Raw genomic sequence first — 109998 nt, forward strand, 5'->3', positions numbered from 1 at the left:
TGTATATAATTAAATAAAATAGGACTATATAGAAGTCTAGACTTCTATATAGTCCTATTTTATTTAATTATATACAAGTTTTTATTTTAAATACCTAAATATAAACAAAATGGTTAACAAGTTAACTATTTTAAAGGAGGGTATATGCAAGATTATATTATTGAGATGGCACAGATAATAAAAAACTTAACTGAAGGCATTGGAGAAGAAGAACTTAAAATTTTCACTAAAGTTTTATAGAAATGAGTAGTAATTTTATAAAAGAAGGAGAAATATAAATATGTTATTTTCATTGTTAATATATACTATAGCAGGACTTGCAAGACTTTCTGCAGCTGTTATAATAACACCAATGATTACTACAATTTTAGGATTTAATGCATATGAAGCAATAGGAATATCATTAGTTAGTGATGTGCTAGCATCAGCCGTATCAGCATATACTTATTATAAGAATAAAAATATAGATATAAAAAATGGTATAGTTATGCTTGTAACTACACTAATATTTACAGCAATAGGTAGTTACCTAGCCTCACTAGTCCCTCAAAAAAACATTAGGTAATTTTTCTATATATATGACATTACTTTTAGGTATAAAATTTATAGTTAAACCAGTTATAAAAGCAGACATAGTTGAAGAAATTATCTATATCATCAGAAAATGTTAGTATAAAAGTGGATATTAAAAATAAAAAATATATAAAATCAGCAATATCAGGATGTATAGTAGGATTTATTTGTGGATTTATAGGTGCTGATGGAGGAATGATGATGTTAATCATCTTAACTAGTATCTTAGGGTCTAATTTAAAACAGCTGTAGGCACAAGTGTGTTCATAATGTCGTTTACTGCATTTACAGGAGCCGCTAGCCATATGGTTATTTGAGGATTAGGTGATAGTATAGCTCTTATAACTTGTGTAATAGCTACTTTACTTGGTGTATGGGTAACATCTAAGTTTGCTAATAAAGCTACTCAAGAAAAACTTAATAGTGTAACGGGAATAGTTTTAGTAGTATTAGGTATATTAATGTTAGGAATAAAATTCTTTGGATAAAAAATAGCCTTGTATATTTTTACAAGGCTATTTTGTCGTTTTAATAAATAATGAATAATAAGTAACTGTTATTACTAGATATATTAACCAAGCAGTTTTATATCCATAAGATGTATCTGCTATTAATCCAGATAAAAATGGTCCAATAGAAGCACCTATTGTCATAAACATATTAGCTATACCGAATATAACAGAGTAGTTATCATCAGAAAAAATTTTACTCACACCAAATGCTGGCCAAATAGAAGATATACACATAGTCATTCCATAGAATATTGCAAACAAATAAGCAAATATAGGTTTATTAGCAATAAGTAAAAATATTATACTTATAATAGTTATGATACCAAGACCAGTTAATACTTTTCTAGTTTTAAATTTATCAAATAATATTCCTCCAATTATATTTGCAATAAGTCCAACTACTGCTAAAATTGAACCTATATTAGCATTGAAATTAAGTGGATAACCTAAAATAGATAAGTAAGATTGTATATGTTGCTTAATTCCAGCAAAACTTATTCCCATTAAAAAAAGTCCTATTGTAAAAGACCAAAAACTTGGAGTTTGAGATATCTCTTTAAAATTTAAATTTTTATTATTTAAATTATCATCATAATCATTTCCTAATTCTTTAGCCTTTATATAAGCATGAGAAGGTCTTCTTGCTATAAATAAACTAATTATAAGAGATACTACTAAAACGACTGATCCTAATAATAGGTAAACTAATCTATAATTATAATTTTCTAATATTCTAGATACAAATTGCATCCAAAAAAATGTACCTGTACCAATTCCAGCAAAAACTATACCCATTATAGAACCTTTTTTATGAGGTTCAAACCAATCAGATATCATTGTAGAAATTGGTATTGTTGTTAATCCACATACTCCTATAGAAACAATTATCCCAATAAGATAAAAGTTAAATATACTATTGGCAAAACCGTATAATATATATCCACCTCCTGCTAATAGAGAAGATAGAGTCATTATAATTTTTATATTAACTTTATTTAGTAAAGTACCAATTACTGGTGAACATATAGAAATTGTTATGGCATTAATTGTAAATAAAAAAGAGTATTCACTTATAGTAAATCCTCGAGCATGTGTAACTGGAGCTATAAGTATAGTACTTACACTATTGATTATACTAAAAGTAGTCGCCATTAATATAAATCCTGATACTGCAATTACATATTTATAATTACTATTATTATTAGTCATAGAATTCTTCCTTTCAAAAATAACTTATGTATATTTATAATTCCCCAAGCTTAATAAAAAATGTAAAATATAAAATTTGATTATTGGAAAATATATATTTGTGTAAAAAATAAGCAATAGGAGTGAGAACATGACAAATATCACACTAAAAGATATACAAGATGCAAAAAAAGTTATACAAGGTATTGTAAAAAAGACTGATATACTAGAAAGTGTAAAACTAAGCAATATGACAAATGCTAATATTTATTATAAATGCGAAAATTTACAAAAAACTGGTTCATTTAAATTAAGAGGTGCCTGTAATAAAATAGCTAATTTAACAGAAGAAGAAAAAGCCAATGGAGTTATAGCATCAAGCGCTGGAAACCATGCTCAAGGTGTAGCATTAGGTGCAACAATGAATGGGATTGATGCAACAATAGTAATGCCATCAACTGCGCCACTTGCAAAAGTAACAGCAACTAAAGGATACGGAGCAAAAGTTGTTTTAGATGGATTAGTATATGATGATGCTTATGCAAAGGCTGTTGAAATACAAAAAGAAACTGGAGCAACATTTTTACATCCATTTAATGATAAATATGTCATAGCTGGTCAAGGTACCATAGGACTTGAAATATTTGAACAATTGGATTATAAAGTTGATACTATAATATGTCCAATTGGAGGTGGCGGTCTTATTTCAGGAGTAGCTATAGCTAGTAAAGCTCTTAATTCTAATGTTAAAATAATAGGGGTACAAACAGCAAATATACCTTCTATGCATGAATCCATAAAACATGGAAAAGTAACTACTGCTTTCAAATCAACATCAATTGCAGATGGTATATCAGTTAAGACTGTAGGAGATATTACTTTTGAAATAGCAAAAGATTTAGTAGACGAAGTTATATTAGTAGAAGAAGATGAAATATCACAAGCACTATTATTTTTAATGGAAAATCAAAAGGTAATTGCAGAAGGATCTGGAGCTGTAACAACTGCTGCAATACTGAGTGGTAAGTATAAACCTAAAGAAAATGAAAATGTAGTATGTATAATATCTGGTGGTAATATAGATGTTAATACTCTTCAAAAGATAATTTCTATTGGACTTACTAAAAGTGGTAGAAGATATTCATTTGAAACTGCTATACAAGATAGACCTGGTGGATTAGCAGAGCTAAGTAAAATAATAAGTGCCCTTGATGGTAATATAATTACAGCAAATTTATCTTCAACAGGAGATATAGGTAAGTTAAATGCTAAAATGACAATAGAAACATTTAATCATGAACATATAGCTAAAATAAAAAAAGCTATAAAAGATGCTGGATTTGAAATAATGTAAATTTCAATAATATAAATTTAGGTTATTGAATATAGTATTAAGAGCAATCATAATTTTTATGTATTGCTCTTTTTATATTTAATAAAAGAATTAAAAAAGAATAATAAATAAGTAACAATAAATAAGGAGGGATAGTAAAATGAAAAACTTAAAACTAGACCATGATGAAATGACTTTATTAAAGGAAATAGTACATAAATATAGTAAAGAATCAGAAGATAAATACTATAGACTTATAAATACATCTATAACTGAAGAAGAGAACAAAACACATGCTACAGAGAAAAAAATACTAGATAAATTAATAAGTAAATTAGATAAAAAGTAATAAAAAAGGATTCTCCTTTTAGAGAATTCTTTTTTATTACTTTTTATCATGTTTACAATATAAATAATATTTATAAAAAATACAGAAAATTCAAAATAATAATAATATACTTTTTGAAACTATGTTATTATATATTAAAAGTACAATAAAGTTTGGAAAGAGGGAATAAAGATGGAAAAAGCAAATATAAATTGGGGTGAACTAGGTTTTAATTACCAAAAAGTAGATAAAATATATGTATCTTATTGGAAAGATGGTAAATGGGATGAAGGATCACTTCAAGATGATGATAAAATATCTATAAGTGTAAGTGCTACATCTCTTCACTATGGACAACAATGTTTTGAAGGACTAAAAGCATATACAACTAAATCTGGAAATATACAGTTATTTAGACCAGATATGAATGCTAAAAGACTACAAAATAGCTGTAAAAGAATATTAATGCCGGAAGTTCCTATAGATAAGTTTATAGATGCATGTCTTAAAGTTGTAGAAGCTAATGAGAAATATGTTCCACCTTATGGGACTGGAGCAACGTTTTATTTAAGACCATTTGTTATAGGTACAGGTGATAATATAGGAGCAGGACCAGCGCCAGAATACATATTCTGTGTATTTGGTATACCTGTAGGTCCTTATTTTAAGGGTGGATTTAATCCGGTAAAAATGACTACTGCTAAATTTGATAGAGCAGCGCCTTATGGAACTGGTGGAGTAAAAGTAGGAGGAAATTATGCTTGTGGAATGCTACCTCATCAAATAGCTGTAAATGATGGATTCGCAGATTGCATATATCTAGATCCAGAAACTCACACAACTATTGAAGAAGCTGGAACATCTAACTTCTTTGGTATAACTAAAGATAATAAATTTATAACGCCAGATTCACCATCAATTCTACCAAGTATAACTAGAAATTCATTACTTACAGTAGCTAGAGATTATTTAGGAATGGAAGCTATAGAAGGTGAAATAAAAATAGATGATATAGATATGTTTGAAGAGGTTGGAGCTTGTGGAACGGCAGCTGTTATAACACCAATAGGAAGTATAACTTATAATGGTAAAAAGCATATATTCCATAGTGAAGAAGAGGCCGGACCAAAGATTACTAAATTATATAATACTTTATATGGAATACAATTTGGAGATATTGAAGCACCAGAAGGATGGATAGTAAAATTACAAAAACAATGTGCTAAGTAATAAATTTATTAAACTAAAAGATGCTAAAATATTTTAGCATCTTTTTTGTTTTAAATATTAAATTATTTGGTATAATATGTAATAATAATATTAATATAGGAGAAAATTTTATGTTAGAAGCGGGAATAAAAGCACCAGATTTTAAACTACAAGATAAAGAAGGAAACTTAATAAGTTTATCAGATTTTAAAAATAAAAAAGTAGTACTATATTTTTATCCAAGAGATAATACTCCAGGATGTACTAAGCAAGCTTGTTCATTTAGAGATAATTATGATGAATTTAAAAATAAGGATGTAGTAGTAATAGGTATTAGTAAAGACAGTATAAAATCTCATGAAAAGTTTGCAACTAAGCATGAGTTACCATTTATTTTATTATCAGATCCAGAACTTGAAGCTATAAAAGAATATGATGTATGGAAAGAAAAAAAACTATATGGAAAAGTAAGTATGGGAGTAGTAAGAACAACATATATAATTGATGAAAACGGAATTATAGAAAAAGTTTATGATAAGGTTAAAACAGATAAAAATGTAAGTGAAATACTTGAATATCTAAGATAATGTAAAAAATGTAGTTACTTATATAAAAATAAGTAACTACATTTTTTTATTTTAAAGATTCTAATGCTTTATCATAATTAGGTTCTTCAGTTATTTCATTTAAATATTCTATATAAGTTATTTTATTATTTTCGTCTACAACAAATACGGCTCTAGATAAAAGACCTAATTCATTTATGTAAACGCCATATTTTTTACCAAAATCTCTATATTTATAATCAGATAAAGTTTTCACTTTATCAATACCAGCACCACCGCACCATCTACCTTGAGCAAATGGTAAGTCCATAGATATAGTGTATATAGTTACATTATTAAGCTTGCTTGCTTCAGTGTTAAACTTTCTAACCTCAGTATCACATACTGGAGTATCTAATGATGGAACTGTTAAAAAAACTTTTTTACCTTTTGTATCATTTAATTTAAAATCATTTAAATCATTATCAGTAACTGTAAAGTCAGGAGCAGTATCTCCTACCTTAACTTGTGTACCATGTAATGTTAGTGGTGAACCTTGAAATGTAACCTTCATGTATTTATACCTCCTATTATTTAATACCATACTATTATTCCTATTTTATATATTTTTTATTTCTTAAATATATTATCAAAGTTAAAATTCTTATTAGAAGCACAAGATAATAAAAATGAAATACTATTTATATGATAATTAAAAATAGAGTTGTAACAAGTAGTATTTTCTTTAGATGGATTTTTTTCTAATAAATATAATCCATGAGTATGATGAAGTATTTGCTCACAAATATAAAAATATAAGTGAATTTGTTTTAAATCGATATCTCCATTTGAGTAAGTTACTTCATCTATAAGTTGAGTATAGTAATTTTCTAGGTTATAAAACTCATTTTTGTATTTAGAGTATGATGAAAAATCTTTTTTTTCTAACATAGTGTAAACTAAAGAAATACAATCATCATGCGTTAAATTGAACGAATTAAATAAATACTTTAAATATTTTTTACGGCTTATACCATAATTAACTAACAACGCAATTAAAATACCTACCATAGTATCAAATGTACGCATTATAGAATAGTGCAGTGGATTACTTTTACCAATACCTATAATAATTGCAGCAAAAGTAACTGAAGCTATTCCTGCTGAATCTGAAATCCCAATTAATGTACAAAGATGTATTATAAAAATAACTCCAAGTTAAGAACTAATAATGTTGCTTTTTATGAATAAAGCAAATGCATATCCGACTAAACCACCTAATAAAGTTCCGATAATTCTAGAGTATGCTTCTGAAACAGAACTTTTCATTGTATTCTTTATAGAAAATATACATACGGAAACAGTGTACACTGGTGTTTCTATAATTCCATACTTTCCTGCTAATGTAGCCAGAAATACTGCTATTCCAGTTTTAATAGTCCTTAATCCAATCTTTTTCATAAAAGGCCTCTCTAAAATTTGATAATATATGCTTTAATTACAGTAAAAGTAGCTCATTAAATAAAGACCTATCTCTTTAATTTAGAGATAGGTCTTTATTTATTTACATATAAAAGTATCGCAACATGCATTATTTAAATTAATATGAACACTAGTAGCTGTACAAATATAATCACTATTATAAGTACATTTTTTTGCTTTACATTTTATATCACTAGATGTAGTAAAAGTATTACTAGTATTATTGCTAAAACTTCTATTAGAATCCTCAGGTGTAAAAGTAGCACAAGTAGTATTTTTTGTAGATGTTGCATCACTTCCTAATATTTCTATGCTGCCTGCATAACAAGTTCCTGATGTATTATAAACACAATTATGTACTGAACAATTTAAAGTCATAATATTTACCTCCATAAATTAATCTATACTTTATTATTTCTAAAAAATTTTCCAATTATACTATAAAATATGTATATATATAGATTACTATATAGATATATACATATTTTATAGGAGGGAATATATGAATATATTGCAAAACAAAAATTTAATAGTAGAATCTAACTGTTCTGGTGCAGAAATTACTAGAATATATTCTAAAAAAAGTAAAAGGGATATATTATGGTGTGGTGATAATACATATTGGGGAAGACGCTCACCAATATTATTTCCTATAGTAGGAAGATTAAAGGATAATAAGACAATTATTGAGGATAATATATATTATATGAATCAGCATGGGTTTGCAAGAGATATGAACTTTAAAATAATTGAAGAAAGTGAAAATTCTATATCATATCAGTTAATTTCAAGTAATGAAACCAAATCTATGTATCCTTATTCATTTGAATTAACAATTAAATATACCTTAATTGATTCTACTATAGAAGTAGAGTGGACAGTTAATAATAGTGACACTAAAGATATATACTTCTCAATAGGTGCACATCCTGCATTTAATATTCCTATGAGTGATAATGAAGCTATTGAAGACTATTATCTAAAATTAATATGTAGAGATGGAGTAGAAAATATTACTCTAAATGGTCCATATTATGAAACTATAAAAAATATAGATAATATAGACATTATAAATTTAAATCCAAATCTATTTAAAAACGATGCTTTAATTTATACTAACATAGATAAAGTCTCTATTTTTAATAAAGAAAATAAAGAGTGCTTAAATGTGGAACTTAAAGAATTTCCATTAGTAGGTATATGGAGTCCTTTTAATGATGGTAGTATTGCTCCATTTATTTGTATAGAACCTTGGTATGGTTTAGCTGATAATATTAATACTGACTACCAATTTAATAAAAAAGCATTCATAAATAAATTAGAAGTTAATAAAATACTTAATACTTCTTATAAAATAAATATTTTCTAATAAAATAAAAGACACCTACTGCAATATAAGTAGTAGGTGTCTTTTATTTTATCTCTTTAATTCTATTACATTTTCAACAAGTACTTTACATCTTCCACAGCATGAACCAGCTCCTGTTATATCTGCAACCTCATCTGTAGTATTAGCTCCATTTTTAACAGCATCAACAACTGATTCTAATGAAACTCCTTTACATCCACATACAGATGCTAATATCTTTTCTATTTCATCTGCACATCTACCACATCCTGTAGCAGCACCAGTTGCTTCTTTAATTTCATCAAGAGTACGAGCACCCTTAACCATTGCCATTCTAATATCTAAATAACTAACTTTTTTACAGTGACATATTATTTTATCTGCAGCCATATCTAACTTCTCCCTTATATATAAATTATAATGTAATATTATGATTATAATATTACATTATAATTTATTCCCAATCAATGCTTTTTAAAACATTTTTTGACAAATTAGAATTGTAGTATTTCATTAAATATTTTTATAGCAAAGGCATCTGTCATAGATGAAACATAATCAACTATAGACTGATAGTAATCATCTTTATTTTCTAAATTGTATATTTTTTTATTATTATATTTTTTACCTCTTTGATTATCTTTATAATTAGTACTATATTTTATAAGCCACTTAGAAAAACTATCACATAAATTAGGATATATATCATAGTGTTCATCTAGCTTTTTTAATGTATTTATACCATCATACATAGAATCTATAGTTTCTAAAATTGTATTTATAACTAACTCAACATATTTTTGAAAATTGCTAAGCCTACTGTGATAATATATATTTTTATAGCAAAAAGCTTTTATACTATCCATAAATTCAAAATAATCATTTGATAAAGTGATTCCATCTTTAATACTACTATTTTCACATAAATTTGTTACTAAATTATGTACTATAACAGTATTATTTATTTTATTAAAATCAGGTATATTAAACTTCTCAGTTATGCTATTTAATTCTTTTATTTGATTTTGAGTTAATATTTTAAGTCTAAGAGCGTCCTCAATATCTCTTCCTAAATAAGATATTTTATCAGATATTTTAACAACGCAACCTTCCCAAGTATATGGAGAAACTTGTCCAGGTTTAGATATTAAGTTTAAATCTATTTTATTTTCTCTTGGAAATAAAGGCTTTGATTTTACCTCACCACAATGACATATAATACCATCCCTAACTGCATAGGTTAAATCTAAATTTATTTCTTCATCAATTTGAGTGGGCAAAGTTTCGATTACATCAGCAAAACGCAAACTATTTTTTTCATGCCAAAATTTGTAATTAAGCTTCTTACTAGTAAAGTTACTTAAAACTCTTTCACCATCATGACCAAAAGGTGGGTGACCTATATCATGACCAATAGATATAGCCATTGTAAGTTCTGTATTTAATCCAAGATAGTTTGCAATAGAATAACTAACAGATGACACATGTCCAACATGCTCCATTCTAGTACAGATATGATCGTTATTAGTGGCAAAAAATACCTGGGTCTTATGCTTAAGTCTTCTATAAGAATTAGAGTGAAGTATTCTGTTATAATCTCTATTAAATTCACTTCTAATATCATTATTACGCTTGTATATTAGGTCATCTCTAAATATACAAGCACTGTATTTATCATTATTTTCTTGAATAGCTACATTTTCAAATTTTCTTTTCCTCATAAAAGCTCCCCTAAATAAAGTATTATTCAATAAAATTATATCAGCAGTTATAATTTTATTTTTATTGTAGTAATATTTATGTATTAATTACACATAAAGGTATAAGTGAACCTAAATCTAATAAATCCTCATTACTTAATGAAAGTATGTTTTTACTTTTACTGCTTACAAATTCTAAAATTTTATCATAGTCAGGATGATTTTTTATATTACCAAAGAATGCTATTATATCTTTAGATATTAATCCACTACATCCTCCTATAAATCCGTAATTTAAATCAAATAATTGGATATGTCCTTTTTCTATTAATAAACAATCTATATTATATTTTCTTACAGAATTATATATACCTTCATCTGAAGTTATTATAGAATTATCATCAACTATACATATAGAGCATTTACAATATCCTTGATTAACATTTATTTTAATAAAATTATTATCATCTAAATATTGTAATATTTTACTATCTGTATAATTAAAATTATGTATAGCAATATTCCCTAATATAGCTACATTATATTGAATATTGTTAGGATATTTATTGCTTATAATTGAGTTTCCTTTTATTACATTAAAGCCATATTTTTTTAGTTCCTTATTATAAAAATCATATACGTTAGGTGCTACTACTATATTATTATCGTTTAACTTACATACAGTTATATCAGGATGATGCTTTATAGCATTATATGTTTCTTCACATGAAGGTGTTTTTATTATATTTATATTCATTTCTTTTAATTTATTTTCCATATTCATTGTAATTCTTTTATCTACTATACCTAATAATAAATTGTCTTCAAGAATAAATGATTTTTTTACAAATTTCATATTTAATCTCCTTAATTTTGTTATTACATATATTATTATAAATTATATTTAATTAAAAACTATAAATTATATTTAATTTATGATATATTATAATTTCCTAAAGACATAAAAATAGACAATGGAAGGAATTATATATGGAACCAATAAGATTACACCCTAATGAATTTAAATTAACTAATTTTATAAATTATTATAAAGATAACTATGATGAATTACTTTCTGAATATCCTAACTATGTATCTAGAATATGTTTAATAGATAAGGATTATATGGATGTAGTTACTTTTGATGAAGATTATGAAGAATTAAGTGATGCAAATGATTATGAAGAGTTATTATTAAGTGAGCAGTATGCACTTCATTTTGTAATAGGTAAAACTACTGAAAATCAAGAATCAGTTGAATTTATAGATGGTAAGACACAAGGATTAAAGCATTACATTGATGATGTATATGAAGAAGATGTAGTAAAAGATATCGGAGATCTTAATTTAGATTTAGATCACTTAATAGGATTACTATTTGATATTGAAGAAGATGACCTTATTATAAGTGTTGTTAACTTTGAACACGGTGGAGAAATGTCTACACCGAGAATAATAGAAGTAGATGATTGTGGAGATTTAGATGAAACTATAAAAAACTTCATAAATAGATTTATGTAAAAAAAAGACTATCTCAGTAAAATATAACATTAAATGAGATAGTCTTTTTTTACTTTTTGAAGTTATACAAAAAATGAGAACGAAGGCAATTATAAGTAATTTCCTAAAAGCTATATAAAAAGGGCAAGGGGTAGTGTATAATACAAAACAAGAAGTAACAAAATTGTAATTTGACAAAATAAATTTTTCATCTAGGAGGCAATTTATGAAAAGAATGCTACTTATGACGGCAGCTGCTATGACTTTATTACTTACCCCGTGTGGATTATCTAAATCATATGCTGCAGAAAACTCATCAATAAACATAGAAAATACAATAATAGGACATATAAATGCATACACAGTAAACTTTAGAGATGGAGCTAGTTTAGATGCTAATATATACTATACATTAGATAAAAATGAAGAACTTCAAATAATTTCAAGTGAAGGAAATTGGACAAAGGTAATTCATAATAACCAAACTGGATATATATACTCTAAATATGTTACTAAAGATACTAAAGATATTGAAGTGTCAGATATAGAAAATTATTCATCAATAACTGTAAAAGCTACAGCATATGCTGGAGACACTATAACTTCAACAGGAACTACTCCAAAATGGGGAACTATAGCAGTTGATCCAAATGTTATACCTTATGGAACTAAAGTTTATATACCAGAATTTGATATGATATTTATAGCAGAAGATACAGGTAGTGCTATAAAAGGAAATAGAATAGATATATTTATGTATACAGAAGATAATTGTAATCAATGGGGTGTCAGGAATATAGAAATATATATAATATCATAAAAATAAAGGTCTTACATATTTGGTAAGACCTTTATTTTTTATATTTTATCTCCTGAAACTAAAAACATTAAAATATTATGCTTATCTTCACTTACTTTAAACTTACCTTCCATTCTACAAGATATAAATACTACTAGACTTATAAATAATATATGACTTATAATACTATACTTAAAATTAAAATAATTGAATATATTCATATATATTCTACTTGTATAAACTAAAACTATGCTTAGTGTAAGAAATTCTAAAGCAAGAAACAATTCTTTAAAGTTATTTTTTATTATATCATTTATTAAGTTACTTTCATTATACAATTCATCTTGTAGATCTATATTAGTTGTTACAATCAAAACATCTAGTCTATGCTTTACAAATATAAATGAATATTTTAATACTCTTAATATATAAAATCCCATTATACAATATAATCTTATGTAGATATAGTTTAAAGCGTAGTTTAAGTAAGAAAATTTATATAGTATGTTTATAATCAATATATCTAATATCAAAAAAATTAAGTTTCTTATAAATATTCCTTTTTTATTAAATTTAGGTTGATACATAAAAAAATATTTATTTTTACTCATAAAATTATCTCCCATTATATTTTATATACACTATAAATTATAGGAATATTTATTTGATTTAACAACAATTACTTAGGTCTATAGTTATTTAAAAGAGACTTTTCTGCCATTTCCACTAAATTCTTAGTCATTTTACCACCAACCTGTTCTCCTGCAAGTACATTTTTAGCGATACCTTCTAATGTATTTTGGGGACTATTACATTCTACTTTATCATTTAATTCATCATAACTATATCCAAGTTCATTAGCTACTTCCATCTTCATCATATTTAAAGCTACTTTTGCATTTGAATTATTTATTTTATTTTTCATAATAAAATACACTCCTATGATTATATTTTAACAATAGTTTATACATATAACTGAAATTTATTAAGCATAATAAATAAAAAAAGGAGAAGTTGTTATGTTCGATGTAGCACCTATAGAATGGGTTGGATATCTAGCATCTATTTTAATCGTTGTATCACTAACAATGACAGATATAATGCGATTAAGAATAATAAATACACTAGGATGTATATGCTTTGTTATATATGGTTTATCTGTAAAAGCGTATCCAGTAGCCTTATCTAATCTAGCAATAATATTAATAAATTTCTATAACTTATATCAACTCAAAAATAATAAATAAAATAATATATTATAAAAATAAAGACATAAATTTATGTCTTTATTTTTATCTTTTACTTAGTTTTTTCAATTAAAATGATATAATATAGTCGTTGGATAATTAAACATGGGGGTAAAGTATAGATGAAAGAACTATTAGAGGTTAATCCTATAATTGGAGCTATAAAAAGTGATGACTGTATTGAAAGAGTAATAAATTCAGATTGTGAGGTAGTATTTCTGTTGAATGGAGATATAATTACATTAAGAGATAAGATAGATTTATTACATAAGAATAATAAAAAAGTATTTGTTCATATAGATATGATTACTGGGATATCTTCTAATCCAATAATTATAGATTATCTAAAAAAAGAATCAAATCTAGATGGAATTATAACTACAAAAACTAATATTGTAAAAAGAGCTGTTGAATTAAACATAGATGTTATTCAAAGATTTTTCTTTATAGATTCTATGTCTCTTGAAAATGCTATTGAAAGCTTAAGAAAGGTTAAGCCTCAAGCTATAGAAATTATGCCAGGTATTATACCTAAAGTTATAAAAAGAATCAATAAGGAATTTAGTAATATCCCTATAATTTGTGGTGGGCTTATTGATGAAAAAGAGGAAATAATAAAAGTTTTATCTTCTGGAGCTATGGCAGTATCAACTAGTAAATATGAAATTTGGTAGAAAAAATTAATTAATAAAGTAAAAAAGCTCGTTATATATATAACGAGCTTTTTGATTGACAAGGAAAATGTTTTCTATTAATATTTAATTAAGTTAATATTACGGCGAGAGATGAGAGAGCCATAGTCTTTACTATAGGCTTTTTGTGTTTATTTATGCTTAATATTAACTAGTATCTTTAAATAAATTAGTGAATAATTATTATATAATAAATGGGGGTAAAAATATGAGTAAGAAATACATAATGGCATTAGACCAAGGTACAACTAGTTCAAGATCAATACTATTTGATAAGTCTGGAAATATAGTAGCAGCAGCACAAAAAGAATTTACACAAGTATATCCACATCCAGGTTGGGTAGAACATAATCCAATGGAAATATGGGGATCTCAAAGTGGGGTAATGAGAGAAGTTTTAGAAACAAACTATATATCTCCTAATGAAATAGCTGCTATTGGTATAACTAATCAAAGAGAAACTACAATAGTCTGGGATAAAAATACTGGTAAACCTATATATAATGCTATAGTATGGCAATGTAGAAGAACTTCTGAAATATGTGATGAATTAGAAGCTAAAGGGTATAAAGATATGATAAAAGAGAAAACAGGTCTTATACTAGATGCCTATTTCTCTGGAACTAAAATAAAATGGATACTTGATAATGTTGAAGGTGCAAGAGAAAAAGCTGATAATGGAGAGTTATTATTTGGTACAGTGGATACATGGCTAACTTGGAATTTAACTAGAGGTAAAGTTCATGTTACTGATTATACTAATGCTTCAAGAACAATGCTTTATAATATAAAAGAATTAAAATGGGACGATGAAATATTAGAAATATTAAATATACCTAAGAGTATGTTGCCTGAAGTTAAACCTTCAAGCTATATATATGGGTATACTGATGAGAATATGCTAGCTGGAGCTAAGATACCAATAGCAGGTTGTGCAGGAGATCAACAAGCTGCATTATTCGGTCAGACTTGTTTCGAAGAAGGTAGTGCTAAAAACACTTATGGAACAGGATGCTTTATGTTAATGAATACAGGAGAAAAACCTGTTGAATCTAAAAATGGATTAGTAACAACTATAGCATGGGGAGTAGATGGAAAAGTTGAGTATGCTTTAGAAGGAAGTATATTCGTAGGAGGAGCAGTTATTCAGTGGCTAAGAGATGAATTAAAGATATTATATAATGCTAAACAAAGTCAATTCTATGCTGAAAGTGTTGAGGATACAAATGGTGTATATATAGTTCCTGCATTTACAGGTCTTGGTGCACCACACTGGGATATGTATGCTAGAGGATGTGTAATGGGACTTACTCGTGGGGCTAATAGAGAACACTTAGTTCGTGCTGCTTTAGAATCTATAGCATACCAAGTTAAAGATGTTCTTCATGCTATGGAAGAAGACTCAGGATTGAAATTATCAAGCCTTAAAGTTGATGGAGGGGCAAGTTCTAATGACTTCTTAATGCAATTCCAATCTGATATATTAGATACAAATATAAATAGACCTAAAGTAGTTGAAACTACTGCTCTAGGAGCTGCATACTTAGCTGGTCTTGCTGTAGGATTCTATGAAAGCAAGGCTGATATTAAAAATTCTTGGATAATGGATAGAGAATTTACTCCAAGTATGAATGAAGATAAAAGAAATAAACTATATAAAGGATGGAAAAAAGCAGTTAAAAGATCTCTTGAATGGGCAAGAGAGGATAATGAAGAATTAGTAAAGTCTGAGTGTTAAGAATTAAAATTTCTAAAATTTACTGATAATTAATTAAATAGTCTATATAAATAATGAGATCCAAGAAATCGTTTTATTTAATTATTGACAATGGTTAATATCAGACTAGATAATAAAAGCCTTTCTATAAATTTATAGAAAGGCTTTTTAGTTTGACTTATTCAGATAATAAACTTAATAATTATAAATTAAAGAGGAATAAGTCCTAATTGTGATTTATTCCTCTTTAATTTGTATTTAAAAATTATCACATTATTTATAATTTTCAAGAGTATATATATTATATAATGGTATTTATGTAATATGGGGGAATGACTATGAACAATGTTTACAATATTGGTATTGATGTAGGTTCCACTACAGTTAAAGTAGTTGTTTTAAAAAATAGAGATATAATTTATAAAGAATATACTAGACATTATTCTGATGTAAAAAAATCAGTAAGAAAAGTAATTAATAATATCTATGATGAATTAGGGAATATAAGAGCACGTATATTAATGACTGGTTCTGTAGGAATAAATATAGCAAAAGAAATTAAAATAGAGTTTGTGCAAGAAGTCATAGCTAGTACAAAAGCAATTGAAACTTTTAACCCAGAAGCTGATGTTGTTATAGAACTTGGAGGAGAAGATGCAAAAATAACCTATTTAACCGGTGGAATAGACCAAAGAATGAATGGTATTTGTGCCGGAGGAACTGGTGCCTTTATTGATCAAATGGCGTCACTATTAAAAACTGATGCTAAAGGTTTAAATGAACTTGCAAAAGGCTATGCTGTAATTTATCCAATAGCATCTCGATGTGGTGTTTTTGCTAAAACAGATATACAACCACTTATTAATGATGGGGCTAATAAAAGTGATATCGCTATGAGTATTTTTAATGCAGTTGTGGTTCAAACAGTAAGTGTATTATCATGTGGAAGACAAATAAAGGGTAATATAGCTTTTTTAGGAGGTCCATTATATTTTTTATCACAGCTAAGAGAAGCATTTAAAAACAATCTAAACTTAAAAGATGAAAATATAATATTTCCAAATAATGCTCAGCTATATGTTGCAATTGGAGCGGCATTGTTATCTGAAAAAGAAGATAGTATAGATTTAAAAACACTACTTTTAGAAATAGATAAATCACAAGAAAATATAACTTCAAATACAGACACTTTACAACCTTTGTTTTTAAATGAAGAGGAATATATAAATTTTATAAAAATACACGATAATAGCAATAAAGTAAAATATAAAAATATAAATGAACACTCTGGAAATTGCTACTTAGGTATTGATGCAGGTTCTACAACTACTAAAGCAACTTTGATTGATGATGATTGCAATATATTATATACATACTATAAAAGTAATGAAGGAAAGCCATTAGATTCAGTTATATATATATTAAAGGATATTTACTCTAAGCTTACTCCTAATAGTAAAATCGTTAACTCTACTGTTACTGGTTATGGAGAAGGATTTATAAAAAAAGCTCTTAGTATAGACATAGGTGAAATAGAAACTATAGCACACTATAAAGCAGCTAAATACTTTAATCAAAATGTAGATTTCATATTAGATATAGGCGGACAAGACATGAAATGCTTAAAAATAAAAAACGGTGTTATTGACAGTATTATTTTAAATGAAGCATGCTCTGCAGGCTGTGGTTCATTCTTAGAAACCTTTGCTCAATCATTATCTATGGATATAAAAGAATTTTCTAAAAAAGGCATCTACTCTAAAACTCCCATAGATTTAGGCTCTAAGTGTACGGTATTTATGAACTCTAAAGTAAAGCAAGCACAAAAAGAAGGTGCAAGTGTATCTGATATATCTGCTGGACTTTCTTATTCTATTATAAAAAATGCTTTATTTAAAGTGATCAAATTACACAATATATCTGAAATTGGTGAAAATATAGTTGTCCAAGGTGGTACTTTTTATAATGATTTAGTATTAAGAGCATTTGAGAAGCTTATAAATCATCATGTTATAAGACCTAATATATGCGGACTTATGGGAGCGTTTGGTTCAGCATTAATATCTAAAAATCAATATATTGACGGCTATAAAACTACTTTAATTAAAGAAAGTGATATAGATAATTTAAAATTTGAATCGTATGTAAAAAGATGTAATGGTTGTTCAAATAAATGCTTGTTAACTGTAAATGAATTTAATAATAAGGACATATATGTATCTGGTAACAGATGTGAAAAAGGGGAACTAATTATTAATAAAAAAAATACAAAACATACAGACTCAAAAAATGTAATTAATTTGTTTAACTATAAATACAATAGAGTATTTGAATATAAACCACTAAATATAGAAAAAGCATATCGTGGTGAAATAGGTATACCTAGATCCCTCAATATATATGAGGATTACCCATTTTGGTTTACATTTTTTAGTGAACTAGGCTTTAGGGTTGTTTTATCTAACAGATCTTCAAAAAGCGTTTATGAAAAGGGTATAAGCTCAATTGCATCAGAAAGTGTTTGTTATCCTGCTAAAATGGTTCATGGCCATATTGAAAATCTAATTGAAAAAAATATAAAAAATATATTTTATCCATCAGTTGTATATGAAACTTCAGAAGATAAATATAGCGATAATCATTTCAATTGTCCTGTAGTTACTTCTTACTCTGAAGTTATAAAAAATAATATGGAAAGCTTAAAATCTAATAATATAAATTTCATGAATCCATTTGTAACTATTAATAATAAGAAAAAACTAAAAAAAGTCCTTTATGATGAATTATATCATAAGTTTAATATTAATAAATCTGAAATATCTAATGCAGTAGATAAAGCAAGTATAGAACAAGAAAACTTTAAAAGTGATATCCAATATAAAGGTTTAGAATGCTTAAAGTACTTAGAAGAAAACAATAAAAAGGGTATTGTATTATGTGGAAGACCATATCATATAGACCCTGAAATAAACCATGGTATACCAGAATTAATAAATTCTTTAGATATGGCAGTACTTACAGAAGATTCAATCTGCCATTTATCGAATTTAAAAAGACCTCTAAGGGTTGTAGATCAATGGGTATATCATTCTAGATTATATAAAGCAGCTGATTTTATAAAAGATAAAACTTACTTAGAATTAGTTCAATTAAATTCCTTTGGATGTGGGATAGATGCTGTGACTACAGATCAAGTTCAAGAAATATTACAACAAAAAGGAAAAATATATACTTTAGTAAAAATAGATGAAGGTAATAATTTAGGTGCTGTAAAAATAAGACTTCGTTCTTTAAAGGCTGCTATTAAAGAGAGAGATTTAAATAATTCTATCTCATTAGAATCAAAAATAACTGAATATAAAAGAAGTCCTAAAGATCCTTTAAGAAATACCATATTAGTACCTCAGATGGCACCTATACATTTTGATTTATTCGAAAAAGCAATTAATCTAAGTGGTATAAATTTAGAGGTTCTAAAAGACACAAATAAAGAGATTATAGAAGAAGGTCTAAAATATGTAAATAATGATGCTTGCTATCCAGCTATTATTACTATTGGTCAATTAGTAAAAGCCTTGAAATCAGGTAAGTATGATTTAAATACTACCTCAGTCGCTATAACACAAACAGGTGGAGGATGTCGTGCAACTAATTATATTGGTTTTTTAAGAAAAGCAATTAAAGATGCTGGTTTTAAAGATATACCAGTAATATCGCTTAATGTTAGCGGATTAGATGGTATAAATATAGCTAAAAAAATAACTCCTAAGCTAATAAATCGTTTATTTATGGCTTGTATCTATGGTGATTTATTGATGAAAGTTCTTTATAGAGTAAGACCCTATGAAAAATATAAAGGAAGTGCTAATCAATTATTTAATAAGTGGATGGATATCTGTAAAGATGCCTTAATAGATTGTAAAATATCTAAATTTAAAGAAAATATTAAAAATATAGTTTATGAATTTGATAATTTAGAAGTAGTAGACATGCTAAAACCTAAAGTTGGATTAGTAGGAGAGATACTTGTTAAGTTTCACCCTATAGCAAATAATAATTTAGTTGATATAATAGAATCTGAAGGTGCTGAAGCTATTGTACCAGATTTAACTAACTTCTTTTTAACATGTGCTTATAATACTAACTATAAAAATGAATATTTAGAAGGTAGATATAAGAATAAGCTACTTGGAAATTTATTTATTAAAATTGTAGATATATATCAAAATGTATATAAAAATGAACTAAAAAAGAGCACGCGATTCTCACCTCCAGAACATATTAAAGTTATTGCTGAAAATACAAGTTCCGTAGTATCTATTGGAAATCAAACGGGAGAGGGATGGCTACTTACAGGAGAAATGATAGAGCTTATACATGAAGGAATTAATAATATAATATGTATGCAACCATTTGGATGTTTGCCAAACCATATTGTTGGTAAAGGACCTATAAAAGAATTAAAGAGATTATATAATGATGTAAATATAATACCTATAGATTATGACCCTTCAGCAAGTGAGGTTAATCAATTAAATAGAATAAAATTAATGCTTTCTAAGGCTTTTAAGAGTATTGATATTACAGATAATAGTAATTTAGATTTAAATGAAAAATATTCAGATTTTAATGATAAAAAAATGTATAAAATTAATCTTGATAATGTTAAAGTTAACAATTAATAAAAGGCGTGTATATAAATACATTAGTATTTATATACACGCCTTTTATATAGAATAACATAAATTATTTTTCTATATACATAAACTCGGTAAACTTTTTATAGTCATCATACTTTTCGTTAATTATCTTTATATAAAACTCTTCAGATCTAAAAGAAAACATCTCTTCATAAGATTTATAATTTAATTTAATTTCGTCTCTAACATCTAAGATATCTTTTTTTATTTCTACTACGTTTTTTATTTCAGCTTTATCTTGTAGATTTGGATTGTACTTTAATTCAAATTTATATATTCGCCCACATTTAGAGCATACTGCTATTATTTGACTTGATAATCCTACTAATGTACTAGTAATATCTTTCTCTATTGAATTGGAGTGTGTAAATAACACTCTGTATTTTTTCGAGTCACCACAAGTGCAAATCGTCTTTTCTAAGTCAGAATTAAATATGTATCTTGGAGTATATATCATAAGTTTGCCTCCTTTTAAAATAATTCTTATATTTCAATATAATTGTATCACCTTATAGTCCTACTTTCATCATATGCTAAAAAATAATCTTTATTAAAAAAATAATAATCATATAAAGGTTAATATATGCTTAATAAACAAACAATTGAAGCTTATTTCAGATATTAAGTCAAAAAAAACAGTGTTTTTAAAATGCTAATTTATTTATCATAGTAAAATATAGTTATATAGTTGCAAATTCATACTAACTTTATATGCTTTGTTTTTATATAATCTTAAAATTGCAAGTTCTATAAAATTTATTGCAATTTAATATTTATTGATGTACAATTTATAAAAAGAATATTTAGAAAATTCTTAAACCGGTGCGCATCTAAAAAAGGAGGGATTTACTTATGAGATTTTTAACAGTTGGTGATTGTGCTATATCAGTTGAGTTTGGAAATGAAATCAATGCTGAAATAAATAATAAAATAATAGTTTTTAATAATATAATAAAAGATTCTAATATTAATGGAATTATTGAAACTGTACCATCATTTAGATCGTTACTAGTTTATTATGATCCTTTAAAATTGTATTTTTATGAAATTAAAGATATATTATCCAACCTATATAAAAAATTAGATATAAAAAATAACAATAACAAAAGAATTATAGAAATACCAATTTGCTATGATAAAGATTTTGGTGTCGATTTAGAATTTGTTGGAGATTATACAAATCTTTCTTTAGATGAAGTTATTAAGCTTCATAGCGAGAAAGAATACTTAATTTATATGTTAGGTTTTTTACCTGGATTTGCTTATTTAGGAGGAATGAATAAAAAATTAAATACTCCAAGATTAAATACTCCAAGATTAAATTTAGAAGTAGGATCAGTAGGAATCGGTGGAGAGCAAACCGGTATATATCCATTAGTTTCTCCTGGGGGATGGAGAATCATCGGTAGAACACCTTTAAAACTATATGATATAAATAGAGAAGATACTATATTATATAAAGCTGGAGATTATATTAAATTCATACCAATAGATAAAGACGAATTTTATGAAATAGAAAATTTAGCTAATAAAGGTAAATACGAATTGAAGATACTTGAAAGGAGTGCTTAACATTGGGAATCATAATAAGAGAAGGAGGATTATATACCACAGTACAAGACCTTGGAAGAATAGGATATCAAGATCTTGGATTTTCGGTATGTGGTGCAATGGATAAAAACTCACTTAAGATAGCTAATATGTTAGTTAATAATAAAGATAATGAGGCATGCTTAGAAGTAACTTTAGTTGGTCCTATTTTAGAATTTACTAAAAATAATATTATTGCGATTACCGGTGGTAATCTACAGCCTAAGTTAAATGAAATTAAAGTAGATATGAATAAGGCTATAGTAGTAAAAAAAGGAGATATATTATCTTTTGAAAGTGCTATTGATGGAGCTAGATCTTACATAAGTTTTTCTGGTGGGCTTGATATACCGACTATTATGGGGAGTAAATCTACAAATGTAAAGTGTTCGATAGGTGGATATAATGGTAGGACATTAAAAAAAGGTGATTTTATTAAATTTAAATCACCTAAAGAATACATACCTAATTTTGCATCAAAAAATATTATTAATAATGAAACCTACGGCAATAAGGTTATTTTAAAGGTAATATTAGGTCCGCAAGATGATGCATTTACAAATGAAGGATTAAATACATTTTTATCATCTACATATAAAGTTACAAAAGAGTTCGATAGAATGGGTTGTAGACTTAATGGTCCCGAAATAGAGCATAAAAAACAAGCTGATATAATTTCAGATGGAATAGTACTAGGATCTATACAAGTTCCATCTCATGGTAAACCTATAATAATGCTAACAGATAGACAAACAACTGGTGGATATACCAAAATAGGAACAGTTATATCGGTTGATATATGCAAATTAGCTCAATGTAAAACTGGAGATATCATAAACTTCAAACAAATATCTTTAGAAGAAGCTCAAGTCTTATATAAAGAAGAATATTTTAAATTTGAAGAGATAAGGAAGCAAATAAATAAGCCTTGTGTTGAAATTTTAAACCCAAGAGTTACATCAATAAAAATAGAAAAGTTACTAATTAAGGGGAGATTAAATAATGGAATATGATAAATTATTAGAATTAATAAATGTAATAGGAACATCTTCTTTAACAAAATTCACTTACAAAGAAGGAGATATGAAAATAGAATTAGAGAAAAAATACGAAAATACAAATCAAATACTTAAAGAAGATAGACAATTAAGCAAATCTTTAATTGAAAACAATAATACTAACTATGAATATATAAAATCACCTTTAGTCGGTACATTTTACAAATCACCATCTGAAAATGAAGATGCCTTTGTCTCAATAGGAGATAAAATTAGTAAAAATCAAGTTTTAGGAATAATAGAAGCAATGAAGGTTATGAATGAAGTTACAAGTAATGTTGACGGAATAATAGAAGATATTTTGATAGAAAATAATGAAACTGTAGAATACAGTCAAGTATTATTTAAAATTAAACTAATTTAGATATTGGAGATTTAACTATGTTTAATAAAATACTAATTGCAAATAGAGGAGAAATTGCAGTTCGAATAATAAGAGCTTGTAAAACTTTAAAAATAAAAACTGTTGCTATTTACTCTGAGGCGGATGTAAACTCTCTTCATGTAGAATTAGCTGACGAAAAGATTTGTATTGGCCCAGCAAGTCCTAAAGAAAGTTATTTAGATATGAACAAAATTATAAGTTCTGCTTTAGTTACGAATTGCGATGCAATACATCCAGGATTTGGATTTTTATCTGAAAATAGTTCTTTTGTAAGTTTATGTAAAGACAATAATATAAAATTTATAGGTCCAGATAGTAAGGTAATAGACTGTATGGGGAATAAATCTCAAGCTAGAAATACAATGATTAGTGCAGGGATTCCGGTTATACCTGGAAGTGAAATACCAATATATAAAAGCGAAGATGGAAAGAAAGTCGCAGATAAAATAGGATACCCAGTCATTATAAAAGCTTCTTCCGGAGGAGGAGGAAAGGGGATGAGAGTAGTTGAGTTAGAAAGTGATTTTAATAAATTATTTAACTTAGCTCAAAGAGAATCATTAAATGCATTTAATGATGACACAATGTATATAGAAAAATACATAAAAAATCCAAGACATATAGAAATACAAATACTAGCCGATCAATATAATAATGTTATTCATCTCGGAGAAAGAGACTGTTCTATACAAAGAATGCATCAAAAGATGATTGAAGAGTCCCCTTCGCCTATTATTAACGAAAACTTAAGAACAACATTAGGAGAGTATGCTGTTAAAGCTGCAAAAGCTGTTAATTATGAAAATGCAGGTACTGTAGAGTTCTTAGTAGATAATGAGTTGAATTTTTATTTTATAGAAATGAATACTAGAATTCAAGTAGAACATCCTGTTACAGAAATGGTTACAGGCATAGATTTAATCAAAGAACAAATTAAAATTGCTTACGGATATAAACTATCTTACACTCAAGATAATATTAATATTAATGGTCATGCAATAGAATGTAGAATAAATGCCGAGGATCCATCAAAAAACTTTATTCCCTCTCCTGGAAGAATAAATACACTTCATCTTCCTGGCGGTAATGGAGTAAGAATTGATACATCAATATATTGTGGATATGAGTTACCATCCTGTTATGATTCCATGATTGCAAAGATTATAGTACTAGGAAATGATAGAGACGAAGCTATCGAAAAAATGAAAGTCTCATTGGATGAGTTGGTTATAAACGGAATAGAAACAAATGCAAATTTTCAATATTCAATTATGAATAACAAGATTTATATAGAAGGTAGAGCAAATACTGGATTTATAGAAGATCTATTATCATAATATAAAATACTAATTATAATGAGGTATAAAAATGTTAAAAGTTGATTTAAATTGTGACTTAGGAGAAAGCTTCGGAAAATATCAATTAGGTTTAGACGAAGACGTAATAAAGTATATATCATCAGCTAATATAGCTTGTGGATTTCATGCATCAGATCCATTAGTTATGGAAAAAACAGTAGATTTAGCTAAAAAAAATAATGTATCTATAGGAGCTCACCCAGGTTATCCTGATTTGTTAGGTTTCGGAAGAAGAAATATGAATATATCTTTAGATGAAGCTAAAGCATATATAAAGTATCAATTAGGTGCACTTTATTCATTTTGTAAATGTAAAAATATAAAGTTATCTCATATTAAACCACATGGTGCATTTTATAATATGGCAGCTGTTGACTATGACCTTGCAAAAAGTATCTGTGAATCTATATACGAATTTGATAAAGAGATTATTTTATTAGGACTTTCTAATAGCCAAATGATTAAAGCTGCAAATGATATAGGAATTAGGTATGCTAGAGAAGTTTTTGCAGATAGAGCTTATGAAGATAATGGTTCCTTAGTCGATAGGAGTAAGGATGGTGCCCTCATAGCTGATGAAAATTTAGCTGTATCCAGAGTTATAGAAATGATAAAGAATAAAAGAGTCAAGACTATAACTGGTAAATACATAGATATTGAAGTTGATTCAATATGTGTTCATGGAGATAGCATTAAGGCATTAGAGTTTGTTAAGACTATAAAAAATAAATTAGAGAATGAAAATATAAAAATAGCACCATTAGATGACATTGTAAAAATTTAAAAAGAAGAAGGGAGTTTTTATATGGAAGCACTAAAAGAAAATAATATAAAAAAAGAAAGTATATTAAAAGAAAGATTAAAAAATATTGGCCCAGGAGCCTTAATAGCAGCAGGATTTATCGGACCGGGAACGATAACTACCGCTACAAAATCCGGTGCAAGTAGTGGGTATACTTTGTTGTGGGCAATGCTATTTTCTACAATAGCTACTATCATATTTCAAGAAATGGCTGCTCGGCTTGGAATCGTAACTCAAAAAGGTCTTGGTGAGAATATAAGAGAGAAAATATCAAATAAAACTCTTAAAGTAATTGCTATATTTATAGTAATAGTTGCAATATTCATAGGTAATATAGCCTATGAAACTGGAAACTTAGTTGGTGGTTCAATAGGTTTATCTACATTAATGCCATCAATACCAAACACAATTTGGGCTCCAATTTTAGGACTAATAGCATTTGTACTTTTATGGTCAGGTAATTATAAAAAAATAGAAAAGATGTTAATTGGCTTAGTATTAGTTATGAGTGTTACTTTCTTTACTACGGCAATAGTATCAAAGCCTGACTTAGGATCAATCATAAAAGGATTGTTCATCCCTAGAGCAGGTACTAATGATTGGTTAACAATAGTTGGTCTTATAGGTACAACTGTAGTTCCCTATAATTTATTTTTACATGCTTCTACTGTATCAGAAAGATGGAAAAATGTAGAAGATATAAAAAATGCTAGAATAGATACAGTTTTATCTATTGGATTAGGTGGATTAATATCTATGGCTGTTATAATATCAGCATCAGCTTCTTTTTATGGTAGTGGTATAGATATAGATAGTGGAGCAGTTATGGCGCAGCAATTAGAACCATTATTAGGTTCTTGGGCAAAATGGTTCTTTGGTATAGGTTTATTTGCAGCTGGTTTCACTTCTACAATAACATCTCCACTATCTGCTGCATTTGCTACAGCAGGTGCTCTTGGATATAAAAAAGACATGAAGAGTATGAAGTTTAAATCTATATGGATGGTAGTTCTTGGTGTGGGTATAATATTAAGTGCTTTAGGAATGTCATCAAGCCCTACAGAATTAATACTTATAGCACAAGCTGCAAATGCTGTAATACTTCCTATAATAGCATTGTTTTTAATATTAGTATTAAATCATAAAGATTTAGGAAAGTATAAGAATAAATTATGGAATAATGTTTTAGGTATATTTATATTAGGTGTAACTTTAGTAATAAGCTATCGTTCATTATTATCGTTTATAACAGCATTGAAAGGATTATTTTAATAACAATATAATAAAAGGCTTACTTAAATATAGTAAGTCCTTTATTATATATAAGACATTAAAAATATAAGATCTACGAAAATACCAATTATTGAGCATAAAATATTTTCGATAATAAGTATTTTGCACAAGCCTTATTATATTGAAGTATTTTACAAGCAAAAACTATTCCAAACGAAATAATCAAGGGTCTAAAACCTGTAACATTTATTAATGAACAAATAACAGCTAGATAAAAATACCCTATATATCCGATTTTCATTTATACTACCTCCTTGAAAGTAGTATTATATACTTTATACTATTTAATTTATTATGTTATTTTGAATATACTCTATACTGTCTTCTATTTTATTAAATATCTTTTGCGATATAAGCATTCTTTCAATACCTTTATATTTAATATAATTATCAAAAACCTTATCTACATTTATATAAATCTTATTTTTTATTTTATTTATATAAATACATCTTGTGTAATCATATTTAATATTAAAAATTACAATTTTATTTGACTTTGTTTGTAATAGCTTATAATTACCTAAATTTATATTAGACTTTATTATATCAAGCATAAAATATAACCTCCAAAGCTTTATGTACAGAGATTATTTCCAATTTATACTTAATTTAATCTTATATCTTAGATTAAATTGCATATATAACAAAAAAGAACAAATGTTTGCATAACTAAAATTGGCACTTTTATATAAATTAAAAATAAAAACTAATATTCAATATAAAATATATACTAGATACAATTATAATATTTGTTTACTAAGAATATGTGATAGTATTTAAGGAATATAGGTAGATAATAGATATTTTATAGACATGATTAACTTTTATAAAATAATAAGTAAAGGCTAGTAGTGCATTATCTACCAGCCCTTATTGTTGTAACAGACTTTTCTTTATGTTTAATATTATTCTCTTTAAAAGCAAATTTTAATAATATAGGAGAAATAATTGTAGTGGCTACGACAACAATTATAACGGGACCTAACATAGATGTTGATATTAACCCTATTGCAGCACCTTTGCTTGCTACTATAAGTGCAACCTCACCTCTAGATACCATACCGATACCTATTTGAATAGATTCCTTATTAGAGAACTTACATAATTTAGCTCCAATACCTGCACCAATTATTTTAGTGATAATAGCAATTATAGTTAAAATTACTGCAAATAATATGACATTTAAATCCATTTTAGGTAATACTACTTTAAGTCCTATACTTGCAAAAAATACAGGAGATAATAAAGCATATGAAACTATATTTAATCTATTTGATATAAACTCTTTTCTATCAATATTAGATAGAACTAAACCTGCAATAAAAGCTCCTGTTATATCAGCAACACCAAATACTTCTTCTGATATATAAGATAATAATAAACAAAATACAAAAGATGCTATTATAAACCTTCTTCTATCTCTGTTTTCATATCTTGACCAAGCCTTAAATACTTTATAAGCTATAAATCCTACTACCCCTACAAAAATAAAGAACACAATTATTTTAAAAAGAACTAAACCTATACTTATTGATGTATCTTTTAAGCTAGTTACAATAGTTAGAGCTATAATTCCCAATATATCGTCTATAATTGCAGCTCCTAGTATAGCTGTACCTGCTTGTGTATTTAATTTACCCATTTCTTTCAATGTTTCTACCGTAATACTAACTGAAGTTGCAGTTAATATTATTCCTATAAATATATTTTGCAAAATAATACTACCGCTAGTTTCGTTATATAATTCTGGAATTCTAAAGAAGTGAGCAAATAAAAATCCTCCTAATAGAGGAATTACAACACCAAGTGAAGCTATTATAAATGAAGCTTTTCCAGTACTCTTAAGTTCTTGTAAATCTGATTCAAGACCTGCGCAAAACATCAAAACAATAACACCTAATTCTGATAATTGTATTATAAAATCTGTTTCACTTAATACATTAAACATAGCTGGCCCAAGTATTAACCCTGCCAGTAGTGCACCAACCACTTGAGGCATTTGGAACTTTTTTGTTATTATTCCAAGTACCTTTGTACTTAACAGTATTAGAGCTAAGTCTAATAAAAAATTATATGACAGCATTTAAACCCATCCCCTTTTTCTCACATAATATTAATATCGGTTGGAAACATCTTTAATAGTTAGTCTAGTTATGTGAGTTAACTTTGTCAACTTGATTTAGCAATAAATAAATCATTATATACTTTATCTTACTTAAATAAATTACATATAGTTACTCTAAAAATAATATTTTTTTAAATAAAATGTTTAAATATAAAAAAATATATTATTTTGATATAATAAACTTTATAAGTACTTATAAATTAATACATAGGAGGATATATATGAATAAAAAGACAGTATTAATTACAGGAGCTTCAAGAGGTATCGGAAGAGCTATTGCAAAAACTTTTGCAGAAAATAACTATAATGTGATAATAAACTATAATAAATCAGAAGAAGAAGCTAAAAATTTATATAATGAACTTAACGATAAAGGATATTCAGTTAGAATTTTTAAAGCTGATGTTTCTAATATAATTGAAGTTAATTCATTGGTAAATTATTGTATAGGCCAATTTGAAAAAATAGATGTTTTAATCAATAATGCAGGTATAAGTAAAACAAATTTATTTACAGATATTACTTATGAAGAATGGAACGAAGTCATGAATGTAAATTTAAATAGTGTATTTTATACAACTAAAAAAGCATTACAATATATGATACCTGAGATGAGTGGTAAAATAATAAATATATCATCTATCTGGGGGATAGCAGGTGGTGCATATGAAGTTCATTATTCAGCTTCTAAAGCAGCATTAATCGGGATGTCAAAAGCTTTAGCTAAAGAACTTGGACCTTCTAATATAACAGTTAACTGTATAGCACCTGGTGTAATAAAAACAGATATGTTAAATAATATAAGTGATGATACTTTAGATATGCTAAAAGAAGAAACACCTCTTATGAGACTTGGAACTCCTGAAGATATCGCAAGATGTGCATTATTTTTAGCAAATGAAGGTGGAGACTTTATTACGGGTCAAGTAATAAGTCCTAATGGTGGATTTATAATATAAATAAGTAAAAGGATGAGTTTGTAAATGCTATCTCATCCTTTTACTTATTTATTCATTTATATCATCAACTTTTTTACCTTCAGGATATGGATTATTGCTATTTATAACTCTAAATCCTACTATATCTGTGGTTTCACTATCAGTACTTTCTTCAATATCTAAAGCATCTTTTATTTGTTTACTTTGATCGTCATATTTATTTAATACAAGTTCTTCAGTCATTGTATCCATATCTTTTATTTTTTTCATTTTATCCTCCTTTATATTATATAAAATTATATATCTATAAATTAGGTTTATATTTTAATAAAATATATATTCAAGAAAATAAAACTTTATTTTGAATAATTTAATACAATATGGTTACTATATTAGTAGTAGATAATTACTTATCTACTTTCTAAGCCTACTATACAAAGCCTAGAGTATTCTATCCGTTTACTAGTATCCTTTGGAGGTTTAGAATAAATGCTTAGGTGACTGCTTACCTGAAAAATAAGCTATTAGATATGTTAAAAGTATTAATATACCCAAATTAACACTTGTGATTAGTTAATGTATCTTTAACCAAAGGAAAGATAAGAACTAAACCCACAAATCATATTTAATAAAGCATAGGGGAAAAAGAGTAGCCTATAAGTTATTCTTTTGTAAAAAGCATTAGATTTGATAGAAAATTCAATCTAATGCTTTTTATTTTGTTAAAATAAAACTATAATAAATTTATGTAGATTAATATTAATTAGTTAGTTTTTGTAAATACTATAAAAAATATCTATTATATAGATATAATTGGAGGGATTTAAATGGATATAGAAAGAATGACTGTAAGAGTTCAAAAAGCTTTAAATGAAGCTTATAATGAAGCTGTAAAGCATCATAATCAACAAGTAGACTCAATACATTTATTTGCTGCTTTAGTTAATCAAGAGGATGGCCTTATCCCTAATATCTTTGAAAAGATGAATATATCTATTGAGTCTTTAAAACAAACTATCGACTCTGAATTAAATAGGCTTCCTCAAATATACGGAGAGGGTGTAAGTTCACAAGGTGTAACTGCATCTAGAAGAATAAATGAAGTTTTAATAAAAGCTGAAGACATATCTAAAGAATTTAAAGATTCATACATAAGTGTAGAACATGTAATGCTTGCTCTTATAGATATGGAATCTAATTCTAACGTTGGTAAAATATTAAAACAATATAATATAAATAAAAATGACTTTTTAAATGTATTATCTCAAGTTAGAGGTAATCAAAGAGTTGAAACTCAAGATCCAGAAGGTACTTATGAAGCTCTTGCTAGATATGGTACTAATTTAGTTGATTTAGCTAAAAAGCATAAATTAGACCCTGTTATAGGTAGAGATGAAGAAATAAGAAGAGTTATTAGAATACTTTCAAGAAGAACTAAAAATAATCCAGTTTTAATTGGTGAACCAGGAGTAGGGAAAACTGCTATAGTAGAAGGTCTAGCTGAGAGAATAGTAAGAGGAGATGTTCCTGAAGGTCTAAAAGATAAAGTCATTTTTTCTCTAGATATGGGTGCATTAATAGCTGGTGCTAAATATAGAGGCGAATTTGAAGAGAGGCTTAAAGCTGTACTTAAAGAAGTTCAAAGTTCTGAAGGTAAAATAATATTATTTATAGATGAAATTCATACTATCGTTGGCGCTGGAAAAACAGAAGGATCTATGGATGCAGGGAACTTAATAAAACCAATGCTTGCTCGTGGAGAATTAAATTGTATTGGTGCAACTACGTTTGATGAGTATAGACAATATATAGAAAAAGATAAAGCTTTAGAAAGACGTTTCCAACCAGTTATAGCTGATGAACCTACCGTTTCAGATACAATATCTATTCTTAGAGGCTTAAAAGAACGTTTTGAGATACATCATGGTGTCAGAATACATGATAGTGCAATAGTAGCTGCTGCTAAATTATCAGATAGATATATATCAGATAGATTTTTACCAGATAAAGCAATCGATTTAATAGATGAAGCAGGTGCTATGATACGTAGTGAAATAGATTCAGTTCCAACTGATTTAGATATCGTAAGAAGAAAGTTATTTACATTAGAAACTGAAAGAGAAGCTTTATTAAAAGAAAATGATGAAAAAAGTAAAAAGAGATTAGAAAAAACAATTAAAGAAATAGCTGAATTAAAATCTAAAAATGATGAAATGACTGCAAAATACGAAAAAGAAAAAGGTCAAATACTAGAAATAAGAAATTTAAAAACTCAATTAGATGAAGCTAAAGGAAATGTTGAAAAATATGAAAGAGAGTATGACTTTAATAAAGCAGCTGAAGTTAAATATGGAGTAATACCAAAGCTAGAAGAACAAATAAAAGCATGTGAAGAAAATATGCAAAAAAGTTATGAAAATGCTTTATTAAAAGAAGAAGTTACTGAAAATGAAATTTCTGAAATTGTTGCTAAATGGACAGGAATACCAGTTACAAAGCTAATGGAAGGAGAAAGAGAAAAGCTTCTTAAATTAGAAGATGACCTTCATAACAGGGTAATTGGTCAAGATGAAGCAGTAACAGCTGTTGCTAATGCAGTAATTAGAGCAAGAGCTGGTCTTAAAGATGAAAATAAACCAATAGGTTCATTTATATTCTTAGGACCTACAGGTGTTGGAAAAACAGAACTTGCGAAAACTTTAGCTAATAATTTATTTGATAGTGAAGAAAATATTATTAGAATCGATATGTCTGAATACATGGAAAAACATGCAGTATCTAGACTAATAGGACCTCCTCCTGGATATGTAGGATATGAAGAAGGTGGTCAATTAACAGAAGCAGTAAGAAGATCTCCTTATTCAGTAATATTATTTGATGAAATAGAAAAGGCTCATGAAGATGTATTCAATTTGTTTTTACAGATATTAGATGATGGTAGACTTACAGATAATAAAGGTAAAACTGTAGACTTTAAGAATACACTTATAATAATGACATCAAATATAGGAAGTAGCTATTTATTAGAAGCTAAAAATGGTTATATAAACGAAGAAACAAAAGAATTGGTAATGAATGAAATGAAACGTAGATTTAAACCAGAGTTTTTAAACAGAGTAGATGACATAATTATGTTTAAACCTCTTGATAAAAATGAAATCAAGAAAATCATCGATATCTTTATGTCTGACTTAAGAAGAAGATTAAGTGAGAAAAATATATCTGTAGAAGTTACTGATGTTGCTAAAGATATAATGGCTAAAGAAGGTTATGATCCTGTATATGGTGCAAGACCACTTAAAAGATATATAGGAAATACTTTAGAAACTATTATAGCGAGAATGATCATAGCAGGTACAATATATAGTGGTTGTACTATAGTTGTAGATGGAGAAGATGAAAATATAGATATACATGTTAAATAAATAATATATCACTTTAGATAAATAATAAAAATAGCAATATGTTAGTGTACTAAATCTAAACATATTGCTATTTTTTATATGCATTTAATTAAAGTCTTTTAAATCCTTCTCCTATTGTTTCAAATGTATCACTTATTATTATAAAAGCATTTGGGTCTATAGTCTTTACCAACTTTTTCATAGTTACAACTTGTTTTTTTGATACTACAACTAAAAGTACATTTTTATTATTTTTAGTATAGAATCCTTCTCCTTTTAAAATAGTAGCTCCTCTATCAAGTTCTTCCATAATTGAGCTTCCTATTTCTTGATATTTATCAGATATTATAGTGAAAGAACTTGATGTATTTATACCTTCTACTATAATATCACTTACCTTTACAATTATATATAATGCTATAGCAGAATAAAGAGCAATTTCTATATTTCCACTTACTATACCAGAAAGAATTACTATTACTCCATCAGCACATCCCATAAGCATCGATATACTAATAGATGGCATAAATTTATTAGCTAATACCCCAATTAAATCGGTTCCACCTGTACTACCATTTATTCTAAATATTAATCCTAAGGAAATACCCATTATAATTGCACCTGATATAGTTGATAATAAAACATCATTTGTTATATGAATAGATCCTAATCCTTCTGTTAATTTTAATGATAAGGTAAGAAATGTTATACCTAAAGCTGTTTTAAATGAATCTTTTTTACTTAAAATTCTATAAGCAAATAAAAAAAGAGGTATATCTACACTTATATTAATTAGCCAAATAGGTATTCCTGTAAGTGTACTTACTAATATAGATACCCCTGTTAACCCACCTGGCGCTATATCATGAGGATCAAAAAACATATTTATAGATATTGCCATAAGTAAGCAACCTATAATTAATATAAAAACATCACTAATACTTAGTTTTGTATTTTTCATATTGCCCTTCCTCCAGTTATAAAATTTATATTATATATATTTCTATTAAATTAATTTCATACCTTCTTATAACTTATATGTTTAACTTAACCAATAACCTCAGTCATATACTCGAATTCAAAGTTAAAATATCTTTATTAAATAATATATGATATAATAAAAAGTTGGTAAAAGCTAAAAATAAATAAAAGATGATTTAGGAGGGCATTATGGCAAATACATTTTACATAGTAAGACATGGTGAAACTAATTGGAATATACTAGGTAAAACTCAAGGACATGGAAACTCTAATCTAACACAAAAAGGTAAAGAGCAAGCATCAACACTTGCCAAGAGTATGAAAAAATATCCTATTAATTATATATATACTAGTGATTTAGGTAGAGCTATAGAAACTGCAGATATAATTGCAAATGAATTAAATCTAGAAGCTAAGCAAACTTCAAGTTTAAGAGAAATGGGATTTGGTGTATGGGAAGGCTTATTAATAGATGAAATAAAAGAAACTTATGGTGACATGTATAGTATATGGAGAAACTCTCCTCACTTAGTAGATATTCCAGGTGGAGAAACCTTATCTATAATTAGAGATAGAGTTAATGAATTTATAACAGAATTAAATGAAAAGTATGATAATAAGCATATAGTCTTAGTAAGTCATTCAGTAACTGTAAGAGTTATTCTTTTATCTTGTTTAGCTTCAGGACTTGAAAATATATATAGAATAAAACAAGATAATACAGCTTTAAATATTGTTGAATTTAGAAACTATGGTCCTGTTGTTATAAAAATGAATGATACAAGCCATTTTAAGACTAATTACAATACCAATAAATCAGCATTAGAATAAAGGAGAGTACCTATATGGCAAAAGTTATAGTAGTTGGAGGAGGACCATCTGGTATGATGGCAGCTCTAACAGCTTCAAAACAACATGAGGTTACATTAATAGAAAGAAATAGTGAGTTAGGAAAGAAACTTAAGTTAACTGGTGGAGGAAGATGCAATATAACTAATAATAGAGACATTGAAGAATTCTTTGAGAAGGTAGTTAATAATAAAAAATTCTTATATAGTAGTTTTTATACATTTACAAATAGAGATTTATTAAACTATTTTTCTAATAAAAACTTAGAGTACAAAGTTGAAGAACATAACGACCAAAAAGTTTATACTAAAAGTGACAAAGCTGAAGAAGTAATAAATACTTTACAACATGATTTAATAAGTAACAACGTAAATATAATGTATAATACAAAAGTAGTTGATCTTATAGTTGAAGATAGTATTGTAGTAGGAGTTATAACTGAAAATAATAAGCGTATATTTGCAGATAAGGTTATTATCTCTACTGGTGGTAAGAGTTATGAAAGTACTGGTTCTGATGGTTTGATGTATGATATTTTAAAAAGATATAACCATACTGTAACTCAAATTTACCCAGCTTTAATTCCTCTTACTATAGAGGAGCATTGGATAAAAAACTTACAAGGAATATCACTTCAAAAAGTCGAATTATCTTGTAAAAAGAAAAAGATATCTAAAGTAGGAGATATGTTATTTGCACATTTCGGCATTACTGGACCTTGTGTACTTATAATGTCATCATATATTAATAAAATGCTTTCCAATGGAAAGGTAATACTTACAATAGATACTTTACCTAATATGAGTATAGAAGAACTCTCTAGTATTTTAAGAGAAAATCCTAATAAAAATGTAATTAATAATTTAAAAGGAGTTCTTCCTCAAAATTTCTTAAAGGCAATATTTGATGTCCTTAACTTAAGTGATAAAAAAGCTAATGAACTATCTAAAAAAGATGAAAATAGAATTCTAGAGTATTTAAAGAATATGCAGCTTACTTGTAATGGTTCTTTAAGTATAAAAGCTTCTCAAGTAACTAGCGGAGGTATTTCTGTTAAAGAAATAAATTCATCTACTTTAGAATCTAAAATAATCAAAAATTTATATCTTACAGGAGAAGTTATTGATATAGATGCTGAAACAGGTGGGTATAATCTACAAATAGCATTTTCAACAGGTTATCTTGCAGGATTAAGTGTATAGGTGATATATTATGAAAGTTTTAGCAATAAGAGGAGCGACAACGGTTAATTACAATACCAAAGAAGATATTTTAAAAGAAACAACATTGCTTATAAATGATATAATAAAAAGTAATGGTTTACATAGCGATGATATAATAAGTATGTGCTTCACTATGACAAGTGATTTAGATGCAGCATATCCGGCAGTTGCTGTTAGAGAGAATTTAGAATTAATTGATATACCTTTACTAAATTTTGAAGAAAAATATATAGTTGGAAGTTTAAGAAAATGTATAAGAGTATTAATTTATATTAATAGCAAAAAAGAAAAAAAAGATATAAATCATATTTATTTAAATGAAGCTAAAATTTTAAGACCGGATTTAATAAAATAAAATTAGACAAAATAGGAGAAACAAGTATGAATAATTTAGTAATAGCAGTTGATGGACCAGCAGGCGCAGGAAAAAGTACAATAGCGAAGATAATAGCAGAAAAGCTAAATATAAACTATATAGATACAGGAGCTATGTATAGAGCTATAACTTATAAATGTTTAAAAAACAACATAGATATAAATAATGAGGAAGAAGTTATAAAGATAGCTAAGAATACTGACATAGACTTTAGAGACAATAACCTATATCTAGATAAAGAAGTTGTTAAAGAAGAAATAAGAACTATGGAAGTTAGCAATAATGTTTCAAATGTAGCTAAAATAAAAGAAGTTAGATATCTTATGGTAGATGTCCAAAGAGAAATAGGTCAAAGAAACTCTGTTATATTAGATGGAAGAGATATAGGTTCTTATGTATTCCCTAATGCAGACTACAAATTCTTCTTAGTAGCAACACCAGAAGAAAGAGGAATGAGACGTTTCAAAGAACTTACTGAAAAAGGATATGAAACATCTTTAGAAGAAATAATAAAAGATATAATAAAGAGAGATGAAATAGATTCTAATAGAGAATTTGCTCCGTTAGTAAAAGCTGATGATGCTATAGAAATAGATACTACTGGAAAAAGTATAACTGAAGTAGTTGAGTCTGTTTTAGCGAAAGTAAGTCTTTAAATATAAGGGGAGATAGAATGAATTTTTATAAATTTACAATTAAATCATTTAAATTATTTTCTAAAACATTTTTTAAATATAGAGTCATAGGGGCTGAAAATATTCCTAATGAAGGTAACTTAGTAGTTGCAGCTAATCATAAGTCTAACCTGGACCCAATATTTATTGCAGCTGCAATTGAAAATAGAGAAGTAGCTGCAGTTGCAAAAAAGGAATTATTTAAAATAAAACCATTAGCTTATATTTTAGATAAATTAAATGTTATACCTATAAATAGAGAAAACCCTGATATATCTACTATAAAAAATATTTTAAAAGCTATAAAAAATGGGTATGTATTAGGTATATTCCCTGAAGGAACAAGAATTAAAGAACCAGGATTTGGAGAAGCTAAAGCTGGTTTATCTATGTTTGCAATAAAAGGAAAAGCTGTAGTGGTTCCTATATCTATAATATCCAATTATAAACTATTTAATAGGGTTACTATATATATAGATAAACCTATATCATTTGAAGAATATTATAGAGAAAAACTTACTACTAAAGATTATGAGAGATTATCTCAAAATATATTAGAAGTAATAAAGGAAAACTACTATATAAATTCAAAATAGGAGATAACATATGAAAGTTAAAATAGCTAAAAATGCTGGCTTTTGCTTCGGTGTAAAAAGAGCTATGAATATGGCTTGGAACGAATTAGAACAAAGAGACAGTGGAGTATATGCCTTAGGTCCACTTATTCATAATAAGCAAGCTGTATCAAAGTATGAAGAAAAAGGCCTTAAGACAGTTGATAATCTAAATGAAATACCATCTAATGAAAGTGTAATAATAAGATCTCATGGTGTTGGAGAAAGTGTATATACAAAGTCTGAAAGTAAAGAAATTACTATTATAGATACAACTTGTCCTTTTGTAAAAAAGATTCATAATCTAGCTAAAGACTATAGTGATAAAGGTTACAAGATAATAGTGATCGGAGATAAAAACCATCCTGAGGTAATAGGTATAAATGGATGGTGCAAAGAAGATGCTATTATAATAAAAACTTTAAATGAAATCGATGATATAGACTTTGATTTAAATAAAAAATACTGTGTTGTATCTCAAACGACAATAAATCCTGAATTATATAATTCTATAGTAGATAAACTTTCAAAAATATTAGATGATGTTATATATAAAAATACAATATGCTCAGCTACAAAAGAAAGACAACAATCAGCTAGAGAATTATCCAATGAAGTAGATTGTATGATCGTTATAGGTGGTAAACATAGTTCAAATACTCAAAAACTTGTAGATATATGTAAGGATATAGTTCCTACATTTGCAATAGAAACGAAAGATGAACTAAATAAAGAAGATTTAGGTAAATACAATGTAATTGGTGTTACAGCTGGTGCATCAACTCCAGATTGGATAATATCGCAAGTTATAGATTTTATCCAATCTATATAAAAAAGAGAAGCTTAAGCTTCTCTTTTTTCTTTTGTAGTATAAAATATTCTAAAACTCACATATTAAAGTAAGACGTAAAAATCTTAAAAGGTGATTATATGCATATACTAGATTTAACATCTAATGAAATGTTAGATAATATTGATGATACATCTTATAAAAAAAGTAACTATAATCTAATATTATGTACTCCAGATGAGTTAAAGTCATTAAAAGATACATTAGAAATAGATGAAGTTACATTTGATGAGTGTTTAGAATTTGATGATAGTATGAAGTTAGACATATTTGAAAAATACGATTTTATAAGTCTAAATACATACCAATTAGATAAAAGAACACTTCTTCTTGAAGAGATAAATATGTATTTGTCAGATAAGTTTATATTAATAGTTGTGAAAGAAGATCATTTTTTATACGATTATATAAAAGATTTGATGAGTAATAAAAGGTTTATAAATTCAAATCCTACAGTTGTACTTTATAGAGTGAACTATTTAATATTTAAAAAGATAATGCTAAATGGATTTGAAAATTTAGAATTAATAGAAGATATGATATTAGAAATGGAAGACAATATAATGAATGGAACATCAGATAAAAATATATCTGATATAAATGAAATAAGAAATTTAACTAGAATTATAGTAAAAAACACAAGACCATTACTATACATTGGTGACAGGATATTAAAAGAGGATATAAGATATATGAAGAGTTCTAAAATGAAAAAGCATGGTATATCATTAGAAAATTTACAAAATATTGATTTTGGGATAGATAAGCTATATAGTTTTGCTATATCTACAAGAGAACTTGCTGATAGGTTATTAGACATATACTCTTCACAAGTAGCAGAGAAGACTAATTCATTAATAACAAAACTTACTATATTGACAGGTATAGCTTCTCCCCTTACAATTATTACCGGTATATATGGTATGAACTTCAAATATATGCCAGAACTAAATAATCATTATTCTTATTTTATAACTTTATTAATTATGTTGGCAATTGTCATTGTAAGTTTAATCACACTAAAAATCAAAAAAATACTCTAAGTTTACATAATAAAATTATTTTAAACATAGAGTATTTTTTATTAAATAAAAAAGTTGGTAATTTATTAAACTTAGTTTTGATAAGCGAATTTTTATAAATTTTATGAAAATTATCTAAAAAACTTCTATTTTTTTGTTTATTTTTAGCAATTTCTATTATTAGCCTCTAAAATCGATTTTAAGGACATTTGTATTTTTTACGATTAAATACATTATGTATTTTTTGTAATGTGTTTAAAATCGAATATAGAAGGTGGATTTTTTTACGATTCCCTATTGTGTTTACCATATTAATATTATGTTAACTAAGTTTAAATAGACTTTCTGAAATTTTATCTGAAGCTTCTTTATCCATTTCTTTAAGTACATGAGAATATATATTAAGTGTAGTATTGATATTAGAATGACCAACTCTTTCTGATATCACTTTTATGGGAACTTTAGAGTTTATAAGTAAAGTTACATGAGAATGCCTTAAGTCATGAAATCTTATATGATCTAAATTATTTTTTTCTAAAAATCTAGAAAACTTCCTGCTGAGTACATCTTGAGCTATAGGCATACCATTTTTATCAAAAAATATAAAATTATTATCTTTTTTGATAATACCTCTCAATTTAAGTTCTATGCATTTACGTTTGTGTTCTCTTAGTAAGTTTATGATTTCTAATGGAGCAGATATAGTCCTTATAGATGCATCTGTTTTAGGGCTTTTTAAAATAACCTTTCCATTAGAGCGTACAGTTATCTTATTTATTGTTATATGCTTTTCTTCAAAATCTATATTGTCCCAAGTTAAACCTAATATTTCTGATATTCTCAAACCCAATCCAACAGCTAGCACTATAGGTAGCTCTAACTCTGTATTCTTAGATATGTTCAATAATTTCAACATATTTTCTTGATTGTATATCTTATTTTTGAATTTTTTAGACTTTGGAATTTCTATATATTCCACTACATTATCTCTAATTAACTTAAGCCTATAAGCTCTTCTTAAAGCTAAATTTAAGATATTGATATGTATTTTTATAGTTTGAGGACTTAATATTCCTACTAAATCATCTACATAGTTTTGTATGTGAATAGGTTTTAAGTCTTCTAATTTTATGCTTCCTATTATGGGGATTATATATTTATTACAAATTCTAAGGTAATTATTATATGTAGTTATAGATATATTTTCTTTATATTTTTCTAAAAACTCTAATATGTGATTTTTTAATGTTACCTTATTAGGAGTTAAAAAGTCATCATTATAAATTTCATCTTTTAACTCAACTAATCTTTTATTTGCATCTCTTTTCTTTTCGAATGATCCCATATTTTTCTGCTTTTTCTTTCCGCTCTCTGGATCTTTATATTCTAAATAAACTATATAGTTTTTACTTCTTTTTCTTATAAAAACAAAACTCATGTTATTCCTCCAAATTGTTTTATATAAATGATTTTATCATAAAACTTCTACAAAAAACAGTTTAAAATTCTGACATATAACTGACATAAAAGAAACTTCGTAGTATAAACTCGTTGAAAATACGCATTTATTAAAAAATGGCATAAAAGTATATATTTTATGTTTCTATGAACGAATATATTCTCTAAATCATAAAGTATATAGAAAGTTATATAAACTCAAAGGGGGTTGAGTATGAAAAACAGTACTTATCCTCAAATGAAAATTATAAAAACTAATCGATGTATATTAAGACCTGCAACATTAGAAGATGCAAATGATATGTTTGAATACTACAGTCAAAGCAAAGTTGTTAAATATCTCCCAATGCAAAAGCACAATACCATAGCAGATACAAAAAGATTCATCAAAACATTCTTTTTAAGCAACTATAAAAAAGGAAATATCGGTCACTTCGCTGTTGTATTCAAAGAGAATAGTAAAACTATAGGTAATGTAGGATTCAATAACATAACCAGCACTTCTAAAGAAGGAGAAATAGGAATATGCATCAATCCTAAATATTGGGGCCTTGATTTATCATCAGAGTTAGCTTTAGCTATGTTAAGATATGGATTTGAGGATCTTAATTTACAAAAAATAATAGCGATTACATTTGAAGACAATAATTATTCACGAAAATCTCTTGAGAAGCTTGGTTTTAACTACTTAGGAGTATTTAAGAAGAACCTTCATTCTTCTATATCTAGTCTAGTAACTTGTCATAAGTACGAAATGTCACAAGAGTATTATTTTAAAAGATTAAACAAAAAATATAAAAGGAATGATTAATTTGGCGAATGTTAATGACGATAATTGGATAAATAAACATTTAAAATTTTCTATAGCCCGAGCGTGTAACAAAAAAGAAAAAGATATAACAAAAGAATTTCTAAGTAAGTTGACAGAGCTTAACTTATCAGAGCAAAGCATAAAGAGTTTACATGGGTTACAATATGCGAGAAGCTTAAATAATCTTATCCTTAATAAAAACTACATTAAAACAGCAGACGAAATAAGTAATTTATCAAATTTAGAAAATCTAGAATTAAGCGAAAATAGAATAGAAAATATCTCTTTTTTACCTAAACTAAAAAAACTTAAAAGTGTCAGTTTGGATTATAACAATATACGCAACATCCCCAATTTATCAGAATTAAAGCACCTAGATTTAATAAATATCTCCAATAACCGTATAGATGATTTTTCTTTTATGAATTCCCTAGTAAATAAAGAAATAAAAATAATAGCCAGCGAACAATTAGTATGCTTAAATCCTATATTTGTAAATCAAGGAGACAATTACATTTTTAAACCCACTATAATATGGGAGGATAATAACATTATTTCTTGCAACAACGTACAAGTTACCGGTAAGTACAGTGATTTATATACAGATGAAAGACCTTCACTTTTATATTCTATTTCAAAAATAATAATAAAAAATATTTGTTCAGACTGCCTTGTTAAAGCGGATTTTTATCACGAGGTTCCTTTTTTTAAGTCAGGTTTATTAAGCGGAGTTCTTATACAACCATTACTTTTAAATGTAAGTAATGCTTCTTTTAGCTTAGAGAGTACAAATCCTAATATATATTCTATATCAGGAAAACTAGTTCTTAACGATTCTGATACATTAAATAACAAAGTAATTACAATAATAGATTCTAACGGTAATAAATATTATAGCACTACAAATAGTAACGGAATGTATACTTTTAATAACTTAAAAGAAGATAGATACACATTATTATTTCCATTTCTTAATGATTATAACTATGTAACTCCAAGCTTATATGTAATAAATTTAAAAGATAAAAAATCTATCAATATCGATGCCTTTGTATCTTCTGTTTAGATAAAATAAAATGTTTGATTCTTTTTTATAATGGTATATAATATATATATCTAAGAAATAGAGAGGAATTGATTAAATGAAAGTTACTTTACCACAAACAGCAATCGATACATTAAACAAAATAATAGGAGAAAATGCAGATAAACCATCAAGCATAAGAATATACTTTGCAGGTTTTGGATGCAGTGGTCCATCATTTGGTCTTGCTTTAGATGAGCAAAATAGTTCAGATGTAACATTTGACCATGAAGGATTACATTTCGTAATGGATCAAGCAGAATACGCTCAATACGGAGACGTGACTATAGAAGATACTGGATATGGATTCAGAATAGTAGTAGAAAACATGCCTGAAGGTGGCGGCGGTTGCAGTGGAGGATGCTCTGGTTGCGATTGTTAATTAGATTATATTAATAGAGTATTGGCTTAAAGCTAATACTCTATAATTTTTTACAAATTTATTACAACTTAAGGAGAGGCCAATGAGAAGAAGAAAGAAAAAAGGATCCGATGAGAAATTAATCAGTTATACAAATTATGTAATAAAAGAAAATATAGAAGATTTAAAAGGTAATTGGAGTCTAAAATTTAAAAATGAAAATCCTATATATGTAGAATTTGGTACAGGAAGAGGAAAGTTTATAACAACTTTAGCAAAGCAAAATCCAAATATAAACTATATAGCTATGGAAATTAAAGAAGAAGTACTATTAAAAGCTGTAGAAAAAGCAGATGAGGCCAAGTTAGATAATATCCTATTTGTATGGGGGAATGTAAACAATATTCTAGACTTCTTTGATAAAGGAGAGATAAGCCGAGTATATGTTAATTTTTGTGATCCATGGCCAAAGAAAAGGTGGTCAAAAAGAAGGTTAACACACTCTAACTTCCTTGATAAATATAAAGAAATACTATCAGACGAAGGAGAATTACACTTCAAAACTGACAACCAAGACTTATTTGAATTTAGTTTAAATGAAATAGCTTCTAACAATTGGTTATTAAAAAATATATCACTAGATTTAGCTAAGAATACAGAGATAAACAATGTAACTACAGAATATGAAGATAAATTTATGTCACAAGGTATGAAAATATTTAGATGTGAAGCTTCTAAGCGACTTACATTATAATTAAACTACAAAGCACCCAAATAGGATAATCGAAGTTCAATTATCCCATTTGGGTGCTTTTTAAAATAAATTTCGATCTCTAGTAGTAGAATAAACTCCTAATAATACAACAGCACAATATATAGCATATAATGCAACCTTTACTTCTTGTATTGTTACTGTAGTAGATATTTCATTACCTTCTGGTAAAACTACTAATATAGCCGATATACCTATAAGTAATGGATTTATAACAATTTGTTTATCAGTTCTTAATATCATTATTTTACCTATCCAAATAATAGTTAATACTATAAATGCTATTTTAAGTACAAATTCTGCAGTATCCAACATAATAAAACGCCTCTCATTCGGTGGATTAACACCATCGTAAATTAATTTAGTTTTCAGTATATAAATTATAATACTTTTCATAAAAAATATAAATAGAAAATTAACAATAAATAGAATATGATATATTTATAAGTTTTAAATCATACTTATTATTATACATATTATTAGGGGGGATAACATGAATTCGCATTTCTCAAACTATTACACAGAAGCTCTCGGTGCAATAATTGGAGTTTTTACAAGTTTATACGCCTATTTGAATGGTTGGATGTATGTATACGGAAATATAAATAGAAATTTCGATTCATTAAGCTTTGGAGGAGTAATTGCCAGTTACTTTTTATTGCCGCTTTGTGTAATTATGTTGATTCTATCAGCAATAAACACATATACAAACGAAAAATATATTTTCAATATACCAATAAGTACTATAAATAAAGCTATATGCATTATAACTGTTATAATTGGATTATTAGGAGCTAAAGCTTACTTTTTAATACCTTCAATTTTTATTTTATTCAACATATATAAGGAATGGTTTAAAGTAAAAATTAAGAGGATAAATGAAGAAAGTGTCAATAATGATGAAGGAGAACAAATGTTCTTAACAAAATCATTCTCCAATAAAATATTAGAAAATGATCTTGAAAATGTATTTTTTACAGAACAAGAAAAGGAATTAGCTCTAGAAAAAGAAATAAAAACACTAGCAACAAAAAAAGTCATGGCATTAGAGCTTTTAGAAAAAAAATCTGATCCTCAATTTATAATGGAAATTACAGGTTTAACATTAAAAGAAATCCAAGAATTAAAAAAGCAAGAAGCTAAAAGCTAAATTCACTTATATTTAATAATATATGTATAAAAATTAAAGGTATTTTTTAGTTTAATATCGAAGTATAATTTAAACAAAGTTAATTTAGTACTGTAGATATTTTAAATAATACAAAAGGAGGATATTGAAATGGAAGTATTAAAAGTTTCATCAAAATCTAATCCTAATTCTGTGGCAGGAGCTCTAGCAGGAGTACTAAGAGAAAAAGGAAACGCAGAAATCCAAGCTATCGGTGCTGGCGCATTAAATCAAGCTATAAAGTCAGTAGCAATCGCAAGAGGATTTGTAGCTCCAAGTGGTATGGATTTAGTTTGTGTTCCAGCTTTTACAGACATTGAAATTGACGGAGAGCAAAAAACAGCTATAAAATTAATAATAGAACCTAGATAATAATTAGGATAATAAATAAAAAAGCAACAAGCTATTTTTAAGCTGTTGCTTTTTTATTTACTTATAAACTTGATCAAATGCATAAAATAATCTTTAATGGTAAGTATAAATAAAGTAATAAAATAGTATATTATCATTTAGGAGGATTTTATGCAATTAAGAAGAGCTATGGAGATAGTAAATTCAAAAGATTCAAATACAAATGTCAATTCAAAGATTTTCTATAAAGAGAATCAGGTTAATATCATAAGTGTAGATAACAATATTGGTACTGCATATGTTGAATCTATGGATGGAAACTATAAATATGAAGTAAGCCTAGAACAATTAAATGAAGTTTTATATTAAATTACATACAAATAATTAATTAATGAGAATTTACTTAGTTTATTTAAATTTTATGAAGCTAAACTAAATAAATTCTCCTAAGCCTAAAATAGTTTAATCTTAAAGCTATAGCTAGTAATCATAAATATTATTATTTTTAAGTAGTAATTTCTAAATCGTTTGTTTAATTCCATTCTAAAAAATAGGTTAGTCTAGTAGGGTAATTTGATAGAGAAGGGTTTTATTAAAATCGTCAAATAGGATTAACTTAATATGAAGCTATATATAATGAAAAGAAAGTAAATGTGTTAAAGGTTAAAGTTTATAAAATAGAATAAATAAATGATCATATCTTATTAAAACAACTCATGAAGCCGATAAATTAAAGTAAATAACAATAATAACCATATTTAATTAAGTAAAATAAAATTTCTACGACGGAGCGAATTAATTTTATTAAGTTTAAATTAAAATCAAGCAATCTTAATAAAAATACAATTTTTCACACATATATATACATACGTAATGATATTTTGAATAAATTTGTAGATATATGTATATAAATATCTATACATATATAATGCGTAAGAATATACATTTTATAACATAGTTGCTGTAAATTAAATTTATATATGTATATAAAAACTAAATATATATAATATCTGCGTATATGTATGTACAAAGGAGTAGTTATAATAATCAACATATAACTAGTTTCTAAATGTATATTTAGGGAATAGTTATATAAATAAACATTATATACAGTACTCTTAATATAATTTTTTAGTATTTTTTAAATTTATAAATGTATACTATTTTTTCTCTTCACTCTTATTTTATTCATATTCATATTCATATTCAAAAATCTGTATATAAGTGTAAATATAAATTAATAATTAATAAACTTCCATATAATTTTATTTATATATAATACTTAGTTATTTTAAATTTTTTTGATGCTTACAATATATTTATATAGATATATTATTTATTTTGTATACATACATATTTAATTTTAATATCTATCCTAATCTCTTCTTATCTTTTATCCATTGAAAGAAAAAAACTAATATGATATTTTATATTATTATACACATAATAATTAATTTGAAATTTAGGAGGATTTATTTTGAACAAGGATAAAATCTTAAAAATTAACAATAAATCAGACAAACCAGATAATATAGTTATTAGAGATAACAACATTGTGGAAAAATGTATTAAAATAGAAAATCAACTACCTAAGTTTATGAAAGATTATTTCATATATCTAAAAGGCTCTGTAGCCGTTTCTACGCGTTATGCTTACCTTGAAGATATAAACTTCTTTTGCACTTATTTAGTCGAGTCTCAGGAGCTTACGAGAGCTGAAAGTACAAAAGATATAACTCTTGAGGAATTTAATTCTATAAAAGCAAGAGATGTTAACCTATTTCTTGGAGATTATTGTAGTAGATACTATAAGCATACAGAAAAAAATACATTAATATTTGAAAATAACAATAGAGCTTTAGCTAGAAAAAAATCATCTCTGTCTACCCTATTTAAATTTCTTTATAGGAATGAACAATTAGAAAATAACATTACAGATGGATTTAACCCAATTAAGCTTCCTAAGCCTCAACCGGATGCAATAAAAAGGCTTGATATTGATGAAGTTACTAAAATGCTAGATGCAGTAGAAAGCGGCGAAGGTCTTACTGAAAAAGAAAAAGTATATTGGAAAAAGACTAAGCTTCGTGACAAGGCTATCTTAGCATTATTCGTAACCTATGGACTAAGACTTAATGAGCTTAGAGAACTTAATATTTCTTCTTTTAACTTCTCTAGAGGTGAATTTAAGATTTATAGAAAAAGAGGTAAAGAGGTTCTTATGCCTATAAACCATACATGTGAAACTGTTGTAAAAGATTATATTTTTAATGAAAGGCCTAAAAGCGAGTCGTTAAGTGATGATGTTAAGGATGCTTTATTCTTATCTCTTCAGAAAAAAAGGATTACACCTAAGTCTATTAGAGATCTTGTGAAAAAGTATACGTCTATTTCTATGGATACATCTAGAAATAAAGGATATAGTCCACATAAATTAAGAGCCACTGCTGCTACTTCTTTAATACAAACAGGTTTTTCTATTTATGATGTTCAAAATCTACTAGATCATGATAATGTTACAACTACCCAACTTTACGCTGCTCATAAAAAGAATGTTAAGCGTGATATTGTTAATAACTTCGAATGGGTTGATGACAATGATAAACTTGAATCTATAAAAGAAATTGAAAATGACATAGAAACCAATGAATCTTTATAAATTTTGCTTACTAATATGCATTTAACTTATTTAGAACAAACGTTTGTGAAATCAAGCTTCTTGTGTTAAAATATAATTATAAAAGCTTAATTAGATTATATTACGTTGGAAATTTTAAACGTTATTTAATACATCATTTATAAATAGAAGGGAGTTGATTTTATGTATTTAGACTTAAGTGAAAAACAACTAGGTGTACTAGAATTTATTAAAGAACAACTTATTGCAAAGGGATATCCACCTTCTGTAAGAGAAATATGCGCTGCTACTGGTGTAAAATCTACATCAACAGTTCATGGATATTTAAACAAATTAGAAGAATTGGGATATATCAGAAGGGACCCTACTAAACCTAGGGCAATTGAGATATTAGATGATACTGTAGGATATAACGTATCAGGATTTAATCAAGAGGTTTTAAACTTACCTCTAGTTGGTCAAATAACTGCTGGTGAACCAATATTAGCCCAAGAAAACATAGAGGAATATATTCCGCTACCTGCAAACCTTATACATGGTCATGAAAACTTTTTATTAAAAGTTAAAGGGGAAAGCATGATTAACGCAGGTATATTAGATGATGACTATTTAATTGTTGAAAAGAAAAACATTGCATTCAATTCACAAATAGTTATTGCTCTTATAAATGGAGAGGTTTCTACTGTTAAAAGATTCTTTAAAGAAGGGAATTATGTAAGATTACAACCTGAAAATGATTTTATGGATCCAATACGTGTTGAAGCTAAAAATGTAGAGATTTTAGGTGTAGTTACAGGGGTATTTAGATCTATGGTCTAAAATATAAACTAGTTAAAAAATAAAAAAGATATGATTTATTTTTAAATCATATCTTTTTTATTTTATGTAATATTTATTAAGCTAATTCTAAAGCTATTTCCATCATTTTAGTGAATGCTACTTGTCTTTCATGTGCAGTAGTTTCTTCTCCAGTAAATGGACAATCAGATATTGTAAGTATTGTTAAAGCATTCACTCCTGCTCTAGCCGCATTCATATATAAAGCTGCAGCTTCCATTTCTACACAAAGTACACCCATTTTTTGCCACTTAAGTAATGCATTTGAACCGGGCTCTCCATAGAATACATCTGAAGATAAAATATTACCTACTGTTACATCTGTACCTTGTTCCTTAGCAACATTTACAGCTTTTTGTAATAATTCAAAGCTTGCTATTGGAGCAAACGTACCTGGTAATTCATATGAAGATGCATAATTTGAATTTGTACAAGCACCCATACCGATTACGACATCATGTAACTTTAAGTTTTCATTTATTGCTCCTGCTGAACCAACTCTTATTAAGTTTTTTACACCATAGAAATGTATTAATTCGTATGAGTATATTCCTATTGATGGCATACCCATTCCACTACCTTGAACCGATACTCTTTTACCCTTATAGTATCCAGTGTAACCATACATACCTCTAACTGTATTATATTGCACAACATCTTCTAAGAATGTTTCTGCTATGAATTTCGCTCTAAGAGGATCTCCTGGTAATAAAACTGTTTCTGCTATGTCTCCAACTAATGCATTGTTATGCGGAGTTGGTACTGGTGATTTACTCATTGTTTGTGCCTCCTGAATATTTATAAATTATATTTTTTAATAGCAATATTATAACTTCTTTAATCATTGCATGCTTTAGTATACTATAATTGTTTAAATAAGTATATATATAAAGTATAAGTATAACATTGTTTCTTGTATATCTATGTGGAGGTGTGAATTTGTTTAAGAAAAAACAACGTATTGCAATTATAGTACTTATTCCTATGCTACTTTTCACTTTTATAGTCACCGTAAAAACAAAATCTTATTCTTCAAATCCAGCAAATATTATTCATGAATATTATGAATATAAAAATCAAAAGAAAATAAATGAAATTTCCAAATTACTATATAATAAAAATGAATTGGATAGTATTAAGCTTCAACTCTCCTATCTTTCAGAAGTAAGTATCGTAAGCATAAGAGAATATAATAATCCAAGTCTACTTAATCTATATTTAAAATCAAATGATAGTTTAAAGAATGATGATATAAAAATTTATAAGGTTATTTATACGGCATCTTACTCATCTCAAGAATTATATAAAAATGGAGAATATGAATCTTGGTGTTTTTTAATAAAAAAGATTATTCAAATAATTGGTTATTAGATCCTTATGATAACTAATATAAAAAAACAAAGTAGCCATTAAGTAAGTAATGACTACTTTGCCTTTTAAGATAACAAGATACTCAGCCTATATTTACTGATAATTTGCTTTTATCTGCGTAATTCTAAGATAACTTTTGTCTGTTCAAAATACTATAGGGAAGTACTTCAATACTTTTATTATCTTAATTTAATAATATGTTTTTATATTAAAAGTGTTACATTTTACCATTAAGAACATTTGTTCTTTTTTGTAAAAGTACACTTTTCACTTAGTTTTATAGAAAAAGAGGTGATTTTATATGAAAATTAATACCTTATATATAAAAATTCTTGCTAGTTTACTCTTCTTAGTGATATGCATATCTTCTTATTTATACTCTAAAAGTAATTTTTTATATTTTATCTTATTATTAATAGGACTTTTCTGTTCTTTTTTAGGCGATATATTTCTTGGAATACAATCTAAAAATAAAGATACTCTAGGGACTCAGTTTATATTTGGGATAATTAGCTTCTCTTTAACTCATATTTTTTATATTTCTTCATTTTCATATATTTATCCATTTAATATAAAAGATTTACTTCTGTCTTTCATAATGTTATTTATTATAATAGCTTTTTTAAAATATCGAAAGGATTTTGACTTTCAAGATTTTTTTATTTTGTCTTGTATATATGCATGGATTATAAGCTTAATGTTTTGTAAATGCATATCTACATGTTTATTTTTAGGTAAATCAACAATATCTGTTATTCTTATTATGGGATCTTCTTTATTTGTTATCTCAGATGTTATATTATCATTTATAGTATTTGGTAAAAGTCATATTAAGTATTTATCTATCTTTAACTTAATTACTTACTATATAGGTCAAATCTTAATAGCGTCTAGTGTACTTTTCATATAAATAAAAAAAAGAATGGTAATATATTATCCATTCTCTTTTTTTATTTAACTATCTAAATTCTGATATGTTATTATCTATACTTAAAAACTTAAGTATACTTGGTAATGGAAGTTTTTTAGCTTCTATTCCTTTTCCAAACTCTTCATAACATTCCTTTAATTCTTTATCATAAGTATGAATTATTCCATATTCTAATTCCGATAGATGAGTATATAAGTATTCCTTAACATCTTCTAAATTCTTTAAATTATCTATTTCACTTTCATTTAATATATGTTTAAATATTTCGAAGCCCTCTCCTCTTGAAGTCCATATAAATATTCTAAATGTGATCAACGCTCTTTCTATAAATAATCCTGTACTTATCGAATTCATATGATTTATATCATCGTATAAATGTTGATTAAAATCGATAAAACCACTTGGAAGTAAGTCATATGACTTTTCCTCATTAAATTCAATCTTACTTTCTATTATCTGTTTATATAGGCTTTCATATCCAGTTGCGTTTATTAGCATATCAGAAAACTTTGTAGGTTGTATGAATATATTTTCTTTAGTTATAAATTTACCTTTCATAAGTACCTCTCTTAATGTCTAATTAGTTTTTACAATATATTTTATCATATAAAGATATTTATTCAAGAATAAAGTTTTTAACTAACCTCTTTACTATATTCAATTATTCCATTACTTATATTTATTGTATTATCTGCAACTTCATCAGCAAAATTAGTATCATGAGTTATAATAAGTATAGTCATTCCTTGTGATTTAAGCGTCTTCATTATATTAACAATATTTTTTGTAGTTTCTTTATCTAAAGCTGAAGTTGGCTCATCAAAGCAAAGTATCTTTGGCATTAAGGCACATGCTCTAGCTATAGCTACTCTTTGCTGCTGACCACCAGATAATTGATATGGATAAAAATCACCTCTATCCTCTAACCCAACTAATTGTAATAATTCATTAGCTTTATTTATAGCTTCTTTTTTAGGTACTTTTAAAATACCAATTGGAGCTTCTATAATATTTTGTAATACACTCATATGAGGAAATAAATTAAAGTTTTGAAATACCATTCCTATTTTGCCTTTTTGATTATGAATGTCCTTACTATCGTTCATAACTTCTCCATCTATTATAATTTTACCAGAATCAAATTCCTCTAATCCGTTTATACATCTAAGTAAAGTGGTTTTACCTGCACCTGACTTTCCAAGTAATACACCTACCTCACCTTTTTCTAATCTAAATGAAATATCTCTAAGTACATTATTATTTTCAAATGATTTATTTAAATTCTTTATTTCTAACATAGTTTCCTCCTATTTATAATACGAATATTTTCTTTCTAGTAATTTAAAGCCTTGAGTAATAATCATTACTAAAGCTAAATAAATAATTCCTACTTGTATTAATGGTAATAAACTAACTTCTCTTATAGATTCTATTTGAGCCAATCTTAAAATATCATTTAACCCTAAAATATATACTAGTGAAGTGTCTTTTATTAATGTAATTACCTCATTTGACATTGGTGCTAGTATTCGTTTTATAACTTGAGGTAACAATATACGTTTATACATTGTAATCTTATCAAAGCCTAATACTACAGCAGCTTCTCTTTGTCCTTTATCTATAGATTCTATTCCGCCTCTAAATATTTCTGCAAAATAAGCCGCATAATTTAAAAAGAATGCAATTATACCCGATGTAAATCTATCAAATGTAACACCTAATAGTGGTAATCCATAAAATATGACTATTAACTGTAGAAGCAAAGGAGTACCTCTCATAACTAATATATATAGTTTTGCTACTAATTGTATTATTTTAAATTTAGACCTCTTTAAAATCGCTACTACGAGCCCTAATGGTATTGATAATATTAAAGTCACTATAAAAACTGATATTACAATGCCTAATCCTTTTAACATAAATTTGCCCCCTTAATTAAAACTTAATTACTTATTACTTAAACCATTTAGAATATATGTCATCAAATGTATTATCTTTTTTAATTTCATTTAGTGCTGTATTAACTTTATCTCTAAGTTCTGTATTATCCTTTTTAAATCCAACTACAAATACTTCTGTTCCGAAATCATCATTTAAAATAGAATAAATATCTTGATCTTTTTGGCTTATATAATATCTAGCAAGAACTTCATCTGCAACTAAAGCATCTATTCTCCCTATTTCTAAATCTCTAAAAGCATTATCGAAGGTATCATACAAGACTGGTTCTTTATTATTTATACTATCAACAAATGAAGTATCTTTTAAGACAGCTTCCATGCCAGCTGAATCACTTTGAGTTCCGACTGTTTTATTTTTTAAATCAGATTTACTATTTATATTAAAACTCTTTAATGTAACTATTATTTGCTTATTATCTAAATAAGAATCTGTGTAAGCTACTTTTGACTTTCTTTCTTCTGTTAATGTATATCCATTCCAAATTGCATCTATATTACCAGAATTAAGCTCAGCTTCTTTCATAGACCAATCTATTGATTGAAATTTAATATTCATATTTAATCTTTTTCCTACTTCATTTGCTAAGTCAACATCAAATCCAACTGTATTTCCTTTGCCATCTAAAAATCCCATTGGAACAAATGTATTATCATAACCTATTACCATTTCATTATTAGATTTCTCATTGATATTTGAACATCCTACTAAAACACTTGTATATATTATTGATAAAGTTGTAATTACTATTTTTTTTAATATATTTTTCTTCATAAATTCATTCTCCTCTTATTTATTTTCTAAATATTCTGAATAACAAAAGTATAATCATATCTTGATATACGATGTACGGTAATTAATATAAAATAATTAGGGCCCTTAAATTTTCATATTAAAAAACTCCCGTCTATAGCTTATAGCTATAGGACGGGAGTTAACTCACGTGGTTCCACCTATATTCATTAATGCCTCACGACAATAACCTCATCAAGTACTGCAATTAACTTGCTAATACTTTAGCACTATAACGGGTGCAAGGAATCCGGTACAGCCTACTAAAACAGTATTCTTTCGGTGTACTGCTCAAAGATGTGTTTCAATATAATATCAATATTTCCTTTCACCAAACGGAAACTCTCTGAAAAAGATGCTTATATCTACTCTTTCTTATCATCGCATTTGTAATTTCTTTATTTAATTATGTTTAAATCTTATATTATTATTTTATTCATGTCAATCATTTTATTATTTTTTCTTATAAAATTATATATTTATTTATGAAGCTTAAACGATGTAAATAGAAAAATCATTGGAAATATCTCTAATCTTCCAGCTAACATATCAAATATAAGTGTTAATTTAGATAGGTCAGAAAACGATGAAAAATTTCCAACAGGTCCTACTATAGAACCAAGACCTGGTCCTACATTACTTAAACATGTAACTACAGAGGTAACCATGCCAATTAAGTCTATATAATCTAGTGACAATAATATCATAGATACTATTATTATTATTATATATATAAAAAAATAAGTTTGAATTACATTTATAGTCTCATTTTCAACGTATTCATCATCAACCTTTATAGCATGTATAGAATGTGGTGAAAATATACATTTTAAATTGTTTATAGATACTTTAAATAAAGTTAATACTCTATATACCTTTATTCCACCCCCTGTTGATCCAGCACATGCACCAACTAGCATTAGAAGTATGATTAAAACTTGAGATAGTTTAGGCCAAAGAGAAAAATCTGCAGTTATAAAACCTGTTGTTGTTATAATTGAACTTACTTGAAAGAATGCATCTCTAAATGCTCGTCCTATGTTCATATATGATGGAATTATATTAAGAGTAATAATAATTGTAAAAAAAGTTACTATCTTTAAGTAACACTTTAATTCCTCACTTTTCAAAGCTTCTCTTATATTGCCTAAATAAACTAAATAATAGATATTAAAGTTTACTCCAAATATAAGCATAAATATGCCTACCACATAATCTATGTACGCACTATTATAAGATGCTATACTTGCGTTTGTTATAGAGTAGCCACCTGTGCCTGCAGTTGAAAAGGTTATAACTATGCTATCAAATAAAGGCATCTTACCTAATAGTAAGAATCCAACTTGAAATAAACTTAATGCAAAATATATCAAACATAAAATACGAGCATTCATTTTCACCTTAGAAACAAACTTAGTAACTATAGGACCTGGTACTTCTGCACGCATTAAATATATATTTTGACCTTTAGATTGTGGCAAAAATGATAATAAAAATACTAATATCCCTATACCGCCAATCCAATGAGTTAAACTTCTCCAAAATAACATGGCATAACTTAGCTTCTCAACATCAGTTAAAATAGTAGATCCTGTGGTAGTAAATCCTGAAACAGTTTCAAAGAATGCATCTATAAATTTAGGTATTTCTCCACTTAGATAAAACGGAAGTGAACCTAGTAATGATACAAGTATCCAAGATAAAGAAACTATTATAAATCCTTCTTTTGTATAGATTTTATGCTCCTTAGTTGGTATAATCGCTAATATAGAGCCTATAGCAATACATATTAATATAGACTGTATAAAGTAAGTATAGGCATCTTCATTATAAATAAAAGATACACCTAGAGGTAAACATAATAAAAGAGCTTCAAATAATACAATTTTTCCTGTTGTTTTTAAAACTACATTTAAATTCATTTGTTCCTCCTAATATATGATATTATCTAATCTTCTTAAAAACTTATTAGTAGTGATTAAGATAACATTATCGTTATTTCTTATATAATCATCATTTGTAGGTACTATAATTGAGCTATTTCTAATAATTGCTAAAATTATGATATTAGGTTTAATATTAAGGTTTTTTAATAATAATCCTGTTACTTTATCTTTTTTTGTTGCTTCAAATTCTAAAACTGTTACTTTATAACTTACTTTTTTTGTCATATATTCCTTTAAAAAAGTACATTCTTTTTCCTGGATACATTTAATTATATAACTTGATATAATCTCTTTAGGAGAGATAAATGCCGTTAAATCGCTGGACTCTAGTAAATTTGTAGTTGATATGTCATTTATTTTAGTGATTACTTTTTCTACATTACAATGAGATGCATACATTGATACAATTATATTTTTTTCATCTACATCAGTCATAGATACAAAAACGTCAGTACTTCTTATTCCCTCTTCAAGTAAAACATCTGGGATTGTTCCGTCTTCATTTATTATCTTAGATCTAGGAGCTAAGTGAGTTATTAATCTACATTTTTCTATATCTTTTTCTATAATTTTAACTTTAATTCCTAAATCACTAAGTTTATTAGCTAAACATATACTTACATTACCCCCACCAACTATAATCACAGATTTTATATTATCATGCAATATACCTGTATTTAAAAATAGAGACTGTATATTGTTATATTTACCTATTATATATACCTTATCATTTTCCTCTAATATAAAATCATAATTAGGAATAAATATTTCTTTATTCCTATATACAGCATAAACTAATACACTAGTTTTAAATTTTTTATTTATATCTATTATCTTAGTGTTAATCATCCTATTATTTTTTTTAAGTATTATTTCAATTAACTTAATACTTTCATCTTTAAATGAAGTAATACTTAAACAGTTTGGATATCTTAAAACATTTATAATTTCTTCTGAAACTATTTTTTCAGGACTAACTATTTTATCTAAATCAAAACTCTTCATCATAAAATCTAATTGATACAAGTACTCTATATTGCTAACTCTTGCAATAGTAGCTTTAGCACCTAATTTTTTAGCTATTATACAAGCCAGTAAATTAATCTCATCTGATGATGTAACTGCTATAGTTATATCTGATTTATTTACATCCGCTTTTACTTGAGTATCATAAATAACTCCATTTCCACATATAGCTTTAACATCATAATTATTCATGATTTTATGTATTTTAGTATAGTCTACATCTACTACAACTATATCGTGATTTTTTTTTGATAAGTTTTCAGTTAAAGACCTACCAACTTTTCCATTTCCGATTATCACTATATTCATAGTCGACCTCCAGTATGTATATTGAAATTAGATACAATTTAATTATTTTATTTATTCCTATGATAGATATATGCATTTTAGACTATATTATTATAAGTCTATGATATGTTTAAAGTTTAACATTATGAGTGGTTTTAATTGCTTTTTTATACATTGTATTCTACACTTTAAGTATCAACAAGGGTTCATACATAAAACTGTTAACTTAAACTTTGGAGGAGTATAGTATGAAAAAATTAGTTGTTACTGACAGATTAAAATGTCAATCTTGTTTATCTTGTGAAATAGCTTGTTCTGAAGCTTTTTACAAAAATTACACTGAGGAAACTTCGTGTATAAGAATAGGTAATAAAAAAGATGATTCTATAGATGTAAAAGTCTGTAATCAGTGTGGTGTATGTGCAAATAAATGCCCTGAAGGCGCTATAAAAGAAAATTCAAAAGGAGTGTACATGATAAATAAAAAATTATGTACAGGGTGTATGACTTGTGTTCAAGTCTGTCCTAAAGGTATAATAGCTAAAGTTGAAGAAAAGGAAACTCCAAGTAAATGTATCGCTTGTGGTAAATGTGTTGATGTCTGTCCCGAGGAGATATTATCTATACAAGAGGTGTAATATAAAATGGATGTGTAATAATTTATTTAATTAAGTACACATCCATTTCTTAATCTATTTCTATTATTTTTACATTATATTTTTTATATATTACAAGTATATTTTTTAATTGCTTAAAATTACTATTTAGTTGCAATATCTTTGTTCTTAAAAGTCTTATAACTATGCATAAATGCTCTACTATTAAAAATATATTTTCCACCAATTTGAGTGTAATATTCTCCTGTTGAATCATAAATATCTTTAACTCTTTGAGTTAGATTTTTATGATAATATCTAAGTTCTTTAAATTCAGCTTTTAATTTATCAGCTGTCATCCAAACTTTGTTAGATGTTATATCAGCTAACTTAATATTTTCAAACTTTATATCATTTCTTTGTCCATATACATAAATTTCAGCTAATATCTCTTGTAAATTTTCATTAGTAAGATTATGCTTAAGCTTTAAATATGTTATAGCACCCATTGAATCTATACCTTTATCTTCAAGCTTTTCTTGATTTATTAGAGCATCTAAAGGCTGTCTTTTTATATATATATAATTTGCATCATCAAGTATATATTTACCTCTTAGATACTTAGCAGGCTTATATATTACAAGTATAGGACTATATTCTCCATTAATTTCCTCATTATTATAATCTAATATATCTTCTCTGCTATTAAGATTGTACTCACTAGAAATCATACCATATCTTGATTTTTCTTTTAAGGAATACATATTTTCACTTTTTATGTAATCTATTATGTCCTTTACGTAATCTTTATCAACTATATGAGTTCTATCATAAGTGTTATTAATATAATTACTTATTTGTTCTTCTTTAATTTTATTTATTTCATCTATATTTATTAAAAGTGCCGCACAAAGAGTTCTAAATTTAGCTTCTATATTAGTTATATCTGATTTTATATAAGCCTGAACATGATTTAAATTTTCCTCACTCTTTATACTTATAATATCCTTGCAAATCTGATCAATTGATATTAAGCAATTTTCATCAAATATATATTTGTTAATATTCTCTTTTAATTGTTCAATATTAGAGTATATTCTTATATAATCACTTAATAAGTGTAATTTACTTTCTAATATTTCTTTTGGTATATTTATATTTAATTCATTTTCTTTAACACATAATCTTAAATCCCTATCATTGATTATATCTACTATATTATTTACTTTAACCTCTTCTGTCATTTTACCTCACCTTACTGCTCTAATTTAAAACTATGTATAATTATAACATGAATTTTATTCACATATAGATATTAATTGATTAAAAGCATTTTATTTTTATATAATTTTCATTTAACAGAAGGTTTTATTAACTATAATTTTATTATGTAAATAAATCAAAAAGAGCTAACTCTTTCTTGATATAGCTCTTAATATAATTCTATTTGATGTGTTTACAAATTTCCTCTACAAACTCTTGTGTAGTTGCGCTTCCCCCTAAATCAGAAGTCATTACTTTTCCTTCCATAAATACATGCTTAAGTGCATTTTCAATTTTTATAGCTTTATCTTGTTCGCCTAAGTATTTAAGCATCATAACTGCGGATTGAATAATTGCTGTAGGATTTGCTTTATTTTGATTCGCAATATCTGGTGCACTTCCATGAACTGCTTCAAATACAGCATAATCTTTTCCTATATTTGCGCCAGGTATTATTCCTAATCCACCTACTAATCCTGCACATAAATCAGATAGTATATCTCCATACAAATTAGGCATTACCATCACATCATATTTTTCAGGATTTAATACTAAATTCATAGCAGCAGCATCTACTATTAAATCGTTATATTCAAAATCATGTTTTTCACATATACCTCTAAATATATTTAAAAATAGACCATCTGTTAACTTCATTATATTGGCTTTATGAACACAAGTTAATTTATTTCTATTATTATCATTAACATAATCACAAGCAAATTGAATTATTCTTTTAGAAGCTTCTTTAGTTATTATTTTTATGCTTTCAGCACCATACTCCCCTAATTTGTGTTCTATTCCTGTATATAAGTCTTCTGTATTTTCTCTAACTATAACTAAATCTACATCTTCGTATCTTGATTTAATACCTTTAAATGTTTTTATCGGTCTTAAATTCGCATATAAGTCTAATTCCTGTCTTAAAGTTACATTGACACTTCTAAATCCTTTACCTATAGGAGTGGTTATTGGTCCCTTTATTGCAACCTTATTTTTCTTTACAGTATCTATTACATGTTTCGGTATAGGTGTATTGTATTTTTCTATTGCATTTTTACCTGCAATAACTTCTTCCCATTCTATATTTACACCTGTAGATTCTACTACCTTAACCATAGCCTTACATATTTCTGGTCCTATACCATCTCCTGGTATTAAAGTAATTTTATACATTTTAATTTCCTCCAATTAGTTTTTATTTATATATTTTTTAATATCTTGATATATTTGTACTAACTCCTTATCGAATAAAGTTCTTTTTGCTCTTATAGATAATGCTCTTACAGCTTCTAACATCATACTAGCTTCTTTTTCATTTAAATTTATTCCATATTCCTTAAATTTATTTACAATAGCTGCTTTACCAGAATGTTTACCTATTACTATTTGTCTTTCAAGACCAACTTCTTTTGGATCGAATGCTTCATAATTAGTTGGGTTTTTTATCGCTCCGTCTGCATGAATACCAGATTCATGTTTAAACATGTTATCTCCTACTATAGCTTTCCACTTTGGTAATTCTCTTCCTGATGCATTAGAAACATATTCTGATATATATTTAAACTTTGTTGTATCTACATTTACTTCATATTTATAAACGTATTTTAAAGCCATTAAGACCTCTTCTAATGCAGCATTCCCAGCTCTCTCTCCTAAGCCATTTACAGTAACACCAATATGATTAGCACCTCCAAGAACACCCGCTATTGCATTAGCCGTAGCCATTCCAAAATCATTATGTGTATGCATTTCTATATCAAACTTAGTTTTATTGTATAATCCAAATATAATATCTTTTATGGCAAATGGTTCCATTACACCTACAGTATCACAATATCTAAATCTATTAGCTCCAGCTTGCTTTGCTAATTCTATAAATTTAACTAAAAAATCAAAATCTGCTCTAGATGCATCTTCACCATTAACAGAAACATATAATCCATTTTGCTTTGCAAATTCTACTGCTTTTACCATATTTTCTAAAACCCATTCTCTCGAAGTTTTTAACTTATGTTGTATGTGTATATCAGATACTGATACAGAAATAGCAACTGCATCTACACCACAATCTATAGAATTTTCTAGATCTGTAATCACTGCTCTATTCCATGCCATAATACTGGGTTTTAAGTTTCTTTTACATATAGACTTTATCACTTCTTTCTCATCTCCACCCATAGCAGGTATTCCTACTTCTAATTGATTTATACCTAAATCACTTAACATTTCTGCAATTGCTATTTTTTCATGATTAGCAAAAACTACACCTGCTGTTTGCTCTCCATCTCTTAATGTTGTATCAACTATACTTACTCCCTTAGAATGTTTTTTGTCAATAACACACATAAAATCCCCCCTTATTTATATCATTAAATTTTATACTAGCTGCATAATTTATTTAATAAATTTCATTTTATTATTTTTATAAGTTAGATTTTAAATCTTTTTATATATTATATTCGTTATTTTTCAATGTTGCATTAATTTTATAATATTTATTAAATTAATCAAAAATGAAAGTTTTTATATACATATTTCATATTCAATAAAATTTTATTTATTAATATATCTTATAGCTCAAAATTTCATCAAATTTAATTTATATTCAGAAAAATCTAAAAAGTTATTTACAATTTGATTAATTTATATTAATATAAATATAAATTAAATAAGCCTTATCAAGAGAGGTGGAGGGACTGGCCCTTTGAAACCCGGCAACCAGTATATTTCTTATATACATGGTGCTAAATCCTGCAGCACATAGCTGGAAGATAAGTATAAACTGAAGTTAACCTGAGTTTATACTCAGGATTTTTTATATTTTTTAGGCTTATTTCATAATAAACTTAAGGGGGATCTTATATGAAACTTAAAAAATTATTTAACAAGAAATTATTAGGAGTCGTGTTATCTTTAACACTAGGTATCTCAGCTGTAGGGTGTTCAACTAAAAGTAATGTATCAAGTAAAAATGATAAAACAATAGCTGTTGGCGCTATGCAAGTTCCAGGTACAGAATTATTTGAACATCTAAAATCTGAAGTAGAAAAAGAAGGTTATGAACTTGAAATAGTAACATTTAATGACTATACTACTCCAAATACAGCATTAGCTGATAGTGAGATTGACGCTAATTTATTCCAACATAGACCATATTTAAATGAATCTATAGAAAAGCAAGGATATGATTTAACAGATGTGGTAGGACTATATGAAGTTCCTCTACAAGCATACTCAAATAAAATAAAATCTTTTGATGAATTAAAATCTGGAGATAAGTTTGCAATACCTAATGATCCAACAAATGGATCTAGAGCCTTAAAAATATTAGAAGATGAAGGAGTAATAAAATTAAAGGAAGGTGTAGAACTATCTTCTGCAAAAGATATAATTGAGAATAAAAGAAATATAGAATTTATAGAAGCTGACGCTAGTCAATTGCCTTCATTATTACAAGATGTAGATGCTGCATTCATAAATGGTAATTTTGCTGCTGCTGCCGGATTAGATGCAAATAAACAAAGTATATACTCTCCAGAAATAGACGGTACATACGAAAATGTATTAGCATGCAGAACTGAAGACTTAAATAGTGAAAAAATAGAAATATTAAAAAAGATTTTAACATCTGATGAGTCTAGAAGCTTCTTAAAAGAACATTATAAAGGTATAATAATTCCTACATTTTAAATATAACTAAAAATAGCTCCTACATGTTATTTAACATAATAGGAGCTATTTTATATAATTTATTATTTATTTTTCGCTTTTTTCATAGACTGAATTGCTTTTAATGTACCCATCTTAGAATGATCAAATGTAAGTCCACCTTGGAAGTATACATTATATGGAGGTCTTATAGGAGCATCTGCACTTAATTCTATTGAAGATCCTTGTATGAATGCACCTGCTGCCATTATTACTTCACTGTCATAACCTGGCATTGCCCATGGCTCTGGTCTAACGTAAGAATCAACTGGAGCTGCAGCTTGTACTCCTTGACAGAAGCTTATAACTTCATCAGCATTATTAAGCCTAACAACTTGAATTATATCACTTCTTAAATCATCATATTTTGGAAGTACGTCATATCCTAATTTTTCAAATGCTCTTGCACAGAATATAGCACCCATTACAGCTTGAGAGGTAACATATGGTGCCATGAAAAATCCTTGAAGAACTGTTCTTGTAGTTCCAAATGTAAGTCCACATTCTTTACCTATTCCTGGAGTTGTTAATCTATATGATATCATTTCAACTAATTCTTTCTTACCAGCGATATACCCACCTGTTAATGCAAGACCACCACCTGGGTTTTTAATTAAAGAACCAGCCATTATATCTACGCCAACTTCTGTAGGCTCTTTTGTATCTAAAAATTCTCCATAACAGTTGTCAACCATAACTATTATATCTTTATTGATTGATTTTACAGTTTCTACAGCTTCTTTTATATCTTCTATTGTAAGAGATTTTCTCCAAGCGTATCCCTTAGACCTTTGTATCATTACAAGCTTAGTTCTATCATTTATTTTATTTTTTATACCTTCTAAATCTATATTTCCATCCTCTAAAAAGTCAACTTGATCATATGTAACTCCAAACTCTTTTAAAGATCCTTTTTCTTCCCTTATACCTATAACTCCTTGTAGGGTATCATAAGGTGCACCAGTAACTGAAAGTATTTCATCACCTGGTCTTACAATACCTTGTACACATAGACTTAATGCATGAGTTCCATTTACTATTATCGGTCTAACTAGTGCATCTTCTGCTCCAAATACATTTGCAAATATTTCTTCTACTTTTTCACGACCTATGTCATTATATCCGTAACCAGTAGTCCAGTTAAAGTGATTATCACTTAAATGAGCTTCCTGCATTGCCTTTAATACTTTATATTGATTAAATTCTCTTATTTGTTTTAGTTTTTCAAACTGAGGTTCTATGTCCTTCATTACTTCTTCTGCTAATTCAAAAGTTTCATTATCAAGTCCATAAAATCCTTTTAGTAGATCTTTAGTTTCATTAAGCATTTTATTCCACCTGTCTTTTTGTTTAATTTTAACATTAGAATTTTACCATATCACATATATTACTGCAAGTTTATACTTAATATAGTATTTTAAGTATAATAATATATTAATACTATTTGTAATTACAATACTTTAAATTTTTATTTTTGGATATATTAATATATACAATAATCTAAATATTAATATAGAAAGAGGACAACTTAATATGATAGGTATGATTGGATTAATTTTATCATTATCTTTGATAATAATATTAGCTTATAAGGGATATTCAACAATTATAACTGCTCCACTAGTAGCATTATTGACTGTATTAATTATAGGTGGAGAATCTAGTACACATTTAATGGTTCATTACACAGAAATATATATGGGTGGTTTTTCTAACTTTGTAAAAAACTATTTTCCAATCTTTCTAACAGGTGCTATTTTTGCAAAGTTAATGGAAGAAGTTATGTATGCTAAGTCTATAGCAAACTTCATTACGAATAATTTAGGAAAAGACAAAACTATATTAGCTGTAGTACTTGCTGGTGCACTTTTAACCTATGGAGGTGTATCTTTGTTTACTGTTGCATTTGTCTTGTATCCAATAGCAAATGTACTTTTTAAAGAGTCCAATATCCCTAAGAGATTAATTCCAGGGACTATTGCATTAGGTGCATTTACATTTACTATGACTGCTCTTCCTGGAACTCCAGAAATTCAAAACGTTATACCTATGAGATACTTTGGAACAGATACATTTTCCGCTCCATTAATAGGAATAGTGGCTAGTTTGCTAATGCTAACACTTGGTATGACATGGCTTACATACCGTGTAAAAAAAGCTGAATTAAATTTAGAAGGCTACGGTAACCATTTTATAGAAAATAGTAACATTGATTCTAAAGATCCTCCAAATATATTTGTAGCACTTGCACCAATATTGATTATATTTACAAGTAATTTATTCTTTTCTAAGGTATTTTATAAACTTATTGATGGTTCATATCTAAATAAGTATAATCTTACTTTAGATAATGTATCTGGAACATGGAGTGTTATTATTTCTATTGTCATAGCTATATCATTTATAATATTGCTTAACTTCAAAAAAATATCTAACTTAAATAATGTTATTAACGGAGGTATTTCAAATTCATTTTTACCTTTACTTAGTTCAAGTGCCATTGTTGGTTATGGAAGTGTTATAAAGTCTTTACCTGTATTTATTACATTACAATCAATAATACTTCATATATCTTCTAACCCTATAGTATCAGAAGCTTTATCGGTAAATATAATATGTGGTATTACTGCTTCTGCTTCAGGAGGTCTTACTATAACATTAGATTCACTAGCACATACTTTTATAGCTATGAGTAATACTCTTAACATATCACCACAAATCATGCATAGAATCGCTTCTCTTGCTTCAGGTGGACTAGATACACTTCCACATAACGGTGCTGTAATTACAACACTGGCTATTTGTGGATTAACTCATAAAGATTCATATAAAGATATATTTATTACCTCTGTACTTATACCAATATTTGTGACTACTATAATAGTTATAGTAACTTCAATATATTACACTTAAAATATAAAAAGACTCAAACTAGAAATAAGATCAGTTTGAGTCTTTTTATATTTTAAATTATTAATATCTATTATTAGTAGTAGCTTGAACTTGATTATTTTGTAGATTTATATTTTTATCAGGTATCATAGTTGATACTGCATGTTTATATATCATATTTTGTTGTCTGTTATCCCCTTCTACTAAGATTATGTAACTATCAAATCCTTTTACAACACCTTTAACTTTAACTCCATTCATTAAGTATATAGTTACAGGTATTCTTTCTTTTCTTGCATTATTTAAAAATAAATCCTGTAAATTTAAAACTGAATTTTTCATTGCCTAATACCCTCCCGAGATAAATTAAATTTTAAAATTATGTATATATTTTATTTAATATTTTACACTATTCTATATTATATTTTATACAAGTTTAATACTATTTTCAATAAAACTTAATACATCTTTTTCTAATATGTCGAAATCTTCATATTCATCTAGATTAAACCATTTAGCTTCTTTATACCTTTTAAACCATGTAATTTGCCTTTTAGCATATCTTCTAGAATCTCTTTTTATTATTTCTATAGCTTCATCATATGCATACTCACTATCTAGATATTTAATAATTTCTTTATATCCTATACCTTGCATAGATATTAAATCTCTAGAGTATCCCATATTAAGTAAGTTTTTAACTTCATCTACTAGACCTTTTTCCAACATTATGTCTACTCTTTTATTAATTCTTTCATATAAGTGAGCTCTGTCTCTATTTAAGACTATAATTATCGGTTCATATTTATCATTAAATTGTAAATCTTTTGAGAAATCATTCATTTTTTCTCCACTAAGACACACTTCTAAAGCCCTTATAACTCTTTTAGTATTATTTTTGTGTATCCTACTTGCTGCATCTTCATCAAGTTCTTTAAGCTTATTGTGTATATAATCTATACCATTTTCTTCAAGTTCTAATTTAAGCGTCTCTCTTAACTCATCATTAGCATTTGACTTTGCAAAATCCATATTATAAATTAATGAATTTAAATATAATCCTGTTCCACCTGTAACTAATGGCAACTTTCCTTTATTAATAATTTCTTCTATATAATTATCAGCTCTTTTTTGGAATTCTGAAACAGAGAAGTTATAGTCTGGCTTTACTTCATCTATCATATAATGAGTAACTCCACTCATCTCTTCCTTAGTTACTTTAGCACTTCCTACATCCATATACTCATATATTTGCATAGAGTCTGCTGATATTATTTCTGCATCCAAATTTTTAGCTATTTTAATAGACAAATCAGTTTTTCCAACTGCAGTTGGTCCTGTAAGTATAATAAGTGGTACTTTCTTCATAATAACCTTCCTTAAATTACATGATTCTTTTAAACATTTTTTCAATTTCTTTTTTTGTTATTTCAACTATTATAGGTCTACCATGTGGACAAGTAAAAGGATTTGTACATAAGCTTAATTGATTGATTAAACTATCAATTTCAATATTATGTATTTTATCATTTGCTTTTATAGCTGCTTTACAGGCCATTGATGCAAACTTTTCACCCTTTAACTCATAATTATTTTTTATTTCATTTATATTATCTATTATTTGAAGTATAAATTTTTCAGACTCCGGAACTCCAAATGTAGTTGGTACACATCTTATCATAATATGATTATTACCAAAGATCTCTATTTCAAAACCAAACTTCATAAATAAATCTAGGTTCTTTTCCACTTGTAACATATCAACACTAGATAACTCTAAAATTATAGGATCAAGCAACATCTGCATACTTATATCATGGTTATAAAACTTCTCCATATATTTTTCGTATAAAACCCTTTCATGTGCTACATGCTGATCTAGTAAATACATAGAATTTCCTTTTTGCAATACTATATAAGTGTTAAATATAGTACCTACTACATTATAACCACTTAGTGAAAATTTATTATCATCCTCCACAAAGAATCCTTCTTGAAAACTTTCAATAGGTTCATCATTTTTATCTTCAAAAATAGTATCTATATAGTCCGTTTCTTCTATCTTATCTAAACTTTCTAAATCTTCCATACTGAAAGATTTGCTTATATCTATGTTACCATCTATAATGAACTCGTTTTTATTATCTAACTTGCTTATAGTTATGTTTTTAGTTGGTAATTCTATTTTATCTTTATTAATTATAGATCTTTCTAAGCTTTTAGTTATATTATTATTTTCTTTTAAGCTATTGTCTATTTCATTTATTAAATTATAATTATCATTTATACTTATATGTTCATTTTTATCATTGTTTATACTAATATTTGATTTATTATCTTCTTTATTTTCATTAAGTATTTCATTTACAGACTTAAAGCTATTTATATTTAAGTCCTTAGATATATCAATTACTTCTATTGGAGCTTCACTTTCTTTTACTTTATCTATATTTTGTATAGACTTTATAGTAGGATTACTAGTTTTTTCATAAATCTCGTATTTTCCTAGTAAATTAGAACTCAATAATCTTCTTCTTAAATAGTCTCTAAGCTCTATATATAGATCTTTCTCATCTTCAAACTTAACTTCAAGTTTTGTAGGATGTATATTAACATCTATTTTAGATGGATTTATTTTAATATTTAAAAAGCATACTGCATGTTTTCCAATTGGAATTATAGATTTATAAGCTTCTGCTATTGCATCTAATATAACCTTACTTTTTACAAATCTTTTATTTATATATGTATGTTGTAAGTTTTTATTTGATCTGTAAGCATTATTATTGCCTATATATCCACTCATTTTAAAATACTCGCACTCAAAATCTACATCAATTAAATTTTCAGTAATGTCTTTTCCATAAATACTTCTAATTACATTAATAAGTTTTCCATCACCTGGTGTATTTAGCATTTGCTTTCCATTATTTATATACTTGAACTGAACATTTGGATTTCCTATTGCAAGCTTATTAATTAAATCACTTATATTAATAGTTTCAGCATGAGTTGATTTTAAAAACTTTTGTCTAACCGGTGTATTAAAGAATATATCTCTTATTATCATAGTTGTACCATTATTAGTTCCAACGGGCTCCTTAGATATTATCTTACCACCTTCAACTATAACTTTAGTTCCTACAGCTTCTTCTTTTGATTTAGTTATCATTTCCAGTTTTGATATAGCAGATATAGATGCTAATGCCTCACCTCTAAAACCTAAAGAATATAAATCATATAAATCATCTATTTTTTTTATTTTACTAGTTGCATGTCTTAAAAATGATTTATCTACTTCGCTGGATAATATTCCATATCCATTATCGGTTATTCTTATGGACTTTTTACCACCATCTACTATATCTATAATTACTTTAGTAGAATTTGCATCTATACAATTTTCTACTAATTCTTTTACTACAGAAGAAGGTCTTTCGACAACTTCCCCTGCAGCTATTTTATTTATTGTTAAATCGTCTAATATATTAATTCTATTTGACATAATCTACCTCCAGGAGGTTATTTTTTCTCTTTTGCTTTTTTCTGAAGATTAAATAAAGCATTCATAGCATCTATTGGAGTCATAGATAATATATCTAAGCTAAGTATTTCATCTGATAAGTTATTATCATTTATAGTATCAAATGATATTTGAGTTACTGCACTTTCTTTTACAACTTCACTTTCTATAGAATTACTTAACTCTTTGTAGTCCTTATTTAACTTATCAAAATCTTTTTTTACATTCTTATAATCCTTAACTAACTCAATATGTTCCTTCTTTAATGTTTCATACTCATTCTTAAAGTTATTTGAAGTTAACTTTTCTATTTCTTCTTGTAATTGGTTTATTCTGCTAGTATCAGTATCTTTAATAGAATTATATTTGTTGATAATATCTAAGTTTTCACTTTTGTTTAAAGCTACACTATTATTTATATGATTTTTTTCTAAATCACTTAGTATTTCTTTAGACCTATTTATAACTTCCTTAGGAAGCTTAGCAAGCTGCGCTACATAAATACCATAACTTTTATCTGCACCTTGTGGTATTATTTTTCTTAAAAATACTATTCCTTCATTATCTTCTTTAACTGCTATAGAGTAATTTTTAACTTCACTGAATTCATTTTCTAAATCAGTTAACTCATGATAATGAGTTGCAAAAAGTGTTTTACACTTAATTTCCTTTTGAATATATTCAACTATTGACCATGCTAAACTTATACCATCATAAGTACTAGTCCCTCTACCTATTTCATCAAGGATTACTAAACTCTTATCAGTAGCATTTTTTAATATATGTGATACCTCACTCATTTCAACCATAAATGTAGATTGACCTTGAGACAAATCATCACTAGCTCCAACTCTTGTAAATATTCTATCACAAATAGGTATATTAGCATATTCAGCAGGGACAAATGAACCTATATGAGCCATTAATGTAATTATTGCAGTTTGTCTCATATAAGTAGATTTACCAGCCATATTGGGTCCAGTTATAATATTTATTATATTTTCTCCACTATTTAAATAAGTATCATTAGGAACAAAGTTTTCTTCTCCTACTATACTTTCTATAACAGGATGGCGCCCATTTTTTATATCTAATTTATTATCTTCATTTATACATGGTTTTACATAGTTATTCATATAGGCTACTGTAGCAAAAGATACAAACACATCTATATTTGCTATTATTTTTGCTACTTTTTGTATTCTATCTATATTTTTATATATAGTTTCTCTTATATTAACAAATATTTCATATTCTAATGTTTTTATTTTTTCTTCTGCATTAAGTATTTTATCTTCTATTTCTTTTAATTCTGATGTTATAAATCTCTCTGCATTACTTAAAGTTTGCTTTCTTATATATCCATCATCGATATTTGCAGTACTTAGATTTGCTTTAGTTATTTCTATAAAATATCCAAATACTTTATTAAATCCTATTTTTAAAGACTTAACACCTGTTTTTTCTCTTTCACGATTTTCTATTTCTTTTATCATGAAAGCTCCATTTTTAGAAATATCTCTAAGTTCCTTTAATTCATCATTAAATTCAGATTTTATTATATTTCCATCTTTTATAGTTATACTTGGATCTTCTTTTATAGCATCTTCTATTAAACTATAAATATCATTTAAATCATCCATACTGTCTATATATTTTTTTAGTATTTCTGCACTTGATGATTTTATTATATTGTTTAATTCAGGTAGTTTTTCTATAGAATTTTTTAAATGTATCATTTCCTTTGGAGTTACTTTTTCAAATGCAATTTTTCCGCATATTCTTTCTATGTCATATACATTTTTAAGTATCTCGTTTAAGTCTTCTCTTAACATAAAGTCATCTTTTATTTCTTCTATAACATTAAGACGTCTTTCTATTCTTTTTTTGTTTACTAATGGCTCTTCTACATATTTTCTAAGAAGTCTTCCTCCCATAGCAGTAGAGGTCTTATCTAATACATGAAGTAATGACCCTTTTTTCTTGCTTCCTCTTATGGTTTGAGTAAGTTCTAGGTTATTTCTAGTAAACATATCAAGCACCATATACTCACTTGAATTATATATATTAATATTATTAATATTTGAAGTAACTTGTTTTTGCGTATTATAAATATAATTTAAAAGTATACATAAACTTGTTTTTATTAAACTGTTATCATCAAATTTTAATTTACTTAAATATTCTTCACTAAAATACTGATTTAGTATATTTGTGTCTAAATATTTTTCCTCAAAATTCTCATTTATATATATATTGCCTATAGTAGCTATATTCTTTAATTCATCCATAAAACTTAAATCATTTAGTATTATTTCTGTTGGGTGAATTTTTGCTATTTCTTCTACTACTTTATCTTTACTTAAATAAGTGGCATTTGTTTCTCCTGTACTTATATCAACATAAGTTAAACCTATGTTATGATTTACCTTATATAATGAAAGTAAATAGTTATTCTTTTTATTTTCTAGTAAGCTTCCTTCAAGTACTGTACCAGGAGTTACTACTCTTATTACATCTCTTTTTACTATTCCTTTTACTGTAGCAGGATCTTCAAGCTGTTCACCTATAGCTACCTTGTAACCATTTTCTACTAACTTAGATATATATGAATTTGCAGAATGGAAAGGTATACCGCACATAGGTGCTCTTTCTTCTAATCCGCAAGACTTTCCTGTTAATGCTATTTCTAATGTTTTTGAAGCCACTATAGCATCTTCAAAAAACATTTCATAGAAATCTCCTAGTCTGAAGAATAATATACAATCGGGGTATTTATCCTTACATTCAAAGTATTGTTTCATCATAGGAGTTAATTTACTTCTGTCTATTTGCATGTTTTGACCTCCTTTGTATCTAAATTATTATTATATCATAATGAAGAATTATTATTAAGATGTTTAATATTAAAAAGCCCACTATATGTGAGCTTTAAAACTACTTTATTTTTTTAATAAATTGTCTATTGGCATGCATTTATCTAAATAATACCACTTACATTGTGTATCTATAAGCTTTGCATACTCTTTTTTCTTATCATATCCATCTGACTTTTTAGTATAGAATCTAAATTCTTTTTTGCCATTTTTATTTATAATAGTTTCATATCTAAGATCTTTAATAAACTTAGATTCTAAATAACCAAATATTTGAACTTCTTCTATATTATATAGGTCTTTAACTAAATGTCTATTTATATTATCTCTCTTATTAACCATTTCCATATTTAAATGAACACCTATATAGTAATCTTTATGATTATTAGAAAACTCACTCTTATCTATTATAAGTCTTGTGTGAATTTCTTTTGCTATTGCAGTTTTTATACCTATATTATTAGATGATAATAATTTGTAGTCTATCCCTTTATAAATTAAATAGTTTATAACTCCACACTCAGCTATCTTTTCTATAAATAATCTTTGCTTTCCAACTTCTTTTTTTAGCTGGTCATCTTTTATATCTTTAGGAACTAATTTTTTATAATAATCTGATGAGTTCACACTTTCCTCAGCAAATTTAATACACTCTTCTACTTGGTGTTTTGTTACTGTAACAGATTTAGTAATTTGCTTATCAAATTTTTGCTTTATTGCTATATCTTTTACAAATATTTCATACTTATTATTTGGCGTTATATAATTCATTGTCTAATTTCTCCTATTACTTTATAACTTTTTTAGGTCTTAAATCTGATTGACTTAAGTGCCTTCTTATTATATATGAAGTCCCATCTTTTTTAAATTCAGCTTCATATGAATATCCATACTTTTCTATTTCATAAAAGTCGAGTATCTTAACAGCATATCCAGACTTTAAAGATATGTTTTTAGTATAAGTATCACTACCATCAACATGTACTTTTATTCTTCTATCTTTAGCAAGGTATGCTATATCATTTATATCAAATTCTCTTTTTATCATGATTTCTCCTTATGTTTTACAACAAGTTGTGTCATTATATTATACATCTAAATTAATATAAAAGCTAATAATTATATTTTTCGATTTTTTACCTAAAAAAGAAGTATCCTATAAATTTGTAGGATACTTCTTTTTTTATACTATTCATCTGATTTAATCGATTGTTTTCTTTACTGTTATTATACATACTAATGTAAGAGAAATACACGATACCCCCATAAAAATCCATGCTATTGTTGTCATAACTACATCTCCTTTTTAATTAAAATTTGTCTAATATTTTATATTTAAGAAAACATTCGCTATATTTATCTTATGTCATAATTAATATATTCATTTTTATGTAAGATATTGTTTAATTTATAAATTATTATATATTTTGATTATTATATATTTTGATATTCATATATATTTACTGAAAATATATTGAATTTGTAGTATAATAATACTTATCTTAGTTAATTTTAAATTTTAATTTCTTTCATTCTTAGGAGGAAATTTATGAAACAATTAGTTATTGGAGATTTAATTGCAAATGTACCTGTAATACAAGGTGGTATGGGTATAGGAATATCACGCTCATCTTTAGCTTCAGCAGTTAGTAATGCCGGTGGTATAGGAGTTATATCTGGCGTAAATATTGGATATGATGAATATGATTTTGAAAATAATACTTTAAAGGCTAACCTAAGAGCTTTAAAAAAACATATTCAAATCGCTAAGGAAAAATCTAATAATGGTATTATTGGAGTTAATTTAATGGTTGCCATGAGCTACTATGAAGAGCATGTAAAATCCGCTGTAGAATCTAAATGTGATTTAATAATTTCTGGAGCTGGTCTTCCTTTAAAGTTGCCTAGCTTAGTAAAAAATTCTAAAACAAAAATAGCTCCAATAGTGTCATCATCAAAAGCTGCTAATCTAATATTAAAAATATGGGATAAAAAAGACAATACTACAGCTGACTTAATAATAGTTGAAGGACCTAAAGCTGGAGGTCATCTAGGCTTTAGTAATGATGAATTAAATGATATAAATTCTATTAATTATGATGATGATTTTAAAAATATTTTAAATATCGTAAAAAATTATGAGAAAAAATATAATAAAAAAATACCAGTAATAGCAGCAGGAGGAATTTCTTCTAGCCATGATGTGAAAAAATATTTAGATTTAGGAGCTAGTGGTGTTCAAGTTGGAACTAGATTTGTTCCCACATATGAATGTGATGCACACGAAAACTTTAAAAGTATATATATCAATTCAAAAAAAGAAGATATAAAAATCGTTAAAAGTCCAGTGGGTCTTCCAGGGAGAGCTATAAAAAACAAATTCTTAGATTCTATAACTTTATCAAGACCTAATATTCGTAAATGCTATAATTGTTTAGTTCCTTGTAACCCTAAAAGTACACCTTACTGTATTTCAGCAGCTTTAATTAATGCAGTAAAAGGAGATATAGACAATGCTTTACTATTTTGTGGTGCTGATGCTTATAAAATAAATGAAGTAAAATCTGTAAAAGAAGTCATAAATGAATTGGTTTCTGAATTATAGATTATAAAAGTAAAAGCTATCTTACTTATATTATTTAAATAATCAATTAGTAAGATAGCTTTTATTTTATTATAATTTTTTATAATAAAAAAGCCTCCTATTGGAAGCTCTCATATTTTCTCTCAAAAAATCTAGTTGCTTTGCCTAAAGCTTTAGTTAAAACACCTAACTCAGATTCATCAAAATTTTCAAGTATTTCATCAATCATTTCCTTATGGAAAACACCATGAGCATCAAAAACCATTTTACCTGCATCTGTTAAACTTACAAGAACAACTCTTCTATCTTCTTCTATTCTTTTTCTTTCTACATAACCTTTTTTTATTAATCTATTTATAGCCGTAGTAAGTGTACCCACAGTTATTCTTAAATCGTGTGCTATTTCACCCATAGTTCTATTACCTTCAGTTCCAATAGCTTCTATTGTATGAATTTCTGTTATTGATAAATTTGTAAACTCTGTTCTTTTCATAGCTTTTTCTTCGATATGTAATATATCATTAAATAATTGTACCAATAATGTGTTTAAAATTTCTTCTGTTGTATTATTCATAGTATCCGCTCTCCATATTTCTTATTCTAAATGTATTATAATAAATTTTTTATATAAATTCAATTGGTACTATGGTAACATTTTCAAATTATAGTCATTATTATAATATCATAATTTATAATCTCCTATTTTTCTAAACTTATTATACCTATTTAGGACTAATTCATCAACATCAGTATTTAAAAGCTCTTCTAAATCTTTAATTATATAATCTTTTATATAATATGCAGATTTTTTTGGATCTTCTTGTGCTCCATTTTCTGGTTCCTTAATAATATCATCTATAATATCAAATGCTTTCAAATCATCAGAGGTTATTTTCATTGTCAGTGCAGCTTTTTTCGATTTAGTAACGTCTTTCCAAAGTATAGAAGCAAATCCTTCTGGTGATAAAATTGAATATATAGCATTTTCCATCATATATACTTTATCTCCTAATGCAAGAGCTAATGCTCCACCGCTTCCTCCTTCACCTATTATAATAGATATTATAGGCGTTTTCAAATTGCTCATTTCCATTAAGTTTTGAGCAATAGCATACCCTTGACCTCTTTCTTCTGCTTCTATTCCACAAAACGCTCCTGGAGTATCAACAAAGCAAATTACAGGCCTTTTAAATTTTTCAGCTTGTTTCATTAATCTAAGGGCTTTTTTGTATCCTTCGGGATGTACCATTCCAAAATTAGTATCTATATTTTCTTTTGTAGTTTTACCTTTATTTATACCAATTACAGTAACATTTATACTATTTATGCTTCCTATACCTGCAACTATTGCTTTATCATCTCTAAATGATCTATCTCCATGAAGTTCTATAAATTCATCAAATATATTTTCTATATAGAATCTAGAGTTTGGTCTATCCTTATGCCTAGCAATATTAACCTTATCCCATATTATATTTTCACTATTTTGCATACTCAGCCACCTCATGTAAATTTAATATTCTAGATAAATAGTTTCTTAAATCTTTTCTTTTAACAATTGAATCTATAAAGCCTTTTTCTAATGCAAATTCTGCACTTTGAAAACTCTCAGGTAATTTTTCATTTATTGTATTTTCTATTACCCTTCTTCCGGCAAAACCTATCACTGCATTTGGCTCACTTAGAATTATATCTCCCTGCATAGCAAAACTTGCACTAACTCCACCTGTTGTTGGATTTGTTATTATACTAATATACAATAAACCCTCTTTATCATGTCTTGCTATTGCAGCTGAAGTTTTAGCCATTTGCATAAGAGAAAATATGCCTTCTTGCATTCTAGCTCCACCTGATGTTGTAAATATAATAAGAGGTAGTTTATTTTCATTAGAATATTCTATAATCCTAGTTATTTTTTCTCCTACTGCACATCCCATGCTTCCCATCATAAAATTATTATCCATAACTGCAGTTGCAACTTTAATATCATCTATCTCTCCTACTCCAGTTATTACAGCTTCATTTAAATCAGATTTTTCTTTATTTAACTTTAGTTTTTCTTCATATCCTTCGAAATTCAAAGGATTTTTAGATTCTATATCATAAAAAAATTCTACAAAGCTATCTTCATCAAAAATTTGATTTATTCTTGTTCTTGCAGAGATATTAAAATGATGACCACATCCTATACATACATTATGATTTTTTTCTAAATCTTCTTTATATAATATATTTTTACATTTAGGACAATTAGTCCATTTTCCATTAGGTATGTTAGGAAGAGAAGATGATTCATCTAAATTTCTAGTATTAACTGTAACATATTCTCTTTTTCTAAATAAATTCTTAAGCATTGCTATTCACCAACTTATCTTCTATAAATGATGTATTATAATTTCCATCTATAAAATCATCATGTTCAAGTATTTCATATTGGAAATCAATATTTGTTGTAACACCACCTATTGCAAATTCATCTAAGGCTCTTTTCATCTTTATTATTGCATCTTCTCTATTATCTGAAAAAGTAATAAGCTTACCTATCATAGAGTCATAATATGGAGGTATCTCATATCCACAATATATAGCACTATCAACTCTTACACCAAGACCTGAAGGTATATATAGTTCTGTGATTTTGCCTGGACATGGTCTAAAGTTATTATTAGGGTCCTCAGCATTAATTCTACATTCTATTGCATGACCAGATATTTTAATATCTTCTTGTTTTATATCTAAATTCATACCAGAGGCTATCTTTAACTGTTCTTTTACTATATCTATATTTGTTACCATTTCAGTTATTGGATGTTCTACTTGAATTCTTGTATTCATTTCCATAAAATAAAATTCACCATTATTATCTACTAAGAATTCAATAGTCCCTGCATTTTTATAATTTACAGTTCTAGCAGCTTTAATAGCAACCTCACCCATTTTTTCTCTTAAGTTTTCATCTAAAAAACATGATGGAGCTTCCTCTAGTACTTTTTGGTTGTTTCTTTGAAGTGAACACTCTCTTTCCCCTAAATGTACTATATTACCATATTCATCAGCCAGTATTTGAAACTCTATATGCCTTGGATTTTCTATATACTTTTCAATATAAACTTTATCTTCACCAAAGCATGCTTTTGATTCTAACTTAGCAGCTTCAAAATTATGTTTAAACTCTTTAGAGTCTCTAACTATCCTTATACCTTTTCCACCACCTCCAGCAGCCGCTTTTATCATTAAAGGAAACCCTATATTATTAGCTAAGTCTATTGCATGTTCATACGAAGTTATTTCACCTTCATATCCTGGTACAACTGGAATATTTGAATTTTTCATAATCTCTCTAGCTCTTGCCTTATCACCCATCAATTCAATAATCTCATAATCTGGTCCAATAAATTTTATGTTACATTCTTTACACATTTTAGCGAATTTTGGATTTTCTGATAAAAATCCAAAACCGGGATGTATACCTTCACATCCCGTCAAAACACATGCGCTTAATATATTTGTCATATTTAAATAGCTATCCTTACTAAGAGGTCCTCCTACACAAACAGCTTCATCTGCCATTTGAGCATGAAGTGCATCTTTATCCCCTTCAGAATAAATTGCTACAGTACTTATATTAAGCTCTCTACAAGCTCTAATTATTCTAACTGCAATTTCACCTCTGTTAGCTATAAGTATTTTCTTTAACATAAATATCACCTACCCAATAGCAAACATTATCTCGCCTTCGCAAACTAAATTACCATTTACAGTTGCTTTACCTTTTCCAACACCTATATTACCTTTTAATCTTATTATTTCTATTTCTAAATCAAGTTTATCACCAGGTATTACCTGCCTTTTCCATCGTACTTTATCAGCTCCAACTAAAAATCCTATTTTTCCTTTAAAACTATCCATAGAAAGTATACATATAGCTCCCATTTGAGCCAATGCCTCTAATATTAGTACACCAGGCATTACTGGATATTCAGGGAAATGACCATTAAAAAAATTTTCATTTATAGTTACATTTTTGTATCCTTTTGCACTTTTACCTTCAACTACTTCTTCAACTCGATCTATCATAAAAAAAGGATATCTATGTGGCAAAATATCTTTTATTTCTTTTATATTTAGCATTTATACTCTCCTTACCTTAAACAATGAATCTCCATACTGTACCATTTCTCCATTTTTACCTAGTACACTTACTATCTCGCAATCATATTCTGCACTAATTTCATTCATTAACTTCATAGCTTCAACTATACAAATAACATCACCTTTATTTACTCTTTGCCCAACACTTACAAATGGATTATCTTCTGGAGACATGGCCTCATAAAATGTACCTACTATTGGTGACTTTATAAATTCAAAACTTTCCTTAGAGTCTGTAATTTTAAGACTATCTTTATTAGAAATATTTAACCCATCATCAATAAGTCCCATTTCTCTAATTTCTATTCCTTCACTTAAATCTGTTATAGCTAATCTATTTATGCTTTTAGCATCTATTCCATCTATACTATTTTGTATATAATTTCTAGTAATAGATTTATCTATCTTTATAAATTCTTTATCATCTTGCATTTCAAAATAAGATAAATCAGAATTATTTATTATATTAATAAGTTCTTTTACTTCATTAAAATTCATATTAGCCTCCAACTACTCCCATCTCTTAAATAATAAAGATGCATTATGACCTCCAAATCCTAAGGAGTTGTTTATTGTATACTTAACATCACATTCTCTTCCAACATTAGGTACATAGTCTAAATCTAGTTCCTCTTCGCTTTCAGTATAACCAATTGTTGGTGGTATAAATCCTTCTTGTAATGTTTTTATACAAGCTATTGACTCTACAGCTCCTGCAGCTCCAAGTAAGTGACCAGTCATAGATTTTATTGAAGATATAGGTATATTTTTTGCATCCACTCCGAATACTTTTTTTATTGCTCTAGTTTCGAATAAATCATTATATGGAGTAGATGTACCATGTGCATTTATATAAGAAACATCACTTGGACTTATTTTTCCTTCATTAATTGCATCCATCATAGCTCTTGATGCACTCTCTCCATTTGGATCTGGAGATGTTATATGATATGCATCACAAGTTGAACCATACCCAACTATTTCACATAATATATTTGCATTTCTTTTTAATGCATGATCTAAACTTTCCATTACTAATATACCTGCACCCTCTCCCATTACAAATCCACTTCTATTTTTATCAAATGGTGTTGATGCCTTTTCTGGTACATTACTAGAATTTAGAGCTCTCATATTATTGAAACCAGCTATAGCTATAGGAGTTATAGATGACTCACATCCTCCAGTTATCATTACATCAGCATAACCATGTTTTATATGTCTAAATGCATCTCCTATATTATTAGTTCCTGTTGCACAAGCAGTTACTGCTGATGTACAAGTACCTTTTGCTTCATATTTAATTGCAATATTAGCAGCTGCAGCATTTATTATTGTCATGGGTATATACATAGGTGATACTCTTTTCGGTCCTCTATTATATAATGCACTAAATTCATTCTCATGAGTATGGAACCCTCCAATACCAGAACCTACCATAACTCCAAGTCGATTTTTATCAATTTCATCTATATTAAGACCTGATTGTTTTATAGCCTCCTCACTTGCTATAAGTGCATACTGAGTAAACTTATCAAGTCGCCTACTTTCTTTTTTATCTAAATAATCTTCTACTTTTAAATTTTTAACTTCGCCAGCTATTTTCACATCTAAATTTTCAGTTTCTATAGACTTTATAAAATCTATACCTAATTTTCCATTTTTAGCATTTGACCAAAATTCACTTACATTGTTACCAATAGGAGTTATCGCACCTATTCCTGTTATTACTACTCTTTTACACATAATTTCCTCCTACATTGCCATTCCGCCATCAACGTGGATAACTTGACCTGTTATATAATTAGATTTGTCACTTCCTAAAAATACAGCTAAATTTGCAATATCTTCTACTTGACCTAATCTTTTAAGAGGTACTTGAGATATTATATTTTTCTTTTGATCATCACTTAGTACTCTAGTCATATCTGTGTCTATAAAACCTGGAGCTATAGCATTTACATTTATATTTTTACTTCCAATTTCACGAGCTAAAGATTTTGTCATACCGATAAGTCCAGCTTTTGAAGCTGAGTAATTTACTTGACCAGCATTTCCTATAACACCTACAACGGATGACATGTTTATTATTTTTCCTTCTTTTTGCTTTATCATTATTGGAGATACTGCTCTTAAACAGTTAAATGCTCCTTTTAAATTTACTTCTATTACACTATCAAAATCTTCTTCTTTCATTCTAATTAATAATGTATCTTTTGTTATACCTGCATTATTAACTAATATATCTATTTTTCCAAAAGCTCCTCTAGCTTCTTTTATTAATTTCTCTGCTTCTTCAAATTTACTAATATCTGCTTTGATTATCAAAGTATTAGATCCTAATTTATCTAATTCTTCTTTTAATTCAAGGGCTTCTTTATTACTATTTTTATAATTAAGTACTATGTTAGCACCTTCTTTAGCATACTTTAATGCTATGCTTCTACCAATACCTCTAGAAGCACCAGTTATTATTGCACATTTTCCTTTTAACATCTTACTCCTCCTATTAATGAACACTATAGATTTACTGTTTGTAATTTTAATTTATCTAGTGTTTCATTTAAAGACTGTATATCTTCTACATTATAAACATTAACACTTTTATCTATCTTTTTTACAAATCCACTTAGTATTTTACCTGGTCCCAGCTCTATAAAAGTATCTACTCCTTTATCTATTAAATCCCTTATACTTTTTTCAAAAAGTACTGAAGACATTATTTGCTTTCTTAATAATTCTTTTATATCATCACTTTTTTTATAAGGACATCCTTTTACATTAGAATAAACAACTTTTTTTAATTCTTTTATATCAACTTTTTTTAATTCTTCATAGAACTTATAACTAGCTTCTTTATAAATAGAACTATGAAATGGTCCACTTACCTTTAGTGGCATTGCAATACCTTTTAATTCTTTTGCTATTTTTACACTCGCTTTTATAGCATCATGTTCTCCTGAGATAACTACTTGCCCTGGACAATTATAATTAGCACCTTCTACTAAACCATACTCGCTAGCTTTCTTTATTAGCTCTTCAACTTTTTCTTCACTTAGCTTAAGTATAGCTGCCATTGTTCCTTTATCAGAACTAACTGATAAATCCATTATTTCAGCTCTTTTTTTAATAAGATTCATACCATCCTCAAAAGACAAGCATTCACCATAAATTAAGGCCCCGTACTCTCCTAATGATAAACCTAATGTATAATCAGCCTCCACTCCATTAAGTTCTAAAGCTTTTTGGCAAGCTAATGATGTAAGTAAAATTGCTGGCTGACTATTCTTAGTTTTTGTTAATTCATTTATAGGACCTTTAAAGATTAGCTCTTTAATAGGCATATCTAAAATTTCTTCACCTTTATCAAATATATATTTACATTCATCTATGTTATCGTATAAATCTTTCCCCATATTTATATACTGAGATCCTTGACCTGGAAAAAGAAATGCCGTCTTTTTTCTCATTGTACCCTCCTAAGGACTTCATCAAGTTCATTCATTAATTCATTTATAATTTCTTCACAACTTTGTTTTTTATTTATCATTCCAGCAATTTGTCCTGCCATTACGCTACCATTATCAACATCTCCATGTATAACTGCTTTTTGAAGAGCTCCTTTACCTAAAGCTTCTATTTCACTTATATCAGCATTAGATTTTTCCAGTTTACTATATTCTCTAGTAAGCTTATTTCTTAAAACTCTAACAGGATGAGATGTTGAGGTACCTGTAACCTCACTATCTATATCCCTTGCATTTAATACCTTTTCTTTATAATTATCATGAACTCTACATTCATCTGATACTAAAAATCTAGTCCCCATTTGAACTCCACTAGCCCCAAGCATAAAAGATGCTGCTATTCCTCTACCATCACCTATCCCTCCTGCTGCTATAACAGGAATATCTATAGCATCCACAACCTGTGGAACTAAACTCATAGTAGTTAGTTGGCCTATATGTCCGCCTGCTTCCATCCCTTCTACAATAACTGCATCTGCTTTGAATTTTTCCATTCTTTTAGCAATTGCTACAGAAGGGACAACAGGTATTACTTTTATATTATTTTTTTTCCAATCATCCATATACTTTCCAGGGCTTCCAGCACCAGTAGTTACAACGGCTACCTTTTCATCACATACGAGTTTAGCTATTTCATCAACATTCTTGCCCATTAACATTATATTCACACCAAATGGTTTATCAGTAAGTGATTTTGCTTTTTGAATTTCAGATCTTACATCTTCTACATTTCCAACGCCACTTATAATACCAAGTCCACCTGCTTCACTTACGGCTGCTGCTAGTGTAGCATCTGAAATCCATGCCATACCACCTTGAATTATTGGATATTTTATATTAAGTAATTCTGTTATCCTAGTATATTTCATAGGTCCTCCTGTAACTTTACTATCTTACGAATTTACTTTTTCTTTTTGCTTATCTTCTATGTAATTTACTACATCTTGAATACTTTTCATATTTTCTGGTGATTCAACTTCTATTCCAAACTGCTCTTCTATTTCTATTACTAATTGGAATGTATCTAATGAATCTATACCTAATGATTCAAATGTACTTTCTAAAGTTATTTCATCTCTTTCTATTGATAAGTTCTCTTCTATTATTGTTTGTAATTTTTCAAATATCATTTTATTATCCTCCATTGATTTAATTTAATTTTTACTTGATCTTAGTTATCTTAGTTAATTTTATAAATTTTAAATTTCCTTATTTTATTTTAAATTATATAGCCCAGTTTATTAGAGTTGCACCATATGTAAGCCCAGCTCCAAATCCAACTAATATAATTTTGTTACCTTTTTTTATTAGTTTTTTTTCCCACATTTCACTTAATGCAATTGGTATGGATGCTGCTGAAGTATTTCCATACTCTTCTATATTCATATAAAACTTATCTACTGAAACTTTTAATTTTTTAGCAGCATAATCAATAATTCTTACATTAGCTTGATGTGGTATTATATAATCAATATCATCTAAGTTTAAATTATTTTCATTTAAAACTTTATTAATTGAATTTACTATAGTAGATGTAGCAAATTTAAATACTTCATTTCCATTCATTTTTAATTTGGAACTTTTTATAACCTTATTTTCCACAAATGGACTATCTACATCATTACCTTCAATAGTTATACACTTATACTTTTCTCCTTCTGATTTACAAAAGGAACTGATTAAACCAACATTATCGCTTTTTGATAAAACCACGGCACCTGCTCCATCACCAAATAATACACATGTAGATCTATCTTCCCAGTCAACTGATTTTGAAAGATTTTCTGCACCTATAACAAGTGCATTATTATATCCATTTGATTTCATAAGAGATTTTGCAACATCTAATCCGTATATAAATCCAGAACATGCAGCACTTATATCAAAGGCTACTGAGTTATTAGCACCTATTATACTTTGTACTATACAAGCAGTAGATGGAGTATACATATCTGGAGTACAAGTTGCTACTACTATTAAATCAATGTCTATTGATCTTATATTTGCATTTTCTAAAGCCATTTTAGCTGCTTCAGATGCCATATATGATGTATCCTCACCTATAGATACGTGCCTTTGCTTTATACCAGTACGTGAGTATATCCATTCATCACTAGTTTCTATAATTTCACTAAGTTGGTCATTAGTGATTATTTTAGAAGGAGCATACTTTCCAACACCTCCTATTATTACCTCTTTCATAAAACTCTCCTTGTTATTTTGATTTGTATATATTTTGAAATTCAAGATATCTTATCAAAAAAAATAATCCAAAGTATTTTTAATAAATCGTTTTATTTCCTTTGATAATCAAACTATATTATATTCGAAATAAAAAGTCAACTACTTTTTCTATATAAATATTTTTAAATGGCATTTTTATAAAATATTTATAATCATTCTATATTCTTAATCCATTGCAAACACTATTTTATATAAAAATATATTAAACTATTTATGAAAAATTTAAAAATAATATTTGAGGGTACATATTTTTAATGTAACCTTACTTTTAAATAAAGACTATATATTAATTTTTTAGTAAAACTTATATATATCAATTATTATAAAATCAGCATATTTGCCTACTTCAATGATTCCAATTTCATTTTCTCTAAAAATCTGATAAGCCTGTCTATAAACCCTGGTAATATTACTTTTTCACCAGTATCTATTATCTTAATGTACTTATTTATATATTTTTATTTTTTTATTATTTATTCATAATATTATTAAACCTACTAGGTATATATATATTTTTTTTTATAAATAGATCTTTACTTATAACTTCATATAAATAGCATTACTATACTTATTTTCACGATAAAATTATAAAAATAGACATAGAGATTAGTATATACTATTCTCTATGTCTATTTAATTATATTTTAATTTTATTTTATTTTTTTCTTCTATTATTTGTAAGTATACCAGCTACAGCCGTAACCCCCATACCAATGTACCCTAATATGCTTATATCTCCTGTTTGAGGATTTGATGGTTTGTTTCCATTTTGGTTTCCGTTACTACTTCCACCATTCCCGTTATTATTATTGTTATCTCCATTTTGGTTTCCGCTATTACTTCCACCATTTCCTGGCTTACCAGCTTCAACTTCATCTATTACAGCATTTACCATAGCTTTTACGTCTTCAATTGACATATCTTTTACTTCTAATATAGCTATAAGTTCTTTATTTTTTATTTTTGAATTATATACTTTAATTAGGGACTTTCCGTTTTCTTGTACAGATTCTACTGTATATCCGTTTTTAACAGTCTCTAATAATATATCTTTTAAGTACTCACTTTCAACTTCAACTTTTATAGCATTACCAATCATTGTACCCGCTAAAATTCTACCCTGCTTAGTATAATTAACAGTACCTAAAGTTTTTATAAAGTTAACTAATGATTCTTCTAATGAAGAGTATTCATTTAATGTAGGAACATCACCAAAGCATGGATAGTCATCTCCACCAGCTGCCATAAAATCATTTGTTGCTACTGTATAGGTTTTGTTCATATCTAAATCTTTACCATTTATAGTTAAAGATATTATTCTATCTCCTACCTTTTTACTTGGATCAACTACAAATTTTATACCTGCTACATGCGGGAATCCACCTAAAGATTCACCGTAACTTCTAACACCAAATTCAAGGATTTGTTTTATTTGAGCTCCTGTAAGCTGTTTTGTAACTATATAGTTTCCAAAAGGTAAAACACTTACTATATCACCTTTAGTAATATCTCCAGCTTTTATACTAGCACGGATTCCTCCTCCATTAGTTATAGCTATATCTGCTCCAGTTTCACTTACCATAGCATCTGTTATTAAGTTTCCTAAGTTTGTTTCACCAAATCTTACGCTATTTCTATCTCCATCTAAGTCTATAGTAGTTTTTCCGACTACTTCAGATAATACGTCTCCTTGTTTAGCATCTATTTCAGCTATTTTAGCCTTAACATTGGCATCAGGAGTTACTTTTAAAGCTTCTTCCTTAGTTATAAGACTTGCAGTAGCATCTAATACTTCATTATTTTCATCTAATTCTAACTCTACTTTGCCAAGATTTGATAAATACTCTCCTGTACTTACTAATAAAGTATCATTTACTTTATCTCCATTTTTAAATGTTGTATGGCTATGACCATCTACGTATACATCTATGCCATCAACTGCATTTATAACATCGTATGCTGTAGGATTGCTACTTTCATCAGTCCCAACATGTGATAGAGCTACTATTACATCTGCGCCTTGTTTTTCTAATTCAGCAACTTGTTCTTTTGCTGCATCAATCGGACTAGTAAATTCTATTCCTTTAACATTGTTAGGATTAGTTTTATAAGCTGTTTCTTGTGTAGCTATACCAAAGAATCCAACCTTTACAGTTTTTCCGTTGACTTCCATCTCCTTTATATTATTAGATTCAAACACAGATTGACCATCTTTCTTTACATTAGAAGCTAATAATCTAAGTTTATTTTCCCCATTTTTTAATGATACACTATTTTTAAATAACTCCATTAATCTTGAATATCCGTAGTTAAAATCATGGTTACCAGGAACAATATATTCATATCCAGCTGCATTTAATAAATCTACTGCATCTTGACCTTTACTTAATGTTACAAATGGTAAACCATGTATAGTATCTCCTGCATCAACTAGTATTGAATTTTCAGTATTATTTTTTATAGCTGCAACGGTATCTATACCTATTACACTACTGTCTGCCTTTAATCTACCATGAGTATCATTAGTATGGAGTATTGTTATTTTATTTGTATCTTCTTTTTCTTGTGTAGCTGATAAATCGTAGTAGTATTTATATAATTGCTCTCCTGCTACTTCTTTATTTGTAGATATTGCAGGATAATTTGCTAAGTAATTCACTCCATTTTCGTGAGAAGTAAAGTATACTTTTGTATCTGTATCTATAGTTTTAAACTTCCAGTTATTATCTACTGAAGGTTCTAATTTTCCAGCATCTTCTATATATTTCTTTAATACATCTCTACTTTCATCTGTTGTAGTGTATACTGGTACTTGTCTACCATTCCATGGGAAACTATCTCCCCCAGCTCTATAGTTATTAGTAGCTATTAAGAACTCTTGTTCTAAATCTATAGGTTTACCATTGTAAGTTAAATTATATATTCTTGAAGAATTTTCATTTATTACATTTCCTTTTTTATCATACTTAGGCTCTTGAGTTACATCTATTTCATATTCTACACCATCTATTACATCAAAGTTGAATGTAGGAAAATCTCTATTTATTAAATCTTGCTCCTTGGTAGAATTAGGGTCTATTGTGTTAAACATGTTAGCACAAAACTCTAACCATTCTTTCACATCTGCCCCAGTTAATTTTATAACTGCCATTGTATTATCGTATTTATATAAATTAGATAAATCTCTTATAGCAAGTCCTCCTGCTTTTATATCCACATAGTTTCCTGCGCTGCTTCCAGCTTTAAATGGCGCTGCTGCTGATAATATTGGAAGATCAGAATACTTAACTAGACTTGGGTCATTATCTTCTATTAATTTTTCAACATAAGCTTTTTGAGCATCAGATACTATTTGTATTGATGGATCATCTGCTACTAACGTGAAAAAACTATTTAAATCTTTTGTAACTTCTCCTGATTTTTCATTTACATATGCATCTGTTGCTTCATGATATTCTTTAACAACAGCTTCTGTTGCTTCATCATTTTCTTTTCCTTTTGTACTTATATTATTTATTTTAGTTTCTGAATCATTTATTGCATATGTAACATCATCGCCATCTTCTATTACATCTATTTTAAGATCTACTACACCAACTTCTTTAGCATTGTTTAATGGTTGAACATATTGAGTTATATCTCCATTAGATTTTTTTACATTATATTTAGCACTTCTATGTACATGTCCACCAACAACTACATCTACATCATCTATCATTGATATAGCATACCCTGCATTTTCTGCACCTTTCACATCTGTAGTTTCATCACCATATCCTGTATGAGCAAGTACTACAACTATATCTGCACCCTTATCTTTCATTTCCTTTGTGTAAGTTTTTACAGCTTCATCCATTTCATCTACTGTAACTTCACCATTTAATATAACTTTATCCCAATTTAATATTTGAGTTGGCACAACTCCTGTTACACCTATCTTTAATTCTCTTTCTACTCCATTAGAATCTACTACTTTTTCTGTTACTATTTTATATGGATCAAATACTAATTCTTTAGTCTTTGCATCTCTAAGGTTTGCACAAACCATTCCCATACTAGTGTTCGCCTTTGTTATTTGCTTTATGAAATCCATACCATAGTTAACCTCATGATTTCCTATAGTTGTCATATCATAACCTAAAGATTCTAAAGCTTCGTACACAGGATATTTTTGCCCTGGTTTTACTGGTTGCTTTATTGCATATAAGTTTGCTAATGGTGTTCCTTGTATTGTATCCCCGTTATCTACTAGGAGTACATTATCTACATTTGCATTTTTTGATTTATTAGCTTTTGCTTTTTCTTCCTTTATAACTGTTGCAGCTTTAACTAAACCCGAATTATTTGTTGTTGAACCTGTATAATAATCATAATTCATTAAGTTGGCATGTAAATCACTCGTGGCCATTACTTTAAAATCTATAGTTGTCTTACTTTCTTTTTCATTATTATCACTATTATCACTAACTTGATCATCTACTGAATCTTCAGTAGGTGTTGTACCTTCTTCTATTTCATTATTTACTTCTGAATCTTCTTTTAATTCTTCAGATTCTTCTTCAACTGCGTCTTGAGAATCACTTAAAGAATCCTCGTCACCATTTTCTGTATTTAATACAGTTTCTAGTTCTACCAATTCTGTAGCATTTAATTCTCCAAGAGCCAAAACTGGTTGTATATTTTGACCTAATAATGCTGCTGCCATAGCTATTGCTGCTATACGTTTCCCATTTCTTTTTATCATTTGTAATCTCCCTCATTATTAATAATTAATTTGCAAACTTTTTTGATTTTATAGAATTAAATAATTCGTATTTTAGTTAAATGCATTATAACACATTTCTACAAATATAGTATACTATTTTTCTACATTTTTTTACTTTTTTACTCTATTTTTTACTTTTTATGTTCTATTTTTTTTTAATCATATGTATATTTTATAATTTTTCATTAGTTAGAAATATAATTAATGTATACTAATAAATAAAAAAAGATGATTTGTGTATCACAAATCATCTTTTTTATTTGAATTTATTATTTTTTTATTATTCAGATATAGAAGTATACATGAAATATTTATATCCAAGTGGAGATGTATAGAATCCTTCTAACTTATCTGATACTAACATTAAGTCAGTATAATAATAAAGTGGTATTATTGGAGACTCTTCACCTAGTATCTTTTCTGCTTCGTGCATTTTTTCATATCTTTCATTATTATCTGTTGAAGCTTTTACCTCATTTATTAACTTATCATAGTCTGCATTAGACCATTGAGCATCATTATTACCACCATCAGTTACCCACATATCTAAAAATGATATTGGGTCATTATAGTCAGCTAACCAACCATGACGTGCTACTTGATAATCGCCATCTTTTCTTGTTTGTATAAATACGTTCCAGTCTTGAGAAGATATAGTAACATTTATACCCAATTCCTCTTTCCACATACTTTGAACAGCTTCCATTATTGGTTCATGACCTGGGTTACACATTAACTCAATACTTGGAAGACCTTCTCCATTTTCATATCCTGCTTCTTTAAGAAGCTCTTTTGCTTTTTTAACATTTTCTTCATAGTCTTTTTCATCTGCACTGTACCAAGCTTCTGCATTATCATGGAACTCAGTTTCTCCATCTGCATCAGTTAAACCTGTTGGTACAAAAGTATCTGCAGGTATTTGTCCACCTTGAGCAACTTTTTCAACTAAATATTTTCTATCTATCGCAAGAGAAAGAGCTTGTCTAACCTTATCATTATCTAAACCTTCTTTTTCAACATTTACACATAAGAAATACGTTCCTAATTGGCTTTTTATTTCAAGTCCATTGTCTTTCATAGATTCAATTTCATCACTTGGTAAATCATCACCAAATAATATTTCACCATTTTTAAATGCTGATAGTATAGTATTTTGATCTTCCATAAGTTCAAAATTTATTTTATCTGGTCCTAAATTTTCTAAATCATAATAATTCTCATTCTTTGCATAAACCATTTTAGCTTGGTGATCCCATGATTCTAATACGTAAGGTCCATTACCTATATAAGTTTCTGGATCAGTAGACCATGTATCAGGATTAGCTTCTATTATATCTTGTCTAACAGGATATGTTGCTGGAAATGCACATATTTCTAAGAAATATGCAGTAGGTGTTGCAAGTGTTATTTCTACTGTTTTTTCATCAACTGCTTTTATCCCCAATTCACTTACTTCTTTTTCTCCAGCCATTATTTCATTTGCATTTTCTACCATATCTATCATATAGTTATAATCTGATGCCGTGTCTGGATCTACTAATCTTTGCCATGAATATACAAAATCGCTAGCTTTTACAGCTTCTCCATCTGACCACTTTGCATCATCACGAAGTGTAAATGTATATACTTTTCCATCTTCACTTACTTCATATTTTGCCGCTTGACCTTCAACTATTTTATTTTCAGAGTTTAACTTCATTAATCCTTCAAAAGCATGATTTATTAAAGTCGAACCATCTGATGCTGTATTTTTTTGAGGATCTATTGTTTCAGGCTCTGGACCAACATTTACGTTAAGTTCGAATCCATCTGAAGAACCTCCTGCTGAGTCTGTACCTGAACTACTACATCCAGATAATACTGTTGATAGTGCTAAAGTCGACACTAATAGTGCTGCTACTTTTTTCTTTAGCTTTGATATTTTCATACTATATTCCTCCCCCTATTTATTATCTATATAATACCTTTGGTAATATATACTACTTTATATATTTTATAAGTTATGGCATGCTACAAAATGACCTTCACCATATTCTTTTAATGTAGGTGCTGCACTTTCACATTTACTTGTAGCATGTGGACATCTAGTTCTAAAAGTACATCCACTTGGTGGATTTAGCGGACTAGGGATATCTCCTTCTAATACTATACGTTTTCTAGATCTACTACTTTTAGGATCAGCTATAGGAATAGCTGAAAGCAATGTTTGTGTATAAGGATGCATTGGTTTTTTATACAATTCTTCACTTGTTGTTAATTCAACTAAATGTCCTAAATACATAACTCCTATCCTATTACTAATATGCTTAACTACAGATAGATCATGAGCTATAAATAAATATGTAAATCCCCTTTGAGCTTGTAAATCTTCTAGCATATTTACAACTTGTGCTTGAATAGAAACATCTAATGCAGAAATAGGTTCATCACATACAATAAATTCTGGATCTACTGCTAAAGCCCTTGCTATACCGATTCTTTGTCTTTGTCCCCCTGAAAATTCATGTGCAAAACGATTAGCATGTTCTTTGTTTAAACCAACAGTTTCAAGTAAGTTATATATTTTTTCTTGTCTTTCCCCTTTATTTTTATATAATTTATGTATATCTAATGGTTCCCCAATTATATCCCCTACTGTCATCCTTGGATCTAAAGAAGCATATGGATCTTGGAAAATTATTTGCATCTTTCTTCTATATGAATGCATATCTACTTTTGTTATATCTTTGCCATCATATATAATCTTACCTTCACTAGGCTCATGTAGTCTTAAAATCGTTCTTCCTAAAGTAGTTTTTCCACAACCACTTTCTCCAACTAAACCTAATGTTTCACCTTTTTTTATATGTAAACTTACATCATCAACTGCTTTTACATAATTTGTTTTTAAGAATCCCTCTTTAACAGGGAAGTATTTTTTTAATCCAACTATCTCAATTAAATTGTCATTTTTATTATCACTCATATTATAAAGCTACTCCTTCCCTTTCGAATTCTTCTTTTACTAATAACCAACAGCTAGCGTGATGATTTTCATCTATTGAGTATGCCGGTGGTACTTTATCCATACATATGCTCATACAAGAATCACATCTTGGAGCAAATGCACATCCTTTAGGTGGATTTATTAAATCTACTGGATTTCCTTCAATAGGAATTAATCTTTCGTGCTCATCTATATTTATCTTTGGTATTGATTTTAAAAGACCTAAAGTATACGGATGCTTAGGATTGTAAAATATATCGTCTATACTTCCTCTTTCGATAATGTTTCCAGCATACATAACAGCAACCTTATCACATATTTCAGATATAACACCTAAATCATGTGTTATAAATATAATGGACATATTAATTTTTTCTTTTAATTCTTTTAATAACTCTATTATTTGAGCTTGTATTGTAACATCAAGTGCTGTTGTTGGCTCATCTGCTATTAATAGTTTTGGATTACATGCAAGAGCCATAGCAATCATAACACGCTGTCTCATTCCACCAGAAAATTCATGAGGATATTGTTTCAATCTTTTTTCAGGTTGATTAATACCAACTAATTCAAATAACTCAATTATTCTTTTTTCTCTTTGTTTTTTATCTAAATTAGTATGCTTTTTTAAACTTTCATCAATTTGACTTCCAACAGTAAAAACTGGATTTAAAGATGTCATAGGATCTTGGAATATCATCCCAACTTCTTTGCCTCTTAATTTAAGTAACTCTGCTTCAGATAAACTTGTTATTTCTTTATCTTCAAAGTTTATACTTCCACCTAATACTTTACCTGGTTCTGGGATAATTCCCATTAAAGCATATGATGATACAGATTTACCACTACCAGATTCTCCAACTATCCCCATAGCTTCTCCATATTTTAAGTCATAAGATACCTTACGAACTGCCTTAACTTCTCCTGCGTGAGTAAAGAAAGACACTTCTAAGTTATCAACATTTAATAATAAATCATTTTTAGTTATTTCCATGAAATTGTCCTCCTTATTTCTTTAATCTTGGATCAAGAGCATCTCTTAAACCATCACCAAATAAGTTAAAAGCAAGTATAATTATACTTATTGCTACTGCTGGAAACATTAATCTATAAGGATATGATGATATTCCAGATAATGCATCTGATGCCAATGAACCTAAACTTGCTAGCGGCTTACTTACACCTATACCTAAGAAACTTAAGAATGCTTCTGTAAATATTGCTGAAGGTATTTGTAACATAGTTGTTACTACTAACTGACCAACACAGTTTGGAAGTAAATGTTTAAATATTAATCTTTTATTATTAGCTCCTAATGCACGTGCTGCACTTATATACTCCATCTCTTTTAATTGTAGAACTTGACCACGAACTATTCTTGCCATACCAACCCAATATAAAAGACCATAAACTATAAACATAGCTATAATACCAGGTCCTAAAGTTTGAAGAGCTCCAAATGCATTTCCTGAGTCAAATGCTTTAGTTAAAGGTTCATGAAGTACTATTCTAAGAAGTATAATAACTAACATATCTGGTAATGAATAAATAATTTCAACAATTCTCATCATTACTGAATCTATCTTACCACCTGCAAGTCCAGATATGGCTCCATATATAGAACCTATAACCAATACTATAAAAGCTGATCCTATCCCTATTAATAAAGATATTCTTGCTCCTACCATAGTTCTTACTAATAAATCTCTACCTAGTTTATCTGTGCCAAATGGATGAGCTAAACAAGGTGTTAAATTTTCAGCACCTCTTATTTGTTGGTCATATGTATAAGGACTTAAATACGGTCCTATAAATGCAAAACCTATAATTAGAATAATTACTATTAGAGATACCATAGCAATTTTATTTTCCTTTAACCTTCTCCATGCATCCTTCCAATAACTTGTATTTTCACCCATAGTTACTAAACTTTGTTGTGCTTCCTTAGTAACTGGTTTAAAATCTTCTGCACATAAATCAACTTCACAACTAAATTTTGAACTATTTTCTAATATCATAAAAGCTCCACCTCCTATTCATCTAACTTAATTCTTGGATCTACTAGTTTATATAAAATATCACAAAGTAAATTCATTAATATTATAAATGATGCTAAGAAAACCGTAGTTCCCATTATAAGGTTATAGTCTCTTGCGTCTATAGCTTTTATGAAGTATCTACCAAGTCCTGGTATGTTAAATACCTTCTCTACAACAAATCCACCAGTTAGTGTAAATGCAACTAATGGACCCAAATATGTTATAACAGGTATAAGTGAATTTTTTAAAGCATGTTTGAATGTAACTACAAACTCGGACAAACCTTTCGCTCTAGCTGTTCTTATATAATCTTGACCAAGAGAGTCAAGCATACTAGATCTCATAAGTCTTGTTATATAACACATCGGATAAAATCCTAAAGTAAATACTGGTAATATGTAACTAGATGGTTTACTCAAACCATATGTAGGTAGCAAATTTAATTCAATTGCAAATATTAGCATAGACGCTGTTGCTATTACAAAGGATGGTACTGCAATCCCTAATGTTGATACAACACGGATTACACTATCTTCCCATTTTCCTCTTTTTAAAGCAGATAAACATCCTAATGGTATTCCTAGTATTAGTGCAAATCCAATTGCCATTGCACCTATTTTAGCTGATATAGGGAAAGATTCTTTGATAATTTTTACGACTGGAACATTTTTTTGAAGTTTATAACTTACGCCTAAATCTCCTTTTAGTAATTGTTGTAAATATATTTTATACTGTACTAATACAGGCTTATCAAGTCCATATTTTTCATTTAAGGCTTGTTGCGCAATTTCATTTGTTTTTTCTGAAGCAAATGGACTTCCTGGTACTAATTTCATTAAAAAGAATGTAATTGTAGCCGCTATAAATATAGTAAATATAGCCATTAAAATACGTTTTAGAATATATTTAGCTGTATCCATATATTAATATCCCCCTTTTATTTAATTTTTTACTCTAATATTTCCCCCTATTATTAATACTATAGATAATATCATTATAATTTTCTGACTTTTTTGAATTGTGATATTTTTTTGAAGTTATTTACATTTTAGTTTACATTTATTTAAAAGTCAACAATTGATTTTTTTTTATTTTATTTAAGTTTTAACGAATATTAACTACTTTTATATTAATTTAATTAAGTTATATACATAAAATATATAATATCCAAATAATAAACTTAGTTTTACTTTACTTATAAAAGTAAAATATTTTTTCATAATTTTTTATAAAATGCAATTTTTATAGAAAAAATAGTTATTATATCTTTATAACATACAATTTCCATCTTTATCAAATTCAATATTTATTAAATTACTTGTTATTTTAACCTTATTTTTATTTGAAATAGATTTAAATGCAGCTTCACTCATAAATACTTCATTTAGATTCTTCGTATTTTCTATAATTACCATTTTTATTTCGCTTATATCTAATTTTCCACAAAGTTTAATACAAGCTTGAAATACTTCTTTATCTGAATTTAAAACCATAGGAACTTTTACACTATTTGGTTCTGTAGAAGTTATAGCGTTTAGATATGTATATTGAAAGTCTATTTTGTTATATAGTTTTTTAGATATAAAATCAGCAAGTCCCATGCCATTAGCGTTCCCATCTGATTTTTCACTTATATCTAATAAACCTAATTTTATAATTTTGGGTCCTCCACTAGCTGCATTTGTATGAAATCTACCAACAATATTAGTATCCATACCTGTACCACTTATGTCTTTACCAATCTCTTTTACTATTAATACATCAATTTCATCTAGATAAATTTTAGCCATAATATGTTTAGATTTTTCTAATATCTTAGGTTCTTTTTCTAATATTTCATACTTATTTAATACAAATATATCAGATACTTGGTTGTATCCATTTTCTATTGTTGCCACTGCTCCTATTATATTTAATTTATCAATACATACTTTTCCAACAGATATTATATTTTCTGCCATATTTTCATATCTAAGTCTATGAGTCATATCTGCGCCCTTTCTTTTAGCTAGGCCTATAGCTAACATTTTAATAAGTCCACTTTCATATTTTCCCCTAAAAGAAGTATGCATTTTAATTCTATTTAGTAAAATAATTCCATCTGAATAATAAGCATTTTTATCTATATATACAGGAAGATTTTTTTCTGTCTTTCCAATTTCAATTACATCCATAGAGGATAGTATTTTAGCTCCAATATATTCTTCTGTTATTCCAAGGTCATTTAACACTTTAACTTGACCCATACCAGTTGCACCTCCATGGCTACCCATGGAAGGTACTAAAAAAGGTTCACCACCACACTCTTTCACAAAGTCTACGGTTACTTTCATAATTTCTTTATATTTACTTATTCCTCTACTTCCAGCTGTAATTGCTATCTTACGCCCTTTTTTTATATTACTTTTTATATTTTTTTCTAAAAATTGCTTATATAATTCTTTTTCTATATGATCTACCTTTTTATCATTAAACTCCTGCTTTATTTTCATAACTTTAGGTATTTCTATATCTTTCAATATATCACTTATAGTAGTCATCAAATCTTCCTTTCTATATTTTTAGTAATAATAATATTACTACCTGTATCTAACACATTATATATAACTATATCACCTATATTAACAGGAGCTCTTAAGGTTATATTTTTTATTAATTCCATGACATCAAATATCATTTCTTTTGGAATAGGTTTGCTTAATCTAACGCTAACTAATGGTAGGTTTCCATCTTCAATTTTTATTGAACTTGATATATTTCTTTTTGGTGTAAATACTTCTTGATATACATATTCTTTACCTTTTTTACACTTACTTCCTTTTATGTTTTCTATTTTGTTATTACATATATCTACCTCTATATCACATCCATTTGGGCATATTATGCAAGTATATATTTTTTTCACTTTAAAATCACCTTCAAATCACCCTTATATTTTAAATCTTCTTTATTCACACTTAGTTGTATCATTTTAGCAGGAAGAGCTTTTTTTATTTGTTTAGATTTTATAATATTTTCATTTTGTAAAATTTCTATAGTACAATTATCATATGGTTTTTTAACTCTCATAGATAAAATAAAGCTCTCTTTTCCGCTTATTTTTTGAGGTATTGTATAAGCAATATTTTCATTAGTATTAATATTTATATTACATTTTTCTAGTTTATTATCCTCTAAATATTTAGTTAAATTATATGCTAATCTTTCTCCTTCTAAAGATACAAAGTCTACTAAATCATGTACATGTAGTACATTACCGCATGCAAATATTCCCTCTATATTAGTTTGGTAACTTTCATCAATTATAGCACCTTTGGTTCTATTGTCTAAATTTACACCTGCTTTTAAAGATAATTCATTTTCTGGTATAAGACCGACAGATAAAACTAATGTATCGCACTCATAATATTCATCTGTATTAGGAATAATTCTCATATTTTCATCTACTTTACTTACAGTTACACCCTTTAATCTAGATTTACCATGAATATTGGTTATTGTATAATTTAAATATAGAGGTATATTGAAATCATTTAAACATTGCTCAATATTTCTAGATAATCCATTTGCATATGATTGAATTTCAAATACACCTTCAACTTTTGCACCTTCTAAGGTAAATCTTCGAGCCATTATTAGTCCAATATCTCCAGAACCTAGTATTATAATTTTTCTACCAACCATTGTATTTTGTAAATTTATATATCTTTGAGCCACACCAGCATTATATATTCCTGAAGGTCTACTACCAGGTATGCTTATTGCACCTCTAGACCTTTCTCTACATCCCATAGCTAAAACAATAGCTTTTCCTTTATAAATTTTTAAACCTTCTTTTGAGGCTACTATTACTCTTTTGTCCGACGTTACATCTATTACAGTTGAATTCGTTATATATTCTATATCTTTATTTATAATTTCATCTATAAATCTTTGAGCATACTCTGGTCCGCTTAAAGTTTCTTTAAATCTTTCTAAACCAAATCCATCATGAATACATTGTTTTAATATTCCGCCTAAATTTTCTTCTCTTTCTATAATTATAGAATTGTGTATTCCATATTCTTTTAACTTACATGCTACAGCTAATCCAGCAGGTCCTCCACCAATTATTATCACATCTTTATTTATAATCACTATTTTCTCACCTTCCCTATAAACATCTGTGATCCTTTTTTTGAATATAAAATATCTTCTTCTTTTTTATTTTTTATTTCTTTTATTAATTCAACTATTCTACCTTCACAGTATCCTCCTTGACAACGCCCCATCATAGCACGAGTTCTATATTTTATACCTGTAACTATATCTACTCCTAGTATATTATTAATAGCTTCTACTATCTCAGCTTTTGTTATATTCTCACATCTACATATAACTTCTCCATAGTCAGGATTTTCTTTTATTAGTTTTTCTTTTAATTCTATCGATTTATCTGAAAATGATATGATACCTTTTCTCTTTGGATTAAAATTAAGATTTGCTTCTAAGTGTATATCTTCTTTTAATAATTCAGCTACATATTTTGCTATTGGAATTGCACTTGTTAGACCTGGTGACTCTATACCTACTAAATTTATAGTATTTGGATATTTCTTATCTTTTTTTATAATAAAATCTTTATACCCACCTATATCCTTACCTACTAATTTAGGTCTAATTCCTGCAAAGTTTCTTATAAAATATTCTTTTTTTATATGTGGAAATATTCGCATTCCATCTTCTATTAACATATCCATTACATTTTTAGTAACACTATAATCATCTTTGCTTTTTATATATTCAGAACTAGGACCTATGAACACATTTCCATCTATTGAAGGTGTTAAATGGATTCCAAGTCCTCCTTCTTTTTCATTTGGAATAGGGTATGCTGGCAGTCTAAGTAAGCTTCCAATTTTTTTATCTAATATAAAGTATTCACCCCTACATGGCTTAATTGTATATTCATTTATTCCTAGCATTTTACAAACTTTATCAGAATTTAATCCAGCTGCATTTATTATCCACTTTGTTTTATATCTATTTTTATTCGTTCTTATTTCATATATTTCATTTTTCCTCTTAATATCTACTACCTCATTATCAAAATAAAAACTTGCACCGTTTGAACATGCATTTTCAGCTAATGCTACCGTATATGTAAATGGATTTAAAATACCTGTAGATGGTGAATACATTGCAAAGTTTCCATTTATATTAGGCTCTATTTCTTTAATTTGTTTTTTATTAATAATTTCTAATCCAACTACTCCATTTTGTTCTCCTTGTAATTTAAGATTTAAAAGTTTTTCTCTATCTTCTAAGGTAAAACCTACAACTAGTTTTCCAGTTCTTTTAAATGGTATATCCAATTCTTTAGATACTTTCTCGAAGCTTTTATTACCTTCTACACAAAACTTTGCCATCAATGTACCTGGTTTATTATTAAATCCTGCATGCAATACTCCAGAATTTCTTCCACTAGTCTCACAGCATACATCTAACTCTTTTTCTAAAACGCCTATTCTAAGTTTATATCTAGATAACTCTCTTGCTATAGCACTTCCAATAACTCCAGCACCTATAACAATTACATCATATAAATTCTCCATAATACTCCTCCCTACTTTAAATAATAATAATATGTATTATTTTTCAATTTAGTCTAAGTATAATATATAATAGATATATATTTTTAATTACTTTTTTAGAATTTTTAGATAAGGAGATTATTATGATAGAAAATATAAAAAATAAATTAGAAAATTATAAGCCTTATATAAATGGATTTAAATATATGAAAAGAGCATCTGTTTTACTTCCTATAGTAAAAAAAGATAACTCTTATTATATATTATTTGAAGTTAGATCTAAAAATTTAAAAACTCAACCAAATGAAGTATCTTTTCCTGGAGGAAAAATTGAATCTTACGAAAATCCTATGGATGCAGCTATTAGGGAAACTTGTGAGGAACTGGGTACTAATCCTAATAATATTCAAATTATTTCTCAACTTGATTTATTAGTAACACACATGAATATAATTATTCACCCTTATATAGGAATATTAAATGATATCGATAATCTTAATATAAATAGAGATGAAGTAGACCATACATTCTTAGTTCCAATAATTTATTTACTTAATAATGATCCAACTTATTATAAAAATAAAATTAAAGTTACACCAGATGATAATTTTCCATACGATATAATTCCAAATAAAGAAAATTATAAATTTCAAGAAAGTAATTATACTGTTATATTTTATAAATATGAAAATTATGTAATATGGGGGATGACTGCTAGAATATTGGAGAATTTTTTAAAAATAATTAAAGAATAAATAAGAGCCTCAAATTTATGAGGCTTTTATAATATATTTCTATATGGATTTATTTCTTTTTCTTTTGCATAAGCTATTTCTTTACCAAATATAGCTCTTAGCTTTATCTCTTCTTCATTATTTCCAGGTGAACTGGATATTCCTCCATATCTATGACATACAAGTACCTTATCTATAAAATGTATATTACAACCTTGTCTACTAAGCGATAGATATCTAGGATAATCTTCTAACAATGTATAATCTTCATCATAATATCCATATTTATTTATAAGCTCTCTTTGATAAGAAAATCCAGGTCCAACTAAAAAATTCCCATTACATAATAATTTAAATAAATTCAGTGGAGGATTATTAACATAATCCATAGTACACCTATCCGGATAATATTCTCCTGATTTTGTCATATCTATATTGCACCATTCTAAAAAACCAGTTATAGCTAACGCATTTGTTTTATTAAAACAATTAACAACTGAAGTGATTACCGTATTATCATGTAATTTATCATCGCATGCTAGATTCATCATATATTTACCACTAGATATACTTATTGCTTTATTTAAATTTTTTATTATGCCTAAGTTTTTCTCATTTCTATTTATGGTTACTTTGCTTATATTAATTCTTTTATTATCGTTTATATATTTGTTTATTAAATTTATATTAAAATCTTTTGAGCTATCATCAGTTATTAGTAGTTCTATATTTGAATAATCCTGCTCTAAAACAGAATCTACACACTCTTTTAAGTATTGTAAGTTATTGTATGCATATATTATTACTGTAAATAACTCATTCATATTTAATCTCCTTCAAATTTTAATTACAAAGTAGTATACTATATTTTATTAAAAAATACTTTTTTTGTTCTTTATCTATATAAATTTTTCAAATAAAAATAAGCTATAATAAAATTAATATCATAGCTTATCTTTTCATTTAAATATTAAATTATATTTCTCTTCCTATTAAAGAGAATCCTGTTACATCTACGATTTCAACGTTTATTAACTTTCCTACTAAATCTTCACTAGTAGCATCAAAGTTAACAAGTTTATTTTGTCTAGTTCTTCCCATAAATCTATTATCATCAGTTTTACTTTTACCTTCAACTAAAACTTCAACTACTTTACCTTTATAGCTTTGATTTATCTCTGCCACTATTTCATTGACCTTATTTAATACTCTATTAAATCTTTCATGTTTAATGTCTTCAGGTATTTGATTTTCCATTTCTGCAGCTGGAGTACCTTTTCTTTTAGAATATATAAATGTAAATGCAGAATCGTATCTTACTTTTTCTACTACATCTATTGTATCTAATAAGTCTTCTTCTGTCTCACCTGGGAATCCTATCATTAAATCAGTAGAAAATGCTATACCTGGAACTTCTTTTTTAGCTTTTTCTATTATATCTAAGTATTGCTCTTTAGTATAATGTCTGTTCATCTTTTTAAGTAATGAACTACTTCCACATTGTACTGGTAAATGTAAGAATTCACATACTTTATTACAATCTCTCATTGCATATATAACTTCATCAGATATATCTTTAGGGTGAGAAGTCATAAATCTTATTCTTTCTAATCCTTCTATTTCATTTACTATTCTTAGTAACTCTGCAAATGTCATAGGGTTTTCTAATGTTTTACCATAAGAGTCAACATTTTGTCCTAATAATGTAATTTCTTTTGTACCATTTTCAACTAATTCTTTTATCTCATTTATTATATCTTCTGGTGTTCTACTTCTTTCTCTTCCTCTAGTGTAAGGAACTATGCAGTAAGTACAGAAATTATTACATCCATACATTATATTAACAAATGCTTTTAACTCAAATTTTCTATTACTTTTAAGACCCTCTACAACTTCTCCATCAACATCCCATACATCAACTAATATTTTTTCAGATTCCATTGACTTAGTTAATAATTCTGGGAATTTATATAAGTTGTGCGTTCCAAACACTAGATCTACATGTTTATATTTAGATTTTATTTCTTTAACAACATGAGGCTGTTGCATCATACATCCACATACAGCTATTTTTAAATCAGGATTCTTTCTTTTAGCTAACTTTAAGTGACCTAAATTCCCGAATACTTTTAGTTCAGCATTTTCTCTTACTGCACATGTATTATATATTATTAAGTCACATTCATCTACCATCATACCTTGCTCATAACCCATACTATCTAACATAGCACATAATTTTTCTGAATCATGTTCATTCATTTGACATCCAAAGGTTTGAGTAAGCACCTTTGGTTTGCACCCATGTATTGCTTGATATCTCGAAGTATATTCTCTCATGCCTTCTATAAATCTCTCTTGTTCTTCTATAGCTTCCACTGGAACAGTGACTTGTTTTCTTTTGCTCATTAATTAGTCCTCCTTGAATTTCCATTTACATAAAATAAATTATATCAAATCAAATAAAAAAATAAAAGACCTACTATAATTAGTAAGTCTTTTTCATGACAGCTGCTTGAAAAGCATCTAGATGTTCTTTATCCTCAAGTAACTCATATATTAAATATTTAGTTTTTTCATCCATTCTATCGTTAGAATTTAAATATTCAAATAAAACACTTTTAGATTTTTTTAAATGATCATTTAACGTTAAAAATAAAGTATCAATTTCTTCCCTCTTTACATTTCTATAGATTTCATACGTTTCTTTAAAACTCATTGTCATCCCCCTTTTATAGATATTTATCGTATCTATTTAATATAATATTATATTGTAATTATCTAAGTCAATTATTTCCGATAATTTTCCAGTTTTTATTGTGCTATAATTTAATATATTAACCAATAATTTTCCAATTTATGGATAGGGGACTAATTATGAATATAGGAGAAAAAATTAAATTACTTAGGAAAGAAAGAGGACTTACGCAAAAGCAACTAGCAGATGCTATACATAAAAGTGAAATAACTGTACGAAAGTATGAAGCGAACGATATATCTATAACTTTCGATGTTTTGCAAGATATTTTAGAAGTATTAGACTCAAATATATTAATTGAAACAAAGGATTATGAGAATAATCTTTTAAGGCAATATATGGATTCTTTAAATCTAGATGTTACAGATGAGCAGTATTATGAAATGGAACTGTTTATAGAGAATTATATACTATTTAAGTGTGATTCTTATTATGATGATATTTTAAAAAAAAGTAAAAGAATAAATAACATAAAAAAGAACAAAAAGCTACTCGAATAATGAGTAGCTTTTCATTTATATAAAAATAAAATTTTATAGGAGGACATGCAACTTTTTACTACTAGCTATCATACGCTATAACATGCGTAGCGAATATGTAAGCGTTAAGCGACGCTAGTCGTAGTGTCATATGAAGTAAGCGGTTATGTTAGCTTTAGCGAATTAGGCCAACTTCATGCCTTTTTAATACAAAAGCTACAACCATTGGAAACACTAAAAACCACCAAACCTAATTTATAGGTGGTGGTAATTTAGTAATAAATGAAGCGTAATTTTTACTCGTTTTAATTAATGCAAGTGCATGGTATCTTTCAAGATTCAATAAGTCATCTTCTTCGTAACCAAATTGTATTAAGTTAGATTTTAAATCCTGATAAGCTTTTACATCAGCTCCTTGTATTAACAAATATGATGTTCCTGAAGCCTTTAATGCTTCTTTGCATTGTTGCGTTAGTTGATTAAGATAATGTAATGCAACAATTGATACTAAATCAAATTTACGTGCTTCTACAAATATATCTTGATACAATAATTGACAGTTATGGCACTTGTAAAATTCATCAAAGAATAAAAATGTTTTAGGTTGCGTTGTAGTTGCTAATATCTGTTTACTAAGCCATATTCGGCTTAAAAAGTATGTTGCTAAGATGTTACGAATCATTTTACTAGGGAATTTTGATTCGGGTATTTTAATTAATATAACTTTATTTTGACTTAATAAATCAACAAAATTTAAGTTATTCTCGCTAGACTTCATAAAAGCCAACTTAGTGTGTGATGAAGTTTTAAGGTGTATAGATCTATCAATAATACCTTCAACCTTAGAATCGTTATTAGATATTTTACCACTCTTCTCTTCTTTATCAAGTTCTTGAAGGGTATACACTTCATCTTCTAATAATGCCCTCAATGACTTTGATAAAGAATCAATAAATGATTTTCGTTTATCTGGTATTGTGAGACAGTTTATTACATCTTTTAAACTTGCATTATATTTTGTAGTAAATACAACTGTACCTGCTGCGTATAAATATTTGAGCATCTTTGGACTTAGTTTGGATGTGTCATCATTAATGGAGTCTAGTAATACTGCGATTTGTTGTGTATGAAGTGTTGCATTTGTTATCTTTTCATAATCAGACATACTATCATTTATCTGTATTTCATTATATGCAAAACTCTGTATCTGATTAGGATTACTACAATCAATCTCTATTAGTTTATCTTTAGGAGTTATTGATTTAATAGACTCAGATAATTCACAATTATTAATTATATCTATGTTAACAAGACCGTGACCAGCTTGAATAATATCACTAGCATTGTTAGTCATAAAAGTAGTTTTACCAGCTCCCATACAACCAAGATACGCCATGCCCAAACGTGATAACTGGCTATCATTAGACTTGTACGCATTGGTATTTGTTTCTTTAACCTTTACATTGCCAAGCCTAAAGAACCCTGTTTGTAGCTCTTTGGGAACTGGATTTTCTAATACTTTTAAGTGTTCAATATCTTTAAAATGTTGCAATAATTCACGACCTGGCATTTGTAAAAAGTTGCTACATTCTTGAGTGCTAGTATCATTGAGTTTGCATGGGTATTGATAGTCTAATATATCGAAGTCTTTTTTTACTTCATCATAAATAAGTGCATTATCTTCATCTATTATTGAAAAACTTTCACATGTAGCTCTTGCATTAACTTCTTGATTTTGAGTATTGCTTGATTCAGATAATACCATAATTTGACTTCTGCATAATACAGAGTTTTCTTTCTTATAAGTTGCCTTAGATAATTCTTTATTTTGAATAAGAGTTATGTTATTTTGAATAGGTGCTTTTAAATCATTCTGAGTCCCTTCTATTAGTCCGTCTATAGTATTTACTAAAAATCCAAATGCTACTTTGATGATGTACCAAATATTCTTTTTATTTTTATCAAGTGGCTTATTCTTTCTATATTTCTCCAGAATCTCTTTATGATAATCTTTGAATGAATTAAGAATAGTTGGAGAAGAAGGGACAAAGTTATAGATTATCCCTATCTTATCATTATTTTCAGATTCTAATATATCTATTATGTTAAGTGTGCTGGATAGTAAATCGTTATTACGTTTATCAACTGCCAATGACAGTGCATCAGCCTTCTTATACGATAAACTATACTTGGTAGCATCTTTTGAGAATTGAGGTAATTCATTAACTTCTTTTATTTCAACATTTCTCCATGTATCAGAAATTTTTTCTTTGAATAACCTTTTATATGGTACTGGTATTATAAAGTAAAATTCCGCCTTACTTTTTTCTAAATAGATATAATAACTAACTTTACATTCAGTTTTAAAGAATATTTTTTGTTGCTCTTTATAAACCCTCTTAGTTAAATCCAAATACATCTTATTGACTAACTGCGCTAATTTATCAGAGCTATTATTCTTGCAACTAGAATGAGGTATTAATTTAAAGAAAACATACTTCGGATTAACTATTTCAAAATAATCACTTATCTTTATAGATTTAACCTTCATAACATAATGACCTCCTATTTAATTACAACGCTGAATATACATTGAAGTATAGTATAGATTATCACTGATATAGTAGTTCCATTTTTAAACTTATCGCTGCCTGCCATGCCTAACAATATACATATCATCGCGGCAAATAAACATATCCAATACATTAAAGATGATGTAGTTATCAAAATTCCATTAAGTTTACTAAATATCCAATCCATAATAAGTACCTCCTAGAATAATCCTTTTATTAAATCAAATAACCAAGGTAAGAAATATAGAACTCCAAATCCTAGACCGTACATTGCCACTATACTTCCAACACTATCTAAATGACCTCTCATACAATGCTTTATTACATCTTTGCTACAAAGTATTATCCCTATCCAGTAACCAACTTTTCTAATTAACTCCAATATTTGCATACCAGCTTTATCTATAGCTGTTGTATCCATCGCAAATGATGTTACCGTACTCAAATCAACTGTTAATGCTATTATTAGCACTAATGCCATATATTTTCTTTTATTTCTTTCTATATGTCCTATTACTGCGTCTAAATAACTTAATTCATCATTTAATAATACCGATTGCTTATTTTCTTGTATTGCTCTAAACTCCTCAAAAGTATAAGTTTTAACTTCATTTATAGTAAATAACATGGATAAAATCCTCCCATTTTAGAAATAATAATCTTATAATAAATTTATCTTTGGAGGTGCGATATGACTTCTGGAATGATTTTCTTTGGTGGATATATAACTTGTTACGCATTAGTTGAAATAGCCGTTAGATTTTTTTAGATTCCGTTGAGGAGTCTTTTTATTTTATATTTTGATTCAACTCTGATTTTTTTTAACTTTCATATCAACGAATTTTTCAAACAAATCCATTTTTGAATTTATTTGAAGGGCTTTAATAATATTTATAGAAATAATTAGAGAATTATATTTTTATAATTCATTGAAGTTTGAGCTCTATGGACTTCCACTCCTGGAGCTCTTTTATTATTTCAATCCTCTTTTTCTCATATCGTCTAATATAAGATTTTTGATATAAGTAGAAATTCCAATTTCTTCTTTAATAACTTCTACTAAAAAATTATATATTTCCAAATCCCTAACTGTTTCTTTAAATGACAGTGCTAATTTTAAAGACTGTTTTCTACTCATAACTTATGACAAATCCCCCTTTCTTCGTTGTTTCTATTTAGTTCTTAATAAATACTATGAAGTTGTATGAAGAAAGTTGCCTGTCTTTTTTTATTTTTTACACAAAACATCGTAAATCAGGTCTTAATTTATAAATAGCACCTAAATAATATGATTCATTACAATTCTTACCTATCATAGACATATCTATCTTTATAAGTTCATCCCAAGTTAATTTAGCAATTATGTTTTTAAAACTTTGCTTTATTTTTCTTCCAACAACACATTCTACAGTTTCAACCTTTTGTCTTAAATCTTCATCTTCTACAGTACTAACTTCTATTTCATCAATTACGATCTCTTCATCTTCAGTTATAACTTGTACTTCTTTTTCACTTAAAACTAAATATTTGTGTATATAATAAATGTTATTTCTACCTGATCTAAAAGGATTTGTTTTTCTAGTTATATATCCTTTTTCTTCTAAAGAATTTAAAACACTACTTAAAGTATCTTTATTTATATTACAAGACTCAACTATTTGTTTTCTAGTTGGAAACGCATATCCTTTTGAAGTATTATAATTTCTTATTAAATATGTAAGTACTCTAAATTCAGTATGTTTTAAACTTTCATCTTCAAATATAGCATTATCTATTTTAGTATAAGACATTTTTAAATACCTCCTAAATATTATAGTGTATTTATACTATAACATAAAAGTCATATGACTTTCAATAGTTTTTATATAACTTTTATATTAATAAAGTTTATAAACATATTGAAATTATGGTAATTTCAATATGTTTATGATATAATTGATATATAAAATCTTATAAGGAGGCATGTAAATATGGCTATAGATAAAACTAAAAATACAACTATGAGTTTAACCGTTCCAATTGAATTAAAAGACAAAATTAAAATTTTGGCAAATGAAGAAAGTAGAAGTGCAAATAGCTTTATTGTAAATGCTGTAAAAGAATATATTAAAAATAACCATAGTGATAATTAGAAGAAGGGAATCGAACCTTCTTTTTTTTTTTTATTAATATAGTAATTGTATTAATAATTAAATAGTTATTATAGTGTCCCTAAGAGTTGGATTATGAATAGTATAAATCTATGGATTATGAATATCCTAAATCTATGGATTATCCCAATTTTAGGCATAAAAAAAAAATAAGGTAGCAAGCCTTAGCCTACTACCTGTGGTTAAATGAATTAAAAAAATTTTAAAGTATAAAAAAGATATTAAATTTATTCCAATAAATAGAATTATTATACAAATGAGGCTTAAAACCGACCTCGTAGAATCGATTCTAAGCCTTTATTTTTCCTTGTATGTATATTGTATCTATTTATATTTTCTACCTTCATTTTTACCGTTATCTAAATAAT

111 protein-coding genes, 1 riboswitch and 1 other annotated feature are annotated in these 109998 nt (G+C 27.3%); of the genes, 46 read left to right on the forward strand and 65 right to left on the reverse strand.

Annotated elements, in window-relative coordinates:
- Positions 1 to 280: 280 nt before the first annotated feature.
- Positions 281 to 565 (forward strand): sulfite exporter TauE/SafE family protein, encoded by a 285-nt coding sequence (locus tag I2A66_RS17665; RefSeq protein ID WP_330615474.1) that lies wholly within the window; start codon positions 281 to 283, stop codon positions 563 to 565.
- Positions 566 to 636: 71 nt separating this feature from the next.
- Positions 637 to 825, forward strand: a complete 189-nt coding sequence (locus tag I2A66_RS17670; RefSeq protein WP_330566196.1) for a hypothetical protein — start codon at positions 637 to 639, stop codon at positions 823 to 825.
- Between the two features lie 263 nt (positions 826 to 1088).
- Here the strand turns inward: I2A66_RS17670 and I2A66_RS11925 are convergent, their stop codons facing one another.
- The gene (locus I2A66_RS11925; protein ID WP_147516079.1) at positions 1089 to 2294 is read right to left on the reverse strand and encodes an MFS transporter; all 1206 of its coding nucleotides are present in this window, start codon (positions 2292 to 2294) and stop codon (positions 1089 to 1091) included.
- Positions 2295 to 2424: 130 nt separating this feature from the next.
- Here I2A66_RS11925 and ilvA point away from each other — a divergent pair, with 130 nt between their 5' ends.
- The 4 genes from ilvA (at position 2425) to bcp (ending at position 5730) form a co-directional block, all read left to right on the forward strand.
- On the forward strand, positions 2425 to 3627 hold the full coding sequence (gene ilvA, locus I2A66_RS11930) for a threonine ammonia-lyase (protein WP_195251726.1): 1203 nt from the start codon (positions 2425 to 2427) through the stop codon (positions 3625 to 3627).
- Between the two features lie 139 nt (positions 3628 to 3766).
- The gene (locus tag I2A66_RS11935) at positions 3767 to 3955 is read left to right on the forward strand and encodes a hypothetical protein (protein WP_122639683.1); all 189 of its coding nucleotides are present in this window, start codon (positions 3767 to 3769) and stop codon (positions 3953 to 3955) included.
- 171 nt (positions 3956 to 4126) lie between these two features.
- Positions 4127 to 5164: a branched-chain amino acid aminotransferase gene (locus tag I2A66_RS11940; protein ID WP_147516077.1), complete on the forward strand. Its 1038-nt coding sequence runs from the start codon at positions 4127 to 4129 to the stop codon at positions 5162 to 5164.
- 110 nt (positions 5165 to 5274) lie between these two features.
- Positions 5275 to 5730, forward strand: coding sequence for a thioredoxin-dependent thiol peroxidase (gene bcp, locus I2A66_RS11945; RefSeq protein ID WP_122639680.1), 456 nt, complete (start codon positions 5275 to 5277; stop codon positions 5728 to 5730).
- 46 nt (positions 5731 to 5776) lie between these two features.
- Here the strand turns inward: bcp and tpx are convergent, their stop codons facing one another.
- The 4 genes from tpx to I2A66_RS11965 all read right to left on the reverse strand — a co-directional run bounded on the left by tpx (position 5777) and on the right by I2A66_RS11965 (position 7548).
- Positions 5777 to 6262: a thiol peroxidase gene (tpx, locus tag I2A66_RS11950; protein ID WP_122639679.1), complete on the reverse strand. Its 486-nt coding sequence runs from the start codon at positions 6260 to 6262 to the stop codon at positions 5777 to 5779.
- Between the two features lie 56 nt (positions 6263 to 6318).
- Complete coding sequence (locus I2A66_RS11955; RefSeq protein ID WP_195251728.1) at positions 6319 to 6777, reverse strand: hypothetical protein; 459 nt, start codon at positions 6775 to 6777, stop codon at positions 6319 to 6321.
- 129 nt (positions 6778 to 6906) lie between these two features.
- A complete protein-coding gene (locus I2A66_RS11960) occupies positions 6907 to 7149 on the reverse strand; it encodes an aromatic acid exporter family protein (protein WP_195251730.1) in 243 nt (80 codons plus the stop codon).
- A 99-nt stretch (positions 7150 to 7248) separates the two neighbouring features.
- On the reverse strand, positions 7249 to 7548 hold the full coding sequence (locus tag I2A66_RS11965; RefSeq protein WP_164489015.1) for a DUF1540 domain-containing protein: 300 nt from the start codon (positions 7546 to 7548) through the stop codon (positions 7249 to 7251).
- A 124-nt stretch (positions 7549 to 7672) separates the two neighbouring features.
- On the opposite strand from I2A66_RS11965, the gene I2A66_RS11970 reads away from it, so the two are divergent.
- Complete coding sequence (locus tag I2A66_RS11970) at positions 7673 to 8539, forward strand: aldose 1-epimerase family protein (RefSeq protein ID WP_122639673.1); 867 nt, start codon at positions 7673 to 7675, stop codon at positions 8537 to 8539.
- Between the two features lie 48 nt (positions 8540 to 8587).
- Here I2A66_RS11970 and I2A66_RS11975 read toward each other — a convergent pair whose 3' ends face one another.
- The 3 genes from I2A66_RS11975 to I2A66_RS11985 form a co-directional block, all read right to left on the reverse strand.
- Positions 8588 to 8908: a (2Fe-2S)-binding protein gene (locus I2A66_RS11975; RefSeq protein WP_122639671.1), complete on the reverse strand. Its 321-nt coding sequence runs from the start codon at positions 8906 to 8908 to the stop codon at positions 8588 to 8590.
- A gap of 104 nt (positions 8909 to 9012) precedes the next feature.
- Positions 9013 to 10239 (reverse strand): deoxyguanosinetriphosphate triphosphohydrolase family protein, encoded by a 1227-nt coding sequence (locus tag I2A66_RS11980; RefSeq protein WP_147516040.1) that lies wholly within the window; start codon positions 10237 to 10239, stop codon positions 9013 to 9015.
- A gap of 76 nt (positions 10240 to 10315) precedes the next feature.
- The gene (locus I2A66_RS11985) at positions 10316 to 11074 is read right to left on the reverse strand and encodes a DUF6873 family GME fold protein (RefSeq protein WP_147516039.1); all 759 of its coding nucleotides are present in this window, start codon (positions 11072 to 11074) and stop codon (positions 10316 to 10318) included.
- 134 nt (positions 11075 to 11208) lie between these two features.
- On the opposite strand from I2A66_RS11985, the gene I2A66_RS11990 reads away from it, so the two are divergent.
- Positions 11209 to 11739: a hypothetical protein gene (locus I2A66_RS11990; RefSeq protein WP_122639666.1), complete on the forward strand. Its 531-nt coding sequence runs from the start codon at positions 11209 to 11211 to the stop codon at positions 11737 to 11739.
- A gap of 205 nt (positions 11740 to 11944) precedes the next feature.
- Positions 11945 to 12538 carry a 3D domain-containing protein gene (locus I2A66_RS11995; RefSeq protein ID WP_207734771.1) on the forward strand — a complete coding sequence of 198 codons (594 nt, stop codon included), beginning with the start codon at positions 11945 to 11947 and terminating at the stop codon, positions 12536 to 12538.
- A gap of 38 nt (positions 12539 to 12576) precedes the next feature.
- Here I2A66_RS11995 and I2A66_RS12000 read toward each other — a convergent pair whose 3' ends face one another.
- Together I2A66_RS12000 and I2A66_RS12005 are read right to left on the reverse strand one after the other, a co-directional pair.
- Complete coding sequence (locus tag I2A66_RS12000) at positions 12577 to 13128, reverse strand: hypothetical protein (protein WP_147516038.1); 552 nt, start codon at positions 13126 to 13128, stop codon at positions 12577 to 12579.
- 68 nt (positions 13129 to 13196) lie between these two features.
- Complete coding sequence (locus I2A66_RS12005) at positions 13197 to 13442, reverse strand: small, acid-soluble spore protein, alpha/beta type (protein ID WP_122639662.1); 246 nt, start codon at positions 13440 to 13442, stop codon at positions 13197 to 13199.
- Between the two features lie 94 nt (positions 13443 to 13536).
- Between I2A66_RS12005 and I2A66_RS12010 the strand changes: the two genes are divergently transcribed.
- From I2A66_RS12010 to I2A66_RS12025, 4 genes are all read left to right on the forward strand, one after another.
- Entirely contained in the window at positions 13537 to 13764 is a 228-nt protein-coding gene (locus I2A66_RS12010; protein WP_122639660.1) for a YgjV family protein, read from the forward strand.
- 122 nt (positions 13765 to 13886) lie between these two features.
- Positions 13887 to 14438, forward strand: coding sequence for a glycerol-3-phosphate responsive antiterminator (locus I2A66_RS12015; RefSeq protein WP_122639658.1), 552 nt, complete (start codon positions 13887 to 13889; stop codon positions 14436 to 14438).
- Between the two features lie 226 nt (positions 14439 to 14664).
- Complete coding sequence (gene glpK / locus I2A66_RS12020) at positions 14665 to 16194, forward strand: glycerol kinase GlpK (protein ID WP_147516037.1); 1530 nt, start codon at positions 14665 to 14667, stop codon at positions 16192 to 16194.
- Between the two features lie 317 nt (positions 16195 to 16511).
- On the forward strand, positions 16512 to 20855 hold the full coding sequence (locus tag I2A66_RS12025; RefSeq protein WP_195251732.1) for an acyl-CoA dehydratase activase-related protein: 4344 nt from the start codon (positions 16512 to 16514) through the stop codon (positions 20853 to 20855).
- A gap of 64 nt (positions 20856 to 20919) precedes the next feature.
- Here I2A66_RS12025 and I2A66_RS12030 read toward each other — a convergent pair whose 3' ends face one another.
- Positions 20920 to 21330 carry a hypothetical protein gene (locus I2A66_RS12030; RefSeq protein WP_195251733.1) on the reverse strand — a complete coding sequence of 137 codons (411 nt, stop codon included), beginning with the start codon at positions 21328 to 21330 and terminating at the stop codon, positions 20920 to 20922.
- 395 nt (positions 21331 to 21725) lie between these two features.
- Between I2A66_RS12030 and pxpB the strand changes: the two genes are divergently transcribed.
- The 6 genes from pxpB to I2A66_RS12060 are packed head-to-tail and all read left to right on the forward strand — an operon-like array spanning position 21726 to position 27338.
- The gene (pxpB, locus tag I2A66_RS12035; protein WP_195251737.1) at positions 21726 to 22445 is read left to right on the forward strand and encodes a 5-oxoprolinase subunit PxpB; all 720 of its coding nucleotides are present in this window, start codon (positions 21726 to 21728) and stop codon (positions 22443 to 22445) included.
- Between the two features lie 2 nt (positions 22446 to 22447).
- A complete protein-coding gene (locus tag I2A66_RS12040) occupies positions 22448 to 23476 on the forward strand; it encodes a biotin-dependent carboxyltransferase family protein (RefSeq protein ID WP_195251739.1) in 1029 nt (342 codons plus the stop codon).
- Positions 23466 to 23885 carry an acetyl-CoA carboxylase biotin carboxyl carrier protein gene (locus I2A66_RS12045; RefSeq protein ID WP_122639649.1) on the forward strand — a complete coding sequence of 140 codons (420 nt, stop codon included), beginning with the start codon at positions 23466 to 23468 and terminating at the stop codon, positions 23883 to 23885. The genes I2A66_RS12040 and I2A66_RS12045 overlap by 11 nt, the downstream gene beginning before the upstream one ends.
- A 17-nt stretch (positions 23886 to 23902) precedes the next feature.
- Positions 23903 to 25243, forward strand: coding sequence for an acetyl-CoA carboxylase biotin carboxylase subunit (locus tag I2A66_RS12050; protein ID WP_122639647.1), 1341 nt, complete (start codon positions 23903 to 23905; stop codon positions 25241 to 25243).
- Between the two features lie 31 nt (positions 25244 to 25274).
- Positions 25275 to 26048: a LamB/YcsF family protein gene (locus I2A66_RS12055; protein ID WP_147516034.1), complete on the forward strand. Its 774-nt coding sequence runs from the start codon at positions 25275 to 25277 to the stop codon at positions 26046 to 26048.
- Positions 26049 to 26069: 21 nt separating this feature from the next.
- Positions 26070 to 27338, forward strand: coding sequence for an Nramp family divalent metal transporter (locus I2A66_RS12060; RefSeq protein ID WP_122639644.1), 1269 nt, complete (start codon positions 26070 to 26072; stop codon positions 27336 to 27338).
- A gap of 88 nt (positions 27339 to 27426) precedes the next feature.
- Here the strand turns inward: I2A66_RS12060 and I2A66_RS12065 are convergent, their stop codons facing one another.
- From I2A66_RS12065 to I2A66_RS12075, 3 genes are all read right to left on the reverse strand, one after another.
- Complete coding sequence (locus tag I2A66_RS12065; protein WP_195251741.1) at positions 27427 to 27600, reverse strand: hypothetical protein; 174 nt, start codon at positions 27598 to 27600, stop codon at positions 27427 to 27429.
- A 43-nt stretch (positions 27601 to 27643) separates the two neighbouring features.
- Positions 27644 to 27913, reverse strand: a complete 270-nt coding sequence (locus I2A66_RS12070; protein WP_147516032.1) for a hypothetical protein — start codon at positions 27911 to 27913, stop codon at positions 27644 to 27646.
- Between the two features lie 302 nt (positions 27914 to 28215).
- Positions 28216 to 29442: a cation:proton antiporter gene (locus I2A66_RS12075; RefSeq protein WP_147516031.1), complete on the reverse strand. Its 1227-nt coding sequence runs from the start codon at positions 29440 to 29442 to the stop codon at positions 28216 to 28218.
- Between the two features lie 263 nt (positions 29443 to 29705).
- Between I2A66_RS12075 and ymfI the strand changes: the two genes are divergently transcribed.
- Positions 29706 to 30443, forward strand: a complete 738-nt coding sequence (gene ymfI / locus I2A66_RS12080; RefSeq protein ID WP_122639641.1) for an elongation factor P 5-aminopentanone reductase — start codon at positions 29706 to 29708, stop codon at positions 30441 to 30443.
- 48 nt (positions 30444 to 30491) lie between these two features.
- Here the strand turns inward: ymfI and I2A66_RS12085 are convergent, their stop codons facing one another.
- Positions 30492 to 30692: a hypothetical protein gene (locus I2A66_RS12085; RefSeq protein WP_122639640.1), complete on the reverse strand. Its 201-nt coding sequence runs from the start codon at positions 30690 to 30692 to the stop codon at positions 30492 to 30494.
- A 557-nt stretch (positions 30693 to 31249) separates the two neighbouring features.
- Between I2A66_RS12085 and clpB the strand changes: the two genes are divergently transcribed.
- Positions 31250 to 33847, forward strand: coding sequence for an ATP-dependent chaperone ClpB (clpB, locus tag I2A66_RS12090; protein ID WP_122639639.1), 2598 nt, complete (start codon positions 31250 to 31252; stop codon positions 33845 to 33847).
- 88 nt (positions 33848 to 33935) lie between these two features.
- Here clpB and I2A66_RS12095 read toward each other — a convergent pair whose 3' ends face one another.
- Positions 33936 to 34787: a YitT family protein gene (locus tag I2A66_RS12095; RefSeq protein ID WP_122639638.1), complete on the reverse strand. Its 852-nt coding sequence runs from the start codon at positions 34785 to 34787 to the stop codon at positions 33936 to 33938.
- A 209-nt stretch (positions 34788 to 34996) separates the two neighbouring features.
- On the opposite strand from I2A66_RS12095, the gene I2A66_RS12100 reads away from it, so the two are divergent.
- The 7 genes from I2A66_RS12100 to I2A66_RS12130 all read left to right on the forward strand — a co-directional run bounded on the left by I2A66_RS12100 (position 34997) and on the right by I2A66_RS12130 (position 40436).
- Positions 34997 to 35638, forward strand: a complete 642-nt coding sequence (locus tag I2A66_RS12100) for a histidine phosphatase family protein (RefSeq protein WP_122639637.1) — start codon at positions 34997 to 34999, stop codon at positions 35636 to 35638.
- A 14-nt stretch (positions 35639 to 35652) separates the two neighbouring features.
- The gene (locus I2A66_RS12105) at positions 35653 to 36858 is read left to right on the forward strand and encodes an NAD(P)/FAD-dependent oxidoreductase (protein ID WP_122639636.1); all 1206 of its coding nucleotides are present in this window, start codon (positions 35653 to 35655) and stop codon (positions 36856 to 36858) included.
- A gap of 10 nt (positions 36859 to 36868) precedes the next feature.
- Positions 36869 to 37234, forward strand: coding sequence for a chorismate mutase (aroH, locus tag I2A66_RS12110; protein ID WP_122639635.1), 366 nt, complete (start codon positions 36869 to 36871; stop codon positions 37232 to 37234).
- A 26-nt stretch (positions 37235 to 37260) separates the two neighbouring features.
- Positions 37261 to 37911, forward strand: coding sequence for a (d)CMP kinase (cmk, locus tag I2A66_RS12115; RefSeq protein WP_122639634.1), 651 nt, complete (start codon positions 37261 to 37263; stop codon positions 37909 to 37911).
- A 17-nt stretch (positions 37912 to 37928) separates the two neighbouring features.
- A complete protein-coding gene (locus tag I2A66_RS12120; protein ID WP_147516028.1) occupies positions 37929 to 38525 on the forward strand; it encodes a lysophospholipid acyltransferase family protein in 597 nt (198 codons plus the stop codon).
- A 10-nt stretch (positions 38526 to 38535) separates the two neighbouring features.
- Positions 38536 to 39375 (forward strand): 4-hydroxy-3-methylbut-2-enyl diphosphate reductase, encoded by an 840-nt coding sequence (locus I2A66_RS12125; RefSeq protein WP_147516027.1) that lies wholly within the window; start codon positions 38536 to 38538, stop codon positions 39373 to 39375.
- Between the two features lie 98 nt (positions 39376 to 39473).
- On the forward strand, positions 39474 to 40436 hold the full coding sequence (locus I2A66_RS12130; RefSeq protein WP_122639631.1) for a magnesium transporter CorA family protein: 963 nt from the start codon (positions 39474 to 39476) through the stop codon (positions 40434 to 40436).
- 301 nt (positions 40437 to 40737) lie between these two features.
- On the opposite strand, the gene I2A66_RS12135 is transcribed toward I2A66_RS12130, so the two are convergent.
- Positions 40738 to 41853 (reverse strand): tyrosine-type recombinase/integrase, encoded by a 1116-nt coding sequence (locus I2A66_RS12135; RefSeq protein ID WP_195251743.1) that lies wholly within the window; start codon positions 41851 to 41853, stop codon positions 40738 to 40740.
- Positions 41854 to 42087: 234 nt separating this feature from the next.
- Here I2A66_RS12135 and I2A66_RS12140 point away from each other — a divergent pair, with 234 nt between their 5' ends.
- The 4 genes from I2A66_RS12140 to trmB all read left to right on the forward strand — a co-directional run bounded on the left by I2A66_RS12140 (position 42088) and on the right by trmB (position 44883).
- Positions 42088 to 42684, forward strand: a complete 597-nt coding sequence (locus I2A66_RS12140; protein WP_147516025.1) for a GNAT family N-acetyltransferase — start codon at positions 42088 to 42090, stop codon at positions 42682 to 42684.
- A gap of 1 nt (position 42685) precedes the next feature.
- Positions 42686 to 43750, forward strand: a complete 1065-nt coding sequence (locus I2A66_RS12145) for a leucine-rich repeat domain-containing protein (RefSeq protein WP_122639628.1) — start codon at positions 42686 to 42688, stop codon at positions 43748 to 43750.
- 76 nt (positions 43751 to 43826) lie between these two features.
- Complete coding sequence (locus I2A66_RS12150) at positions 43827 to 44150, forward strand: Fe-S cluster assembly protein HesB (protein ID WP_122639627.1); 324 nt, start codon at positions 43827 to 43829, stop codon at positions 44148 to 44150.
- 82 nt (positions 44151 to 44232) lie between these two features.
- On the forward strand, positions 44233 to 44883 hold the full coding sequence (gene trmB, locus I2A66_RS12155) for a tRNA (guanosine(46)-N7)-methyltransferase TrmB (protein WP_147516024.1): 651 nt from the start codon (positions 44233 to 44235) through the stop codon (positions 44881 to 44883).
- A gap of 60 nt (positions 44884 to 44943) precedes the next feature.
- Here trmB and I2A66_RS12160 read toward each other — a convergent pair whose 3' ends face one another.
- A complete protein-coding gene (locus tag I2A66_RS12160) occupies positions 44944 to 45216 on the reverse strand; it encodes a hypothetical protein (protein WP_122639625.1) in 273 nt (90 codons plus the stop codon).
- 178 nt (positions 45217 to 45394) lie between these two features.
- Between I2A66_RS12160 and I2A66_RS12165 the strand changes: the two genes are divergently transcribed.
- From I2A66_RS12165 to lexA, 5 genes are all read left to right on the forward strand, one after another.
- Positions 45395 to 46051: a hypothetical protein gene (locus I2A66_RS12165; protein ID WP_122639624.1), complete on the forward strand. Its 657-nt coding sequence runs from the start codon at positions 45395 to 45397 to the stop codon at positions 46049 to 46051.
- A gap of 129 nt (positions 46052 to 46180) precedes the next feature.
- Positions 46181 to 46441: a stage V sporulation protein S gene (locus I2A66_RS12170; protein ID WP_122639623.1), complete on the forward strand. Its 261-nt coding sequence runs from the start codon at positions 46181 to 46183 to the stop codon at positions 46439 to 46441.
- A 150-nt stretch (positions 46442 to 46591) separates the two neighbouring features.
- Positions 46592 to 46789 (forward strand): small, acid-soluble spore protein, H family, encoded by a 198-nt coding sequence (locus I2A66_RS12175; RefSeq protein WP_122639622.1) that lies wholly within the window; start codon positions 46592 to 46594, stop codon positions 46787 to 46789.
- A 1108-nt stretch (positions 46790 to 47897) separates the two neighbouring features.
- Positions 47898 to 49079, forward strand: a complete 1182-nt coding sequence (locus I2A66_RS12180) for a tyrosine-type recombinase/integrase (RefSeq protein WP_122639878.1) — start codon at positions 47898 to 47900, stop codon at positions 49077 to 49079.
- A gap of 162 nt (positions 49080 to 49241) precedes the next feature.
- Positions 49242 to 49877, forward strand: coding sequence for a transcriptional repressor LexA (gene lexA / locus I2A66_RS12185; protein ID WP_122639621.1), 636 nt, complete (start codon positions 49242 to 49244; stop codon positions 49875 to 49877).
- 76 nt (positions 49878 to 49953) lie between these two features.
- Here the strand turns inward: lexA and deoD are convergent, their stop codons facing one another.
- On the reverse strand, positions 49954 to 50673 hold the full coding sequence (deoD, locus tag I2A66_RS12190) for a purine-nucleoside phosphorylase (protein WP_122639620.1): 720 nt from the start codon (positions 50671 to 50673) through the stop codon (positions 49954 to 49956).
- Positions 50674 to 50834: 161 nt separating this feature from the next.
- On the opposite strand from deoD, the gene I2A66_RS12195 reads away from it, so the two are divergent.
- Both I2A66_RS12195 and I2A66_RS17885 read left to right on the forward strand, forming a co-directional pair.
- Positions 50835 to 51266: a DUF4829 domain-containing protein gene (locus I2A66_RS12195; RefSeq protein WP_147516023.1), complete on the forward strand. Its 432-nt coding sequence runs from the start codon at positions 50835 to 50837 to the stop codon at positions 51264 to 51266.
- 301 nt (positions 51267 to 51567) lie between these two features.
- Positions 51568 to 52176 carry a lysoplasmalogenase gene (locus I2A66_RS17885; RefSeq protein ID WP_147516022.1) on the forward strand — a complete coding sequence of 203 codons (609 nt, stop codon included), beginning with the start codon at positions 51568 to 51570 and terminating at the stop codon, positions 52174 to 52176.
- A gap of 48 nt (positions 52177 to 52224) precedes the next feature.
- On the opposite strand, the gene I2A66_RS12205 is transcribed toward I2A66_RS17885, so the two are convergent.
- From I2A66_RS12205 to trkA, 6 genes are all read right to left on the reverse strand, one after another.
- Entirely contained in the window at positions 52225 to 52755 is a 531-nt protein-coding gene (locus I2A66_RS12205) for a hypothetical protein (protein WP_122640316.1), read from the reverse strand.
- A 77-nt stretch (positions 52756 to 52832) separates the two neighbouring features.
- Positions 52833 to 53495: an amino acid ABC transporter ATP-binding protein gene (locus tag I2A66_RS12210; RefSeq protein ID WP_122640317.1), complete on the reverse strand. Its 663-nt coding sequence runs from the start codon at positions 53493 to 53495 to the stop codon at positions 52833 to 52835.
- Positions 53496 to 53504: 9 nt separating this feature from the next.
- Positions 53505 to 54116, reverse strand: a complete 612-nt coding sequence (locus tag I2A66_RS12215; RefSeq protein WP_122640318.1) for an amino acid ABC transporter permease — start codon at positions 54114 to 54116, stop codon at positions 53505 to 53507.
- A gap of 34 nt (positions 54117 to 54150) precedes the next feature.
- Complete coding sequence (locus I2A66_RS12220; RefSeq protein ID WP_122640319.1) at positions 54151 to 54930, reverse strand: amino acid ABC transporter substrate-binding protein; 780 nt, start codon at positions 54928 to 54930, stop codon at positions 54151 to 54153.
- A gap of 146 nt (positions 54931 to 55076) precedes the next feature.
- Positions 55077 to 55339: a binding site (T-box leader), on the reverse strand.
- 88 nt (positions 55340 to 55427) lie between these two features.
- The gene (locus tag I2A66_RS12225) at positions 55428 to 56870 is read right to left on the reverse strand and encodes a TrkH family potassium uptake protein (RefSeq protein ID WP_122640320.1); all 1443 of its coding nucleotides are present in this window, start codon (positions 56868 to 56870) and stop codon (positions 55428 to 55430) included.
- Between the two features lie 9 nt (positions 56871 to 56879).
- Positions 56880 to 58229 (reverse strand): Trk system potassium transporter TrkA, encoded by a 1350-nt coding sequence (gene trkA / locus I2A66_RS12230; protein WP_195251745.1) that lies wholly within the window; start codon positions 58227 to 58229, stop codon positions 56880 to 56882.
- 227 nt (positions 58230 to 58456) lie between these two features.
- Between trkA and I2A66_RS12235 the strand changes: the two genes are divergently transcribed.
- The gene (locus I2A66_RS12235; protein WP_195251747.1) at positions 58457 to 58846 is read left to right on the forward strand and encodes a 4Fe-4S binding protein; all 390 of its coding nucleotides are present in this window, start codon (positions 58457 to 58459) and stop codon (positions 58844 to 58846) included.
- Positions 58847 to 58968: 122 nt separating this feature from the next.
- Here the strand turns inward: I2A66_RS12235 and I2A66_RS12240 are convergent, their stop codons facing one another.
- The 3 genes from I2A66_RS12240 to nifV form a co-directional block, all read right to left on the reverse strand.
- On the reverse strand, positions 58969 to 60048 hold the full coding sequence (locus I2A66_RS12240) for a hypothetical protein (protein ID WP_147516019.1): 1080 nt from the start codon (positions 60046 to 60048) through the stop codon (positions 58969 to 58971).
- Positions 60049 to 60247: 199 nt separating this feature from the next.
- Positions 60248 to 61243, reverse strand: a complete 996-nt coding sequence (locus I2A66_RS12245) for an isocitrate/isopropylmalate dehydrogenase family protein (RefSeq protein ID WP_147516018.1) — start codon at positions 61241 to 61243, stop codon at positions 60248 to 60250.
- Positions 61244 to 61258: 15 nt separating this feature from the next.
- Positions 61259 to 62416, reverse strand: a complete 1158-nt coding sequence (nifV, locus tag I2A66_RS12250; protein WP_122640326.1) for a homocitrate synthase — start codon at positions 62414 to 62416, stop codon at positions 61259 to 61261.
- Between the two features lie 326 nt (positions 62417 to 62742).
- A riboswitch (SAM riboswitch) is annotated at positions 62743 to 62848 on the forward strand.
- 84 nt (positions 62849 to 62932) lie between these two features.
- On the opposite strand from nifV, the gene I2A66_RS12255 reads away from it, so the two are divergent.
- Positions 62933 to 63760 (forward strand): MetQ/NlpA family ABC transporter substrate-binding protein, encoded by an 828-nt coding sequence (locus I2A66_RS12255; protein WP_147516016.1) that lies wholly within the window; start codon positions 62933 to 62935, stop codon positions 63758 to 63760.
- Positions 63761 to 63822: 62 nt separating this feature from the next.
- On the opposite strand, the gene I2A66_RS12260 is transcribed toward I2A66_RS12255, so the two are convergent.
- Complete coding sequence (locus I2A66_RS12260) at positions 63823 to 65106, reverse strand: methionine gamma-lyase family protein (protein WP_122640328.1); 1284 nt, start codon at positions 65104 to 65106, stop codon at positions 63823 to 63825.
- Positions 65107 to 65311: 205 nt separating this feature from the next.
- Here I2A66_RS12260 and I2A66_RS12265 point away from each other — a divergent pair, with 205 nt between their 5' ends.
- Entirely contained in the window at positions 65312 to 66691 is a 1380-nt protein-coding gene (locus I2A66_RS12265) for a GntP family permease (RefSeq protein WP_147516015.1), read from the forward strand.
- Positions 66692 to 66751: 60 nt separating this feature from the next.
- Here the strand turns inward: I2A66_RS12265 and hfq are convergent, their stop codons facing one another.
- From hfq to I2A66_RS12295, 6 genes are all read right to left on the reverse strand, one after another.
- Complete coding sequence (hfq, locus tag I2A66_RS12270) at positions 66752 to 67012, reverse strand: RNA chaperone Hfq (protein WP_122640330.1); 261 nt, start codon at positions 67010 to 67012, stop codon at positions 66752 to 66754.
- A gap of 84 nt (positions 67013 to 67096) precedes the next feature.
- Positions 67097 to 68038 carry a tRNA (adenosine(37)-N6)-dimethylallyltransferase MiaA gene (gene miaA, locus I2A66_RS12275; RefSeq protein ID WP_122640331.1) on the reverse strand — a complete coding sequence of 314 codons (942 nt, stop codon included), beginning with the start codon at positions 68036 to 68038 and terminating at the stop codon, positions 67097 to 67099.
- A 16-nt stretch (positions 68039 to 68054) separates the two neighbouring features.
- Entirely contained in the window at positions 68055 to 70175 is a 2121-nt protein-coding gene (mutL, locus tag I2A66_RS12280; protein WP_195251751.1) for a DNA mismatch repair endonuclease MutL, read from the reverse strand.
- A gap of 17 nt (positions 70176 to 70192) precedes the next feature.
- Positions 70193 to 73030, reverse strand: coding sequence for a DNA mismatch repair protein MutS (gene mutS / locus I2A66_RS12285; RefSeq protein ID WP_122640333.1), 2838 nt, complete (start codon positions 73028 to 73030; stop codon positions 70193 to 70195).
- Between the two features lie 105 nt (positions 73031 to 73135).
- Positions 73136 to 73840, reverse strand: coding sequence for a hypothetical protein (locus tag I2A66_RS12290; RefSeq protein WP_122640334.1), 705 nt, complete (start codon positions 73838 to 73840; stop codon positions 73136 to 73138).
- 16 nt (positions 73841 to 73856) lie between these two features.
- Positions 73857 to 74117 (reverse strand): hypothetical protein, encoded by a 261-nt coding sequence (locus I2A66_RS12295; protein WP_122640335.1) that lies wholly within the window; start codon positions 74115 to 74117, stop codon positions 73857 to 73859.
- Positions 74118 to 74618: 501 nt separating this feature from the next.
- On the opposite strand from I2A66_RS12295, the gene I2A66_RS12300 reads away from it, so the two are divergent.
- A complete protein-coding gene (locus I2A66_RS12300) occupies positions 74619 to 75674 on the forward strand; it encodes an NAD(P)H-dependent flavin oxidoreductase (protein ID WP_195251753.1) in 1056 nt (351 codons plus the stop codon).
- Between the two features lie 97 nt (positions 75675 to 75771).
- Here I2A66_RS12300 and I2A66_RS12305 read toward each other — a convergent pair whose 3' ends face one another.
- From I2A66_RS12305 to I2A66_RS12410, 22 genes are all read right to left on the reverse strand, one after another.
- Complete coding sequence (locus tag I2A66_RS12305) at positions 75772 to 76227, reverse strand: MarR family winged helix-turn-helix transcriptional regulator (protein WP_122640337.1); 456 nt, start codon at positions 76225 to 76227, stop codon at positions 75772 to 75774.
- Positions 76228 to 76335: 108 nt separating this feature from the next.
- Positions 76336 to 77145, reverse strand: a complete 810-nt coding sequence (locus tag I2A66_RS12310; RefSeq protein WP_122640338.1) for an acetyl-CoA carboxylase carboxyltransferase subunit alpha — start codon at positions 77143 to 77145, stop codon at positions 76336 to 76338.
- Positions 77135 to 78007: an acetyl-CoA carboxylase, carboxyltransferase subunit beta gene (gene accD, locus I2A66_RS12315; protein ID WP_147516012.1), complete on the reverse strand. Its 873-nt coding sequence runs from the start codon at positions 78005 to 78007 to the stop codon at positions 77135 to 77137. Before accD ends, I2A66_RS12310 begins: the two co-directional genes overlap by 11 nt.
- A complete protein-coding gene (locus I2A66_RS12320; protein WP_195251754.1) occupies positions 78000 to 79352 on the reverse strand; it encodes an acetyl-CoA carboxylase biotin carboxylase subunit in 1353 nt (450 codons plus the stop codon). The genes accD and I2A66_RS12320 overlap by 8 nt, the downstream gene beginning before the upstream one ends.
- 9 nt (positions 79353 to 79361) lie before the next feature.
- Positions 79362 to 79784, reverse strand: coding sequence for a 3-hydroxyacyl-ACP dehydratase FabZ (gene fabZ / locus I2A66_RS12325; protein WP_122640341.1), 423 nt, complete (start codon positions 79782 to 79784; stop codon positions 79362 to 79364).
- Positions 79785 to 80303 (reverse strand): acetyl-CoA carboxylase biotin carboxyl carrier protein, encoded by a 519-nt coding sequence (accB, locus tag I2A66_RS12330; protein ID WP_122640342.1) that lies wholly within the window; start codon positions 80301 to 80303, stop codon positions 79785 to 79787. It abuts the gene before it with no gap.
- 12 nt (positions 80304 to 80315) lie between these two features.
- The gene (fabF, locus tag I2A66_RS12335) at positions 80316 to 81551 is read right to left on the reverse strand and encodes a beta-ketoacyl-ACP synthase II (protein ID WP_147516010.1); all 1236 of its coding nucleotides are present in this window, start codon (positions 81549 to 81551) and stop codon (positions 80316 to 80318) included.
- Between the two features lie 9 nt (positions 81552 to 81560).
- On the reverse strand, positions 81561 to 82301 hold the full coding sequence (gene fabG / locus I2A66_RS12340; protein WP_122640344.1) for a 3-oxoacyl-[acyl-carrier-protein] reductase: 741 nt from the start codon (positions 82299 to 82301) through the stop codon (positions 81561 to 81563).
- Between the two features lie 23 nt (positions 82302 to 82324).
- Positions 82325 to 83275: an ACP S-malonyltransferase gene (gene fabD, locus I2A66_RS12345; RefSeq protein ID WP_122640345.1), complete on the reverse strand. Its 951-nt coding sequence runs from the start codon at positions 83273 to 83275 to the stop codon at positions 82325 to 82327.
- Complete coding sequence (gene fabK, locus I2A66_RS12350; RefSeq protein WP_122640346.1) at positions 83272 to 84201, reverse strand: enoyl-[acyl-carrier-protein] reductase FabK; 930 nt, start codon at positions 84199 to 84201, stop codon at positions 83272 to 83274. The genes fabD and fabK overlap by 4 nt, the downstream gene beginning before the upstream one ends.
- A 24-nt stretch (positions 84202 to 84225) precedes the next feature.
- Positions 84226 to 84462: an acyl carrier protein gene (locus tag I2A66_RS12355; protein WP_122640347.1), complete on the reverse strand. Its 237-nt coding sequence runs from the start codon at positions 84460 to 84462 to the stop codon at positions 84226 to 84228.
- A gap of 94 nt (positions 84463 to 84556) precedes the next feature.
- The gene (locus tag I2A66_RS12360; RefSeq protein ID WP_147516008.1) at positions 84557 to 85534 is read right to left on the reverse strand and encodes a beta-ketoacyl-ACP synthase III; all 978 of its coding nucleotides are present in this window, start codon (positions 85532 to 85534) and stop codon (positions 84557 to 84559) included.
- A gap of 697 nt (positions 85535 to 86231) precedes the next feature.
- Positions 86232 to 90320, reverse strand: coding sequence for a bifunctional 2',3'-cyclic-nucleotide 2'-phosphodiesterase/3'-nucleotidase (locus tag I2A66_RS12365; RefSeq protein WP_195251756.1), 4089 nt, complete (start codon positions 90318 to 90320; stop codon positions 86232 to 86234).
- 301 nt (positions 90321 to 90621) lie between these two features.
- Positions 90622 to 92268 (reverse strand): peptide ABC transporter substrate-binding protein, encoded by a 1647-nt coding sequence (locus I2A66_RS12370; protein WP_147516006.1) that lies wholly within the window; start codon positions 92266 to 92268, stop codon positions 90622 to 90624.
- Between the two features lie 66 nt (positions 92269 to 92334).
- The gene (locus I2A66_RS12375; protein WP_147516005.1) at positions 92335 to 93306 is read right to left on the reverse strand and encodes an ABC transporter ATP-binding protein; all 972 of its coding nucleotides are present in this window, start codon (positions 93304 to 93306) and stop codon (positions 92335 to 92337) included.
- Position 93307: 1 nt separating this feature from the next.
- Entirely contained in the window at positions 93308 to 94321 is a 1014-nt protein-coding gene (locus tag I2A66_RS12380) for an ABC transporter ATP-binding protein (RefSeq protein ID WP_122640351.1), read from the reverse strand.
- 13 nt (positions 94322 to 94334) lie between these two features.
- Positions 94335 to 95345 carry an ABC transporter permease gene (locus tag I2A66_RS12385; protein WP_122640352.1) on the reverse strand — a complete coding sequence of 337 codons (1011 nt, stop codon included), beginning with the start codon at positions 95343 to 95345 and terminating at the stop codon, positions 94335 to 94337.
- 14 nt (positions 95346 to 95359) lie between these two features.
- Positions 95360 to 96286, reverse strand: a complete 927-nt coding sequence (locus I2A66_RS12390) for an ABC transporter permease (protein ID WP_122640353.1) — start codon at positions 96284 to 96286, stop codon at positions 95360 to 95362.
- A 348-nt stretch (positions 96287 to 96634) separates the two neighbouring features.
- Positions 96635 to 97906 carry a lactate racemase domain-containing protein gene (locus I2A66_RS12395; RefSeq protein ID WP_195251760.1) on the reverse strand — a complete coding sequence of 424 codons (1272 nt, stop codon included), beginning with the start codon at positions 97904 to 97906 and terminating at the stop codon, positions 96635 to 96637.
- Positions 97906 to 98271 carry a DUF1667 domain-containing protein gene (locus I2A66_RS17260; protein WP_122640354.1) on the reverse strand — a complete coding sequence of 122 codons (366 nt, stop codon included), beginning with the start codon at positions 98269 to 98271 and terminating at the stop codon, positions 97906 to 97908. Before I2A66_RS17260 ends, I2A66_RS12395 begins: the two co-directional genes overlap by 1 nt.
- Positions 98268 to 99503, reverse strand: a complete 1236-nt coding sequence (locus I2A66_RS12405; protein ID WP_330615475.1) for an NAD(P)/FAD-dependent oxidoreductase — start codon at positions 99501 to 99503, stop codon at positions 98268 to 98270. The genes I2A66_RS17260 and I2A66_RS12405 overlap by 4 nt, the downstream gene beginning before the upstream one ends.
- On the reverse strand, positions 99503 to 100960 hold the full coding sequence (locus I2A66_RS12410) for an NAD(P)/FAD-dependent oxidoreductase (protein WP_147516004.1): 1458 nt from the start codon (positions 100958 to 100960) through the stop codon (positions 99503 to 99505). Before I2A66_RS12410 ends, I2A66_RS12405 begins: the two co-directional genes overlap by 1 nt.
- Before the next feature lie 122 nt (positions 100961 to 101082).
- Between I2A66_RS12410 and I2A66_RS12415 the strand changes: the two genes are divergently transcribed.
- Positions 101083 to 101694: an NUDIX hydrolase gene (locus tag I2A66_RS12415; protein WP_122640356.1), complete on the forward strand. Its 612-nt coding sequence runs from the start codon at positions 101083 to 101085 to the stop codon at positions 101692 to 101694.
- Positions 101695 to 101720: 26 nt separating this feature from the next.
- On the opposite strand, the gene I2A66_RS12420 is transcribed toward I2A66_RS12415, so the two are convergent.
- From I2A66_RS12420 to I2A66_RS12430, 3 genes are all read right to left on the reverse strand, one after another.
- Positions 101721 to 102497, reverse strand: coding sequence for a glycosyltransferase (locus tag I2A66_RS12420; protein ID WP_147516003.1), 777 nt, complete (start codon positions 102495 to 102497; stop codon positions 101721 to 101723).
- 151 nt (positions 102498 to 102648) lie between these two features.
- Entirely contained in the window at positions 102649 to 104079 is a 1431-nt protein-coding gene (gene miaB, locus I2A66_RS12425; protein ID WP_195251762.1) for a tRNA (N6-isopentenyl adenosine(37)-C2)-methylthiotransferase MiaB, read from the reverse strand.
- A 79-nt stretch (positions 104080 to 104158) separates the two neighbouring features.
- Positions 104159 to 104389, reverse strand: coding sequence for a hypothetical protein (locus I2A66_RS12430; protein ID WP_195251764.1), 231 nt, complete (start codon positions 104387 to 104389; stop codon positions 104159 to 104161).
- Positions 104390 to 104547: 158 nt separating this feature from the next.
- Here I2A66_RS12430 and I2A66_RS12435 point away from each other — a divergent pair, with 158 nt between their 5' ends.
- Complete coding sequence (locus tag I2A66_RS12435) at positions 104548 to 104928, forward strand: helix-turn-helix domain-containing protein (protein WP_195251765.1); 381 nt, start codon at positions 104548 to 104550, stop codon at positions 104926 to 104928.
- A 229-nt stretch (positions 104929 to 105157) separates the two neighbouring features.
- Here the strand turns inward: I2A66_RS12435 and I2A66_RS12440 are convergent, their stop codons facing one another.
- From I2A66_RS12440 to I2A66_RS12460, 5 genes are all read right to left on the reverse strand, one after another.
- The gene (locus tag I2A66_RS12440) at positions 105158 to 107458 is read right to left on the reverse strand and encodes a hypothetical protein (RefSeq protein WP_195251767.1); all 2301 of its coding nucleotides are present in this window, start codon (positions 107456 to 107458) and stop codon (positions 105158 to 105160) included.
- Between the two features lie 14 nt (positions 107459 to 107472).
- Positions 107473 to 107667, reverse strand: a complete 195-nt coding sequence (locus I2A66_RS12445) for a hypothetical protein (RefSeq protein WP_195251768.1) — start codon at positions 107665 to 107667, stop codon at positions 107473 to 107475.
- A 12-nt stretch (positions 107668 to 107679) separates the two neighbouring features.
- The gene (locus I2A66_RS12450; RefSeq protein ID WP_195251770.1) at positions 107680 to 108108 is read right to left on the reverse strand and encodes a hypothetical protein; all 429 of its coding nucleotides are present in this window, start codon (positions 108106 to 108108) and stop codon (positions 107680 to 107682) included.
- A 345-nt stretch (positions 108109 to 108453) separates the two neighbouring features.
- Entirely contained in the window at positions 108454 to 108618 is a 165-nt protein-coding gene (locus I2A66_RS12455) for a hypothetical protein (protein ID WP_195251772.1), read from the reverse strand.
- Positions 108619 to 108715: 97 nt separating this feature from the next.
- A complete protein-coding gene (locus tag I2A66_RS12460) occupies positions 108716 to 109270 on the reverse strand; it encodes a helix-turn-helix domain-containing protein (RefSeq protein ID WP_195251774.1) in 555 nt (184 codons plus the stop codon).
- Between the two features lie 180 nt (positions 109271 to 109450).
- On the opposite strand from I2A66_RS12460, the gene I2A66_RS12465 reads away from it, so the two are divergent.
- Positions 109451 to 109612: a CopG family ribbon-helix-helix protein gene (locus I2A66_RS12465; protein ID WP_195251775.1), complete on the forward strand. Its 162-nt coding sequence runs from the start codon at positions 109451 to 109453 to the stop codon at positions 109610 to 109612.
- Positions 109613 to 109998 lie beyond the last annotated feature (386 nt).

This window comes from Romboutsia sp. 1001713B170207_170306_H8 (genome assembly GCF_015550495.1).
Taxonomy (GTDB): Bacteria; Bacillota; Clostridia; order Peptostreptococcales; family Peptostreptococcaceae; genus Romboutsia_E.

Bases quoted from the DNA above. Each gene is read 5' to 3' on its own strand.
- I2A66_RS12235 (WP_195251747.1), top strand. From the start codon at position 58,457: ATGAAAAAATTAGTTGTTACTGACAGATTAAAATGTCAATCTTGTTTA.
- I2A66_RS12215 (WP_122640318.1), bottom strand. From the start codon at position 54,116: ATGTTAAAAGGATTAGGCATTGTAATATCAGTTTTTATAGTGACTTTA.
- I2A66_RS11965 (WP_164489015.1), bottom strand. From the start codon at position 7,548: ATGACTTTAAATTGTTCAGTACATAATTGTGTTTATAATACATCAGGA.
- mutL (WP_195251751.1), bottom strand. From the start codon at position 70,175: ATGTCAAATAGAATTAATATATTAGACGATTTAACAATAAATAAAATA.
- I2A66_RS12360 (WP_147516008.1), bottom strand. From the start codon at position 85,534: ATGAAAGAGGTAATAATAGGAGGTGTTGGAAAGTATGCTCCTTCTAAA.
- I2A66_RS12015 (WP_122639658.1), top strand. From the start codon at position 13,887: ATGAAAGAACTATTAGAGGTTAATCCTATAATTGGAGCTATAAAAAGT.
- I2A66_RS12125 (WP_147516027.1), top strand. From the start codon at position 38,536: ATGAAAGTTAAAATAGCTAAAAATGCTGGCTTTTGCTTCGGTGTAAAA.
- I2A66_RS12045 (WP_122639649.1), top strand. From the start codon at position 23,466: ATGGAATATGATAAATTATTAGAATTAATAAATGTAATAGGAACATCT.
- I2A66_RS12205 (WP_122640316.1), bottom strand. From the start codon at position 52,755: ATGAAAGGTAAATTTATAACTAAAGAAAATATATTCATACAACCTACA.
- I2A66_RS12070 (WP_147516032.1), bottom strand. From the start codon at position 27,913: ATGCTTGATATAATAAAGTCTAATATAAATTTAGGTAATTATAAGCTA.
- mutS (WP_122640333.1), bottom strand. From the start codon at position 73,030: ATGCAAATAGACAGAAGTAAATTAACTCCTATGATGAAACAATACTTT.
- I2A66_RS12460 (WP_195251774.1), bottom strand. From the start codon at position 109,270: ATGTCTTATACTAAAATAGATAATGCTATATTTGAAGATGAAAGTTTA.
- fabZ (WP_122640341.1), bottom strand. From the start codon at position 79,784: ATGCTAAATATAAAAGAAATAAAAGATATTTTGCCACATAGATATCCT.
- aroH (WP_122639635.1), top strand. From the start codon at position 36,869: ATGAAAGTTTTAGCAATAAGAGGAGCGACAACGGTTAATTACAATACC.
- I2A66_RS12170 (WP_122639623.1), top strand. From the start codon at position 46,181: ATGGAAGTATTAAAAGTTTCATCAAAATCTAATCCTAATTCTGTGGCA.
- I2A66_RS12430 (WP_195251764.1), bottom strand. From the start codon at position 104,389: ATGAGTTTTAAAGAAACGTATGAAATCTATAGAAATGTAAAGAGGGAA.
- I2A66_RS12105 (WP_122639636.1), top strand. From the start codon at position 35,653: ATGGCAAAAGTTATAGTAGTTGGAGGAGGACCATCTGGTATGATGGCA.
- I2A66_RS12100 (WP_122639637.1), top strand. From the start codon at position 34,997: ATGGCAAATACATTTTACATAGTAAGACATGGTGAAACTAATTGGAAT.
- I2A66_RS12075 (WP_147516031.1), bottom strand. From the start codon at position 29,442: ATGCTGTCATATAATTTTTTATTAGACTTAGCTCTAATACTGTTAAGT.
- I2A66_RS12420 (WP_147516003.1), bottom strand. From the start codon at position 102,497: ATGAATGAGTTATTTACAGTAATAATATATGCATACAATAACTTACAA.
- I2A66_RS17885 (WP_147516022.1), top strand. From the start codon at position 51,568: ATGAAAATTAATACCTTATATATAAAAATTCTTGCTAGTTTACTCTTC.
- miaA (WP_122640331.1), bottom strand. From the start codon at position 68,038: ATGAAGAAAGTACCACTTATTATACTTACAGGACCAACTGCAGTTGGA.
- I2A66_RS11955 (WP_195251728.1), bottom strand. From the start codon at position 6,777: ATGCGTACATTTGATACTATGGTAGGTATTTTAATTGCGTTGTTAGTT.
- trkA (WP_195251745.1), bottom strand. From the start codon at position 58,229: ATGAATATAGTGATAATCGGAAATGGAAAAGTTGGTAGGTCTTTAACT.
- I2A66_RS12160 (WP_122639625.1), bottom strand. From the start codon at position 45,216: ATGTTGGATACTGCAGAATTTGTACTTAAAATAGCATTTATAGTATTA.
- I2A66_RS12010 (WP_122639660.1), top strand. From the start codon at position 13,537: ATGTTCGATGTAGCACCTATAGAATGGGTTGGATATCTAGCATCTATT.
- I2A66_RS12095 (WP_122639638.1), bottom strand. From the start codon at position 34,787: ATGAAAAATACAAAACTAAGTATTAGTGATGTTTTTATATTAATTATA.
- I2A66_RS12175 (WP_122639622.1), top strand. From the start codon at position 46,592: ATGCAATTAAGAAGAGCTATGGAGATAGTAAATTCAAAAGATTCAAAT.
- I2A66_RS12225 (WP_122640320.1), bottom strand. From the start codon at position 56,870: ATGAATTTAAATGTAGTTTTAAAAACAACAGGAAAAATTGTATTATTT.
- I2A66_RS12255 (WP_147516016.1), top strand. From the start codon at position 62,933: ATGAAACTTAAAAAATTATTTAACAAGAAATTATTAGGAGTCGTGTTA.
- I2A66_RS12310 (WP_122640338.1), bottom strand. From the start codon at position 77,145: ATGCAAAATAGTGAAAATATAATATGGGATAAGGTTAATATTGCTAGG.
- glpK (WP_147516037.1), top strand. From the start codon at position 14,665: ATGAGTAAGAAATACATAATGGCATTAGACCAAGGTACAACTAGTTCA.
- I2A66_RS11985 (WP_147516039.1), bottom strand. From the start codon at position 11,074: ATGAAATTTGTAAAAAAATCATTTATTCTTGAAGACAATTTATTATTA.
- I2A66_RS11995 (WP_207734771.1), top strand. From the start codon at position 11,945: ATGAAAAGAATGCTACTTATGACGGCAGCTGCTATGACTTTATTACTT.
- I2A66_RS12265 (WP_147516015.1), top strand. From the start codon at position 65,312: ATGATAGGTATGATTGGATTAATTTTATCATTATCTTTGATAATAATA.
- I2A66_RS12440 (WP_195251767.1), bottom strand. From the start codon at position 107,458: ATGAAGGTTAAATCTATAAAGATAAGTGATTATTTTGAAATAGTTAAT.
- I2A66_RS12220 (WP_122640319.1), bottom strand. From the start codon at position 54,930: ATGAAGAAAAATATATTAAAAAAAATAGTAATTACAACTTTATCAATA.
- I2A66_RS12355 (WP_122640347.1), bottom strand. From the start codon at position 84,462: ATGATATTTGAAAAATTACAAACAATAATAGAAGAGAACTTATCAATA.
- ymfI (WP_122639641.1), top strand. From the start codon at position 29,706: ATGAATAAAAAGACAGTATTAATTACAGGAGCTTCAAGAGGTATCGGA.
- I2A66_RS12130 (WP_122639631.1), top strand. From the start codon at position 39,474: ATGCATATACTAGATTTAACATCTAATGAAATGTTAGATAATATTGAT.
- I2A66_RS11980 (WP_147516040.1), bottom strand. From the start codon at position 10,239: ATGAGGAAAAGAAAATTTGAAAATGTAGCTATTCAAGAAAATAATGAT.
- I2A66_RS12320 (WP_195251754.1), bottom strand. From the start codon at position 79,352: ATGTTAAAGAAAATACTTATAGCTAACAGAGGTGAAATTGCAGTTAGA.
- I2A66_RS12240 (WP_147516019.1), bottom strand. From the start codon at position 60,048: ATGACAGAAGAGGTTAAAGTAAATAATATAGTAGATATAATCAATGAT.
- I2A66_RS12150 (WP_122639627.1), top strand. From the start codon at position 43,827: ATGAAAGTTACTTTACCACAAACAGCAATCGATACATTAAACAAAATA.
- I2A66_RS11975 (WP_122639671.1), bottom strand. From the start codon at position 8,908: ATGGCTGCAGATAAAATAATATGTCACTGTAAAAAAGTTAGTTATTTA.
- I2A66_RS12030 (WP_195251733.1), bottom strand. From the start codon at position 21,330: ATGATATATACTCCAAGATACATATTTAATTCTGACTTAGAAAAGACG.
- I2A66_RS12135 (WP_195251743.1), bottom strand. From the start codon at position 41,853: ATGAGTTTTGTTTTTATAAGAAAAAGAAGTAAAAACTATATAGTTTAT.
- miaB (WP_195251762.1), bottom strand. From the start codon at position 104,079: ATGAGCAAAAGAAAACAAGTCACTGTTCCAGTGGAAGCTATAGAAGAA.
- fabF (WP_147516010.1), bottom strand. From the start codon at position 81,551: ATGTGTAAAAGAGTAGTAATAACAGGAATAGGTGCGATAACTCCTATT.
- I2A66_RS12390 (WP_122640353.1), bottom strand. From the start codon at position 96,286: ATGGATACAGCTAAATATATTCTAAAACGTATTTTAATGGCTATATTT.
- I2A66_RS12365 (WP_195251756.1), bottom strand. From the start codon at position 90,320: ATGATAAAAAGAAATGGGAAACGTATAGCAGCAATAGCTATGGCAGCA.
- I2A66_RS12055 (WP_147516034.1), top strand. From the start codon at position 25,275: ATGTTAAAAGTTGATTTAAATTGTGACTTAGGAGAAAGCTTCGGAAAA.
- trmB (WP_147516024.1), top strand. From the start codon at position 44,233: ATGAGAAGAAGAAAGAAAAAAGGATCCGATGAGAAATTAATCAGTTAT.
- I2A66_RS12245 (WP_147516018.1), bottom strand. From the start codon at position 61,243: ATGTATAAAATTACTTTAATACCAGGAGATGGTATAGGACCAGAAATA.
- tpx (WP_122639679.1), bottom strand. From the start codon at position 6,262: ATGAAGGTTACATTTCAAGGTTCACCACTAACATTACATGGTACACAA.
- I2A66_RS12375 (WP_147516005.1), bottom strand. From the start codon at position 93,306: ATGAGTGATAATAAAAATGACAATTTAATTGAGATAGTTGGATTAAAA.
- I2A66_RS12120 (WP_147516028.1), top strand. From the start codon at position 37,929: ATGAATTTTTATAAATTTACAATTAAATCATTTAAATTATTTTCTAAA.
- I2A66_RS12435 (WP_195251765.1), top strand. From the start codon at position 104,548: ATGAATATAGGAGAAAAAATTAAATTACTTAGGAAAGAAAGAGGACTT.
- I2A66_RS17665 (WP_330615474.1), top strand. From the start codon at position 281: ATGTTATTTTCATTGTTAATATATACTATAGCAGGACTTGCAAGACTT.
- I2A66_RS12445 (WP_195251768.1), bottom strand. From the start codon at position 107,667: ATGGATTGGATATTTAGTAAACTTAATGGAATTTTGATAACTACATCA.
- I2A66_RS12295 (WP_122640335.1), bottom strand. From the start codon at position 74,117: ATGATAAAAAGAGAATTTGATATAAATGATATAGCATACCTTGCTAAA.
- lexA (WP_122639621.1), top strand. From the start codon at position 49,242: ATGTATTTAGACTTAAGTGAAAAACAACTAGGTGTACTAGAATTTATT.
- I2A66_RS12415 (WP_122640356.1), top strand. From the start codon at position 101,083: ATGATAGAAAATATAAAAAATAAATTAGAAAATTATAAGCCTTATATA.
- I2A66_RS12000 (WP_147516038.1), bottom strand. From the start codon at position 13,128: ATGAGTAAAAATAAATATTTTTTTATGTATCAACCTAAATTTAATAAA.
- I2A66_RS11990 (WP_122639666.1), top strand. From the start codon at position 11,209: ATGGAACCAATAAGATTACACCCTAATGAATTTAAATTAACTAATTTT.
- I2A66_RS12450 (WP_195251770.1), bottom strand. From the start codon at position 108,108: ATGTTATTTACTATAAATGAAGTTAAAACTTATACTTTTGAGGAGTTT.
- I2A66_RS11925 (WP_147516079.1), bottom strand. From the start codon at position 2,294: ATGACTAATAATAATAGTAATTATAAATATGTAATTGCAGTATCAGGA.
- I2A66_RS12210 (WP_122640317.1), bottom strand. From the start codon at position 53,495: ATGTTAGAAATAAAGAATTTAAATAAATCATTTGAAAATAATAATGTA.
- I2A66_RS12465 (WP_195251775.1), top strand. From the start codon at position 109,451: ATGGCTATAGATAAAACTAAAAATACAACTATGAGTTTAACCGTTCCA.
- I2A66_RS12305 (WP_122640337.1), bottom strand. From the start codon at position 76,227: ATGAATAATACAACAGAAGAAATTTTAAACACATTATTGGTACAATTA.
- I2A66_RS11940 (WP_147516077.1), top strand. From the start codon at position 4,127: ATGGAAAAAGCAAATATAAATTGGGGTGAACTAGGTTTTAATTACCAA.
- I2A66_RS12165 (WP_122639624.1), top strand. From the start codon at position 45,395: ATGAATTCGCATTTCTCAAACTATTACACAGAAGCTCTCGGTGCAATA.
- fabD (WP_122640345.1), bottom strand. From the start codon at position 83,275: ATGAGAAAAAAGACGGCATTTCTTTTTCCAGGTCAAGGATCTCAGTAT.
- nifV (WP_122640326.1), bottom strand. From the start codon at position 62,416: ATGTGTGTTATTGACAAAAAACATTCTAAGGGAGTAAGTATAGTTGAT.
- cmk (WP_122639634.1), top strand. From the start codon at position 37,261: ATGAATAATTTAGTAATAGCAGTTGATGGACCAGCAGGCGCAGGAAAA.
- I2A66_RS12395 (WP_195251760.1), bottom strand. From the start codon at position 97,906: ATGACTACTATAAGTGATATATTGAAAGATATAGAAATACCTAAAGTT.
- I2A66_RS12300 (WP_195251753.1), top strand. From the start codon at position 74,619: ATGAAACAATTAGTTATTGGAGATTTAATTGCAAATGTACCTGTAATA.
- I2A66_RS12380 (WP_122640351.1), bottom strand. From the start codon at position 94,321: ATGGAAATAACTAAAAATGATTTATTATTAAATGTTGATAACTTAGAA.
- I2A66_RS12410 (WP_147516004.1), bottom strand. From the start codon at position 100,960: ATGGAGAATTTATATGATGTAATTGTTATAGGTGCTGGAGTTATTGGA.
- accD (WP_147516012.1), bottom strand. From the start codon at position 78,007: ATGCTTAAGAATTTATTTAGAAAAAGAGAATATGTTACAGTTAATACT.
- I2A66_RS11960 (WP_195251730.1), bottom strand. From the start codon at position 7,149: ATGAAAAAGATTGGATTAAGGACTATTAAAACTGGAATAGCAGTATTT.
- hfq (WP_122640330.1), bottom strand. From the start codon at position 67,012: ATGAAAAATTCAGTTTTAAATTTACAGGATTTATTTTTAAATAATGCA.
- bcp (WP_122639680.1), top strand. From the start codon at position 5,275: ATGTTAGAAGCGGGAATAAAAGCACCAGATTTTAAACTACAAGATAAA.
- deoD (WP_122639620.1), bottom strand. From the start codon at position 50,673: ATGAGTAAATCACCAGTACCAACTCCGCATAACAATGCATTAGTTGGA.
- I2A66_RS12290 (WP_122640334.1), bottom strand. From the start codon at position 73,840: ATGAATTATATAACGCCAAATAATAAGTATGAAATATTTGTAAAAGAT.
- I2A66_RS12085 (WP_122639640.1), bottom strand. From the start codon at position 30,692: ATGAAAAAAATAAAAGATATGGATACAATGACTGAAGAACTTGTATTA.
- I2A66_RS12370 (WP_147516006.1), bottom strand. From the start codon at position 92,268: ATGAAAATATCAAAGCTAAAGAAAAAAGTAGCAGCACTATTAGTGTCG.
- I2A66_RS11935 (WP_122639683.1), top strand. From the start codon at position 3,767: ATGAAAAACTTAAAACTAGACCATGATGAAATGACTTTATTAAAGGAA.
- I2A66_RS12025 (WP_195251732.1), top strand. From the start codon at position 16,512: ATGAACAATGTTTACAATATTGGTATTGATGTAGGTTCCACTACAGTT.
- ilvA (WP_195251726.1), top strand. From the start codon at position 2,425: ATGACAAATATCACACTAAAAGATATACAAGATGCAAAAAAAGTTATA.
- I2A66_RS12060 (WP_122639644.1), top strand. From the start codon at position 26,070: ATGGAAGCACTAAAAGAAAATAATATAAAAAAAGAAAGTATATTAAAA.
- I2A66_RS12050 (WP_122639647.1), top strand. From the start codon at position 23,903: ATGTTTAATAAAATACTAATTGCAAATAGAGGAGAAATTGCAGTTCGA.
- accB (WP_122640342.1), bottom strand. From the start codon at position 80,303: ATGAATTTTAATGAAGTAAAAGAACTTATTAATATAATAAATAATTCT.
- fabG (WP_122640344.1), bottom strand. From the start codon at position 82,301: ATGTTAAAAGGAAAATGTGCAATAATAACTGGTGCTTCTAGAGGTATT.
- I2A66_RS12385 (WP_122640352.1), bottom strand. From the start codon at position 95,345: ATGATATTAGAAAATAGTTCAAAATTTAGTTGTGAAGTTGATTTATGT.
- I2A66_RS12260 (WP_122640328.1), bottom strand. From the start codon at position 65,106: ATGCTTAATGAAACTAAAGATCTACTAAAAGGATTTTATGGACTTGAT.
- I2A66_RS12140 (WP_147516025.1), top strand. From the start codon at position 42,088: ATGAAAAACAGTACTTATCCTCAAATGAAAATTATAAAAACTAATCGA.
- fabK (WP_122640346.1), bottom strand. From the start codon at position 84,201: ATGAAATATACTAGGATAACAGAATTACTTAATATAAAATATCCAATA.
- clpB (WP_122639639.1), top strand. From the start codon at position 31,250: ATGGATATAGAAAGAATGACTGTAAGAGTTCAAAAAGCTTTAAATGAA.
- I2A66_RS12005 (WP_122639662.1), bottom strand. From the start codon at position 13,442: ATGAAAAATAAAATAAATAATTCAAATGCAAAAGTAGCTTTAAATATG.
- pxpB (WP_195251737.1), top strand. From the start codon at position 21,726: ATGAGATTTTTAACAGTTGGTGATTGTGCTATATCAGTTGAGTTTGGA.
- I2A66_RS11970 (WP_122639673.1), top strand. From the start codon at position 7,673: ATGAATATATTGCAAAACAAAAATTTAATAGTAGAATCTAACTGTTCT.
- I2A66_RS12065 (WP_195251741.1), bottom strand. From the start codon at position 27,600: ATGAAAATCGGATATATAGGGTATTTTTATCTAGCTGTTATTTGTTCA.
- I2A66_RS12455 (WP_195251772.1), bottom strand. From the start codon at position 108,618: ATGAGTAGAAAACAGTCTTTAAAATTAGCACTGTCATTTAAAGAAACA.